Annotated in this window: 102 protein-coding genes, 1 tRNA gene and 1 pseudogene (2 of these 104 cut by a window edge); 72 read left to right on the plus strand and 32 right to left on the minus strand. The window is 66.8% G+C overall.

Features of this window, described 5'->3' with window-relative positions; translation table 11 throughout:
* Window positions 1-40, minus strand: partial view of a DUF1398 domain-containing protein gene (locus E5P2_RS09275; RefSeq protein ID WP_162566811.1) — the 5' end (the start) only. It extends 365 nt beyond the left edge of the window; only the first 40 of its 405 coding nucleotides appear in the window; its start codon is at window positions 38-40; its stop codon lies off the left edge, out of view.
* 33 nt (window positions 41-73) lie between these two features.
* Complete coding sequence (locus E5P2_RS09280) at window positions 74-577, minus strand: MarR family winged helix-turn-helix transcriptional regulator (RefSeq protein ID WP_174262652.1); 504 nt, start codon at window positions 575-577, stop codon at window positions 74-76.
* 280 nt (window positions 578-857) lie between these two features.
* Here E5P2_RS09280 and E5P2_RS09285 point away from each other — a divergent pair, with 280 nt between their 5' ends.
* From E5P2_RS09285 to E5P2_RS09340, 12 genes are all read left to right on the plus strand, one after another.
* Entirely contained in the window at window positions 858-1,340 is a 483-nt protein-coding gene (locus E5P2_RS09285; RefSeq protein ID WP_162566812.1) for a type IV pilin protein, read from the plus strand.
* The gene (locus E5P2_RS09290; protein WP_162566813.1) at window positions 1,331-1,825 is read left to right on the plus strand and encodes a GspH/FimT family pseudopilin; all 495 of its coding nucleotides are present in this window, start codon (window positions 1,331-1,333) and stop codon (window positions 1,823-1,825) included. Before E5P2_RS09285 ends, E5P2_RS09290 begins: the two co-directional genes overlap by 10 nt.
* The gene (gene pilV, locus E5P2_RS09295) at window positions 1,822-2,430 is read left to right on the plus strand and encodes a type IV pilus modification protein PilV (RefSeq protein ID WP_232080633.1); all 609 of its coding nucleotides are present in this window, start codon (window positions 1,822-1,824) and stop codon (window positions 2,428-2,430) included. The genes E5P2_RS09290 and pilV overlap by 4 nt, the downstream gene beginning before the upstream one ends.
* Complete coding sequence (locus tag E5P2_RS09300; protein ID WP_162566814.1) at window positions 2,427-3,500, plus strand: PilW family protein; 1,074 nt, start codon at window positions 2,427-2,429, stop codon at window positions 3,498-3,500. The genes pilV and E5P2_RS09300 overlap by 4 nt, the downstream gene beginning before the upstream one ends.
* Window positions 3,497-4,075: a pilus assembly PilX family protein gene (locus tag E5P2_RS09305; RefSeq protein WP_162566815.1), complete on the plus strand. Its 579-nt coding sequence runs from the start codon at window positions 3,497-3,499 to the stop codon at window positions 4,073-4,075. The genes E5P2_RS09300 and E5P2_RS09305 overlap by 4 nt, the downstream gene beginning before the upstream one ends.
* A gap of 64 nt (window positions 4,076-4,139) precedes the next feature.
* Window positions 4,140-8,480, plus strand: a complete 4,341-nt coding sequence (locus tag E5P2_RS09310; protein ID WP_162566816.1) for a hypothetical protein — start codon at window positions 4,140-4,142, stop codon at window positions 8,478-8,480.
* A 157-nt stretch (window positions 8,481-8,637) separates the two neighbouring features.
* The gene (locus E5P2_RS09315) at window positions 8,638-9,459 is read left to right on the plus strand and encodes a DUF6502 family protein (RefSeq protein ID WP_162566817.1); all 822 of its coding nucleotides are present in this window, start codon (window positions 8,638-8,640) and stop codon (window positions 9,457-9,459) included.
* Complete coding sequence (locus E5P2_RS09320) at window positions 9,456-10,802, plus strand: DUF5666 domain-containing protein (RefSeq protein WP_162566818.1); 1,347 nt, start codon at window positions 9,456-9,458, stop codon at window positions 10,800-10,802. The genes E5P2_RS09315 and E5P2_RS09320 overlap by 4 nt, the downstream gene beginning before the upstream one ends.
* A gap of 67 nt (window positions 10,803-10,869) precedes the next feature.
* Complete coding sequence (locus tag E5P2_RS09325) at window positions 10,870-11,331, plus strand: hypothetical protein (RefSeq protein WP_162566819.1); 462 nt, start codon at window positions 10,870-10,872, stop codon at window positions 11,329-11,331.
* Window positions 11,332-12,004: 673 nt separating this feature from the next.
* Complete coding sequence (locus E5P2_RS09330) at window positions 12,005-13,597, plus strand: hypothetical protein (protein ID WP_162566820.1); 1,593 nt, start codon at window positions 12,005-12,007, stop codon at window positions 13,595-13,597.
* 116 nt (window positions 13,598-13,713) lie between these two features.
* Window positions 13,714-14,118 carry a hypothetical protein gene (locus E5P2_RS09335; RefSeq protein WP_232080634.1) on the plus strand — a complete coding sequence of 135 codons (405 nt, stop codon included), beginning with the start codon at window positions 13,714-13,716 and terminating at the stop codon, window positions 14,116-14,118.
* A gap of 119 nt (window positions 14,119-14,237) precedes the next feature.
* Window positions 14,238-14,957: a sugar transferase gene (locus E5P2_RS09340; protein ID WP_162566822.1), complete on the plus strand. Its 720-nt coding sequence runs from the start codon at window positions 14,238-14,240 to the stop codon at window positions 14,955-14,957.
* Window positions 14,958-15,096: 139 nt separating this feature from the next.
* Here the strand turns inward: E5P2_RS09340 and dmeF are convergent, their stop codons facing one another.
* A complete protein-coding gene (gene dmeF / locus E5P2_RS09345) occupies window positions 15,097-16,074 on the minus strand; it encodes a CDF family Co(II)/Ni(II) efflux transporter DmeF (RefSeq protein ID WP_162566823.1) in 978 nt (325 codons plus the stop codon).
* Complete coding sequence (locus E5P2_RS09350) at window positions 16,071-16,349, minus strand: metal/formaldehyde-sensitive transcriptional repressor (RefSeq protein WP_162566824.1); 279 nt, start codon at window positions 16,347-16,349, stop codon at window positions 16,071-16,073. The genes dmeF and E5P2_RS09350 overlap by 4 nt, the downstream gene beginning before the upstream one ends.
* A 208-nt stretch (window positions 16,350-16,557) precedes the next feature.
* Between E5P2_RS09350 and E5P2_RS09355 the strand changes: the two genes are divergently transcribed.
* On the plus strand, window positions 16,558-17,538 hold the full coding sequence (locus tag E5P2_RS09355) for a Bug family tripartite tricarboxylate transporter substrate binding protein (RefSeq protein WP_162566825.1): 981 nt from the start codon (window positions 16,558-16,560) through the stop codon (window positions 17,536-17,538).
* A gap of 36 nt (window positions 17,539-17,574) precedes the next feature.
* The gene (locus tag E5P2_RS09360) at window positions 17,575-18,345 is read left to right on the plus strand and encodes a helix-turn-helix domain-containing protein (RefSeq protein WP_162566826.1); all 771 of its coding nucleotides are present in this window, start codon (window positions 17,575-17,577) and stop codon (window positions 18,343-18,345) included.
* An 11-nt stretch (window positions 18,346-18,356) separates the two neighbouring features.
* On the opposite strand, the gene E5P2_RS09365 is transcribed toward E5P2_RS09360, so the two are convergent.
* The 6 genes from E5P2_RS09365 to E5P2_RS09390 form a co-directional block, all read right to left on the minus strand.
* Window positions 18,357-18,746, minus strand: a complete 390-nt coding sequence (locus E5P2_RS09365) for a GlcG/HbpS family heme-binding protein (protein ID WP_162566827.1) — start codon at window positions 18,744-18,746, stop codon at window positions 18,357-18,359.
* 68 nt (window positions 18,747-18,814) lie between these two features.
* On the minus strand, window positions 18,815-20,293 hold the full coding sequence (locus tag E5P2_RS09370; protein ID WP_162566828.1) for an aldehyde dehydrogenase: 1,479 nt from the start codon (window positions 20,291-20,293) through the stop codon (window positions 18,815-18,817).
* Entirely contained in the window at window positions 20,290-21,972 is a 1,683-nt protein-coding gene (locus tag E5P2_RS09375) for a GMC family oxidoreductase (RefSeq protein ID WP_162566829.1), read from the minus strand. Before E5P2_RS09375 ends, E5P2_RS09370 begins: the two co-directional genes overlap by 4 nt.
* The gene (locus E5P2_RS09380) at window positions 21,969-22,517 is read right to left on the minus strand and encodes a hypothetical protein (protein WP_232080635.1); all 549 of its coding nucleotides are present in this window, start codon (window positions 22,515-22,517) and stop codon (window positions 21,969-21,971) included. The genes E5P2_RS09375 and E5P2_RS09380 overlap by 4 nt, the downstream gene beginning before the upstream one ends.
* A gap of 20 nt (window positions 22,518-22,537) precedes the next feature.
* Window positions 22,538-23,875, minus strand: a complete 1,338-nt coding sequence (locus tag E5P2_RS09385) for an MFS transporter (protein WP_162566831.1) — start codon at window positions 23,873-23,875, stop codon at window positions 22,538-22,540.
* Window positions 23,876-24,002: 127 nt separating this feature from the next.
* On the minus strand, window positions 24,003-25,334 hold the full coding sequence (locus E5P2_RS09390) for an MmgE/PrpD family protein (RefSeq protein WP_162566832.1): 1,332 nt from the start codon (window positions 25,332-25,334) through the stop codon (window positions 24,003-24,005).
* Window positions 25,335-25,481: 147 nt separating this feature from the next.
* Here E5P2_RS09390 and E5P2_RS09395 point away from each other — a divergent pair, with 147 nt between their 5' ends.
* From E5P2_RS09395 to dusA, 6 genes are all read left to right on the plus strand, one after another.
* Window positions 25,482-26,342 (plus strand): AraC family transcriptional regulator, encoded by an 861-nt coding sequence (locus E5P2_RS09395; RefSeq protein WP_162566833.1) that lies wholly within the window; start codon window positions 25,482-25,484, stop codon window positions 26,340-26,342.
* Window positions 26,343-26,487: 145 nt separating this feature from the next.
* Complete coding sequence (gene tcuA, locus E5P2_RS09400) at window positions 26,488-27,957, plus strand: FAD-dependent tricarballylate dehydrogenase TcuA (RefSeq protein ID WP_162566834.1); 1,470 nt, start codon at window positions 26,488-26,490, stop codon at window positions 27,955-27,957.
* A 21-nt stretch (window positions 27,958-27,978) separates the two neighbouring features.
* Entirely contained in the window at window positions 27,979-28,974 is a 996-nt protein-coding gene (locus E5P2_RS09405; RefSeq protein WP_232080896.1) for an electron transfer flavoprotein subunit alpha/FixB family protein, read from the plus strand.
* 14 nt (window positions 28,975-28,988) lie between these two features.
* Complete coding sequence (locus E5P2_RS09410; RefSeq protein ID WP_162566836.1) at window positions 28,989-29,774, plus strand: hypothetical protein; 786 nt, start codon at window positions 28,989-28,991, stop codon at window positions 29,772-29,774.
* 13 nt (window positions 29,775-29,787) lie between these two features.
* Complete coding sequence (locus E5P2_RS09415) at window positions 29,788-31,497, plus strand: 2-isopropylmalate synthase (protein WP_162566837.1); 1,710 nt, start codon at window positions 29,788-29,790, stop codon at window positions 31,495-31,497.
* A 63-nt stretch (window positions 31,498-31,560) separates the two neighbouring features.
* Complete coding sequence (dusA, locus tag E5P2_RS09420) at window positions 31,561-32,568, plus strand: tRNA dihydrouridine(20/20a) synthase DusA (RefSeq protein ID WP_232080636.1); 1,008 nt, start codon at window positions 31,561-31,563, stop codon at window positions 32,566-32,568.
* Here dusA and E5P2_RS09425 read toward each other — a convergent pair.
* From E5P2_RS09425 to E5P2_RS09445, 5 genes are all read right to left on the minus strand, one after another.
* Complete coding sequence (locus E5P2_RS09425) at window positions 32,541-33,320, minus strand: amino acid ABC transporter ATP-binding protein (RefSeq protein WP_269475667.1); 780 nt, start codon at window positions 33,318-33,320, stop codon at window positions 32,541-32,543. The genes dusA and E5P2_RS09425 overlap by 28 nt on opposite strands.
* Window positions 33,317-33,985: an amino acid ABC transporter permease gene (locus E5P2_RS09430; protein WP_162566839.1), complete on the minus strand. Its 669-nt coding sequence runs from the start codon at window positions 33,983-33,985 to the stop codon at window positions 33,317-33,319. Before E5P2_RS09430 ends, E5P2_RS09425 begins: the two co-directional genes overlap by 4 nt.
* Window positions 33,986-34,000: 15 nt before the next feature.
* Window positions 34,001-34,843, minus strand: coding sequence for a transporter substrate-binding domain-containing protein (locus E5P2_RS09435; RefSeq protein WP_162566840.1), 843 nt, complete (start codon window positions 34,841-34,843; stop codon window positions 34,001-34,003).
* A gap of 40 nt (window positions 34,844-34,883) precedes the next feature.
* Window positions 34,884-35,621 (minus strand): SDR family NAD(P)-dependent oxidoreductase, encoded by a 738-nt coding sequence (locus tag E5P2_RS09440; protein ID WP_162566841.1) that lies wholly within the window; start codon window positions 35,619-35,621, stop codon window positions 34,884-34,886.
* Between the two features lie 200 nt (window positions 35,622-35,821).
* Complete coding sequence (locus E5P2_RS09445) at window positions 35,822-36,469, minus strand: GntR family transcriptional regulator (protein WP_162566842.1); 648 nt, start codon at window positions 36,467-36,469, stop codon at window positions 35,822-35,824.
* A 124-nt stretch (window positions 36,470-36,593) separates the two neighbouring features.
* Between E5P2_RS09445 and scpA the strand changes: the two genes are divergently transcribed.
* Genes scpA through E5P2_RS09470 form a run of 5 tightly spaced genes read left to right on the plus strand, consistent with a single transcriptional unit; the run spans window position 36,594 to window position 43,905 of the window.
* Window positions 36,594-38,753 (plus strand): methylmalonyl-CoA mutase, encoded by a 2,160-nt coding sequence (gene scpA / locus E5P2_RS09450; protein ID WP_162566843.1) that lies wholly within the window; start codon window positions 36,594-36,596, stop codon window positions 38,751-38,753.
* Window positions 38,754-38,755: 2 nt separating this feature from the next.
* The gene (gene meaB, locus E5P2_RS09455; protein ID WP_162566844.1) at window positions 38,756-39,823 is read left to right on the plus strand and encodes a methylmalonyl Co-A mutase-associated GTPase MeaB; all 1,068 of its coding nucleotides are present in this window, start codon (window positions 38,756-38,758) and stop codon (window positions 39,821-39,823) included.
* 10 nt (window positions 39,824-39,833) lie between these two features.
* Entirely contained in the window at window positions 39,834-41,366 is a 1,533-nt protein-coding gene (locus E5P2_RS09460; protein WP_162566845.1) for an acyl-CoA carboxylase subunit beta, read from the plus strand.
* 14 nt (window positions 41,367-41,380) lie between these two features.
* Window positions 41,381-43,429, plus strand: coding sequence for an acetyl-CoA carboxylase biotin carboxylase subunit (locus E5P2_RS09465; RefSeq protein WP_162566846.1), 2,049 nt, complete (start codon window positions 41,381-41,383; stop codon window positions 43,427-43,429).
* Window positions 43,426-43,905 (plus strand): VOC family protein, encoded by a 480-nt coding sequence (locus E5P2_RS09470; RefSeq protein ID WP_162566847.1) that lies wholly within the window; start codon window positions 43,426-43,428, stop codon window positions 43,903-43,905. Before E5P2_RS09465 ends, E5P2_RS09470 begins: the two co-directional genes overlap by 4 nt.
* Window positions 43,906-44,001: 96 nt before the next feature.
* On the opposite strand, the gene E5P2_RS09475 is transcribed toward E5P2_RS09470, so the two are convergent.
* From E5P2_RS09475 to E5P2_RS09490, 4 genes are all read right to left on the minus strand, one after another.
* Entirely contained in the window at window positions 44,002-44,631 is a 630-nt protein-coding gene (locus tag E5P2_RS09475) for a LysE family translocator (RefSeq protein ID WP_162566848.1), read from the minus strand.
* Complete coding sequence (locus E5P2_RS09480) at window positions 44,628-45,269, minus strand: RnfABCDGE type electron transport complex subunit B (RefSeq protein WP_162566849.1); 642 nt, start codon at window positions 45,267-45,269, stop codon at window positions 44,628-44,630. Before E5P2_RS09480 ends, E5P2_RS09475 begins: the two co-directional genes overlap by 4 nt.
* A 13-nt stretch (window positions 45,270-45,282) precedes the next feature.
* Complete coding sequence (locus E5P2_RS09485) at window positions 45,283-46,698, minus strand: polyhydroxyalkanoate depolymerase (RefSeq protein WP_162566850.1); 1,416 nt, start codon at window positions 46,696-46,698, stop codon at window positions 45,283-45,285.
* A gap of 136 nt (window positions 46,699-46,834) precedes the next feature.
* On the minus strand, window positions 46,835-48,031 hold the full coding sequence (locus E5P2_RS09490; protein WP_162566851.1) for an amino acid aminotransferase: 1,197 nt from the start codon (window positions 48,029-48,031) through the stop codon (window positions 46,835-46,837).
* A gap of 107 nt (window positions 48,032-48,138) precedes the next feature.
* On the opposite strand from E5P2_RS09490, the gene uvrB reads away from it, so the two are divergent.
* From uvrB to E5P2_RS09555, 13 genes are all read left to right on the plus strand, one after another.
* Complete coding sequence (gene uvrB / locus E5P2_RS09495; protein WP_162566852.1) at window positions 48,139-50,271, plus strand: excinuclease ABC subunit UvrB; 2,133 nt, start codon at window positions 48,139-48,141, stop codon at window positions 50,269-50,271.
* Between the two features lie 216 nt (window positions 50,272-50,487).
* Window positions 50,488-51,024, plus strand: a complete 537-nt coding sequence (gene iscR / locus E5P2_RS09500) for a Fe-S cluster assembly transcriptional regulator IscR (protein WP_162566853.1) — start codon at window positions 50,488-50,490, stop codon at window positions 51,022-51,024.
* Between the two features lie 82 nt (window positions 51,025-51,106).
* On the plus strand, window positions 51,107-52,327 hold the full coding sequence (locus E5P2_RS09505) for an IscS subfamily cysteine desulfurase (protein WP_162566854.1): 1,221 nt from the start codon (window positions 51,107-51,109) through the stop codon (window positions 52,325-52,327).
* A 22-nt stretch (window positions 52,328-52,349) separates the two neighbouring features.
* Window positions 52,350-52,766: a Fe-S cluster assembly scaffold IscU gene (gene iscU, locus E5P2_RS09510; RefSeq protein ID WP_162566855.1), complete on the plus strand. Its 417-nt coding sequence runs from the start codon at window positions 52,350-52,352 to the stop codon at window positions 52,764-52,766.
* 1 nt (window position 52,767) lies between these two features.
* Complete coding sequence (iscA, locus tag E5P2_RS09515) at window positions 52,768-53,091, plus strand: iron-sulfur cluster assembly protein IscA (protein WP_012747263.1); 324 nt, start codon at window positions 52,768-52,770, stop codon at window positions 53,089-53,091.
* Window positions 53,092-53,234: 143 nt separating this feature from the next.
* Window positions 53,235-53,753 carry a Fe-S protein assembly co-chaperone HscB gene (hscB, locus tag E5P2_RS09520; protein WP_162566856.1) on the plus strand — a complete coding sequence of 173 codons (519 nt, stop codon included), beginning with the start codon at window positions 53,235-53,237 and terminating at the stop codon, window positions 53,751-53,753.
* A 4-nt stretch (window positions 53,754-53,757) separates the two neighbouring features.
* A complete protein-coding gene (hscA, locus tag E5P2_RS09525) occupies window positions 53,758-55,614 on the plus strand; it encodes a Fe-S protein assembly chaperone HscA (RefSeq protein WP_162566857.1) in 1,857 nt (618 codons plus the stop codon).
* Between the two features lie 8 nt (window positions 55,615-55,622).
* The gene (gene fdx / locus E5P2_RS09530; protein WP_162566858.1) at window positions 55,623-55,961 is read left to right on the plus strand and encodes an ISC system 2Fe-2S type ferredoxin; all 339 of its coding nucleotides are present in this window, start codon (window positions 55,623-55,625) and stop codon (window positions 55,959-55,961) included.
* Window positions 55,961-56,680, plus strand: coding sequence for a DNA polymerase III subunit epsilon (gene dnaQ, locus E5P2_RS09535; protein WP_162566859.1), 720 nt, complete (start codon window positions 55,961-55,963; stop codon window positions 56,678-56,680). Before fdx ends, dnaQ begins: the two co-directional genes overlap by 1 nt.
* A gap of 63 nt (window positions 56,681-56,743) precedes the next feature.
* Window positions 56,744-56,818, plus strand: a tRNA-Val gene (locus E5P2_RS09540).
* A gap of 116 nt (window positions 56,819-56,934) precedes the next feature.
* Window positions 56,935-57,171, plus strand: coding sequence for a hypothetical protein (locus E5P2_RS37675; protein ID WP_232080637.1), 237 nt, complete (start codon window positions 56,935-56,937; stop codon window positions 57,169-57,171).
* 135 nt (window positions 57,172-57,306) lie between these two features.
* A complete protein-coding gene (locus E5P2_RS09550; RefSeq protein WP_162566860.1) occupies window positions 57,307-57,615 on the plus strand; it encodes a glycine zipper domain-containing protein in 309 nt (102 codons plus the stop codon).
* A gap of 75 nt (window positions 57,616-57,690) precedes the next feature.
* On the plus strand, window positions 57,691-58,401 hold the full coding sequence (locus tag E5P2_RS09555) for a phage holin family protein (protein WP_162566861.1): 711 nt from the start codon (window positions 57,691-57,693) through the stop codon (window positions 58,399-58,401).
* A 32-nt stretch (window positions 58,402-58,433) separates the two neighbouring features.
* On the opposite strand, the gene E5P2_RS09560 is transcribed toward E5P2_RS09555, so the two are convergent.
* Window positions 58,434-59,501, minus strand: coding sequence for a quinone-dependent dihydroorotate dehydrogenase (locus tag E5P2_RS09560; protein ID WP_162566862.1), 1,068 nt, complete (start codon window positions 59,499-59,501; stop codon window positions 58,434-58,436).
* Window positions 59,502-59,541: 40 nt separating this feature from the next.
* Here E5P2_RS09560 and rpiA point away from each other — a divergent pair, with 40 nt between their 5' ends.
* Entirely contained in the window at window positions 59,542-60,243 is a 702-nt protein-coding gene (rpiA, locus tag E5P2_RS09565; RefSeq protein ID WP_162566863.1) for a ribose-5-phosphate isomerase RpiA, read from the plus strand.
* A 12-nt stretch (window positions 60,244-60,255) separates the two neighbouring features.
* Here rpiA and E5P2_RS09570 read toward each other — a convergent pair whose 3' ends face one another.
* The 5 genes from E5P2_RS09570 to E5P2_RS09590 form a co-directional block, all read right to left on the minus strand.
* Window positions 60,256-60,888: a glutaredoxin family protein gene (locus E5P2_RS09570; protein ID WP_162566864.1), complete on the minus strand. Its 633-nt coding sequence runs from the start codon at window positions 60,886-60,888 to the stop codon at window positions 60,256-60,258.
* A gap of 60 nt (window positions 60,889-60,948) precedes the next feature.
* A complete protein-coding gene (locus tag E5P2_RS09575; RefSeq protein ID WP_162566865.1) occupies window positions 60,949-62,997 on the minus strand; it encodes a M3 family metallopeptidase in 2,049 nt (682 codons plus the stop codon).
* Between the two features lie 45 nt (window positions 62,998-63,042).
* Window positions 63,043-63,900, minus strand: a complete 858-nt coding sequence (locus tag E5P2_RS09580) for a bifunctional methylenetetrahydrofolate dehydrogenase/methenyltetrahydrofolate cyclohydrolase (RefSeq protein ID WP_162566866.1) — start codon at window positions 63,898-63,900, stop codon at window positions 63,043-63,045.
* A 77-nt stretch (window positions 63,901-63,977) separates the two neighbouring features.
* Entirely contained in the window at window positions 63,978-64,607 is a 630-nt protein-coding gene (locus E5P2_RS09585) for a response regulator transcription factor (RefSeq protein ID WP_162566867.1), read from the minus strand.
* Window positions 64,604-67,147: a PAS domain-containing sensor histidine kinase gene (locus tag E5P2_RS09590; protein ID WP_162566868.1), complete on the minus strand. Its 2,544-nt coding sequence runs from the start codon at window positions 67,145-67,147 to the stop codon at window positions 64,604-64,606. Before E5P2_RS09590 ends, E5P2_RS09585 begins: the two co-directional genes overlap by 4 nt.
* Window positions 67,148-67,353: 206 nt before the next feature.
* Between E5P2_RS09590 and aceE the strand changes: the two genes are divergently transcribed.
* From aceE to lpdA (E5P2_RS09610), 4 genes are read left to right on the plus strand one after another with little or no spacing between them, the layout of a single operon-like run.
* Complete coding sequence (gene aceE / locus E5P2_RS09595) at window positions 67,354-70,080, plus strand: pyruvate dehydrogenase (acetyl-transferring), homodimeric type (RefSeq protein ID WP_162566869.1); 2,727 nt, start codon at window positions 67,354-67,356, stop codon at window positions 70,078-70,080.
* 36 nt (window positions 70,081-70,116) lie between these two features.
* Window positions 70,117-71,775 carry a dihydrolipoyllysine-residue acetyltransferase gene (gene aceF / locus E5P2_RS09600; RefSeq protein ID WP_162566870.1) on the plus strand — a complete coding sequence of 553 codons (1,659 nt, stop codon included), beginning with the start codon at window positions 70,117-70,119 and terminating at the stop codon, window positions 71,773-71,775.
* On the plus strand, window positions 71,772-72,362 hold the full coding sequence (locus E5P2_RS09605; protein WP_162566871.1) for an MFS transporter: 591 nt from the start codon (window positions 71,772-71,774) through the stop codon (window positions 72,360-72,362). The genes aceF and E5P2_RS09605 overlap by 4 nt, the downstream gene beginning before the upstream one ends.
* The gene (gene lpdA, locus E5P2_RS09610) at window positions 72,359-74,182 is read left to right on the plus strand and encodes a dihydrolipoyl dehydrogenase (protein ID WP_162566872.1); all 1,824 of its coding nucleotides are present in this window, start codon (window positions 72,359-72,361) and stop codon (window positions 74,180-74,182) included. Before E5P2_RS09605 ends, lpdA (E5P2_RS09610) begins: the two co-directional genes overlap by 4 nt.
* 75 nt (window positions 74,183-74,257) lie before the next feature.
* On the opposite strand, the gene E5P2_RS09615 is transcribed toward lpdA (E5P2_RS09610), so the two are convergent.
* The gene (locus E5P2_RS09615) at window positions 74,258-74,809 is read right to left on the minus strand and encodes a C40 family peptidase (protein ID WP_162570419.1); all 552 of its coding nucleotides are present in this window, start codon (window positions 74,807-74,809) and stop codon (window positions 74,258-74,260) included.
* Between the two features lie 343 nt (window positions 74,810-75,152).
* Between E5P2_RS09615 and E5P2_RS37680 the strand changes: the two are divergent.
* Both E5P2_RS37680 and E5P2_RS37685 read left to right on the plus strand, forming a co-directional pair.
* Window positions 75,153-75,397, plus strand: a pseudogene (locus tag E5P2_RS37680) (PQQ-dependent sugar dehydrogenase); the annotation flags it as partial.
* Window positions 75,383-75,532: a PQQ-dependent sugar dehydrogenase gene (locus E5P2_RS37685; RefSeq protein ID WP_232080897.1), complete on the plus strand. Its 150-nt coding sequence runs from the start codon at window positions 75,383-75,385 to the stop codon at window positions 75,530-75,532. The pseudogene E5P2_RS37680 and the gene E5P2_RS37685, both read left to right, overlap by 15 nt.
* A 5-nt stretch (window positions 75,533-75,537) precedes the next feature.
* Here the strand turns inward: E5P2_RS37685 and E5P2_RS09625 are convergent, their stop codons facing one another.
* On the minus strand, window positions 75,538-76,323 hold the full coding sequence (locus E5P2_RS09625) for an alpha/beta fold hydrolase (RefSeq protein WP_332107542.1): 786 nt from the start codon (window positions 76,321-76,323) through the stop codon (window positions 75,538-75,540).
* Window positions 76,324-76,329: 6 nt separating this feature from the next.
* Window positions 76,330-77,982: a 4-hydroxyphenylacetate 3-hydroxylase family protein gene (locus E5P2_RS09630; protein WP_162566873.1), complete on the minus strand. Its 1,653-nt coding sequence runs from the start codon at window positions 77,980-77,982 to the stop codon at window positions 76,330-76,332.
* 140 nt (window positions 77,983-78,122) lie between these two features.
* On the opposite strand from E5P2_RS09630, the gene E5P2_RS09635 reads away from it, so the two are divergent.
* Window positions 78,123-78,722 (plus strand): isochorismatase family protein, encoded by a 600-nt coding sequence (locus E5P2_RS09635; RefSeq protein WP_162566874.1) that lies wholly within the window; start codon window positions 78,123-78,125, stop codon window positions 78,720-78,722.
* Window positions 78,723-78,749: 27 nt separating this feature from the next.
* Here E5P2_RS09635 and E5P2_RS09640 read toward each other — a convergent pair whose 3' ends face one another.
* Both E5P2_RS09640 and E5P2_RS09645 read right to left on the minus strand, forming a co-directional pair.
* Window positions 78,750-81,782, minus strand: a complete 3,033-nt coding sequence (locus E5P2_RS09640) for a bifunctional diguanylate cyclase/phosphodiesterase (RefSeq protein WP_162566875.1) — start codon at window positions 81,780-81,782, stop codon at window positions 78,750-78,752.
* Window positions 81,779-82,864, minus strand: a complete 1,086-nt coding sequence (locus E5P2_RS09645; protein WP_162566876.1) for a TRAP transporter substrate-binding protein — start codon at window positions 82,862-82,864, stop codon at window positions 81,779-81,781. The genes E5P2_RS09640 and E5P2_RS09645 overlap by 4 nt, the downstream gene beginning before the upstream one ends.
* Before the next feature lie 90 nt (window positions 82,865-82,954).
* On the opposite strand from E5P2_RS09645, the gene E5P2_RS09650 reads away from it, so the two are divergent.
* The 6 genes from E5P2_RS09650 to E5P2_RS09675 all read left to right on the plus strand — a co-directional run bounded on the left by E5P2_RS09650 (window position 82,955) and on the right by E5P2_RS09675 (window position 92,476).
* On the plus strand, window positions 82,955-84,919 hold the full coding sequence (locus E5P2_RS09650; protein ID WP_332107567.1) for a propionate--CoA ligase: 1,965 nt from the start codon (window positions 82,955-82,957) through the stop codon (window positions 84,917-84,919).
* A gap of 169 nt (window positions 84,920-85,088) precedes the next feature.
* Window positions 85,089-87,959, plus strand: a complete 2,871-nt coding sequence (locus E5P2_RS09655) for a 2-oxoglutarate dehydrogenase E1 component (RefSeq protein ID WP_162566878.1) — start codon at window positions 85,089-85,091, stop codon at window positions 87,957-87,959.
* A 61-nt stretch (window positions 87,960-88,020) separates the two neighbouring features.
* Window positions 88,021-89,292 carry a 2-oxoglutarate dehydrogenase complex dihydrolipoyllysine-residue succinyltransferase gene (gene odhB / locus E5P2_RS09660; RefSeq protein ID WP_162566879.1) on the plus strand — a complete coding sequence of 424 codons (1,272 nt, stop codon included), beginning with the start codon at window positions 88,021-88,023 and terminating at the stop codon, window positions 89,290-89,292.
* Between the two features lie 10 nt (window positions 89,293-89,302).
* A complete protein-coding gene (gene lpdA, locus E5P2_RS09665) occupies window positions 89,303-90,733 on the plus strand; it encodes a dihydrolipoyl dehydrogenase (protein ID WP_162566880.1) in 1,431 nt (476 codons plus the stop codon).
* A gap of 1 nt (window position 90,734) precedes the next feature.
* Complete coding sequence (zapE, locus tag E5P2_RS09670) at window positions 90,735-91,835, plus strand: cell division protein ZapE (RefSeq protein ID WP_162566881.1); 1,101 nt, start codon at window positions 90,735-90,737, stop codon at window positions 91,833-91,835.
* Window positions 91,832-92,476, plus strand: coding sequence for a hypothetical protein (locus tag E5P2_RS09675; protein ID WP_162566882.1), 645 nt, complete (start codon window positions 91,832-91,834; stop codon window positions 92,474-92,476). Before zapE ends, E5P2_RS09675 begins: the two co-directional genes overlap by 4 nt.
* A gap of 19 nt (window positions 92,477-92,495) precedes the next feature.
* Here the strand turns inward: E5P2_RS09675 and E5P2_RS09680 are convergent, their stop codons facing one another.
* The gene (locus E5P2_RS09680; RefSeq protein ID WP_162570421.1) at window positions 92,496-93,266 is read right to left on the minus strand and encodes a PP2C family protein-serine/threonine phosphatase; all 771 of its coding nucleotides are present in this window, start codon (window positions 93,264-93,266) and stop codon (window positions 92,496-92,498) included.
* A gap of 245 nt (window positions 93,267-93,511) precedes the next feature.
* Between E5P2_RS09680 and E5P2_RS09685 the strand changes: the two genes are divergently transcribed.
* Window positions 93,512-95,416 (plus strand): ATP-dependent DNA helicase, encoded by a 1,905-nt coding sequence (locus E5P2_RS09685; RefSeq protein ID WP_232080898.1) that lies wholly within the window; start codon window positions 93,512-93,514, stop codon window positions 95,414-95,416.
* Between the two features lie 3 nt (window positions 95,417-95,419).
* Here the strand turns inward: E5P2_RS09685 and E5P2_RS09690 are convergent, their stop codons facing one another.
* Window positions 95,420-96,229 (minus strand): outer membrane protein assembly factor BamD, encoded by an 810-nt coding sequence (locus E5P2_RS09690; protein ID WP_162566884.1) that lies wholly within the window; start codon window positions 96,227-96,229, stop codon window positions 95,420-95,422.
* A gap of 14 nt (window positions 96,230-96,243) precedes the next feature.
* Here E5P2_RS09690 and E5P2_RS09695 point away from each other — a divergent pair, with 14 nt between their 5' ends.
* The 19 genes from E5P2_RS09695 to E5P2_RS09785 all read left to right on the plus strand — a co-directional run.
* Window positions 96,244-97,269 carry an RluA family pseudouridine synthase gene (locus E5P2_RS09695; protein WP_232080638.1) on the plus strand — a complete coding sequence of 342 codons (1,026 nt, stop codon included), beginning with the start codon at window positions 96,244-96,246 and terminating at the stop codon, window positions 97,267-97,269.
* Between the two features lie 127 nt (window positions 97,270-97,396).
* Window positions 97,397-98,113, plus strand: coding sequence for an SMC-Scp complex subunit ScpB (gene scpB / locus E5P2_RS09700; protein ID WP_162592228.1), 717 nt, complete (start codon window positions 97,397-97,399; stop codon window positions 98,111-98,113).
* The gene (locus E5P2_RS09705; protein ID WP_162566886.1) at window positions 98,110-99,783 is read left to right on the plus strand and encodes a pseudouridine synthase; all 1,674 of its coding nucleotides are present in this window, start codon (window positions 98,110-98,112) and stop codon (window positions 99,781-99,783) included. Before scpB ends, E5P2_RS09705 begins: the two co-directional genes overlap by 4 nt.
* Before the next feature lie 146 nt (window positions 99,784-99,929).
* Entirely contained in the window at window positions 99,930-100,355 is a 426-nt protein-coding gene (gene ndk / locus E5P2_RS09710) for a nucleoside-diphosphate kinase (RefSeq protein WP_162566887.1), read from the plus strand.
* Between the two features lie 137 nt (window positions 100,356-100,492).
* Window positions 100,493-101,644 (plus strand): 23S rRNA (adenine(2503)-C(2))-methyltransferase RlmN, encoded by a 1,152-nt coding sequence (gene rlmN, locus E5P2_RS09715; protein ID WP_162566888.1) that lies wholly within the window; start codon window positions 100,493-100,495, stop codon window positions 101,642-101,644.
* Between the two features lie 4 nt (window positions 101,645-101,648).
* Window positions 101,649-102,479, plus strand: coding sequence for a type IV pilus biogenesis/stability protein PilW (pilW, locus tag E5P2_RS09720; RefSeq protein WP_162566889.1), 831 nt, complete (start codon window positions 101,649-101,651; stop codon window positions 102,477-102,479).
* Window positions 102,472-103,386 (plus strand): helix-turn-helix domain-containing protein, encoded by a 915-nt coding sequence (locus E5P2_RS09725; RefSeq protein ID WP_162566890.1) that lies wholly within the window; start codon window positions 102,472-102,474, stop codon window positions 103,384-103,386. The genes pilW and E5P2_RS09725 overlap by 8 nt, the downstream gene beginning before the upstream one ends.
* Entirely contained in the window at window positions 103,383-104,681 is a 1,299-nt protein-coding gene (gene ispG, locus E5P2_RS09730) for a flavodoxin-dependent (E)-4-hydroxy-3-methylbut-2-enyl-diphosphate synthase (RefSeq protein ID WP_162566891.1), read from the plus strand. Before E5P2_RS09725 ends, ispG begins: the two co-directional genes overlap by 4 nt.
* A gap of 11 nt (window positions 104,682-104,692) precedes the next feature.
* On the plus strand, window positions 104,693-106,003 hold the full coding sequence (gene hisS / locus E5P2_RS09735; RefSeq protein ID WP_162566892.1) for a histidine--tRNA ligase: 1,311 nt from the start codon (window positions 104,693-104,695) through the stop codon (window positions 106,001-106,003).
* A 6-nt stretch (window positions 106,004-106,009) separates the two neighbouring features.
* A complete protein-coding gene (locus tag E5P2_RS09740; RefSeq protein ID WP_162566893.1) occupies window positions 106,010-106,723 on the plus strand; it encodes a YfgM family protein in 714 nt (237 codons plus the stop codon).
* The gene (gene bamB / locus E5P2_RS09745) at window positions 106,720-107,862 is read left to right on the plus strand and encodes an outer membrane protein assembly factor BamB (RefSeq protein WP_162566894.1); all 1,143 of its coding nucleotides are present in this window, start codon (window positions 106,720-106,722) and stop codon (window positions 107,860-107,862) included. The genes E5P2_RS09740 and bamB overlap by 4 nt, the downstream gene beginning before the upstream one ends.
* A gap of 19 nt (window positions 107,863-107,881) precedes the next feature.
* Window positions 107,882-109,231: a ribosome biogenesis GTPase Der gene (gene der / locus E5P2_RS09750; RefSeq protein ID WP_162566895.1), complete on the plus strand. Its 1,350-nt coding sequence runs from the start codon at window positions 107,882-107,884 to the stop codon at window positions 109,229-109,231.
* A 204-nt stretch (window positions 109,232-109,435) separates the two neighbouring features.
* Complete coding sequence (gene hfq / locus E5P2_RS09755; RefSeq protein ID WP_162566896.1) at window positions 109,436-109,681, plus strand: RNA chaperone Hfq; 246 nt, start codon at window positions 109,436-109,438, stop codon at window positions 109,679-109,681.
* Between the two features lie 53 nt (window positions 109,682-109,734).
* A complete protein-coding gene (gene hflX / locus E5P2_RS09760; RefSeq protein WP_162566897.1) occupies window positions 109,735-110,907 on the plus strand; it encodes a GTPase HflX in 1,173 nt (390 codons plus the stop codon).
* 74 nt (window positions 110,908-110,981) lie between these two features.
* Window positions 110,982-112,343, plus strand: a complete 1,362-nt coding sequence (gene hflK / locus E5P2_RS09765; RefSeq protein ID WP_162566898.1) for an FtsH protease activity modulator HflK — start codon at window positions 110,982-110,984, stop codon at window positions 112,341-112,343.
* Between the two features lie 19 nt (window positions 112,344-112,362).
* Complete coding sequence (gene hflC, locus E5P2_RS09770; RefSeq protein WP_162566899.1) at window positions 112,363-113,283, plus strand: protease modulator HflC; 921 nt, start codon at window positions 112,363-112,365, stop codon at window positions 113,281-113,283.
* 12 nt (window positions 113,284-113,295) lie between these two features.
* Entirely contained in the window at window positions 113,296-113,484 is a 189-nt protein-coding gene (locus E5P2_RS09775; RefSeq protein WP_162566900.1) for a DUF2065 domain-containing protein, read from the plus strand.
* 43 nt (window positions 113,485-113,527) lie between these two features.
* Window positions 113,528-114,691 carry an ATP phosphoribosyltransferase regulatory subunit gene (locus tag E5P2_RS09780; RefSeq protein WP_162566901.1) on the plus strand — a complete coding sequence of 388 codons (1,164 nt, stop codon included), beginning with the start codon at window positions 113,528-113,530 and terminating at the stop codon, window positions 114,689-114,691.
* 146 nt (window positions 114,692-114,837) lie between these two features.
* Window positions 114,838-115,343, plus strand: partial view of an adenylosuccinate synthase gene (locus tag E5P2_RS09785; RefSeq protein WP_162566902.1) — the beginning only. The gene runs 826 nt beyond the window's last position; the window shows 506 of its 1,332 coding nt (coding positions 1-506); the start codon lies at window positions 114,838-114,840; its stop codon lies beyond the right edge, outside the window.

Genomic DNA, 115,343 nt, shown 5'->3' on the forward strand with positions numbered 1-115,343 from the left:
CTGCGCTGCGTTCGATGGTGCTCTTGATCGAATGGTCCATGGTGATGCTCTCCCTTGAAAAAATCGCGCGCCCTCAGTCGGTCGGAACGTGGCGCAGTTGATGAATCCGCACGAGCTCCCGCATCAGCCGGACGAGCTCTTCGCGCGACGCTGCGGGCAGCGGGCCGAAGAACGCCGCGTCGTTGCGGTCCGCGAGCCGGGCCAGACGCGGCACCAGCTCGCGGCCCGATCGGGTCAGCCGGATGCGGTGCGCGCGCAGGTCCGTCGCGTGGGCCACGGTTTCGGCCCAACCCTTGGCGACCAGGCGCGCGACGATCTTCGACACCGCGCCCTTGGTCATGCCCAGTGCCGCGACCAGCGCTGCCGGCGCAGCGTCCGGCGCGTCGAAGAGATGCCGCAGCGCAACCCATTCGGACACCGAGACGCCCTCGGCCTCGATCCGTGCCTGGAACGCGGCGGACACATGGTTGGAGACGAAGCGAAGCCAGAAGCCGACATGCGAATCCAGTGCGCTGACGGCTCCATCCGCGTGGGGATGACGTTGGGGTGGAGCGCTGGTTCGGCGTGGCTGCGGCATGGCGGTACGGGGAGTCGACGGGTGCTTCTCAGTATAGTTTCCAGGGAAACTATGTCAAGCCATGGCGCTTGCAAACCATTTCGCCAAAAAGCCACGCCGATGGCCCCTGGGTTCGAGCAATTTGTCACCACTCGCGCTGTCGATCCGATGAACCCATGGCGCAGAGCAAATGTTAAATGTGAAAATGTCACATAAGGTAGTATCACGACACATCTAGACACGCGCTCCACGAGGTGTCCCCGACCAGGATCCGGATCGCGAAGCGATCGAAAGATGACCGATGCATCAGGTGAAGAAACAGCTGCCGAACGCACTTTCGCTCGCAAGCCGACCTCGCCCGCGGGCTCGGCGCCTGCCGGCGCGAGGCTTCACGTTGATCGAGCTGATGGTGACGGTCGCGATCGTCGCCATCCTCGCGGCGATAGCCTATCCGTCGTACATCGCCTACATCGTGCGCTCCAACCGGGCGGCGGCGCAGGGCTACATGCTGGAGCTCACCAACCTGCAGCAGCGCTACTTGCTCGATGCACGGACGTATGCCCCGGACCTTGCGACGCTGAATTCGACCATCCCCGCGAACGTGTCGTCTAACTACAACGTCACGACGCCGCTCAAGGTCGGAACGACACCGCCGGGCTTTACCGTCACCGCCACGCCGATCAACGCCCAAGCCGCCAGGGACACCGCCTGCGCGATTCTGACCATCGACGAAACCGGGTTGAAGAACGCGACAGGACCCCAAGGAGTTGCAGGGTGCTGGTAAGCCGCGGCCATCGGCGGCGTCATGCACGCGGCTTCACGCTGATCGAATTGGTGACCACCATCACGGTGATGGCGGTTTTTGCCGGACTGGCGCTTCCCTCGTTTCGCGAGTTCGTTGCCAACCAGCGCATTCGCAATGTGTCTTTCGACCTGATGGCCTCGTTGACGCTCGCGCGCAGCGAGGCCGTGACGCGCGGCATCCCCGTGACGCTGAAACAGTCCTCCACCAGTTGGGACCAGGGCTGGAAGGTGATCGCGACCGACGCCAGCAACACGATCATCCAGAACCAGGAGGCCTACAAAGGCCTCTCCATCACCGATTCGGCCTCGCTCGGCGCCGTTTCCTACGGGAAGGATGGCCGCGCCGTGACGGCGAGCACCAAGTTCACCGTGGCGCCATTGATCACGATGACGGGCGTCAATTCGCGCTGCATCTCGATCGGCCTGAGCGGCGTGCCGAGCAGCAGCATGGGAGCTTGCCAATGATGCTTCGCTCCCGGACGCGCACCGTCCACAGGATCAAACACCAGAACGGCATCGCGCTCATCGAGGTGCTGGTTTCGCTCGTCATCCTGCTGTTCGGCCTGCTCGGTCTGGCTGGCGTGAGCAGCCGCGCCAACCTTGCCGAAATGGAGTCCTACCAGCGCATCGTGGCCGTGCAGCTGGTGCAGGACATGGCCGACCGCCTGAGTGCGAACCGCAAGGTCGCGACCTGCTACTCGAACGGGACGACCGGCATTCAACTCGGCTCCGGCGCCACGACCATCCCGGCCTGCACGGCGGGCAATGTCCAGCAGCAGACGCAAGCCGCTGCCGACCTCGCGGCCTGGAGAAACATGATCAAGGGACAGGCCGAAAAGACCCAGTCGGGCACCAGTCTCGGCGCCATGATCGGTGCAGTCGGCTGCGTGACGCTCGACGACCCCGTCAACAACATCTATTTGATCGCCGTCTCCTGGCAGGGCCTTGCCAAAACCGCGGCGCCGACCTTGTCCACCGGCTCCGCCTTCCCGTGCGGCAACGGTGCCTATGGCGACGAGAAGCTGCATCGCGTCATCACCACCAAGGTTCAGATCGGAACGCTGTCATGAAGGTGCGCAAGCTGTCTCGCGGGCCTCGCCATCACCGCGGCTTCACGCTGGTCGAGCTGATGGTGGCCCTCACGCTCGGCCTGTTCCTGATCATCGGCCTCATCAGTCTCATCGTCTCGACGATCAGCACGCGCTCCGAGCTGGACAAGTCCTCGCGCCAGATCGAGAACGGCCGCTACGCCCTCGAGTTGCTCAGCGAAGATATCCAGGCCGCCGGCTTTATCGGCCGGACCGGGAGTACCGCCTTCAACCCTGTCCTGCCGATCGCCTGCCCCACGAACATCGCGAGCCTGGGCTACTCGGCGGCCACGAACCCGGGCACATCCAGCGTGCCGCTGCCGATCTACGGGCCGAGCGCGGCGCCGTCCTGCGTCAGCAACGTCATGGTGGGCACGGCCATGCTGGTCGTTGTACGTGTGAGCACGAACCCCGTGCTGGCGCCTGCATCGGCCGTCGCGACGGAAACCTACCTCCAAGTCTCCGCCTGCGGCACCGACACGGTGCCTTTCGCAATCGCCAGCGGCGCTTCCACCGCGAGTTTCAACTTGATGTCGAAGGATTGCGTGTCGAGCAAGCCCGCGCCCCTGCGCAAGGTCGTGCAGCACCTCTACTACGTGAGCACCTGCAATGTGTGCGGTACCGACACGACCCCCACGCTCAAGATGGCCGAGTATGTCAACGGCGCGATGACCATCACGCCGCTGGTCGAGGGCATCGAGAATCTGCAGTTCGACTACGGCATCGACATCGATGGCAACGGTTCGCCCGACTGCTACACCAGCAATCCGACCAGCCCGCCTCTCGCCGAGATCGCAACTTCCGTCTGTCCGCAGACGACGCCGCCCTACGACTGGACGATCGCTGCCAACAACTGGGGCAACGTGATGGCGGTACGCATTCATGTCCTCGCACGCAGTACGGAAGGCAGCGCTGGCTGGACCGACAAGCGGAATTACGACCTGGGTCTGGCCGTGCCGGCCGCGGGCCCGTTCAACGACCAGATCAAGCGCCACGTCTACAGCACGGTCGCGCGCCTGTACAACATCTCGGGCCAAAGGGAAGCGCCATGAACGATCTCGCGCATCGCGGTGCGAAGCACACCCAATCGGGGGCCACGTTGCTGATCTCGATGATCTTCCTGGTGGTGCTCACGCTGATTGTCGTGTCGGCCATCAAGGTGACCAACGTCAACACCAAGCTGGCCACCAACATGCAGATCCAGAAGGAATCGGAAGCGGCTGCCCAGCAGGCGATAGAGACCGTCATCAGCACCGACTTCACCACGCTGGCGCCGCCCCAGACGGTGCCCGTCGATATCAACAACAGCGGGCAGCCCGGGTCGACCTACCAGGTCAGCATCTCCCCGCCGCCGACATGCGTCAGCGTCAAGCCCATCAAGCTGAGCGAACTCGATGCGAGCAACGCCGACGACGTGCCTTGCTATGCAAGCGGCGCGGGGCAGAACACCGGCATCGTCGGCGCAGGAACAAGCGGCGACTCGCTGTGTGCGAATTCGAACTGGGAGATCACGGCGACCGCGACCGCGCCCGGCGCGGCCGCGAGCGCGGCCGGCGTCATAGCGACGACGAACACCACGGCGGTCCAGGGCGTTGCCACGCGCGTCGCACTGGGCAGTTCCTGCTAGACGGACCGTTCATGCGCTGCCCCACCCACTTTTCGACCCGCCTTGCTCCGAGGAAGTCCCTGCCATGAAATCTTCCCTCTTCATCAAACTGGCATGGGCCTGCGTCATCCTGCTGGCCGGGGTCGCCGCCCGCGCCGACGATATCGATATCTACGGTGGGGTCGCCGGCGGGGCGGCCCCCAACATCCTCATCATTGTCGACAACACATCGAGCAACGACGCGAACTACCCGTCATCCTGCCCATTCTCCAGCGCGGCACCGAACCTGCCCAACATCACTTTGTTGGACATGGTGTACTGCTCCGTCTATGGCGCGCTGGATGCGATCAAGAAGCAGCCTTCGTTGTATGGCAAGTTGAATATCGGCCTGATGAGCGGCGGCTCGGGCTCCAACAAGGGGGGTCAGATGTACTACCCCGGCACATCGCCCTACAACCTGCCGTCGATGGATCTCACCGGCATCACGAATTTCCAAAGCGTCATTGCCGCCGGAATTCCGAAGGCGACCGGCAACGCCAAGCTGGATGGCGACATGCAGGAAGCGTGGGCCTGGTACACGGGTACCACCGGGCCGAGATCGGGGACGTCCTATGCAGCCCACATCGGCACCCAGTCCTGCCAGAAGAGCTTCATCATCCTGATCGGCGCGGCGTCGAAACAGGGCCGGCCGGACAACGGATCCGGCTTCACCAGCGCGAGCGACCTCGCCGCTGCCGGCGCGACCGCTGCGCAGCAGGTCCCGATCAACACCTCCAACCTGGGCTCCAACACAGGTGATGACGGCGCATGGATCGACGAATGGGCGCGCTTCTTCAACCAGTCGAATTTCAATACCAGCGATCCGACCGATCCGCAGAACATCGTCACTTACACGATCGCTGCCGGCGGAACTGCGCCTGACTACACCCAGATTCTGCGCAGCACCGGTATCCAGGGCGGCGGTAAATCCTTTGTCGCCGGCGATTACAACTCGATGGTTCAGGCGCTCCTGCAGATCTTCAACGAAGTGCAGGCCGTCAACAGCGTCTTCGCCTCGGCGAGCCTGCCTGTCAGCACGAATGCCCAGGGCACCTATCTCAATCAGGTTTTCATGGGCACCTTCCGGCCGGACGCCACGGGCGCTCCCCGCTGGATGGGCAATCTGAAGCAGTATCAATTGGGTGTGGACACCAGCAATCCCGTGAGTCCGGTGGTCTATCTCGCCGACGCTTCCCGGGGTCCGTATCAACCCAATACCACGGCCAACTCGGCCTTGAGCTCGGCCGGCACGGGCTTCATTTCGCCGACGGCGATCAGCTTCTGGACCCGCAAGGATCTGACCACCTCGCCGGACGCTGCGCCACCGACCGGTACCAACGGGTTCTGGGTCAACCATCCGCAGGGCGCGAGCGGTGCGTTCGATTCACAGGACGGCGAATTCGTCGAGAAGGGTGGCGTGGGCCAGCAGATCCGGCTTGCCAACCTCAAGGACGACTACGCGGCGAATCCCGCCGGGCCGCGCAATGTCTATACCTGCCTGGCAACAGGCGGCGCCAACTGCGCATCCAATGCCCTGCTTTCGTCGATGCCTTTCGCAACGACCAACACGAACATCACGGCAAGCATCCTCGGCACCAATGGCCCGGCGATGGCCATCTCGTCGATCACTCGCAGCACCAACACTGCGACGGTCACGCTGGCTGCGGCGCCCAGTCCTGCGCTCACGCCGGGCCAGGCCATCACGGTCGCGGGATCGAAGTACCCGGAGTTCAACGGGAACTTCTCCATCACGCCGCTGACCGCGACGACCTTCAGTTATCCCGTGACCGTGGATCCGCCCACGCCATCGAGCGGCAGCTACAGCGTCAGCGTGCCCTCCAATCCGATCAAGATCACGTCGCTGGTCCGATCGGGGACGACCGTCACTGCCACCACCGCCGCAGCGCATGGCTATGTGACGGGAAAGACGGTCACGATCGCCGGCGCGGCGGGTTCGCGCTACAACGGCAGCTACACAGTCACCAGCACAGGTGCCAACACATTCACCTACGTCATCACCGATGGCCCTGCGACGCCGGACGGCGGGGGCAAGGCCACTGTCGGGACTACGTCGTATGTCATTCCCGCCGCCAGCATCGTGCGCGACGCGAGCAATGCGAGCAATGTCTCCAACGTCACTGTCTCGTTCTCTTCGAACATCACCTTCGGCGTCGGGAACCAGGTCACGATCAGCGGCGCCGGCACGGGCGGTGTCAGCCCGTACAACGGGACCTGGACCATCACGAGTTGTCCCAGCGGCTCCAGCAAGAAGAGCTTCTGCTTCAATATCCCTTCCACGCCCAACTCACCGGACACCGGTTCCTCGATCACCGCAGACGGTGGGACCAGTCCGCTCGCCATCACGAACCTCACGTACACGACGGGCCCCTGTTCGGCCACCGCCTATTCGACAGTGCTTGTCACTGCCACTACGCCGTCGAAGCCGACTTTCGCGGCCGGAGACACGGTGAGTGTGGGAGGGACGGTCGCAGCCAACGAGAGCGCGTACGTCGGCAGCTTCAAGGTCGTCGGCGTCTCGTCCACCGGCTTCACCTACAACATTCAGACCAGCCCCGGCAGTGCCTCGAGCTGCACCGATACCACCGCGGGCATGACGGCGTCGGCGCAAGGCGTGAGCAGGGATGCGCTGATCAATTGGGTGCGCGGAAGCGACAACGTCGGCGACGAGCAGAGCCCGGGCGGCGGCATCACGGTCCGTCCGTCCGTGCACGGCGACGTGCTGCACTCGCGCCCGGCCGTCGTCAACTACGGAGGCTCGACCGGGGTCGTGGTGTTCTACGGCGCCAACGACGGCATGTTCCGTGCCGTCAACGGCAATCAGCCGCCCACCGCCAATGGCGCACCCGCGCCGATGGGCTTCTGCACCGTGTCTTCCGACTGTGCGATCGGAGGGGTCGCGCCGGGCGGAGAACTGTGGAGCTTCGTGCCGCCCGAGTTCTACTCGAAACTCCAGCGGCTCTACAACAACAGCCCGGTCGTCAAGATGCCGAGCACGCCGACGGGCATCGTTCCCACGCCGCAGTCGAAGGACTATTTCTTCGACGGGAGTCCGAGCGTCTACCAGAACGGCAGCACCGCCTACATCTTTCTCGCGGCGCGACGCGGCGGCCCGGTCCTCTACGCGCTCGATGTGAGTTCGCCGACGGCGCCGCGATTCATGTGGAAGCACACGAACCAGGATGCCGGATTCACCGAACTCGGCCAGACCTGGTCGCAACCCAAGGTGGCGATCCTCAGCTGTCGCCAGAACCCGAATTACGACCCTCTGGCTTGTGATCCTTCGGCCACTCCGCCGAAGGATCCGGGATATCCGGTGCTGGTATTCGGCGCCGGCTACGACACGAACGAGGACATCGAGCCGCCGGCTGCGGACACGATGGGTCGCGGCATCTTCATCTTGGATGCCGTCAGCGGCAATCTCCTGTGGAGTGCCAAGCCGGGCGGAAGCACCGACAGCTGCATCGGGAACCCGTGCAAGCTGCTGAGCATGACGTACGCCGTGCCGGCCGACGTCACGCTGGTGGACCGTGATTTCGACGGCTTCATCGACAGGCTGTACACGGCCGATCTGGGCGGCAATATCTGGCGTGTGGACCTGAAGCCGCCGGCGGGCGCGCCGAATTTTGGCCCGAGTACCTGGCAGACGACCTTGTTCGCGGCGCTGGGCGGCACGGGGACCACGAAGCGCAAGTTCTTCTTCCCGCCCGACGTCGTGCTGACGAAGAACTTCGACGCGGTGCTGGCGGTCACGGGAGACCGGGAGCATCCGCTGGCGAGCCAGCAGGCCAACAGCATCGTGAATCGCTTCTACATGATCAAGGACACGAACGTGGGCATGAGCGCGTCCGGCTGGACCGCGATGCGCGACGACACGAGCAGCACCGCCGATGCTCAGCCTCTCTCGCTGTTCAATGCGACATCGACGCCCTATGCCGGGTCTCTCAATGGCTTCTACGTGACCCTGCTCGGGCTGGACAGCAAGGGCAATACGTCGCTCGGCGAGAAGGGGGTGAACGCACCCACCACCGTGGGTGGGCTGGTTCACTTCGGAACCAACCAGCCCTCGGCGCCCAGCGCGAACAGCTGCAAGGCCAATCTGGGTACGGCACGCAGCTACGAGATCAATTTCATCAACGGCACAACGAACCAGACCGTCCTCGATGGCGGCGGCCTTGCGCCCTCGCCGGTATTCGGCATGGTCACGCTCATCATCGACGGAAAATCGAAGCAGATCCCCTTCCTGATCGGCGCGGGCGGCGGCGGCGGTGGCGCCGATTCGCGCTCGAGCATCGGCGCACAAAGGCCGGACATTCCGATCAAGGCGACGAGGAAGAGGACCTATTGGTATCGGAACATCGACCCCTGATTGTTGAGCTCGCGCGGATTTCCCCGCCTTTCCGGTTCGCTCGATGTCGGACAGCACCTTCGTCGGAAGGGGCTGTCCGACATCGAGCCGACTGTCACGTGTTTGCTACATTAGCCCGCTATCCACTGGATTCACCGAACGGACGTGTCATCTCTTCATGGATAACCGACTCGCTTGGGCCCAGGCCGCCTGTGCACGCGTCATGCGTCCATTGGTCAGGCTGGGGTTGGCCTTAGGGCTCAAGCATCGGCACCTGGAAGAGTTGATGCGGGATCTTCTCCTGGACGAGGCGCGCCGCGTGTGGCGCGCCCAGGGCGTCAGCGAGCCGAACATCAGCCAGTTGTCCGTCACGACGGGATTGAACCGCAAGGCGATCACCGCCAAGGTGCGGGAGACGGCCGACGCTTTGCCCAGCATGGACGTATCGGCCGCCGCAAAGACGTTCACGATGTGGTTGCAGGTACTCGCCGATGACCCCGCATCCCGGCGTCTGCCGATCACCGCTGAGGCGCAGGCGCAGTCCTTCGAGAAGCTGGCCAGGCAAGGCAGCCGCGGCAACGTCCATCATCGCGCGATCCTGGACGAGCTGGTGCGGCTCAACATGGTGAGCGAGGACGGCGGATACGTCGAGCTGAAGGCCGATGGCTTCGTGCCCGCGCAGGATCTCCAGTCGATGCTCGCGTTCATGGGGGACAATTCACGCGATCATCTGCTTGCTGCCGTCTCCAATATCCTGGGCGAACGATCGCCGATGCTCGAGCGGTCGGTGTATGCGAACGGCCTGAGCTTGCAGGACTGCGAGAATATCCATGAACTCGTGCGGCGGCGTTGGAACGCGCTGCATCTCGAACTCACCCGCGAGATGACCCGTGCTGTCGATGGGGCGGGAGACGCAGGCTCGGGCCGGATCCGTGTCGGCATCTATACCTATTACGAAGACGCCGAGAAACCATCGGGTAGCGGCGGAAGCGAATCATGAACACCAGATTTTGGCGCGGCGGCCTCAACACCCTTTTGATCGCACTGCTCATGTCGTGCGGCGGGGGCGGCAGTAGCAGCGGCATTGGCAGCAGCAGCAGCGGCAGCGTTTCGGCGAGTGTCGCCGCATCGACCGACGGCGCCACGCTCACTGCGGCCGTCGTGTCGGGCGGCACGGACAGCGGCAGCACCGGCAGCAGCGCGGCCAGTGGATCGACAACCACCGCCTCGAACGGAAATGGCTCGGGCGTAGGGTCTGGCGGAACGGGTATCAGCGTCGCCGGTGACGCCACCAGCGTGGGCGCGGTCGACGGCATTGGAAGCATCATCGTCAACGGCCTTCGCTACGACATCGACAACGCGGCCATCGATCTTCGGGATGCGGCGGCCCTGCAGATCGGCATGTCGGTCGAGGTCATGGGCTCGGTCGACGCCTCGTTCACGAATGGTGTCGCCACGCAAGTGACGTCCGCTGCGGATTTGCGCGGGCCGGTCACGGCCATCGATCCCATCGGGGGCAGCTTCGTCGTCATGGGGACGACGGTGACCATCGACGAGGCAACCGTCTGGGCCGATGTGTCCGGACTGGCCAGCCTGATACCTGGCACCACGATACAGGTCTGGGGCCTTCCGGCAAGCCCTGGCGTACTGCGCGCCACGCGTGTCCAGCAACAGATCCCGAGTGCAGCACCCATTGCAACGGGAACCGTTCAGCAACTGGATTTGGCAAGAGGTACTTTTGCGCTGGGCGGCCTGACGGTCGCGTACGGTTCAGCGAGTTTTGCCGGTGGCATCGACCCGACCACGCTGACGAACGGCACCATCGTGCGTGTCCGTGCGGACACCCAGGCCTCACCGGGCTTGCTCACGGCCACGCAAGTCGAAAGCTGGTACCCGATCCCCGGGGCGACCGGCACGCCGATCCAACTGGAAGGCGTGATCACGAACTACGCGGCGCTGAACTCCTTCCAGGTCCTGGGAAGATCCATCGATGCTTCCGCCGCCCAGATCACCGGAGGGCAAGCCTCCAAGATCGGCAACGGGGTCAAGATCCAGGTCGGCGGCACGCTTGTCAATGGCGTGCTGGTTGCGACGGAAATCAAGATCAAGCACATTCCGGGCGCTGGCGCGCTGCCTTCTTTCACGCTCATCGGCTCGATAGGCAACTATGTCTCGGCAGCGAGCTTCCGCGTGCATGGGCAATTGGTGAACGCCAGCGCGCCTGACGTGGCGTTCGTGAACGGAACACAAGCAAACCTGGCGAACGGCGTGAAGGTGACGGTCGTGGGCGCCGAGGTCGTGAATGGGATCCTGCTCGCCAGCCAGGTCAGCTTCGGTCCATAGCCGCGATCGAGGCGATCAGCCGGCTTGCGTTACGCTTCCACCAGCACTCTTGAAATTGAAAGACACTATGAAAAAGATTCTGACTCTGATGCTCGCCGTCGGTGCGCTGGGTTCCGCCAACGCGCAGCCCAGTGTCGGCGTGTCGATCGGCATCAACCAGCCGGGCGTCTACGGCCGCATCAACATTGGTGATCTTCCACGACCCGCTTTGATTCTTCCCCAACCGGTGATCATTGCCCCCGCGCCAGTGCAGCGACCGCCGATCTATCTCTACGTGCCAGCAGCGCATCAGCAGAATTGGCGCCGTTACTGCGGGCGCTACAACGCTTGCGGCCAGCCGGTGTACTTCGTACAGGAATCCTGGGTTCGCCAACGCTACGAGGCAGAGCATCCTGGCTGGGGGCGCGGCCGGCATCGTGGCTGGGAGGACCACGGTCACCGTGACCACGATCGTGGCTGGGACCACGAGCACGATCGTGGCCATGGCCATGATCGCGGCCCTGGGCATGGTCGCGGGCACAACCATTGACGCGAGGGCGAGCGTGTTTTCATCTGCGTCAAATTCGGAGCGCCACGCATTTCAATCTCGCTATGCGCAAAGCGGATTCTTGCGAAGCACCGAAGGTCCACCCTAGCGTCTGAAGTCGCCGCTCGTCTTGACGCGCATGCCAGCGCGACAGGAGGCCGAGGCCTTGCGCCACGCAAGCCATCCCACTCGCGTCCCCGGCAGCGATGCTCCCTTGCGGCCATATGTCGCCCTGGGTTTCGATGAGGCGTGGTGCGTCTGAATCCGTGACGAATCGCCGTGCACGAATTCGAGTTGTCGTCTTACAAGCGCATGCCGCACCATGTACGAAAACAGCATTACAAAATGGAAGTTTTTCACATTTCCAGGATTCGTTCATGAACACGCAACAGAGGTTATTGAGGCAGCCATTGAACGCGGATCGATGCCTGTTTCAAACGTCGGGACGGATGCTGTTCGGGTGTGCTGCGCGGTCGACCGATCCATTTCGACGACAACCGTCTGAATGAGTTCGGCAACAAGCTGCGCGTGCCGATGTTTGCCGCGGTCTTCGCCGCGCATTCGAGCAATGCAGTGCGAGTCGCTGATTCATAACACCGTGACGCTATTCCAATGCCACTGACCACCTCTGTTGCCGAAGACAGCGAGATCATTTCTTCTTTCGGAAGGATGACGCATGCGAATTGCTGAGTGGGTGAAGAAGGCAGCGATATCGGTGGCGGTTGTGCTCGCCGCCTGCGGCGGTGGCGGTGGCGGAGGGGGCGGCGGCTTCCCGGTGGTCGCGCTTCCCGCAGCCGGTTCACCGGGCACTGCATCCGTCAACCTGAGCGGTACCGCGAGCTACGACGCGGTCCCGAACCCGGCAGGTGCATTGGTCTACTCGGCGAGTGCGTCCAGGCCCGTTCGCGGCGCGGTCGTCGAGATCGTCAACGGCGCGTCGGTCATCGCCACCACGACCACAGACGCCAACGGCGCGTACTCGGTGACAGTGCCTTCAGGCACACCCATTGCCGTCAGAGTCAAGGCGCAGTTGCTGCAGGTCGGCAGCGGCCCTGCGTGGGATGTGAGCGTGCGCGACAACACGCAGTCGGATGCCATCTACAGCATGGAAACACCTGTGTTCTCGTCCGGCACCGCTGCCATCGTGCGCGACGTCCATGCGCCTTCCGGCTGGGACGGCACAGCTTACAGCGCGACCCGGGTGGCGGCGCCGTTCTCGATCCTCGACACGGTCTACACTACGCAGACCAAAGTCCTGTCGGTGGCGCCCATGGCCATCTTTCCGCCGCTGCGGCTGTTCTGGAGCGTCAACAACCTGCCGGCCAACGGCGACCCCTCGCTCGGTCAGATCGGCTCGACCTTCTTCACCGCGGGCGATCCCAGCGGCCGCGCGATCTACGTCCTCGGCAAAGCCGACGTGGACACCGACGAATACGACGCCTCGGTCATTGCGCACGAATGGGGCCACTACTACCAATCGGTCTTCAGCCGTGACGACTCGCCCGGCGGCAGCCATTCCCTGACCGACCGCCTGGATCGGCGCGTCGCATTCTCCGAAGGCTGGGGCAACGCATGGTCCGGCATTTCGCTGGAACGCAGCAACTACACCGACTCCGCCGGACCGGGTCAGGTCCAGGGAGCCAATCTCGATCTCACTGCCGGCGTGACATCGAACCCGGGCTGGTTTCGCGAGGCCTCGATCCACTCGATCCTGTGGAAGCTGAACAGCCAGGTCGGCTTCAAGCCGATTCACGACACACTCACGGGCCCCTTCAAGAGCGGGGTCGCGCTGACGTCCATCCATTCCTTCACCGCGGCCTTCGAGGCCGCTGCCCCGGGCAGTGCGCCGGCCTTGGTGAGCCTGCTCGTCGGCCAGAGCATCAGCGCGGCCACGAGCGATCCCTTCGGCAACGCCGAAACGAACAATGGCGGCATCGCGCTCGCACTGCCCATGTACCGGCAAGCGACTGTCGGCGGCAACACGACTGCCTGCGTGTCCAACCTGGCCGGTGCAGGCAACAAGCTCGGCAACTTCGCCTACCTGCGCTTCAACCTGCCGGCCGCGGCCAACCACATGATCACGGTCGCCGGGCCTTTGGCCTCCGACCCGGATGTCACCGTCTACAGCGGACACCCGATCGCCCAAAGCGAGGGCCCCGGCCCGACCGAGAGCGCGCTGGTCAACCTGCCTGCCGGTACCAGCGTGCTGGCGATCAACGATTTCAACAATGCCTCGGCGAACACCTGCTTCACCGTCACCATCCAATGAGGAGCAGATCCATGAACAGAACTGGCAATCTGGGCGCGTCGTTCATGCTGCTTGCGCTCGTACTCTGCGCGCCATTGCAGGCCTGCGCTGACGGCAGAAACAGGAGCGCTGCCGGCATGACAACGGCGCCGAGCAAGGTGAACGGTTCGGGTGTCACCGTCCAGTACCGGGTCGATCCGCTGCCGCAGGCGGGCCAGGCGACCTCGATCGTGCTGAGCTTCGACGGCATCACCGACCCCGCAGGCGCGACGGTCCAGTTGCGCAGCGACGCCGGGCTCAAGCTCGGCTCCGCCGCGACAACGCGCACGCTGCCGGCCGGCGAAGTCTCGAACTGGACCGTCGAGGTCGTGCCCGCGGCCCAGGGCATCGGCTATCTCCATGTGTTCACGACGCAGAACGGCACGACCAGTTCGATCTCGATTCCCGTGCAGGTGGGCAAGGCACCCCCCAGCATGCCGTCGATGGGGGAATTGAAGGCCGGGCCGGGCACCGAGAAGATCCTCTCGATGCCCGTGAAGTAGCGACGTTGACCGGATGGTTGGCAACAGCCTGGCGGAGGTCGCCTTGCCGTCCCATATCCCATGTTGTCCCGTGCCAACGACCATCAGGCCGTTGCGCTCATTGTCCATTGGAGCGTTCGATGTTCAGACCCGAATCAGATACCGCCGATGATCCGCAGCGACGGTCGCTCTGGCAGGCCCCGGATGGCAGCACCGCACCGGAAGCTCTCGCGCGATCTCTCACGCGCTCGCAGAAACGCCTCAAGCGCTGCGTCGACATCGTCGGGGCGGCTGCGCTCCTGATCGTGCTCAGTCCGGTGTACCTTGCCTTGTGCGTGGCGGTGCAGGTGAGCATGGGCCGCCCCGTGCATTTCTGGCACAACCGGGTCGGCGAGGGCGGCAAGCGCTTCCGGTTCTACAAGTTCAGGTCGATGTTGCGCAACTCTGAAGGGGTGCTCGAGGAATACCTGAGCCGCAACGACATGGCCCGCACGCAGTGGGACACTTTCCAGAAGCTGGAAGCGGACCCCCGCATCACGTTCCTGGGGCGGCTCATCCGCAAGTCGAGTCTCGACGAACTGCCCCAGCTCTGGAACGTGCTGAAAGGTGACATGAGCCTGGTCGGTCCCCGGCCTTGCATGGAGCGCCAGCGAAGCCTGTACGGGCAGCACTGGGGCCACTACTGTTCGGTCAAACCGGGCATCACCGGTCTGTGGCAGGTGAGCGGGCGCAATCGGCTCTCGTACGCACAACGCGTCGCACTGGACGTCGAATACGTTCGTCGCTGGTCGCTCTGGCTCGACATCAGGATCCTTTTGAGGACGGTCAGAGCCGTGGCCTTCGGCGAGGGGTCGGGTTGACCTTGAACGACGGCCCCATCGCGCTCATCACTCATGTGTGACAGCCACCACCTGCTGAATCATTGGCGCTGTCCGGTTGGGAGACATTGCGCCGGGCATGCCATTGGCATGCGGCTCGCCGCAGTCCGCGGAACAGGCGCTACGGCGTCCGGACTTCGACAGTGACGTGCGACAACGAGCGGAATCTGCCCAGCTTGGCCCGATAGAAATCACACCCGCGCGGCGCAGCGGTCACGACCGAGACGATCGCGCCGAGGTGGCCGGGGCCAAGACGCCAAAGGTGCAGGTCGACCAGCCGATCACCGTCGGCTTCGATGGCCTTGCGAACATCCTCGCTCATCTCCCGATCGACGTTCATGTCCAGCAGGATCGCGCCGGTGTCGCGGATCAGCCCGTACGACCAGTTGGCGATCACGAGCGCGCCGACGATGCCTACCGCCGGATCCATCCAGAGCCAGCCGAAGAGTCGCGCAGCGATCAATCCCAGGATCACCAGCACCGAGACAGCGGCGTCGGCCATGACATGGACCAGGGCGGCCCGGAAGTTGTTGTCCTGGTGCGTCTTTGCGCCGACGCTGAGATGCTCATGCTCATGCTCATGCTCATGCTCATGCTCATGCTCAGCGTGTGAGTGGCCATGCCCGTGATGATCCCCGCCGCTGCTCAGCAGCCATGCACTGGCCAGGTTGACGAGAAGGCCGAGGACCGCAATCGGAATGGCCTGGTTGAAATCGATACCGACAGGCGTCAGCAAGCGGCTCACGGCCTCATAGCCGATGAGCAGAGCGATCATGGCCAGCACGATGGCGCTGGTGAAGCCCGCGAGATCCCCGAGCTTTCCGGTGCCGAAGGTGAAGCGCGCATCGGTCGCATGGCGCCGGGCGTAGGTGTACGCCAGCGCCGCGATCAACAACGCGCCGGCATGCGTGGACATGTGCAGGCCGTCGGCCACCAGGGCCACGGAGCCGAACAGCATGCCGCCGACGATCTCGGTCACCATCATGACGCCGCACAGCCCGATCACGATCCATGTCTTGCGTTCGCTGCGCTCGTGCCCGGCGCCGAGGAAGACATGGCTGTGTGCCGCATTCTTCGAGGTCATATTCGCCTCACTCATTTGAAGTAGCTGTGGACGAGATCGACGAGCTGGTCGGCGGCATCGCGATCGAGTGCGCCGCGGTGCTTGACCGGATCGACCAAGTGGGTTCGGATGTGGTCTTCGACAACCTCGGCCAGCAAACTGTTCATTGCCCCGCGGCTGGCGGCGATCAGGTGCATGACCTGGGCGCAGCCCACTTCGCCTTGCAGCCCGCGCTCGATGGCATCGACTTGACCGCGGATGCGGCGCACCCGGTTCAGAAGCTTCTGCTTCTCGTGGATGGTGTGGCTCATGGTTGTTCAGATAGGGTAGGGGGGTATCCTATAAGAATCGGATGCGGGCGTCCAGCCGGGAACGCCGGCGTGGAACCGGCGACCTGTGTGCATACGCTCGCCACATTGGCCGAAACCCTCGATTTCATGGCAACTTCCACGCACCGCCCCACCTGCGGCCTGCGTAGACTGAATCTCTGACACATCCCTACGATGACGGAGACAGAACATGCCAAACCTTCCATTGCATCGGAGGTGCCTGGTTGCAGGTGCCGTGCTGCTGGGTCTTTGCGCGGGCCTCCACGCGCAAGAGCTGCCCGCCGGCAAGACGATCCGGATCGAGGTCATCACCTCGCCGGGCGGCTCGGCGGACTTCGCCGCGCGCCTGATCGCCGAGAAGCTGCAGACCCGGCTGAAGCGCTCGGTGATCGTGGAGAACCGGGTCGGCGCCGGCGGCAACCTGGCCACCGAGTTCGTCGCCAAGGCGGAGCCGGACGGCAGCACGCTGCTCCTGACCTCCAACAACCACAATATCAACCCGTACCTGTACAAGGACACGGGCTACGTGGCGCAGCGCGACTTCGCCGCGGTCGCGCAGGTGTCGCGCGGCCCGAGCGTGCTGGTGGTCAATCCGAAGCTGCCCGTGCGCACGCTGGCCGAATTCGTCGCCTATGGCAAGGCGCATCCCAAGACGCTCTTCTATGCCACCTATGGCCGCGGCAGCGCGGCGCAGCTGGCCGGCGAGATGCTGAAGGCCGCGTCGGGCGTCGACATGGACCACGTGGCCTACAAGGGCGCCGCGCCCGCGATGACCGACGTCATGGGCGGCCAGGTGCCGGCCGGCATCCTCTCGCTGTTCTCGGTGTCGGCGCACATCAAGTCGGGCGCATTGCGGCCCATCGCGGTCTTCTCGCGCGAACGGTCGGCCGCCTTCCCGGACGTGCCCACGGCGGTCGAGAGCGGCTATCCGAGCGTCAGCTACGACATCTGGCTGGGCATCCTTGCGCCCAAGGCCACGCCGGCGGCGACGGTGCAGATGCTCAATCGCGAGATCCGTTCCATCCTGACGCAGAAGGATGCGTCCGAGAAACTGCAGGGCCTGGCCATGACGCCCGTCGACGAACCGCCGGCGGCCTTCGAGAGCTTCCTGAAATCGGAGACGGCCACCATCCAGGACATCGTGACGCGGGCCCGCATCGAAGCGGAGTGAGGGGCACCGGACACCCGTCGGCCGAAAGCCCTGCGCATGGCGCCGCTTCAGCCGAGCGCGGACCTGCCGTTCATCGCGGGCCGCGAGCGCGTGACGCATTGCGATCGGGCCGTCGTGCATGCCCATGCGTGGCCGCAGATCGGCCTGCCGGCCGAGCGGGCGCTGACGGTCTTCGTCGGCGACGTACTGCTGGTTGTGCCGCCCGGCACCGCCGTCTGGATGCCGGCCGAGCTGCCGCATCGCGCGACCTGCCTCAAGGAGATGGACGTGCGCATCGTGGCCGTCAATCCACGCCGCGCGCCGCAGGCGCTGCGCTTCCCCTGCGTGCTCGACACCTCGGCCTTCTATCGCGAGCTGCTGTGCCACATGGGCGCGGTGGACATCGAGGACCGCAGCGGCGCGTATGCCGATCGCCTGCTCGACGTGCTGGTCGCGCAGACGCGCGCTGCGCCGGCCGGCGCGCTGTCGCTGAAGATGCCGCAGGACCGGCGGCTGCGCACCATCGCCACTGCGCTGCTGGAGGACGTGCTGGACGAACGCACGCTGGCCGACTGGGCACAGATCGTCGGCGCTTCCTACCGCACGCTGGCCCGGCACTTCGTCCAGGAAACCCGGCTCACCTACCACGAGTGGCGCCAGGCCCTGCTGGCGGTGGAAGCCATCCGGCGCCTCGGCCAGGGCGATTCGGTCGGTGCAGTGGCGGCCGATCTCGGCTATGCGAGCATCGCCGGCTTCTCGGCCATGTTCAAGCGCACCACCGGCCGGGCACCTTCGAGCTACAGGCGATGCGTGGCGCGCGAGGGCTGAGCAGGCACCGCTTACGCCGAATTGCCGTTGAGCGCATCCAGCGCGCAGCAGGCCTTGGCAACCTCCTCGTCCTGCTGCGGTGTCAGGCCCGAGATGCCGACGCCGCCGATCAGCCGGCCTTTGTGGATCACCGGAATGCCGCCCGCCACCGCGCACAGGTCGCTCACCGTGCCGAAGGCCCAGCCACCGCGCTCCAGCGCGCTCGTGGGCCGCGCGAAGAGCACGGCGCTGCGCGCCTTCTCGAGTGCCGCCTGGATGCTGCCGAGGGTCGCACCGTCCATGCGCTGCAGCAGCACCGGATGCGCGCCGGCGTCGAGCACCGCGACGGTCACCGCGCCCCGGAAATGCCGCGCCATCCCGATCGCGGCGTCGGCGATCTCGCGCGCCAGCGCGGCATGCATGCTGCTCGCCTTCAGAGGCCTGCTGCTTCGTTGCGCCATCGGCGTGTCGTGTTCTTCGGCCGCGGCGCTCAGCGCATGACAAAGGGATTGGCGGTCTGCGCGCCGGTGTTGATCCAGACGCTCTTGACCTGCAGGTATTCCTTGAGCGCGTCGATGCCGTTCTCCCGGCCGACGCCGGAGTCCTTGTAGCCGCCGAAGGGCGACATGTAGCTCACCGCGCGGTAGGTGTTGATCCATACCGTGCCGGACTGGATGCGTTCGGACATCCGGATTGCACGGCCGATGTCGGAGGTCCAGACCGCCGCGCCCAATCCATAGCGCGTGTCGTTGGCGATCTTCACCGCCTCGTCCTCGTCGTCGAACGGAATGATCGACAGCACCGGGCCGAAGACTTCTTCCTGCGCGATGCGCATGCCGTTGTGCACGCCGGTGAACACGGTCGGCTCGACGAACCAGCCGCTGCCGCATTCGGGGCGATCGGCGCGTGCGCCGCCCAGTGCCAGCGTCGCGCCCTCGGCCTTCGCGACCTCGATGTAGGCCATGATCTTGTCGAGCTGCGGCTGCGTCGTGACAGGGCCGACCTGGGTGTCGTGCGACTGCGGGTCGCCCATGCGCGCGGTCTTCGCGAGCGCGATCAGCCGTTGCGTGAATTCGTCGTGGATCGAGCGCTGCAGCAGCAGTCGGCTGCCGGCGATGCAGGTCTGACCGGTGGCCGCGAGGATGCCCGAGACCGCGCCATTGACCGCGTCGTCCAGGTTGGCATCCTCGAACACGATGTTGGGCGATTTGCCGCCGAGCTCCAGGCTCACGCGCTTGAACTGGCGCGCGGCCTGCGCATTGATGTGGCGGCCGGTTTCGTCGGAGCCGGTGAAGCTGATCTTCTTCACCAGCGTATGTTCCACCAGCGCGGCGCCCACGTCGCGCCCGTAGCCGGTGACCACGTTGACCACGCCGGGCGGAAAGCCCGCTTCCTCGAACAGCCGGACGAAGGCCAGCGTCGATGCGGAAGCGAATTCCGAAGGCTTGATCACCACCGTGCAGCCCGCCGCGAGGGCTGGCGCGAGCTTCCAGCTCAGGATCAGCAGCGGCGAATTCCACGGCGTGATCACCGCCACCACGCCCAGCGGCTCGTGGCGCGTGAAGTTGAAGTAGCCTTTCTTGTCGAGCGGAATGGCGTCGCCCTGGACCTTGTCCGCGAGGCCGCCGAAGTAGTAGTACCACTGCGGCACGTAGTGCAGCTGTCCGCTCATCTCGGCGATGAGCTTGCCGTTGTCCTGCACCTCCAGCTTCGCGAGCTGCGCGGCATCGCGCGCGATGAGCTCGCCCACGCGATGCAGCAGAAGTCCGCGCTGGCTGGCATTCATCTGCTGCCACGGGCCGCTGCGGAACGCGGCGTCGGCGGCCTGCACCGCGAACTCGACGTCGGCGGCATCGCCCTGCGCGATCTGCGCCCAGGCGCGGCCGGTGTAGGGGTCGTGCGAATCGATCCACCGGCCCGAGGCATGACGATGCGCCTTGCCGTCGATGTACATCGGAAGCTGTTTCACGCGAGGCTCCTTTCGGGGGCTGTTGCGGCGTGCGCGGCTTCGCGCACCGCATTGGTCTGCAGGATCGCGGCCTTGTTGCGCACGATGTGGTCGGCGAGCCGCACGGCCATGGCGCCGATGGTGGCCGTCGGCGTCACCGGGAAGCTGGTGGCCATCGAACTGCCGTCGCAGATGAACAGGTTGTCGATGTCCCAGCTTCGATGCCACTTGTTGACCACCGAGTCCGTGGGCGTGAAGCCCATGCGTGCCGTGCCCATCAGGTGAAAGCCGCACGGCTGTTCCAGCACGCCGGAGTTGTTGACGATGCGGGCGCCGGCGGTGCGCATCACCTCTTCGGCCTTCACGATCGAGTGCTGCGTCGCGCGCCGGTCCTGGTCGTGCATGCGGTAGGACACCTTGGGCACGGGCAGGCCGCTCGAGTCCTTCTTCAGCGGGTCGAGCGTGACCGTGTTGCGCGCGAGCGGAAGGTCTTCCGCGAGGTTCAGGAACCACGCCTGGCGATTGAACATCTCGGCGAAATGGCGGTGGTGGTTCGCGCCCCAGTCGACCGGCCTGAAGGTCGAGTAGCCCATGGCCGCGTAGCCCGCGCCCGGCGCACGCACCATGATCATCGTGTAGCCGTTGACGAAGCCGCGCGCGGTGTCGGTCTCGTGGAACTCGCCGACGTAGAGCGGCGATCCGCGCGCGCCCTTGTAGCTGTCCATCGGATCGTCGAACAGACCCTCGACGAAGGCCTGCGGATGGAACATCAGGTTCTTGCCGACGAGGCCGCTGGCGTTCGCGATGCCCTGGCCGTTGGTGCCGTCCGCGGACATCAGCAGCAGCCTCGGCGTGCCGATGCCATTGGCCGCCACGATGACGATGTCGGCGCGGATGCGGTGCAGCGCGCCGGTGTGCAGGTCTTCGTACAGCGCGCCCGTCGCCTTGCCGTTCGACATCAGGATGCGGTGCACACGCGCGAAGGTCCGCAGCTCCGCGCCGTTGCGCACGGCGCGCGGCCAGAAGCTGTTGGCGCTGGTGCTCATCGATCCGCGCGGGCATCCCATCACGCACTGGCCGCAGTGGTTGCAGGGCAGCCGGCCGTCGAAGGGTTTCGTCACGATCGCGTTGTCGGTCGGCCACCAGTGCCAGCCGAGCCGGTCGAGCGCCGATGCCAGCTTGCGTCCGGCGCGGCCCATCGGAAGGGCCGGATTGCAGCGCGGCGCATAGGGCGGATAGGCCGGATTGCCGTCCAGGCCCGCGATCCCCATTTCGCTGTCGCAGATGTCGAAGTACGGCGCCAGTTCCTCGTAGCTGATCGGCCAGTCCGGCGCCATGCCGTGCTCCGTTCCCTTGCGGAAATCGCTCGGCCGCGGGCGCATCCAGACGCCCGAATACTTGTTGGCGCTGCCGCCCACCGCGCTGACCATGCGGATGCTCGAGCCCTCGTCGTCCGAGGTCACGGGATAGTCTTCCTGCAGGCCGCGCACGTTCGGATGCGCGTTGGCATTGCGGGTCTTCTCGAGTTCGAACAGGTCGGACATGTGCGGCAGTTCGAGCGGATGCAGCTCGGGCCCCTGCTCGAGGCAGATCACCTTGACGCCATGGTCGCTCAAGCGGGCGGCGAGCACGCCGCCGGCCATGCCGGCGCCGATGACGAGCACTTCGGTTCGTGCGTTGCCGTGCGGGGTTGCATTCATGCTGTTTCCTTTTCTTCGGTGAGATCGATGCCGGAGAGATCGACGCGCTTCACCGCGTCGGTCGGCACGTAGCCGGCCCGGGTGGCCGGGCGGATGTCCGTGTCGAAGGGCATGTCGTAGCCGCGCGGCTGCGGCGGACTGATGTAGTCGCAGGCCAGCGCCTCGCGGATCGTGCGCACCACCTCCGGCTGCGCGTAGTAGCCGTAGTAGACGAACTCCTGCAGCACCCGGAAACAGACCGGCTTGTCGCGCTGAAGTGCCGCGAGCACCGCATTGATCTCGTGCGGCGTGCCGGCGTCGCGAGCTGCGGCGACGGCCTCGGCCAGCAGCGCGACGTCGGTCCTGCGCTGCGCACCGCGGCTCATGTAGCCGCGGATCTCGGTGGCCGAGGGCGCCGGCCATGTCGGGTCGGCGGGGATCATGCGGTCGGCCAGCACGACGAGCGCGTCGAGCTGCGCATCGCCGAGCGCATGACGCTCCTGTGCGGGCGACCAGGCGGCGAAGAACTCCTTGCCGCGCCGCTGGACATCGGTCGAGTGGGTCATGGTCGTGGGCTTCATCGGGGTCATGGCGTGGGGGTGCCGAATTCGGCGGTGGGGCGCAGCGCTGCGACGCCGCCGGGTCGATGGGGTTCGAGATCCAGCGCGGACGTGGGCCGCATCGACAGCACGGCGATCAGGCCGATCACCGCCAGCGCCGAGAGGTACAGCGCCACCCACGCGGGCGAGCCGCCGTGGTTCGCCACCAGCAGGGCGGCCACCAGCGGCGCGATGCCGCCGCCGAGAATGCCCGCGAGCTGGGTCGCGATGGACAGGCCGCTGTAGCGCACGCGGGTCTCGAACTGCGCCGCGAACAGCGCCGATTGCGGCCCGTAGACACAGGGCCAGATCAGACCCAGCCCGATGACGACCACGAGCGACGGGTCGCCGCGCAGCACGGCATCGAACATGACCCAGGTCCAGGCCGCCAGCGCCACCGCGCCGAAGGCATAGATGATGCGTTGCCCGATGCGGTCGCCGAGCCAGCCGATGGCGAACAGCGTCGGAATGGAGAGCGCGCCGCCGAACGCGATCGCATTGAGGATCTGCGGCTTGGGGATCTTCGCCGTGGTCACCGCATAGGAGACGAAGAACACCAGCACGATCGCGAACCAGCTGTTCTCGAACACGCGCAGGCACACGCACTTGAGCATCGGCAGCTTGGCCGTGCGGAAAGTCTCGGACAGCGGCGCGCGTGAGAGCGTACCCGACGACCTTGCTTGCTGGAACGAGGGCGTCTCGTCGATGCGCAGGCGCAGCACCACGCCGATCACCAGCAGGACCACGCTGGCCAGGAAGGGCAGGCGCCAGCCCCAGGCCTGGAAGGCCGCGTCGGGCATCGTCGATGCGGCGGCCCAGGCCAGCGTCGAGAGCACGATGCCGGCGGACGCGCCGGCCGAGGGCAGCGCGCCCCAGAGCGACTTCCTGCCGTCCGGCGCGGTCTCGACCGCGAGCAGCACCGCGCCGCCCCATTCGCCGCCGAACGCGATGCCCTGGAAGATCCGCAGCAGGCACAGCAGGATCGGCGCGGCGATGCCGATGGTGTCGTAGTTGGGCATCAGCCCGATCAGGATGGTCGGCAGCGCCATCAGCAGCAGCGTGATCAGCAGCGTGTCGCGGCGTCCCGATTTGTCGCCGAAGTGCCCGAAGATGAAGGCGCCCAGCGGACGCGCGACATAGCCGACCGCATAGGACGTGAACGAGGCGATGAGCGCCGCGGTCGGGTCCAGGCCCGGAAAGAACTGCTTGCCGAACACGAGTGCCGCGGCAGTGCCGAAGATGAAGAAGTCGTAGACCTCGATGGTGGTGCCGATCACGCTCGCGGCGGCGGCGTAGCGGCGCTTTCTCTTGTCGATGTGAAGCATGTGCATGTCTCCTGGTTTTGGAACGGCCCCGCGGTGGTTCGCGGTGACGACCGAATGCTCGTGCGCGGGCCGCGCCGCGACGCCAGAGAACTTGCCAAGCTGTTCGCCGGAAATGCCAATCTCGGCGTCAGCGCGCCGTCTGCCGCAGCAGGTCCGCGACCGTGGCCGAAGGCCAGTCGCGCACCGACTGCAGCAGCCGCTCCACCTGCGTGCGCGGCAGCGCCCTGGCCGCGAGCTGGCGGAACTTCGTTTCCAGTGCGTCCAGGCCGATCGGGCGCTCGGGCGATCCCGAGACCGCGAGCACCTCCGCCGAATGGGTCACTCCGTTGCGCAGCGTGATCTCGACGCGCGCCTGGTCCATCGCGTACTGCGCGTCGGGCACCAGCACCACCTTGTCCATCGCATGGCGCAGTGCTGCGTCGGCGGCCCGCGCGTCGGTGAACTGGCCCTCCTGCGCCACGCCGTCGAGCAGCGCCGCGGCGGCGCAGTACTGGGCGCTGAACTTGCCCTCGAGCCCGGCGTTCACGCGCGGCCGGTCGAGGTATTGCGTCGCGTGCGGATAGAGGAACAGCCGCATCGCCGCCACCTCGTCGGCGCGCAACCGTTCGCGCGCGCGCAGATCGAGGATGCCGTCGACGATCGCGTGGCTCATGGCGCAGGAGGCGTGCACCTTGAACGCATTGCGATCGAGTTCCCAGCGCGTGCCGAGGCCGTCGACGACCGGGTCGAGGTCGGCGCCGAGGCAGAAGGTGGCGAGCGTTCCCTGCGGTCCTTCGATGCTGTCGGGCGCGCTGACGAAGCCGTTCGATGCGAGCAGCGCCGACAGCACGCCGCCGTGCGCCGAGTGGCCGGCGAAGAAGGGCTTGCTCATGGTGCCGCGCACCTGCGTCGACGCACCGGCCTGGCCGGCAGCGATGCCAAAGGCCATCGCCTGCTGGCGCGCATCCAGCTTCAACAGCCGCCCTGCCGCAGCCGCGGCGCCGAAGTAGCCCAGCACGCCGGTGGGATGGTGGTTCTCCGCGATCATCCGCTGGCCGCAGGGCACGCCGATGCGCGCCATCGCTTCGTAGCCCAGCGCGAAGGCGAGCGTCGTCTGGTCCGCGCTCGCACCGACCCATTGCGCGACGGCCAGCGCCGCGGCCCACACGGGGGCCGAGCCGTGGATGGCCGCCTGCAGGTGGACGTCGTCGAGTTCCAGCACGTGGGAGAAGGTCCCGTTGAGCATCGCCGCGTGCGGCGCGGAACATCGGATCGGACTGCCGATCACGGTGCATGGGCCGGCCGCATCGATCTGCTCGAGCGTGCGCAGCAGCGGGCCGGCGATCGGCTCGGCGCTGCCGGCCACCGTGGCGCCGAGCCAGTCGAGCAGGCAGAGCCTCGACATGGCCTGCGCGGAGGCCGGCAGCGCGGATGTCTCGGCGACGAATTCGCAGAGCAGGGCGGTCAACGGGAGGGTCATGGGTTCTTTCGGCGTGGTTGCGATCCGGATGCCGCGCGTATGCTCGGCATGTGCATCCGTTGTGTGCGTTGCCGTGTTTGTAAGTCCGGCCCGTCGGCGTCGATCGTCGGAAACGGCCATTCGATGCCTCCCTATCGCCAAGTTGCCATGAAGCAGAAACGCAAGTTGCTCGAGCGCCAGTACGACGCGGCCTGGAACCCGGAGGTCTCCGCCGCGCGTCTCGAAGACCTCGAAAGCTTCGAGGCGCCGCTGCTGGTCACCAGCTTCACCTGGCACAAGTCGGCGATGCCGCGCCGGCATCAGCATCAACCGGCGCAACTCGTCTTCTCGGGCGAGAACGTGGTCACGGTGCGCACCGATCGCGCCCGGCTGGTGGTGCCGCCGAACCGCGGCGTGTGGGTGCCGCCGAACCTGCCGCACGAGACCAGCGGCAACGGCATCCTGCACATGCACAGCGTGTTCGTGAATCCGCGCTGCCTCGACGGGCTTCCTTCCGAATGCGTCGCGGTCGCCATCTCCCCGCTGCTGCGCGAACTGATCTTCCACTGCGCCGGGCGCACCGAACTCATGAGCGAGAACACGCCCGAGCATCGGCTGGCGATGGTGATCTTCGACCAGCTCAAGGTCGCGCCGCAGGTGTCGCTGCGCTTGCCGATGCCGGTGGACCGGCGCGTGCTCGCGGTGTGCGACGGCCTCTTCGAAGACCCGTCGTCCGACCGCACCGTGCCCGAATGGGGCAGCGTGGTCGGCGCGAGCGCACGCACGCTGTCGCGGCTGTTCCTGAGCGAGACCGGCATGAGCTTCCATCGCTGGCGGCAGCAGGCCCGGCTGCAGGCCGCATTGCCGCGCCTGGCCGACGGCGAATCGGTCACGCAGGTTGCCTTCGACCTGGGCTACCAGACCCCTTCGGCTTTCATCGCCATGTTCCGTTCCGTGCTCGGCGTGACGCCGCGCGGCTACTTCCAGAGCGGCATTCCCGACGGCTCCGGCCTGATCGAGACGAGCTAGCTTTTCGTCTGCGCACGTGTCGCGCGCGGCGATCTCGCATCGCCGTGTCGCTTGGCCGTTTCACAACATCGATTGGCCGTTCTCGACGAGAGCGTTTGCAGCGCCACGCCGAGAATTTCCACTGTTCAATCGCAGGAGAAATGACATGAGCAAGGCAGACAAAGCGGGCAAGGTCGTCGTCGTCGGCGGCGGCAATGCAGGGTTCGCGGCAGCCATCGCCGCGGCCGAGAAAGGTGCGAAGGTGGTGCTGCTGGAGAAGGCGCCCGAGCCCGAGTACGGCGGCAACAGCCGCTACACCGCGGGCCTGATCCGCTTCGGCTTCGACGACAAGGAACAGGTGCGCAAGTTCGTGCCGCAGGTGCCGCAGGCGCAGTGGGACAAGATCCGGATCAATCCCTATCCGGTGCAGAAGTACATCGACGACCTGAAGCTCAAGAGCAAGTGGAAGGCCGATCCCGAGCTGATCCGCTGGATGGCCGAGGACAGCTACGGCGTCATGGAATGGTTCGTCGAGCACAACGTGCAGTGGACCTTCCTCACCTACATCCCGAACGCCATCGAGACCGGCTTCGGCGACGGCATCGTGCTCGAGACCGTCGGCGGCGGGCCGGGCATCGTCGAGATGGAGCGTGCCGAGGCGCTGCGCATCGGCGTCGAGATCCGCTACCAGTCGACCGCCTACGACCTCGTGACCGACGACACCGGCGGCGTCACCGGCGTGAAGGTGCGCGGCCCCGATGGCGTCAGCTATGTCGAGCGCGGCGCGGTCGTGCTCGCGTCGGGCGGCTTCGAGGCCAACCCCGAGATGCGCACGCGCTACCTCGGGCCGGGCTGGAACGTGGTCAAGGTGCGCGGCGTGCGCTACAACACCGGCGACCTGCTCGACCCGGCGATCCGGGTCGGCGCGCAGTCCAACGGCCATTGGGCAGGCTGCCACTGCACGACCATCGACCCGACCTCGCCGGACCTCGGCACGCTGGAGAGCAGCGACAAGACCAACAAGATCTCGTTCAACTGGGGCATCAGCGTCAACGCGGCCGGCGAGCGCTTCATCGACGAAGGCAAGGACTGGAATACGAAGATGTACGTGTCGGTCGGCAACGCGGTGTCGGAGCAGGGCGGCCGTGCGTTCCAGATCTTCGATGCGGTTGGTGTCGAGCACCTGGACCAGCGCTACGACCCCGATGCGGCTTTCATCGGCGACACGCTCGAGGAGATCGCCGCGCAGGCCGGCATCGACCCCGCGGGGCTGGCCCACACCGTCGAGAAATTCAACGCCGCGGTGCAGGACGACAAGCCCTTCGACCCCACGGTGCTCGACGGCCGCGCGGCGGTCGGCGTCTCGCCGGTCAAGACCAACTGGGCCACGCGCATCGAGCAGCCGCCCTTCGTCTGCTACGAGGTCGTGACCGGCATCACCTTCACCTTCGGCGGCTTGCGCGTCGACCGCAATGCGCAGGTGCTCGACCAGGGCAACGTGCCGATCCGCGGCCTGTACGCGGCCGGCGAGATGACGGGCGGTTTCTTCTACTACCAGTACCCGGCCGGCAGCGGATTGATGTGCGGCGCGCTGACCGGGCGCGCGGCCGGCTGGCATGCCGCGGCGCAGGGCTGATGGAAGACGGGGGTGAGCGCCATGCATGAGGTGTTTGCGTTCGTGGAGCAGGACCGCGGCAAGCTCGACGCCTGCTCGGCGATGGTCGTCGTGCACGCGCTGCGCGCGGCACGGTCGAGGCCGGACACGCGTGTCACCGCGGTCCTGAACCTGAGCGGCGAGGCCAACCCGTCGCCGACGGTCGCGGCGCTGGGCCGCCAGGGCGTGCGCCGCGTGCTGATCGTCGCGCACCCGGAAGGCGACATCGAGCCGAGCGACGTGCAGCCAGTCATGGCGCAGCTGGACCTGGCGCGCTGCGCGCTGCTGCTGGCGCCCGCCACCCGGCTGCCCAGCATGCTGGCCGCCTGCATCGCGGCGCGGGCCGGCCTGCCGCTGGTGCAGGACTGCGTGGCGATTCGTGCCGGCGCTTCCGGCTGGCGCTTCGATGTCGCCACGGCCGGCGGCATGGCGATCGTCGAGGCCGCGCTCGATGCGCCCGGACCGGCAGCGGTGCTGATGCCGTTGCGCGACGTGGCGCCCCTCGACATCGAGGCCGTCGAACCCGCTGCGATGGAGATCGTCACGAAGACTGCAGGGCCCAAGGCCGCACGCGAGGGCGTGCGGCTGGCCGAGCGCGTCAAGGTGCGGCGCGAGGAGATGACGCTGGCCGAGGCGAACGTCATCGTGTCGGGCGGCCGCGGCCTGGGCGGAGCGGAAGGCTTCGAGCCGCTGAAGCGCCTGGCCGACATGATGGGCGGGCACCTCGGCGCATCGCGCGTTGCGACCGATCTCGGCTGGGTCGATCGCCAGCACCTGGTCGGCATGTCGGGCTCGACCGTGCGCCCGGCGCTGTACCTCGCCTGCGGCATCTCGGGCGCGCCGCATCACCTGATGGGGATGCGCGACGCGACGCTGATCGTTGCGCTCAACACCGACGAGCGCGCGCCGCTGCTGTCGCTGGCGCATCACGCCTTCGTCGGCGATGCCGGCGAAATCATTCCCAAGGTGATCGACCGGCTGTCCGGGATCGCCGCCTGAACCGGAGCCGAGTCATGACCGTTGTGGCCCTCGTGGATGGCGTGGTCGCCATCGAAGGCGATGTGAAGGCCGGCCGCGCGCCGGAACTGTATTCGTTGCAGAAGGTGGATTGCGACCTGGCGGAGGACTCCATGGTGGAGGAAGCCGCACGATTGAAGAAGCATCTCAAGGCGCCGCTGGTCGTGCTGTCCTTTGCGCCGGCCGCCTTCGAGAAGGAGATGCGCAGCTACCTCGCCGCCGGCGGCGACCGCGCGATCCGGGTCGAATGCGATTTCGGCGCCGCGCTCGATCCCGTGCTGAAAGCGAAGCTCGTGCACGAAGTGCTGTGCGCGCAGGTGCCCGACTGGACGATCCTGATGATGATCGACCGCACGCCGGGCGGCGCTGCGGGCGTGCTGCATCACTGCATGGCCGAGCTCGCAGGCGTGCCGGCGTTCTCCGCCGTGGTCGCCGTGCAGCCGGATGCGGAAGGGCTCGAAGTGGTCAGCCGCAGTGCCGGCCTCATCCGGCGCTATCGCTGCGATTCGCGCGCGATCCTGGGCGTGAGCTCGCGCGTCGCGGCGCGCAATCCGAGCTTCATGGATGTCCATCGTTCGCGCAAGGCGACGATCGAGGTCGTCGATGCCAGCGCATGGCCGGCGCGCGATGCCCTGCACGCCCGGCAGGCGATCGCGGCCTATGGCGCCGTGCGCCATCCCGAGGCCAGCCAGGGCGGCGGGACCACGGTCCACAAACTGAGCACGGACGAGACCGCCGAGCGGATCGCCGCCTTGTGCGAAGCCTTCATCGAAAGCGCCTGATGCGCGCCTGCCCATGATTTCCAATCCTGCCGAGAAATACCGCCGCCTTCCCGTCGTCGACCTGCCGGACCGGCAATGGCCGTCGCGCACCATCGATCGTCCGCCGGTCTGGCTCGCGACCGACCTGCGCGACGGCAACCAGGCGCTGTTCGAGCCGATGAACCGCGACCGCAAGATGCGGCTGTTCCGCGAACTGGTGCGCATCGGCTTCAAGGAGATCGAGGTCGGTTTTCCCGCGACCTCGCAGATCGACTTCGACGTCGTGCGCGAACTGATCGAGGACGGCCATGTCCCCGCCGACGTGACGCCCATGGTCATGACGCAGATCCGCGAAGACCTGATCGCGCGCACCGTCGAATCGCTGCGTGGTGCGCCGCGTGCCATCGTCCATCTGTACAACGCCACGGCGCCGGTCTGGCGCAAGGTGGTCTTCGGCATGTCGGTGCCGCAGGTCATGCAGCTGGTCGAGCGCCATGTGCTGTACCTGAAGCGGTTGACCGACGCGGCGCCGCAGACGCAGTGGATCCTGCAGTACTCGCCGGAGACCTTCTGCATGACCGAGCTCGAGGTCGCGCTCGAAGCCTGCAACACCGCCATCCGCGCCTGGGATGCGGGGCCGCAGCGTCCCGTCATCGTCAACCTGCCGACCACGGTCGAGGTGACGACCGCGAACGTGTTCGCGGACCAGATCGAATGGATGCACCGCCATCTCGAGCGCCGCGCGCACGTGGTGCTGTCCGTGCATCCGCACAACGACCGCGGCACCGGCGTGGCCAGCGCGGAGCAGGCGCTGATGGCGGGCGCCGAGCGCATCGAGGGCTGCCTGTTCGGCAACGGCGAGCGCAGCGGCAATGTCGATCTCGTGACGCTGGCGCTGAACCTGTACACGCACGGCGTCCATCCCGGCCTGGACTTCTCCGAGATCGCATCGATCGCGCGGATCGCGGAGGAATGCACCTCGGTGCCGATCCATCCGCGCCATCCCTATGTCGGCGACCTGGTGTTCACGGCCTTCTCGGGCTCGCACCAGGACGCGATCAAGAAGGGCTTCGCGGCGCAGGCCGAGGACGGCCCGTGGCAGGTGCCCTACCTGCCCATCGATCCGAAGGACCTGGGCCGCACCTACGACAGCATCGTGCGGGTCAACAGCCAGTCGGGCAAGGGCGGGATCGCGTCCCTGCTCGAACGCGACCACGGCGTGGTGATGCCGCGCCGCATGCAGGTCGAGTTCAGCGCCATCGTGCAGAAGGCGGCCGATGCGAGCGAAGCGGAGGTGAGCGGATCCATGCTGTGGGCGCTGTTCGAGCAGACCTACCTCGCGCCGGCCGTCGATCCCGAGGGTTCGCTGGTTTATCGAGGCCATCGGCTCTTCGACGATCCGGCCGGGCAGGGGATCGAGCTCGATCTCGTGATCGACGCCCGGCCTTGCCGCGTTCGCGGTGTCGGCACGGGCCCGCTCGAAGCGACGGTCCATGCGCTGGGCACGACGCTGCGGGTCGACAGTTTCGAGGAGCGCAGCCTGGGCCAGGGCGCCGAGGCGAGCGCGCTGGCGATCGTGGAGATGGCGATGCGCGGCGTCAACGGCACGCGATTCGGCGTCGGCCGCAACGTCAACACGCTGACGGCCTTGGTTCAGGCCGTGATCAGCGCCGTGGCGCGGCTGAAGGCAGAGTCGAGTGGCACGGCAGCCGTGCGAACTGGGAGAATGCCGGCATGCCTTTGAACACCGCGCTTCGGCGCGTTCTCGATGCCGGAAAGAAACAGACCCGATCAACCTGTTGATGCGATGCGCGTCAGCGTCGCACCCATGATGGACTGGACCGACCCCCACTGCCGGTTCTTCCATCGCCTGCTCACGCGCCACACCTTGCTCTACACCGAGATGGTGACGACCGGCGCGCTGGTCCATGGCGACGTGCCGCGGCATCTGCGCTTCAATGCCGAGGAGCATCCGGTCGCGCTGCAGCTCGGCGGCAGCGAGCCGGCCGATCTCGCGCACTGCGCGCGCCTCGGCCAGGACTGGGGCTACGACGAGATCAACCTCAACTGCGGTTGCCCGAGCGAGCGCGTGCAGCGCGGCGCTTTCGGCGCCTGCCTGATGAACGAGCCACAGCTGGTGGCGGATTGCGTGAAGGCGATGGTTGACGTGGTGGACGTGCCGGTCACGGTCAAGCACCGCATCGGCATCGACAAGACCGAGAGCTATGCCTTCGTGCGCGACTTCGTGGGCGCGGTGAGCGAAGCGGGCTGCGGCACCTTCATCGTCCACGCGCGCAATGCGTGGCTCAAGGGCCTGTCGCCGAAGCAGAACCGCGAGGTGCCGCCGCTGCGTTACGAACTCGTGCACCGGTTGAAGCACGACTTCCCGGCGCTGCGCTTCTCGATCAACGGGGGCTTCGATGACAGCGCGCAGATGCACGAGCATCTTCGGCTGCTCGACGGCGTCATGGTCGGCCGCGAGGCGTATCACAACCCGTGGTGGCTGGCCGCATGGGATGCGGATTTCTTCGGCGAAGCGCCGTCGTCGCTGACGCGCGAAGAAATCGAAGTGCAGATGTGCGACTACATGGCGCGCGAAGCGGCCGAGCACGGCACGCCATGGTCGAACATCGCCCGCCACATGCTGGGCCTGCGCAACGGCCTGCCGGGCGCGCGACGCTGGCGCCAGGTCTGGAGCGACCACAAGGTCAAGGCGCTGGCACCGCATGCGGTGATGGCGCTGGCCCATGCGCCGCAGCCCGAGCGCGCGCCCGAGTCCGAACCCACTCAGGCGCTGGCCGGCCTGCCTTCGTGAAAGCGTGACAGGAAGGCGCGTGTCGCGGCCTCGGCCGGCGCGTCGATCACCTGGCGCGCCGGGCCGCATTCGACGATCACGCCGTCGCGCATGAAGGCGACGCGGTCGGCGACCTCGCGTGCGAAGGCCATCTCGTGCGTGACCAGCAGCATCGTCATGCCTTCCTCGGCCAGCACCTTGATCACGCGCAGCACCTCGCCGACCAGTTCGGGGTCGAGCGCGGAAGTGACCTCGTCGAACAGCATCACCTGCGGCTCCATCGCGAGCGCGCGCGCGATGGCCACGCGCTGCTTCTGGCCGCCCGAGAGCTGATCGGGCCTGGCATCGGCCTTGTCCTGCAGCCCGACCTTGCCCAGCAGCACCAGCGCCTTGGCCGCGGCCTGGGCCTTGGGCTGCCGCAGCACGGTGACCGGGCCTTCCATCACGTTGCCCAGCACCGTCATGTGCGGGAACAGGTTGAAGTGCTGGAAGACCATGCCGGTGCGCGCGCGGAATCCCGCCAGCACCGCGTCCTTGGGCAATCGCGTGGCCGCGCCCTGGAAGGCCAGCGACTGCTCGCCGACGCGCACCGTGCCTTCGTCGGGCACGATCAGCAGGTTCAGGCAGCGCAGCAGCGTCGACTTGCCCGAGCCCGACGGGCCGATCAGCGCCACCACCTGGCCCTTGTCGACCGACAGCGAGACGTCGCGCAGCACCTGGTTGCTGCCGTAGCGCTTGCCGAGGTGGCTCACCTCGATCATGGAAGCAGTCATGCGTTGGCGGTTTTCGAAAGACGCGTTTCTGCGCGCTTGACCAGGATCGTGGCCGGCAGCAGGACGAGGAAGTAGGCCACGGCCACGATGGTGTAGACCTCCAGCGGTCGATAGGTCTCGTGCGCGATGCTCTGGCCCTGGTACAGCAGGTCGGGCAGCGCCAGCACCGACAGCAGCGAGGTGTTCTTCAGCTGCAGGATCGACTGGTTGAGCAGCGGCGGCACCATGCGCCTGAAGGCCTGCGGCAGCACCACGCGGCGCATCACCTGGCCGCGGCGCATGCCGAGCGCGCGCGCCGCTTCGGACTGCTCGGGGTCGATGGAGATGATGCCGCCGCGGATGATCTCCGAATAGAACGAACTGCCGTAGAGCGAGAGCGCCAGCACGGCCGCGAGCGCGGCCGAGATCTGGATGCCCGTGAGTACCGGCAGCGCGTAGTAGAACCACACCAGCTGCACCAGCACCGGCGTGCAGCGGAACACCTCGACGTAGGCCCTGAGCGGCGCGCGCAGCCAGGCGGGGCGCGCGAGCCGCCCCATGGCCACCGCCAGCCCGATCAGCAGGCCGAGCCCCGTGGTGATCACCGTGTAGGCGGCCGTGTAGACGAGCCCGACGAGAAGCAGCTGGCGAAAGCCCCAGAGAAATCCGAAGTCCCAGTGGTACACGGCGGCTCTTGCGCGTCAGAAGCTGATTTCGGCCGGTACCTGGTCGGGCTTGACGCCCGACAGCGTCTGCATGTTGGCCAGCACCACCTGCTTGACCTTGCCGCTGGCGCGCGTCTGGGCGATCCACTTGTTGACGTATTCGACCCAGCGGTGGTCGCTCTCCTTGCGAAAGCCCAGGTTGGTGGTGGTCGCCTGCGTCGGCGTCGGCAGCACGATGTGGCCGACCGACGGGTTCTTGCTCATGACCGTGAGCGCCAGCACGACGGCCAGCACCTGGCAGTCGGCACGGCCGGTCTGCACCGCGAGCGTCGCGTCCTGGGCTTTCTCGAGGCGGATGATCTGTGCGTTGGGGCAGGTCTTGGTCACGACCTGGTCGTGCGAGGAGCCGATGTCGACCGCGATCTTGACCTCGGGCTTGTTGAGCTCCGCCCAGGTCTTGGGATCGAAGCCCTTGCGCGCGACCAGCACGAAGGCGTTGTTGAACAGCGGATCCGAGAAGTCGACCACCAGCGCGCGCGCCGGCGTCGGGTTGAGGCCGAAGAAGACGTCGATTTTGTTGGATTGCAGGTCGAGCACCGAGTTGCCCCAGGTGGTCTCGTGGATGTCGAGCTTGGCATTCAGGCTGGCCGCGAGGCTCTTGCCGAAGTCGATCATGAAGCCCTGCCATTCGCCCGATGCGAGGTCCTTGTGGTAGTAGGGCGCCGCGCCCGTGACCGCGCCCATGCGCAGGACCTTGGTGCGCTCGATGCGCGCCCATGCGCTCTCGGTCGTGTCGGCCTGCGCGAAGGCTTGCGCGGTCCAGGTCGTTGCGGCGCCGGCGGCGGCGACGCTGGCGAGGAAGTGGCGACGGTTTGTCATGGGTTCGTTCTCCATCGGGTTGAAAAAATCGGCGCGGGGTCTACAGGGTCATGCCGCCATCGACGTGCAGGATCTGACCGGTGATGAAGGCCGCCTCCGGGCTCAGCAGGAAGGCGATCGGCGCCGCGATGTCGTCGGGCGTGGCGAGCCGGCCCGCGGGCACGCGCGAGAGCGCCTGGCGCCATTGTTCCTCGGTCAGCGCGCCGGCATTCGGCCGGTCCTTGCGCACATAGCCCGGGGCCACGGCATTGACCGTCACGCCGCGCGCGGCGACTTCCGCGGCCGCCGCCTTGACCAGCGCCTCGACGCCGGCCTTGGCCGCGGCGGTGGCCGGAAAGGTGGACGCGCCCAGCGTGAAACGGTGGGCGACGAAGGAACTCACCGCGACGAAGCGGCCCTGGCCCGTCTCTTCGAGCATCGGCAGGCTCTTGCGCAGCAGGTGGGCCAGCGAGACCACCATCGTTCGCAGCGAACGTTCGACGATCTCGTCGTCCAGCTGTGCGAGCGTGCGCTTGTCGGCGAACCCGGCGTTGGCGACCACGCCGCGCAGGCCACCCAGTGCGCGTGCCGCATCGAGCAGGGCGTCGACGGTCTGCGGCGCCGCCATGTCGCCGACCACCACCGTGCTGCGCACCGCGCTGCATTGCAGCGACACCGCATCGGCCGCAGCGCGCTGGCTGCCGGTGTGGATCACGAGGTCGATGCCCTGTGCGGCCAAGCGGCGGCATGTCGCCGCTCCGATGCCGGAGCCGGCGCCGGTCACAACCACACTGCTCATTCGGAAACTGCCATCTGCGTTGCAAAGCAAGTATTGTGCAAGCAAACACAAGGCTGACTGCGCGGGCAAACGCGCATCGACGATGCGTCGCCGCGCCATTCGTGAGGGCCGCCACGCCCGTGCAGCGGAAGCGGTCGGCCCGCCCCCCGGCAGGGGGAAGGCGAAGCGACACGAAGTGCGCGCAGCCTGGGGGGGCGAGCCTATCCAGCTGCTTCCAGCCCGCTGCGGAAGTGTGCCTGCATGCGTGCCATCGCGGCTGCCGCATCGCGCGCCTTGAGCGCGGCCATGACGTCGCGGTGCTCCTTCAGCGATTCGCCGATGCGCCCCGACTTGAGCAGCGAGTTGTGGCGATTGAGCTTCATCACCTTGCGCAGGTCGGCCACCATCTGGTCGCGCCAGCGGTTGTCGGCGATGGCGAGCAGGCGCATGTGGAAGCGCTCGTTGAGCGCGAAGAAGTGCTCGCGGTCGACATGGCCCGGCCTGGCCGCGGCCTCGAGCTGGGCATGCAGCGCCTCGAGTTCGGCCAGCTCGGCGGCGGAGGCCCGTTCGGCGACGACGCCCGCGGCATCGCTTTCGAGCAGGCTGAGCAGGTGGTAGACATCCGCCAGATCCTTTTCGGACACCTCCGTCACATAGGCGCCGCGCCGCACCTTCATCGTCACCAGGCCTTCGGCCGCCAGCACCTTCAGCGCCTCGCGCAGCGGCGTGCGGCTGATGCCGTATTCCTCTGCCAGCTTGAGTTCGTCGATCCAGCTGCCGGGCTGGAGCTCGCGATTGAAGATGCGCTGGCGCAGCAGCTCCGCCACCTCCTCATAGAGGGCGCGCGGGGTGAGGGTGAGGGCGGACATGATCGGAATGTACCGCAACTCAGGACTTTGAATTAATAATTACGGATGGGTTAGACTCGCCTTGAACTGTTTCGACCCAGCGAACACACTCCCACCCACTCGCACGACCTGCAAAGCGGCGCCCATGAGCAAACCCGAACCCACCTTTCAAACCGCCACCCTCGAGGCCTGGGGCAAGGCCGCCGCCAAGTCCGCGCCGGGCGGCGACGTGAACGCGTTGAACTGGATCACGCCCGACGGCATCGCCGTCAAGCCGCTCTACACCGCGGCCGATCTGCAGGGCCTGAAGTACACCGACACACTCCCGGGCTTCGAGCCCTACCTGCGCGGCCCGCAGGCCACGATGTACGCGGTGCGCCCGTGGACCATCCGCCAGTACGCCGGCTTCTCCACCGCCGAGGAATCGAATGCCTTCTACCGCAAGGCGCTGGCGGCGGGCGGCCAGGGCGTCAGCGTGGCCTTCGACCTCGCCACGCACCGCGGCTACGACAGCGACCATCCGCGCGTGACGGGCGACGTCGGCAAGGCCGGCGTGGCGATCGATTCGGTCGAGGACATGAAGATCCTGTTCGACCGGATCCCGCTCGACAAGGTCAGTGTCTCGATGACGATGAACGGCGCCGTGCTGCCGGTGCTGGCGGGCTACGTGGTGGCGGCCGAAGAGCAGGGCGTGGCGCAGGACCAACTGAGCGGGACCATCCAGAACGACATCCTCAAGGAGTTCATGGTCCGCAACACCTACATCTTCCCACCCGCGCCGAGCATGCGGATCATCGGCGACATCATCGAGTACACGGCCGAGCACATGCCGAAGTTCAACTCGATCTCGATCAGCGGCTACCACATGCAGGAAGCCGGCGCCAACCAGGCGCTGGAGCTGGCCTTCACGCTGGCCGACGGCAAGGAGTACGTGAAGACAGCGCTGGCCAAGGGCCTCGACGTCGACGGCTTCGCCGGCCGGCTGAGCTTCTTCTGGGCCATCGGCATGAACTTCTATCTGGAAGTCGCCAAGATGCGCGCGGCGCGGCTGCTGTGGTGCCGGATCATGAAGGAGTTCGAGCCGAAGAATCCCAAGAGCCTGATGCTGCGCACGCATTGCCAGACCTCGGGCTGGTCGCTGACCGAGCAGGACCCGTACAACAACGTCGTGCGCACCACGATCGAGGCGATGGCAGCGGTGTTCGGCGGCACGCAGAGCCTGCACACCAATGCGCTCGATGAAGCCATCGCGCTGCCTACCGAGTTCAGCGCGCGCATCGCGCGCAACACGCAGCTCATCATTCAGGAAGAGACGCACATCACGAACGTGATCGACCCGTGGGCCGGCAGCTACATGATGGAGAAGCTCACGCAGGACATGGCCGATGCGGCCTGGGCCATCATCGAAGAGGTCGAGGCCATGGGCGGCATGACCAAGGCGGTCGACAGCGGCTGGGCCAAGCTCAAGATCGAGGCCGCCGCGGCCGACAAGCAGGCGCGCATCGACTCCGGCAAGGACGTGATCGTGGGCGTCAACAAGTACAAGCTCAAGTCCGAGGATGCGATCGACAGCCTGTCGATCGACAACGTCAAGGTGCGCGACGGCCAGATCGCCAAGCTCAAGGCGATCCGCGAGAAGCGCGACGCCGCCGCCGTGCAGGTCGCGCTCGACGCGCTGACCGCCGCGGCCGAAAGCGGCGAAGGCAATCTGCTCGCGCTCAGCATCCAGGCCGTGCGCCTGCGCGCCACGGTCGGCGAGATCAGCGATGCGCTCGAAAAGATCTACGGCCGCCATCGCGCCGACACGCAGAAGGTCACCGGCGTCTATGCCGCGGCCTACGACTCGGCCGAGGGCTGGGAAGCGCTGCAGCACGAGATCGCGGCCTTTGCCGAAGAGCAGGGCCGGCGCCCGCGCGTGATGATCTCCAAGCTCGGCCAGGACGGCCACGACCGCGGCGCGAAGGTGGTCGCCACCGCCTTCGCCGACCTGGGCTTCGACGTCGACATGGGGCCGCTGTTCCAGACGCCGGAAGAGTGCGCGCGCCAGGCGATCGAGAACGACGTGCATGCGGTCGGCGTGAGCACGCTGGCCGCCGGCCACAAGACCTTGGTGCCCGCCATCATCCAGGAGCTGAAGAAGCAGGGCGCCGACGACATCATCGTGTTCGTTGGCGGTGTGATTCCGCGTCAGGACTACGACTTCCTCTACGAGGCGGGTGTGAAAGGCATCTACGGGCCGGGCACGCCGATACCTGCGAGTGCCAAGGATGTGCTGGAGCAGATCCGCGCCGCGGTCACGGCCTGAACATGCCGGTGGTTCGAACCCCGGTCACCGTCGAAGCGCTTGCGGCGGAAGGTGCGCCGCAGCGCCGCGCGATCGCCAAGGCGATCACGCTGCTCGAATCGACGCGCGCCGACCATCGCGCGCAAGCCGATGAGCTGCTCACCGCGCTGCTGCCGCACGCAGGCCAGTCGTTCCGGCTCGGTATCTCGGGCGTGCCCGGCGTCGGCAAGTCGACCTTCATCGAGACGCTGGGGCTGTACCTGATCGGGCGCGGCCATCGCGTCGCGGTGCTCACGGTCGACCCTTCGTCCACCGTCTCCGGCGGCTCGATCCTCGGCGACAAGACGCGCATGGAAAAGCTCTCGGTGCACGAGCGCGCCTACATTCGGCCGAGCCCTTCGTCGGGCACGCTGGGCGGCGTGGCCGAGAAGACGCGCGAGGCGATGCTGGTGTGCGAAGCCGCGGGCTACGACATCGTGATCGTCGAGACGGTGGGTGTCGGCCAGAGCGAAACCGCGGTCTCCGGCATGACCGACATGTTCGTGCTGCTGCAACTGCCCAATGCCGGCGACGACCTGCAGGCGATCAAGAAGGGCGTGATGGAGCTGGCCGACCTGGTCGTCATCAACAAGGCCGACCTCGACAAGGACGCAGCCACCCGCGCCCAGGCCCAGATCACCTCGGCGCTGCGCCTCTTCGGCCACCATGGCAATCCGGCGCACGCACAGGCGATGCAGGCCGCCCACGCCGCGCCGGGCACGCCCGAGGCCGAAGTGCGCTTCTGGCAACCGAGGGTGATCCAGCTCAGCGCGCTGGCCGGCACCGGCATCGATGCCTTCTGGGACGCAGTCACGCAGTTCAGGACGATGCAGGCGGCCAACGGCAAGCTCGCGAGCCGCCGCGAAAAACAAGCGCTCGCGTGGATGTGGGAGCGCATCGACGCAGGGCTCAAGCATGCCTTTCGCCATCATCCGCAGGTGCGCGAGCTTCTGCCACAGGCCATCGCCCAGGTTGCGGCGGGCACCTTGCCCGCATCGACCGCGGCACGAAATCTTCTCGCCGTACAGGCGGGAACAACGACAACACCTTGACGGGACGCCCATGAAAGAAATCCTCGAACAACTCGAAAACCGGCGCGCGCAGGCGCGGCTCGGCGGTGGGCAGAAGCGCATCGACGCCCAGCATGCCAAGGGCAAGCTGACGGCGCGCGAGCGCATCGAACTGCTGCTCGACGACAACACCTTCGAAGAGTGGGACATGTTCGTCGAGCACCGCTCCAGCGACTTCGGCATGGACGACAACAAGATCCCCGGCGATGGCGTGGTCACCGGCTACGGCATGATCAACGGCCGCCTGGTGTTCATCTTCAGTCAGGACTTCACCGTCTTCGGTGGCGCGCTCAGCGAAGCGCATGCCGAGAAGATCTGCAAGGTGATGGACCAGGCGATGAAAGTCGGCGCGCCCGTCATCGGCCTCAACGATTCGGGCGGCGCGCGCATCCAGGAAGGCGTGGCCTCGCTCGGCGGCTATGCCGAGGTGTTCCAGCGCAACGTGATGGCCTCGGGCGTGGTGCCGCAGATCAGCATGATCATGGGCCCTTGCGCGGGCGGCGCCGTGTATTCGCCGGCCATGACCGACTTCATCTTCATGGTCAAGGACAGCTCGTACATGTTCGTCACCGGCCCCGAGGTGGTGAAGACCGTGACCCACGAGGACGTGACGGCCGAGGAACTGGGCGGCGCGTCCACGCACACCACCAAGAGCGGCGTGGCCGACATGGCCTTCGAGAACGACGTCGAGGCGCTGATGATGCTGCGCCGGCTCTACAACTATCTGCCGCTCAACAACCGAGAGAAGCCGCCGGTGCGCCCGAGCGGTGATCCGGCCGAGCGCGCCGACGCATCGCTGGACACGCTGGTGCCCGAGAACCCGAACAAGCCCTACGACATGAAGGAGCTGATCGCCAAGGTGGTCGACGACGGCGACTTCTTCGAGCTGCAGCCCGACTACGCGAAGAACATCGTGATCGGCTTCGCGCGCATGGAAGGCCAGAGCATCGGCATCGTCGCCAACCAGCCGCTGGTGCTGGCCGGCTGCCTGGACATCAAGTCGTCGATCAAGGCGGCGCGCTTCGTGCGCTTCTGCGACGCGTTCAATATTCCGGTCGTGACCTTCGTCGACGTGCCCGGCTTCATGCCCGGCACCAGCCAGGAGTACGGCGGCATCATCAAGCATGGCGCCAAGCTGCTCTATGCCTACGCCGAGTGCACGGTGCCGAAGATCACCGTCATCACGCGCAAGGCCTACGGCGGCGCCTATGACGTGATGGCCTCCAAGCACCTGCGCGGCGACGTCAACCTGGCCTGGCCCCGAGCCGAGATTGCGGTGATGGGCGCCAAGGGCGCGGTCGAGATCATCTTCCGCGAGGACAAGAACGACCCCGAGAAGCTCGCCGCGCGCGAGGCCGAATACAAGGCGCGCTTCGCCAATCCCTACGTGGCCGGCACGCGCGGTTACATCGATGACGTGATCCTGCCGAGCGAAACGCGCAAGCGCATCTGCCGCAGCCTGGTGATGCTGCGCGAGAAGAAGTTAGACAATCCGTGGCGCAAGCACGGGAACATCCCCCTCTGAAACGGGACAAGAACATGTTCAAGAAGATCCTGATTGCCAATCGCGGCGAAATCGCCTGCCGCGTCATCAAGACCGCGAAGAAGCTCGGCATCCTCACGGTCGCCGTGTATTCCGATGCCGACAAGGACGCGCGCCATGTCGAGCTGGCGGACGAGGCCGTGCACATCGGCGGCTCGGCCAGCCGCGAGAGCTACCTGCAGGCCGACCGCATCATCGCGGCCTGCAAGAAGACCGGCGCCGAGGCAGTGCATCCCGGCTACGGCTTCCTGTCGGAGAACGAAGCCTTCGCGCGCAAGGTCGAGGAGGAGGGCATCGTCTTCATCGGCCCCAAGCACCATTCGATCGCGGCGATGGGCGACAAGATCGCCTCGAAGAAGCTCGCGAAGGAGGCCAAGGTCAACACGATTCCGGGCTGGAACGATGCGATCGAGACCGCCGAGCGCGCTGTCGAGATCGCCCGGGACGTCGGCTACCCGGTGATGATCAAGGCCTCGGCCGGCGGCGGCGGCAAGGGCCTGCGCGTGGCCTACAACGACAAGGATGCGTTCGAGGGCTTCACCTCCTGCCGCAACGAGGCGCGCAACAGCTTCGGCGACGACCGCGTGTTCATCGAGAAGTTCGTCGAGGAGCCGCGCCACATCGAGATCCAGGTGCTCGGCGATGCGCACGGCAACGTGATCTACCTCAACGAGCGCGAATGCTCGATCCAGCGGCGCCACCAGAAGGTGATCGAGGAAGCGCCGTCGCCCTTCATCAGCGATGCCACGCGCAAGGCCATGGGCGAACAGGCCGTGGCACTGGCCAAGGCGGTGAACTACCAGAGCGCAGGTACGGTGGAATTCGTGGTCGGCAAGGACCAGAGCTTCTATTTTCTGGAGATGAACACGCGGCTGCAAGTCGAGCATCCGGTGACCGAGGCGATCACCGGGCTCGACCTGGTCGAGCTCATGATCCGCGTCGCCGCCGGCGAGAAGCTGCCGCTGGCGCAGAAGGACGTGAAGCGCGAGGGCTGGGCCATCGAGTGCCGCATCAATGCCGAGGATCCGTTTCGCAACTTCCTGCCCTCGACCGGCCGGCTGGTGCGCTTTCAGCCGCCGAAGGAGACGATGTTCGCGGCCGATACCGGGCATCTCTACGGCGTGCGCGTGGACACCGGCGTCTATGACGGCGGCGAGATCCCGATGTTCTACGACTCGATGATCGCCAAGCTGATCGTGCACGGGCGCGACCGCGCGCACGCGATCGCGATGATGCGCGAGGCGCTCAACGGCTTCGTGATCCGCGGCATCAGCAGCAACATCCCGTTCCAGGCGGCGCTGCTCGCGCATCCGAAGTTCGTGGCCGGCGATTTCAATACGGGCTTCATCGCCGAGCACTACGGCAAAGGCTTCCATGCCGAAGACGTGCCGCATGACGATCCGGATTTCCTGATCGCGCTGGCGGCCTATGTGCACCGGCGCTACCGTGCGCGCGCCTCGGGCATCAGCGGCCAGCTCGAAGGGCATGGCGTGAAGGTGGGCGAGCAGTTCGTGGTCGTCTCGCTGGATGTGCAAGGCCAGCATGTGCACACGCCCGTCTCGGTGACGGACTTCCACGGCCAGACCGGCGCCAGCGCCGTCGCGGTCGGCGCCCACAACTACAAGATCGACAGCGGTGCATCGCTCGGCAGCATCCGGGTCGAAGGCACGGTCAATGGCCGCGCCTTCGTCGCGCAGGTCGAGCGCGGCGCGGGCAAGAATCCGCTGGCCCTGCGCATCTCGCACAACGGCACGCAGATCGAGGCCGTGGTGCTGTCGCCGCTGGGCGCGCGGCTGTTGAAGCTGATGCCCTACAAGGCGCCGCCGGACCTGAGCAAGTTCCTGATGTCGCCGATGCCGGGGCTGCTGGTCGAGGTCTCGGTCCAGTCGGGCCAGCAGGTGCAGGCGGGCGAGAAGCTCGCAGTGATCGAGGCAATGAAGATGGAGAACGTGCTGTTCGCCACGCAGGATGGCGTGGTCGGCGCGATCTCGGCCGCCAAGGGCGAGTCGCTGTCGGTGGACCAGGTGATCATGGAGTTCGCATGACGACACGTCCCTTCAAGGTGCTGGGCGTCCAGCAGATCGCCATTGGCGGTACCGACAAGACCCGTCTTCAGAAGCTCTGGGTCGAGATGCTGGGGCTCGAAGTCACCGGCACGTTCAGGAGCGAGCGCGAGAACGTCGACGAGGACATCTGCGCGATCGGCAGCGGCCCGTTCAAGATCGAGGTCGATCTCATGCAGCCGCTCGATCCCGACAGGAAGCCCGCGGTGCATGCCACGCCGCTCAATCACGTCGGCTTGTGGATCGACGATCTGCCGAAGGCGGTCGAGTGGCTCGCCGCGCAGGGCGTGCGCTTCGCGCCGGGCGGCATCCGCAAGGGCGCGGCCGGCTTCGACATCTGCTTCCTGCATCCCAAGGGCAACGAGGAATTTCCGATCGCGGGCGAAGGCGTGCTGATCGAGATGGTGCAAGCACCGCCCGAAGTGATCAAGGCCTTCTCGGCCCTCGCGGCAGGCTAGGTTCAGAAACACCGCGGAACCGGCTCCGCCGGGCCGCCGGTGTTGCCCCCGGAAGGGGGTTGGCGGCCACACGAAGTGGGCAAGCCTGGGGGCGAGTCAGCCACCGGGGCGGCGCCAGATCGCTAGCGTCGCGGCCAGCGCCCACATGCCGGCGGCACAGCCGCGGTGGATGCGCCGCAGGCTGCGTTGCGACAGCCAGCGCACCGCCTGCGTGCCCGCGCCGGCGTAGCCCAGCATCATGCAGGTGTCGATGGCGACGAAGCATGCGCCAAGCACGAGGTACTGCGGGCCCTGCGGCTCGGCGATCGAGACGAATTGCGGCAGGAAGGCCGCGAAGAAGAGCAGCGTCTTCGGGTTCGACAGCGCGACCGTGAGGCTGCGCCGGAAGGCCACCCGGCCCCGCAAGGGTTCCGTCGACGACAGCATCGCGCCGAGGTCGAGCGGCTGGGTGCGCCACAGCTTGATGCCGAGCCAGACGAGGTAGGCGACACCGGCGATGCGGATCGCGTTGAACAGCCACTCCGATGCGGCGAGCAGCGATCCCAGCCCAAGCGCGACGACGGTGATCAGCACGCAGGCGCCGAGCGAGGCACCCGCAATGCCCCATGCCGCCGCCCGCATCCCGCCGGCGATGCCGTTGGACAGCGCGAGCAGCATGGTCGGCCCCGGCGTGATGGCGAGTGCGAGCGAGGCGAGCGCGTAGAGGATCAGCGTGTCGGTCGTCATGGGGGCTTCCTGTCCTTGGCCTTCGATGCGGCCGCGGCGCGGGCGCGGGCCAGCGCCGCGTCGACGATGGCCCGCTTGCGTTCCGAGGGATTCGCCGTGTCTGCGGGCACGTCCGGGGCGGCGGCGCTGCGCGGCGATGGCTTCTTCGCATGCCGCATGCAATGGGCTTCGTAGCGCGCCCGTGCATGATCCGCCTCGGCCTGGGACCAGGCCTGCCAGCCGCTGCGGCCCGGCGTCGCGACTTCGAGCGAGATGCAGTCGACGGGGCAGGCCGGAATGCAGAGCTCGCAACCCGTGCAGTGCGCCTCGATCACCGTGTGCATGCGCTTGTGGATGCCGAGGATCGCGTCGGTCGGACAGGCGTCCAGGCACAGCGTGCAGCCGATGCACCAGGCTTCGTCGATCACGGCCAGCGCGCGCGGGCCTTCGGTGCCGAACCGCGGATCGATCGGCTGCGCCGGCTGGCCGGTGAGGCGCGATAGCCGCTGCACGCCTTCGGCGCCGCCGGGTGGGCATTGGTGAATGCCAGCCTCGCCGGAAGCGATGGCCTGCGCATAGCCGGCGCAATCCGGGTAGCCGCAGCGCGTGCACTGCGTCTGCGGCAGGGCCTCGAGGATGCGTGCGGCCGGCGTGTTCACCACGCAGTGGTGCTCAGCGCGCGGTCGCGCGGGGCCGGCGGGCCGCTGCCGGGGATGCCTTCCTGCGCGTGGCTGGCAGCGCCGCCTTGACGGCGGTACGCCGGGGCGCTGTCGCGGGCTTGAGCGCGTCCTCGCCGGTGGCTGCCGCGCGGGTGGTGGCCTTTTGCGGCTTGTCGTGCGCGGCGATGAAGGCTTTCACCTCCGGATAGACGAGATCGCGCCAGCGGCGTCCGCTGAAGATGCCGTAGTGGCCTGCGCCCTTGACTTCGTAGTGCCGGTGGTCCGACGCGGCGACGCCCGTGCACAGGTCGTGCGCGGCGCGGGTCTGGCCGGAGCCGGAGATGTCGTCCAGCTCGCCTTCGATGGTCAGAAGGCCGGTCGAACGGATGTCCTGCGGGCGCACGCGCTCGAGCAGGCCGTCGGCGCTCTTCACGTCCCAGGTGCCGTTCACGAGTTCGAACTGCTGGAATACCGTGCGGATGGTCTCGAGGTAGTAGTCCGCATCCATGTCGAGCACGGCGTTGTATTCGTCGTAGAACTTGCGGTGGGCTTCGGCGCTCGCGTCGTCGCCCTTGATCAGGTCCTTGAAGTAGTCGTAGTGGCTGCTGGCATGGCGGTCCGGGTTCATCGCGACGAAGCCGGTGTGCTGCAGGAAGCCCGGGTAGACACGGCGGCCGACGCCCGGGAAGTTGTCGGGCACGCGGTAGATCACGTTGTTCTCGAACCACTCGAAGCTCTTGTTCGTCGCCAGGTTGTTGACGGCTGTGGGCGATTTGCGCGCATCGATCGGGCCGCCCATCATGGTCATCGACAGCGGCGTCCCTTCGCCGCGGCTGGCCATCAGCGACACCGCAGCCAGCACCGGCACGGTGGGCTGGCAGACGCTGATCACATGGCAGTGGCCGTATTTCGATTGCAGGTGGCGCAGGAATTCCTCGATGTAGTTGACATAGTCATCGAGGTGGAATTCGCCTTCGGACAGCGGCACCAGGCGCGCGTTGGTCCAGTCGGTGATGTAGACCTTGTGGTCCTGCAGCATGGTGCGTACCGTGTCGCGCAGCAGCGTCGCGTAGTGGCCCGACAGCGGTGCGACGATCAGCACCACGGGCTGGCTCTTGAGCGTGCGGAGCGTGTCGGCATCGTCGGTGAAGCGCTTGAAGCGCCGCAGCTCGCAGAAGGGTTTCTCGATCTCGACGCTTTCCTGGACCACGACGTCGTCGCCGCCGACCTTCACCGTCTTGATGCCGAACTCGGGCTTCTCGTAGTCCTTGCCCAGCCGGTAGATCAGGTCGTATCCGGCGGCCATGCGCTGCGCCATCGGCGTCTGCCCGAAGACGGCGCCCTGGCCGTAGAGCTTGGAGGCGGCCTGGGCGAAGTCGGCGAACGGCTCCATCAGGGAGCGCTGCGCTTCATAGAGTTGATAGAGCATCGGGGGGGCCGGAGAGTTAACCGGGTAGTTACTGCTGCAGTGCAATATATCAGCAGGGCCGGGCAGGATATAGAGGAGGAGCCCCAGTCCTGCCGGCCGGCCGTGACATCTTTGGCCCGCAGCGGCCCGGCGATGCTCAGAGAACCTTGGCGATGCTCTGGCAAACGTAGTCGATGTTCTTGCTGTTGAGCGCGGCGACGCACATGCGGCCGGTGTCGGTGCCGTAGACGCCGAACTCCTCGCGCAGGCGCACCATCTGCGCCTTGCCGAGACCCGAGTAGCTGAACATGCCGATCTGCGTGGTGATGAAGCTCATGTCCTCCTTCACGCCGGCTGCCTTGAGGCCGTCGACCAGCTTCTGGCGCATGGCCTTGATGCGCACGCGCATCTCGGCGAGCTCTTTTTCCCACAGCGCGCGCAGCTCGGCATTGCCCAGCACCGCCGCGACCACCGCGCCACCGTGCGTCGGCGGGTTGCTGTAGTTGGCCCGGATCGCGGTCTTGAGCTGGCTCAGCACGCGCGCGGCTTCTTCCTTGCTCTCGCACAGCACCGACAGCGCGCCGACGCGTTCGCCGTAGAGGCTGAAGCTCTTGGAGAACGAGGTCGAGACGAAGAAGGTCAGGCCCGCGTCGACGAACTTGCCGATCGCCGCGCCGTCTTCCTTCAGACCGTAGCCGAAGCCCTGGTAGGCCATGTCCAGGAATGCGGTCAGCTTGTTCGCCTTGACGACCGCGACCACCTGGTCCCATTGCGCGGCCGTGATGTCGTAGCCGGTCGGGTTGTGGCAGCAGGCATGCAGCACGACGATGGTGCCGGCCGGCGCGGCCTTCAGCGCACCCAGCATGCCGTCGAAGTCGATGCCGCGCTTGGCCGCGTCGTAGTAGGGGTAGCTCTCGACCTTGAAGCCGGCCTGCGTGAAGAGCGCGCGATGGTTTTCCCAGCTCGGGTCGCTGATCAGCACCTTGGCGTCGGGCGCGAGTCGCTGGAGGAAGTCGGCGCCGACCTTGAGGCCGCCGGTGCCGCCCAGGCCCTGGATGGTGGCCACGCGGCCGGACTTGACCGGCTCGCTGTCGATGCCGAACACCAGCCCCTTGACCGCGTTGTCGTACGCCGCGATGCCGTCGATCGGCAGGTAGCCGCGCGCGGTGGGCGCTTTCATCATGTCCTGTTCGGCCTTCTGCACGCATGCCAGCAGCGGCAGCTTGCCGTTGTCGTCGTAGTACACGCCGACGCCGAGGTTGACCTTGTTGGGATTGCTGTCGGCGGCATATTGCTCGTTGAGGCCCAGGATCGGGTCGCGCGGCGCCATCTCGACGGCGGTGAACATTGACATGGAAAGTCCTTTGGGGTGATCGATTCGCGGGAACACCGGACCTGCGTTACGCTTTCCGGTTGCCTTGAATTTTACCGGCCGCGCCGCCAGCTCACAGGGTCCACGCCATGCCAGAAATCTCTGAAGTCATTCCCAAGCCGCAGCAGGCCGATCCCGTCGGGCCCGCGAAGGAGGGCGAGTTCATCAAATTCCCGGGCTCGCCCTTCGAGCTGTACCAGCCCTATCCGCCCGCGGGGGACCAGCCCGCGGCGATCGCGGGGCTGGTCGAGGGCGTCCAGGACGGCGAGGTGTTCCAGACCCTGCTGGGCGTGACCGGCTCGGGCAAGACCTTCACCATGGCCAACGTGATCGCACGGCTGGGCCGGCCGGCCATCGTGTTCGCGCCCAACAAGACGCTGGCCGCGCAGCTCTACAGCGAATTCCGCGAGTTCTTCCCGAAGAACGCCGTCGAGTATTTCGTCAGCTACTACGACTACTACCAGCCCGAGGCCTACGTGCCGCAGCGCGACCTGTTCATCGAGAAGGACAGCTCGATCAACGAGCACATCGAGCAGATGCGCCTGTCGGCCACCAAGAGCGTGCTGGAGCGGCGCGACACGGTGATCGTGGCCACCGTGAGCGCCATCTACGGCATCGGCACGCCCGAGGACTACACGCAGATGCGTTTCATCATGCGCACGGGCGACAAGATCGGCCAGCGCGACGTGATCGGCCGGCTGATCCGCATGCAGTACACGCGCAACGAACAGGATTTTTCGCGCGGGACCTTTCGCGTGCGCGGCGACACCATCGATGTCTTTCCGGCCGAGCACAGCGAGCTCGCGATCCGCATCGAACTCTTCGACGACGAGATCGAAACGCTGCAGCTCTTCGATCCGCTCACAGGGCGTATCCGGCAGAAGATCCCGCGCTTCACGGTCTATCCATCGAGCCACTACGTGACGCCGCGCGACAAGGTGCTGACCGCGGTCGACACCATCAAGATCGAACTCGGCGAGCGGCTCAAGGAATTCGTCGGGCAGGGCAAGCTGGTCGAGGCACAGCGGCTGGAGCAGCGCACGCGCTTCGATCTCGAGATGCTGGCCGAGATCGGGCACTGCAAGGGCATCGAGAACTACACGCGCCACCTGTCGGGCGCAGCGCCCGGCGATCCGCCGGCGACGCTGACCGACTACCTGCCGAAGGACGCGCTCATGTTCCTCGACGAGAGCCACCAGATGATCGGCCAGCTCAACGGCATGTACAGCGGCGACCGGGCGCGCAAGACCACGCTGGTCGAATACGGCTTCCGGCTGCCTTCGGCGCTCGACAACCGGCCGCTGAAGTTCGATGAATTCGAGACGCGCATGCGCCAGGCGATCTTCGTGTCGGCCACGCCGGCGCAGTACGAGAAAGACCATGCGGGCAACGTCGTCGAACAATTGGTCCGGCCCACCGGGCTGATCGATCCCGAGGTCGAGGTGCGGCCGGCCACGCACCAGGTGGACGATGTGCTGCAGGAGATCCGCATGCGGGTCGACAAGCACGAGCGCGTGCTGATCACCACACTCACCAAGCGCATGGCCGAGCAACTGACCGACTACCTGGGCGACAACGGCGTCAAGGTGCGTTACCTGCACAGCGACATCGATACGGTGGAGCGGGTCGAGATCCTGCGCGATCTGCGGCTCGGCACCTTCGACGTGCTGGTGGGCATCAATCTGCTGCGCGAGGGCCTCGACATTCCCGAGGTGTCGCTGGTCGCGATCCTCGATGCCGACAAGGAAGGCTTCCTGCGTGCCGAGCGCTCGCTGATCCAGACCATCGGCCGCGCGGCGCGCAATCTGAACGGCAAGGCCATCCTGTATGCCGATCGCATGACGGATTCGATGAAAAAGGCGATCGACGAAACCGAGCGCCGGCGCGCCAAGCAGATCGCCCACAACGAAGCCAACGGCATCACGCCGCGCAGCATCGTCAAGCAGGTGCGTGACCTGATCGACGGCGTCTACAGCGAGAAGACCAACAAGGAAAACGCCAAGCTGGAGCTGGAGCGCGCCCGGGTCGAGGACATGAGCGAGAAGGACATTTCCCGCGAGATCAAGCGCCTCGAGAAGCTGATGCTGGAGCACGCCCGCAACCTCGAATTCGAAAAGGCGGCGCGCGTGCGGGACCAGCTGGCGCTGCTGCGCGAGCAGGCCTTCGGGGCTTCCGTGCACGACAACATCGCCATCCCGCCGCCGGGCGACGCGACCGCCTGACACCCCCTCAGACTGCAATCGGGTTTACCCGAGCAGGACGCGTGGCCTTCTGCTATACTTGAGTGAAATACTCAACAACAAAAGAACTTCGCGATGAAGGACCGGCTCCTACCGACTGGGTCACCAGCAGTATCGGGCCGGGAAGGGCGGAGACGGCGTCACCAGAGCTACCCGCCGCGGTGTCATTTCAACGGTAAGCACTCAAAGGAGCTTGCGATGCGTCTCACTACCAAAGGCCGTTTTGCGGTCACAGCCATGATCGATCTGGCACTGCGCCAGAATACCGGCCCCGTCACGCTGGCCGCGATCAGCCAGCGGCAGCAGATTTCCCTGTCCTACCTGGAGCAACTGTTCGGCAAGCTGCGCCGGCACGAGCTGGTCGAGTCGACCCGCGGCCCCGGCGGCGGCTATTCGCTGGGGCGCAAGGCGGCGGACATCACGGTCGCCGACATCATCGTCTCGGTCGACGAGCCGATCGATGCCACCCAATGCGGCGGCAAGGAAAACTGTCTCGGCGAAGCCGGCCGCTGCATGACGCACGAGCTCTGGGCCTCGCTGAACCAGCGCATGGTCGAGTTCCTCGACTCCGTCACGCTGCAGAAGCTGGTCGACGACCAGCTCGCCAAGGGCGTGCAGATCGAGAACAAGCCGGCCGTCAAGCGCGCGATCTCGGCGCAGCCGGTGGTCAAGCCGATCCGGGTCAATGCACCCAATTCGGTGTTCGCACTCGGCAACGCTTTCGCCAAGTCGTGATCCGGCGGCGCCTTCGGGCGCCGGCCGATCCGTCTCGATGCCGTCACGACAAAAGATAAACCCACGCCAGCCCGAGCCAGCCATGGACGTCACTCCTCATTTTCCGATCTACCTTGATTACGGCGCGACCACGCCTGTCGATCCGCGTGTCGTCGACGCGATGGTTCCCTGGCTGCGCGAGCATTTCGGCAATCCGGCATCGCGCAGCCACGCCTGGGGTTGGGAAGCCGAAGAGGCGGTCGAAAAGGCGCGCGCCGAGGTGGCCGACCTGATCGGTGCCGATCCGCGCGAGATCGTCTGGACTTCCGGCGCGACCGAGTCGGACAACCTCGCGCTCAAGGGCGCCGCGCAGTTCTACAAGGGCAAGGGCAAGCACCTGATCACCGTCAAGACCGAGCACAAGGCCGTGCTCGACACGATGCGCGATCTCGAACGCCAGGGTTTCGAAGTCACGTATCTCGACGTCGAGGAAGACGGGCTGCTCGACCTCGAGAAGTTCAAGGCGGCGATCCGTCCCGACACCATCCTCGCCAGCGTCATGCTCGTGAACAACGAGATTGGCGTGATCCAGGACATCGTCGCGCTGGGCAATGCCTGCCGCGCGAAGGGCGTGATCTTCCATGTCGACGCAGCGCAGGCCACCGGCAAGATGGACATCGATCTCAAGACCCTGCCCGTCGACCTGATGAGCCTGGCCTCGCACAAGACTTACGGCCCCAAGGGCATCGGCGCGCTGTACGTGCGCCGCAAGCCGCGCGTGCGGCTCGAAGCCCAGATGCACGGCGGCGGGCACGAGCGCGGTATGCGTTCGGGCACGCTTCCCACGCACCAGATCGTCGGCATGGGCGAGGCCTTCCGCCTTGCCAAGCTCGAGATGAAGGAAGACATCGCCAAGGCCCGCGCGCTGCAGCAGCGGCTGCTCGACGGTCTGAAGGACGTCGAACAGGTCTTCATCAACGGCAACCTCGAGCACCGCGTGCCGCACAACCTGAACATCAGCTTCAACTACGTCGAGGGCGAGTCGCTGATCATGGGCATCAAGGGCCTGGCGGTGTCGAGCGGCTCGGCCTGCACCTCGGCCAGCCTCGAGCCCAGCTACGTGCTGCGTGCGCTGGGCCGCAGCGACGAACTCGCGCACAGCAGCCTGCGCATGACCATCGGCCGTTTCACGACCGAAGAAGAAATCGACTATGCCGTCTCGACCATCAAGCACAACGTCGCCAAGCTGCGCGAGCTGAGCCCGCTGTGGGAGATGTTCAAGGACGGCATCGACATCAGCACGATCCAGTGGTCGGCGCACTGACAACGATCCAAGAGGTAACCCCATGGCATATTCATCCAAGGTCATCGACCACTACGAAAATCCCCGCAACGTCGGCTCCTTCGAAAAGGGCGACGACTCGGTGGGCACCGGCATGGTCGGTGCGCCCGCCTGCGGCGACGTCATGAAGCTGCAGATCAAGGTCAATCCGGAAACCGGCGTGATCGAGGACGCGCGCTTCAAGACCTACGGCTGCGGCTCGGCCATCGCGTCTTCTTCGCTCGTGACCGAATGGGTCAAGGGCAAGACGCTCGACGAAGCGGCGGCGCTGAAGAACGCCCAGATCGCCGAGGAACTGGCCTTGCCGCCGGTCAAGATCCATTGCTCGATCCTCGCCGAGGACGCGATCAAGGCAGCGGTCAACGATTACAAGGCCAAGCACGGCGCGGCCGTGGCAACGACGACGGAAGCTGTTCACTGACATGGCAGTCACCTTGACAGAAGCTGCCGCGCGCCACGTGACCCGCTACCTCGGCAAGCGAGGCAAGGGCGTGGGCGTGCGGCTGGGTGTGAAGACCACCGGTTGCTCGGGGCTGGCCTACAAGCTCGAGTACGTGGACGAGTTCGCGCCCGAGGACGTGGTGTTCGAAGACCATGGCGTCAAGGTGCTGGTGGATCCGAAGAGCCTGGCCTACATCGACGGCACGCAACTCGACTTCGTGCGCGAAGGGCTCAACGAGGGCTTCAAGTTCATCAACCCGAACGAGCGCGACCGATGCGGTTGCGGCGAGAGCTTTAGGATCTAGAGCTCGCCCCCAGGCTTCGCGCACTTCGTGTCGCTTCGCCTTCCCCCTGCCGGGGGCGACACCGGCGGACCGGCGGAGCCGGATCCGCGGTGTCTCACGAATCACGCTGCCGCCGCTGATGATGTCGGCGGTATTTTTTTGCCATGAAGCTCGACGACAACGATTTCGAACTGTTTGCGGTGCCTGCCACCTTCGCGCAGGACCGCGCGGTGTTGGATGCGCGGTGGAAAGAACTGCAGCGGGAGGTGCATCCCGATCGGTTCGCGGCGCAGGGCGCTGCGGCGCAGCGGGTGGCGATGCAGTGGTCGGTGCGCATCAACGAGGCCTACCAGCGGCTCAAGGATCCGCTGCGGCGCGCGAGCTATCTGTGCGAGTTGAACGGTTCTCCGGTGAATGCCGAGAAGAACACGGCGATGCCGCCGGATTTCCTGATGCAGCAGATGGAATGGCGCGAGGCGCTTGCCGAGGCGCAGGACGCTGCGGCGCTCGACAAGCTGCGCACGGAAGTCCAAGCCGGCCGCGCACGCGCGCTGTCCTCGCTCGACTGGCTGATCGACGAGAAGGGCGACTATCCGGCTGCGTCGCGCCAGGTGAGAGCCCTCATGTTCATAGAGCGCTTTGCCGAGGACGTCGAGGCCAAGTCCGACCAGTGGGGACAATAGCGCCATGCCATTGCTCCAGATCTCAGAACCGGGCCAGGCCCCCGACCCGCACCAGCGGCGCGTCGCGGTCGGCATCGACCTCGGCACCACGCATTCGCTCGTTGCGGCGGTGCGCAGCGGCGTGGCCGAATGCCTGCCTGATACCGAGGGCCGCGTCGTGCTGCCCTCGGCCGTGCGCTATCTCGACAAGGACCGCCGCCAGATCGGCTTCGACGCGCTGGCGGCGCGCAGCGTCGATCCTGCGAACGTCATCACCTCGGTCAAGCGGCTGATGGGCCGCGGCCTGCAGGACATCGCCCATCGCGATGCGATGGCCTATGGCCTCGCGGGCGACGCCGGCATGGTCCACGTGCAGACCGTGGCGGGCGAGAAATCGCCGGTCGAAGTGAGCGCCGAGATCCTTGCGACCCTGCGCCATCGCGCCGAGGACACCTTCGACGATGAGCTCTACGGCGCCGTCATCACGGTGCCTGCCTATTTCGACGAAGGCCAGCGACAGGCGACCAAGGATGCGGCGCAGCTCGCCGGCCTCAACGTGCTGCGCCTCATCAGCGAGCCGACTGCTGCCGCGATCGCCTATGGGCTCGACAACGCGAGCGAAGGCGTCTACGCGGTCTACGACCTGGGCGGCGGCACCTTCGACATCTCGATCCTGCGGCTCACGCAGGGCGTGTTCGAGGTGATCGCCACGGGCGGCGATTCGGCCCTCGGCGGCGACGACTATGACCATGCGCTCGCCGATTTCGTGGCTTCGCAGGCCGGCATCCAGGCGCAGAACGACACCGACAAGGCCGTGCTGCTGACGGCAGCACGTGCCGCCAAGGAAGCACTGTCGGCGCACGAGTCGACCACGTTCGCGGCGAAACTCGCAGGCGGCGACGTGAAGGTCGATCTCCAGCGCGCGCAATTCGAGGCGACAACCGCCGCGCTGACGGCGCGCACCATCGCGGCGGTGCGCAAGGCCTTGCGCGACGCCAGGCTGCAGCGCGAAGAGTTGCAAGGCATCGTGCTGGTCGGCGGCGCCACACGCATGCCGCAGATCCGTCGCGCCGTCGCCGACTTCTTCGGCCGCGAGCCGCTCACCAACCTGAACCCCGACGAAGTCGTTGCGCTCGGCGCAGCGATCCAGGCCAACCAGCTCGCCGGCAACGGCGGCACGGGCGACCTGCTGCTGCTCGACGTGATCCCGCTGTCGCTCGGCCTCGAGACCATGGGCGGCCTGGTCGAGCGCATCGTGCCGCGCAACCAGACCATTCCGACCGCGATGGCGCAGGACTTCACGACCTACAAGGACGGCCAGACCGCGCTGGCGCTGCACGTGGTGCAGGGCGAACGCGACCTGGTGGCTGATTGCCGCAGCCTCGCGCGCTTCGAGCTGCGCGGCATCCCGCCCATGGTCGCGGGCGCCGCGCGCATTCGCGTGACCTTCACCGTCGATGCCGACGGCCTGCTGAGCGTGAGCGCGAAAGAGCAGGGCAGCGGCGTGGAAGCGAATGTCACCGTCAAGCCGTCTTACGGTCTTTCCGACGACCAGATCGCGACCATGCTGCAGGAGAGCTTCTCGACCGCACAGCAGGACATGCAGGCGCGCGCACTGGTCGAGGCGCGCGTGGATGCCGATCGCATGCTGCTGGCCACGCAGAGCGCGCTGGATGCCGACGGCGAGCTGCTGTCCGCCGAGGAGCGCGGCGCGATCGAAGCCTTGATGGCCGCACTGCGCACGGCCCGCTCGGCCGAGGATGCGGCGGTCGTCGAAGCAGCGACCCAGGCCCTGGCCGATGGAACCGAAGCCTTCGCCGCCGAGCGCATGAACGCGGGGATCGCGCATGCGCTCTCGGGCCGGCGGATCGAATCTCTCTAGAAGTCTTCATGCCCACGATCAAGATCCTTCCTCATTCCGAATACTGTCCGCAGGGCGCCGAGATCAGCGCGCCTGCGGGCACCTCGATCTGCGAGGCGCTGCTCGAGAACCACATCAACATCGAGCATGCGTGCGAGATGAGCTGCGCCTGCACCACCTGCCACGTGGTCGTGCGCCAGGGACTCGAATCGCTCAACGAGGCGGAAGAGGGCGAGGAAGATCTGCTCGATCGCGCCTGGGGACTCGAGCCCCAGTCGCGGCTGAGCTGCCAGGCGATACTGGCGCAGACCGATGTGACGGTCGAAATTCCGAAGTACTCGATCAACCACGCGAAGGAGAACCACTGATGTCGCGCCAGATCGTTCTCGACACCGAAACCACCGGCCTGTCCGCCGAGAACGGGGACCGCGTCATCGAACTCGGATGCGTGGAGCTGTTCAACCGCAAGCTCACCGGCAACGACCTCCACATCTACTTCAACCCCGAGCGCGAGAGCCACGAGGATGCGCTCAAGGTCCATGGCCTGACCACCGACTTCCTGCGCGACAAGCCCAAGTTCGCGACGCTCGCCAACGACATCGTCGAGTACCTGCGCGATGCCGAGCTGATCATCCACAACGCGGCCTTCGACGTCGGTTTCCTCAACAAGGAACTCGAGCTTGCCGGCCTGCCGCTCCTGCGCAGCTTCGTCGGCGAAGTCACCGACACGCTCGCGATGGCGAAGATGGTGTATCCGGGCAAGCGCAATTCGCTCGATGCGCTGTGCGACCGCTTTGGTGTCGACCGGTCGAACCGCACCTTCCACGGCGCCAAGCTCGACGCGCAGCTGCTGGCCGACGTCTACATCAACCTGACGCGCGGCCAGGATGCGCTGCTGATCGACGTGGCCTCCAACGAGCCGGTCCTGGGCGCCGTCGTCGCCGTCGACCTGAGCCGCATCGAGCTGCCCGTGCTGGTCGCGACCGAGCACGAGCTGGCCGCCCACGAGGAGCTGCTGAAACAGCTCGACAAGGCGAGCAACGGCCGCACCCTCTTTCGCAAGAACAGCGAAGGTGCTGTGGCATAATCCGAGGCTTCGCGCCGCTGCAGGGCGAGCGAAATCCACCGGCGCCATCTGCGATGGCGCCACGGGCGGTTAGCTCAGGGGTAGAGCACAGCATTCACACTGCTGGGGTCGGAGGTTCGAAACCTCCACCGCCCACCACATTCCCTCCTTTCGGTTCTAAGATGTGTCGGCTCCCGCCGACGCAAACTGCGGTCGTGCGCTTGCGGCCACGCTCGACAGTGCGCGTCATACAGGCGGGATCAAGGAGCATCGCCATGGCCACCAGTCCCGAGCTTCCGACACCCATCACGCCCGATCCGCCGGATCTTCCGGTCGAACCCGACGAAGGGCCGACGCCTCCGCCCGGGAATCCCACGGATCCCGAGAGTCCTTTCCCGTTGCAGCCGGAGCGCTCTCGCTCCCACGTGCGGCTGGTGCGGGTCCACCGCGATGTCATGCGTGCGGCCGCGTTCTGCTGGCGGCGGCATGGGCGCATGACGGCGATGGCCTGATCTGCGCCTTCCGATCATTCGCAACGGACGCCGGCGCTGTCGCAGGCACGCGCGGCCATGTACCATGGAATGCCACGCCGCTCACCGGCGTGGAATGGCCGGCGCGGTGCCGGCCTCATCGAGGAGGACCCCTGAATGACTGCATCCAGCAATCTCGACGCGGCGGCCAATGCCGTCGCTGAAGACATCGCCAGCGACGTCCGCGGCGTACTCGCGAGCAAGGATCTCGACTCCGTGCCGCACATCAAGGCGTTGCGCCAGCGTATCGACAGCAAGCTTGCCATCGCGCGCGAGCTCGCGGCGGAGAAGAGCCGGATTGCCGCCAAGAAGGCGCGCGAGGCGGCCAATACGGCCAACGCCTATGCCCACGACGAGCCGTGGCAGATCGCCGGCGCCGCGCTGGCGGTGGGCGTGCTGGTGGGCCTGCTGCTTGGTCGCCGCTGAGCGTGCGGCACCCGGCGCGCGGCGAGCATCCACATCATCCTGCCGCGGGCCTGCGGGCCCGCGCGGAGACTGGGCATGAGGCTGCTCTCGCTCCTCGGGCTTGACCGCTACCTTCGCCGCTGGCGCATCGCGGCGGGAGAGGGCGCACTGGCGGCCCAGGACCGCGTTCAGCTGATCCAGCTCGCCTGGAGCGAAGAAAAGAAGCGCCTGCAGCTGGTGCTCGGCCTCGTGATCGCGGTGATCGGACTGACCACGATCGCGATCGCGCTGCTGTCGGTCGCGGTCGTCGTCCATTTCTGGGACACGCCGTACCGCGTCACGGCGGCCTGGTCGGTGGCCGCGGTGTGGAGCGGGCTCTGGCTGGTGGCCGTGCTGGCGCTGCTGTCCCAGCTGCGCGCGTCATCAGACGCTTTCGAGCCGGCGCGTCGCGAGTTCGAGCGCGACCTGGCATGGTTCCACGACCGCTTCGGCATGGACCATCACGCCGAGAGTTCGCGCGAAGCCCGGCCTGCCAGCCGCGAAGAGCTGCTGGCGCGCATCGAGCGCCAGCGCCAGCGCATCGCGACCTTGCAGGGTTCGCCGGCCGATGCCGCACAGGCGGCGCAGAGGGCTGCAGCCGAAGCACCGCCCGCGGACGAATCCATCGGTGGCACCGCACTGCGGGTCGCGCGCGAACATCCCGTCGCCACCGGCGTCGCCACCGCGGCCGCCGTCGCGGTGCTCGGGCCGCGACGCTTGCTGCGCTGGGCTGCCGTCGTCGTTCCGGTGTTGTGGCGGATGCGCTGATGCGCTGCTGACGACAACAGGCGCGCCGTCGCTCAGGCCTCGCGCCGGCGCAGCGCCTGGGCGGCTTCGCGCACCAGTGCCGGGCCGCGGTAGATCAGGCCGGTGTAGATCTGCACCAGGTCCGCGCCGGCGGCGATCTTGCCGCGGGCGTCGGCTGCGCTGAGAACGCCGCCGACGCCGATGATCGGGAAATCGGCACCCAGTGCCGCGCGCAATTGGCCGATCACGCGGTTGCTGGCGTCCCTCACGGGCGCGCCCGAGAGGCCGCCGGCCTCGTCCGCATGCGGCAATCCCGCGACCGCATCGCGCGCCAGCGTGGTGTTGGTCGCGATCACGCCATCCATGCCGTGGCGCCGCAGCGCGGCGGCGATGACGCCCACCTGCGCCTCGTCGAGGTCGGGCGCGATCTTGACGAACAGCGGCACCCGCTTGCCTTGCCGTGCGGTGAGCGCCTCGCGCTTGTCCGCCATGGCGCCGAGCAGCGTGTCGAGCGCCGCATCGCTCTGGAGCGAGCGCAGGTTGGCCGTGTTGGGGCTCGAGATGTTGATCGTCACGTAGTCGGCATGCGGGTACACGCCATCCAGGCAGACCAGGTAGTCGTCAACCGCGCGCTCGATCGGCGTGGCGGCGTTCTTGCCGATGTTGAGCCCCAGCAGCATCGGCGCTTTGACATCGCTGCGACGAAAGCGCGCGCGGCGCACGTTCGCGACGAAGGCTTCGAGCCCGTCGTTGTTGAAGCCGAGCCGGTTGATCAGCGCATCGCGCTGCGGCAGCCGGAACATGCGCGGCTTCGGATTGCCCGGCTGCGCTTTGGGCGTGACGGTGCCGACCTCGACGAAGCCGAAGCCCATCGCGGCAAAGGCGTCGATGCAGCGTGCGTTCTTGTCGAGTCCCGCGGCGAGCCCGACCCGGTTGGGGAACGAGAGGCCGGCGAGCCGAACCCGGTCCTCGGTGCGCGGCGCCGCATAGGCGCAGGCGAGCGGCGTGTTCTGCGTGCGCGCCAGCGCGTCGAGCGTGAGCTCGTGGGCATGCTCCGGGTCGAAGCCGAACAGGAAGGGGCGGGCAAAGACGTAGAGCGAGGAAGGCAGCAGCAAGGGCATTGGATAATTCTCGGCTTCAGACAGCCAAGGATTCTCCCCGATGACATCACCCGCTCCCGTTTCCGTCCTGACGCAGGACGAACTCAAGGCCCTGGTCGGCCGCGCCGCGCTGGACTATGTGGTGAAGGGCGAGATCGTGGGCGTCGGCACCGGCTCGACGGTCAACAAGTTCATCGATGCGCTGGCGGCGATCAAGGACGATATCCGGGGCGCGGTCTCGAGTTCCACCGCATCGACCGAGCGTCTGCGCGCGCTGGGCATTCCGGTCTTCGACAGCAACGAGGTCGAGGAACTGGCCGTCTACATCGACGGCGCCGACGAGATCGATGGCCGGGGCTACATGATCAAGGGCGGCGGCGCCGCGCTCACGCGCGAGAAGATCGTCGCGGCGCAATCGCGGCGCTTCGTCTGCATCGCCGATGCGTCCAAGCGCGTGAACATGCTCGGTGGCTTTCCGTTGCCGGTCGAGGTGATCCCGATGGCGGTGCAACGCGTGACGCGGCAGTTCGCGCGGCTGGGCGGGTTGGCACAGGTGCGCGAGAAGGATGGCGTGCCGCTGGTCACCGACAACGGCCAGCACATCATCGACGTGACCGGCCTGCGCATCAGCGACCCGCTCGATTTCGAGACCGAGGTGAACCAATGGCCTGGCGTGGTCACCGTCGGCGTGTTCGCGCACCAGCGGGCCAACGTGTGCCTGCTGGGCACCGCGGCGGGTGTGGAGACCTTGCGCTTCGATTGAGCGGCCGGCCGCTCAGAACTTGATGCCGGCGGGATTGCCGGGCGTCGGCCCGGTCGCGGCCGCAGGCGCGGCGGCCGGTGCCGGCGCTGCGGGTGCCGGCGTTGCCGCCGCGGCGGGTCGTGCGGCCGGCTGTTGCGCGACCAGCGGTTGCGCCGGCGGATTGCGATAGCTGGCCGGCAGCTGGGTGCTCTTCGGATAGCCGGCGGCGTCGAGGTATTGCGACCATTCCGCGTCCGAGAAGCCCCTCAGCTGCTGCGAGCCGATGGCCAGCAGCGGCAGCGAGTTCTGTCCGCTCAGGCGCTGCAGCGCATCGATGTCCGCGTTGGACTTGATGGTGCGCTCGTCGAAGGGCACGCCGCGCGTGATCAGCAGCGAGCGGCCCGCGCTGCACGCGCCGCACTCGTCGCCGGCGTAGAGCGTGACGGGGTAGCGCTGCACGACCTGCCGCAGTTCATAGGGCAGTTCCGCGTTGGCATTGGGCGAGATGCCGGGTCCCGGCGCCGCGGGCCGCGCATCGGCGGACGGCGGCTGGTCAGAGAAGCTGACTTTGCCATTGCCGTCGACATGGCGGTAGACCGGCTGCGCGATCGCGCCGGTGACCACCAGCAGCAGGCCGAGCGCCGAAAGGTAAGTGCTGAATTTCATCGATGACTCCCCGTGATCGGATGGCCGAAGTATCTCAGGCTCCGGCGGCATCGGATGGCCTCAGGCGGGCCGCGCCTCGGCCATTCCCTGGTGACGCAGCAATGCGTCGAGCTGCGGCTCGCGGCCGCGGAAGGCCTTGAATGATTCCATCGCGCTGCGGCTGCCGCCGGCTTCGAGAATCGCCTGACGGTATCTGCGCCCGGTCTCGATGCTGGGCTCGCCATCGGCGCCGGCCGTTTCCTCGAACGCGGCATAGGCATCGGCGCTCAGGACCTCGGCCCACTTGTAGCTGTAGTAGCCGGCCGCGTAGCCGCCCGAGAAAATGTGGCTGAAGGTGTTGGGCGTGCGGCTGAAGGGCGGCGCGGGCAGCACCGCGACCTCGTCGCGCACCTTGCCCAGCAAGGCCATCACGTCGCCCGGCTGGGCTGCGGCCGCGTCGTACGCAGTGTGCAACAGCATGTCGAACAGCGCGAACTCGATCTGGCGCAGCGTCTGCATGCCGCTCTGGAAATTCTTGGCGGCCGTCATCTTGTCGAACAGCGTGCGCGGCAGCGGCTCGCCGGTGTCGACCTGCGAGGTCATGTGCCGCAGCACGTCCCACTCCCAGCAGAAGTTCTCCATGAACTGGCTCGGCAGTTCGACCGCGTCCCACTCGACGCCGCTGATGCCCGAGACGTCGCGCTCGTTGATCTGCGTGAGCATGTGGTGCAGGCCGTGGCCGAATTCGTGGAAGAGGGTGGTCACGTCGTCGTGCGTGAGCAGCGGTGGCTTGCCGTCGACGCCGTCGGCGAAGTTGCACACCAGCTGCGCGATCGGCGTCTGCAGAACGCCGGTGTCGGGGCGCAGCCAGCGGGCGCGCACGTCGTCCATCCAGGCGCCGCCGCGCTTGGCGGCGCGTGCGGACGGATCGAGGTAGAACTGGCCGACCTTCTGGCCGGCCCTTTCGATGCGGTAGAACTCGACGCTCGGATGCCAGACGGGCGCGCTGTCGCGCACGATCGACACCTCGAACAGCGTCTCGACGATCTTGAACAGGCCCGCCATCACCTTGGGCGCCGGGAAGTACTGCTTGACCTCCTGTTCGCTGAAGGCGTAGCGCGCTTCCTTGAGCTTTTCGCCGACGTAGGTCCAGTCCCAGGGCTGCGGATCGACGATGCCGAGCTGCTCGGCCGCGAACACGCGCAGGTCGGCCAGGTCGCGTTCGCCGTAGGGCTTGGCCTTGGTCGCCAGATCGCGCAGGAACTGGATGACCTGCGCGGCCGACTCGGCCATCTTCGGCACGATGGAGAGCTCGCCGAAGTTGGGATAGCCGAGCAGCCTGGCTTCTTCCTGGCGCAGCGCGAGGATCTCGCGGATCAGCGCGGTGTTGTCGAAAGCCGGATCGCCGAACTCGCTGGCGCGCGTGACGTAGGCGCGGTAGAGCGTCTCGCGCAGCGCACTGCTCCTGGCGAATTGCATCACCGGCAGGTAGCACGGCATCTTGAGCGTGAGCTTGTAGCCTTCCTTGCCCTCGGCTTCGGCGGCAGCGCGCGCGGTGCTGACCACGTCCTCGGACAGGCCATCGAGTTCGCCCAGCTGGGCGTAGTAGGCAAAGGCATCGGTCGCATCGAGCGCGTTCTCGCTGAACTTCTGGCTCAGCTCGGCCTGCCGCTCCTGGATCTCGGCGAAGCGTGTCTTGGCCGCCCCTTGCAACTCGGCGCCGCCGAGCACGAAGTTGCGGATCGCGTAGCGATGGGCCTGGCGCTGTTCGGGGTTCAGCGTGGCGACATCGATGGCCTTGTACTTGGCATAGAGACGTTCGTCGGAGCCCAGCCTCGTCCAGAAGGCGGTGACGCGGGGCATCGCCTCGTTGTAGGCGGCGCGCAGCTCGGGCGTGTCGGCCACGGCATTGAGATGGCCGACCGCGCCCCAGGCGCGGCTGAAGCGCTCGGACGCGACGTCCAGCACCTTCGCGATGGCGCTCCACTCGGCGGGGAATTCCGGCGCGGTCACCGTCTGCAGTGCGGCCTCGGCATCGGCGAGCAGGGCGTCGACGGCCGGTGCGACATGCTCCGGCTTGATGCGGTCGAACGGGGTGAGGTCGGAGAAGTCGAGGAGCGGATTGGTCATGGGATCCATCTGGCGGCGATGAGGCGCGGATTCAAGGCGTGGGCGTCAGGCCTTGGCGGCCTGGCGTTCGGCGGACTCGACGGTGTTGACCATCAGCATCGTCACGGTCATCGGCCCCACGCCACCGGGCACCGGCGTGATGTAGCCGGCCACCTCGCGCACGCCGGCGAAGTCGACGTCGCCGGCGAGCTTGTTGTGTTCGTTGCGGTTCATGCCGACGTCGATCACGACGGCACCGGGCTTCACCATGTCGGCCGTCAGGGTGTTGCGCCGGCCGACCGCGACCACGACCACGTCGGCCTGGCGCGTGTGGTGGCCGAGGTCCGGCGTGCCGCTGTGGCACACCGTCACGGTCGCGTTGGCCTGCAGCAGCAGCAGCGCCATCGGCTTGCCGACCGTGTTGCTGCGGCCGATCACCACCGCGTGCTTGCCCTTGAGGCCGATGCCGGTGCTCTCGATCAGTTTCATGCAGCCGTAAGGCGTGCAGGGACGAAAGCCCGGCAGCCCGGCCATCAGCTCGCCGGCCGAGAGCACCGAGTAGCCGTCCACGTCCTTCGAGGTCGCGATGGCCTCGATGACCTTGGCCGGATCGATGTGCTTGGGCAGCGGCATCTGCACCAGGATGCCGTGGATCGCCGGATCGGCATTCAGTGCCGCGATGCGCGCGAGCAGGTCGGCTTCGCTCAACTCGGCGGGGTAGCGCTCCAGCACCGAGCGCAGGCCGCGCTCCTGGCAGGCCTTCACTTTCTTGCCGACGTAGATCTCGCTGGCCGGGTCGTTGCCGACCAGCACGACCGCCAGGCCCGGCGTGATGCCGCGCGCGGTGAGCGCGGCCGCGCGCGTGGCAACGTCGGCCAGGAGCCGCTGCGAGAGCGCGTTGCCGTCGATCAGTTGGGCTGTCATCGTTTTCAGTTCTCCAAGTAAAAACGCCCGCTTGGCGCAGGCGTGAAGTCGATGTCGGGTGGTCGGGATGGCAGCGGCTAGGCCTTGGCCGAGGCCGCCTGTCCCAATGCGATCTTGAGCAGGTCGGCCACCGTGTTGGCGTTGAGCTTTTCCATGATGTTGGCGCGGTGCGCCTCCACCGTCTTGATGCTGATGCCGAGGTCGTCGGCGATCTGCTTGTTGAGCCGGCCGGCAACGATGCGTTCGAGCACCTGCGCTTCGCGGCCGGTGAGCTTGGACAGCAGTGCGTCGCGGCTGGCGGACTGCTGGTGCTGCGCGAAGGCGCCGCGCGCGTGTTCGAGCATGCGTTCGACCAGCGCCACCAGTGCCTCGTCGTTGAAGGGCTTCTGGATGAAATCCATCGCGCCCTTCTTCATGCTGTCGACCGCCATCGGCACATCGCCGTGGCCGGTGATGACGACGATCGGCAGCGGCGAGCGGCGCTCGATCAGCCGGTCCTGCAGCTCGATGCCCGACATGCCGCCCATGCGGATGTCGACGATCAGGCAGGCCACTTCGCGCGGGTCGTAGCGCGAGAGAAAGGACTCGGCCGAATCGAAGCATCGAACCCGGTAGTCCTTGCCTTCGAGCAGCCATTGCAACGAATCGCGGACCGCTTCGTCGTCGTCGACGACATAGACCGTGCCCTTCTTCGGAATCAAACTCATGCGGGTACCTTCGCCTCGTTGCTTGCTACGGAATCGATAGCGTCCAACACCGGAATCCAGAAGGAAAAACGGCATCCGACGACATCCGGACCATTGTAGATGTTCTCCGCCTGCATCCGGCCGCGGTGCGATTCGACGATGGTGCGGCACAGGTTGAGCCCGATGCCCATGCCTTCGGGCTTGGTCGAGAAGAAGGCTTCATAGAGCCGGTCCATCACTTCGGGCGCCAGGCCCATGCCCGTGTCCTGCACCGAGAACTCGACCGCGTTCTGGCCGTCGATGATCTTCGGCAGCACGCGCAGTTCGACGCTGCGGCGCGCGAGCGGACGGTTGGCGAGGTCGATCGACTCGGCCGCGTTCTTCAGCAGGTTGACCATCACCTGCTCGATCAGGATCGGGTCGACGCGAACGAGCGGCAGCCGCGCGGCGACGTAGTGGTTGAGGCGCACGTTGCGGCGCCGCAGTTCGATGCCCGCGAGTTCGACCGCCTCGCTCACCATGGTCGCGACCTCGGCCGGCGTGCGGTTCGGCTCGCTGCGCTTCACGAAGGAGCGGATGCGCTGGATGATCTGGCCCGCGCGCTGCGCCTGCTTGGCGGTCTTGTCGAGTGCGGCGAGCAGCGCGTCCGAGTCGATCTGCTGACCCCGGATGCGCGACATCATCCCGTTGCAGTAGTTGGTGATGGCGGTCAGCGGCTGATTGAGTTCGTGCGCGACGCTGGAGGCCATCTCGCCCATCGTGATCAGCCGGCTGGCGGCCTGCGCGCGGTCGGCCTGCGCGGCGGAGAGGTCCTCGGCATCGCGCCGCGGCGTGATGTCGGTCGCGATCACCAACTGCGCCAGGCGGCCGTCGACCCAGGTCAGGTAGCGCGAGCGCACCTCGAGCCACTTGCCCAGCTCGGGCACGAAGATCTCGTTGTTGGCCGGCTGGGCGGTGGTCAGTTGATCGGTCGGCAGGCCGGCGAACGGATCCACGTCGTCGAGGTCTTCCTCGTGGGCATGCGAGGCCGGCACGCCGGCCTGCGCGACCATGCCCAGATGCCCCACGGTGTCGGAGCCGAACCAGAGCCGGTAGAGCTTGTTGGCGAACAGCAGCTCCTCGCTGCCGAGTGGCGCGACCGATACCGACGCGTCCAGCGCTTCGAGCACGGTGGTGAAGCGTTCGTAGGAGGCCGAGAGCTGCTCGCGGATGCGCGTGGGCTCGGTGATGTCGGTCATCGAGGTCATCCATCCCGTCTGGTGCCCGCGCGCATCGATCAGCGGCGACACGTAGAGCCGCGCGTTGAAGACGCTGCCGTTGCGGCGCTTCACCCGGACCTGGAAACCGCCGGGCAGCGCGCGGCCGTGCAGCTCTTCCTCGAGCCGTTCGTTCATGACCTCGCGATCGGATTCGAGCCAGTAGGGAAAGGGCGGCGTCTGGCCGACCAGCTCGTTCTCGTTCCAGCCGGTCATGGCGCAGAAGGCCGCGTTGACGTAGGTGATGCGGCCCTCGAGGTCGAGCACACGCATGCCGGTGAGCATCGAGTTCTCCATCGCGCGGCGGAAGTTGGTTTCGGCCACCAGCGCCTGCTGCGCCTGCAGCCGGCGCCGCGTGTGGCGCCAGGTTCCGATCAGCATCCAGCTGGTGAGCACGCTGAGTGCACCCACCAGCCAGAACAGCCCGTTGCCGACCACGCCCTGCGAGGTGCGGTACGCCTGCGCGCGCAGCAACAGCGCATTGCCGACCGGCGAGACGGGGACCTCGTATTCACTGGTGCGCACCATCCAGGGTAGAAGCCGCCGCGCGGACTCGCGCGGACTGGCGACCGTGTTGCCGGCGATCAGGCCGCCCTTGGCATCGAGCAGCGACACCGCATAGCGGGCCGAGACTTCCGAGGGCATGCCGTAGCGCAGCAGCCCGTCAATCGAGAACTCGCCCAGCACCACGCCGGCGAACAGGCCCTGGTCGTACAGCGGGATGTGCAACTGCAGCATGGCCGGCGGGTCGCCGCCCGCGAGCGGTTGCGAGAACACCGGCTGGCGCAGCTCGCGCGCCAGCGCGTAGTTGCTCTCGATCTCGCCGGGCCGAAGCACTTCGCCGATGGCGTGCTGCTGCGCGGGATGTACGCTGGGCGCGGCGTAGGCGGCCTTGAAGCGACGCCGGTCGTCGATCCAGCTGACGGCCTGCAGTTCCGGGAACTGGCTGACCAGGGATTCCGCACGGCTGGTGAATTCGGTGGCGTCGATCTCGTGGGTGGAGGCATCGCGCGCAAGGCGCATGAGCTGCTCCTGCCGCTCCAGCAGCCGCAGCCGCACGCGCTGCTGCGCGTACTCCACGTCACGCTTGACCGACTCCTGTCCGCGCTCCATTTCTTCGGCGCGCAGATACCAGAAGGCAGCGACGATGGCGGCCAGGAAGAGCAGCACCGCGGCCATCGGCGCCAGCATCGCGACCGCATCCTGCAGCACGGGTGTCTGCCGACGCCACCAGCGGCGCCACCAGGACAGCGGCGACGCATGAACCGCGCTGCGCGCAGCCTCGATCGGAGAGGAAAAGGGCATCGGACAAGTTTAGGGGCAAGGCCCGCGAGAGGGATGCGCTGCGGCTGGCCGACATGGTTTCGAAAGAGGCCATCTCATTTGATATCTCATGATAAGAAATCTGCATGCACGATTTGAAATTCTCATATTTCTATGAGAAACTTCCTGCGCCGCCGGATACGGCACTAAATTACAGCCACAACCCCTTCGAGAAAAAGGAGACACGCATGTCGGCAAATCCCGAGAACCTGTTCGGCTCGGCCGCGAACGATCCCGATGCGCAGGAGACGCGCGAATGGATGGACGCCCTGTCCGCCGTCATCGAGAGCGAAGGTCCCGACCGCGCGCACTTCCTGCTGGAGCAACTGCTCGAGCATGCGCGCCAGCACAGCATCGACAAGCCGTTTTCGGCCAACACCGCCTACGTCAACACGATCGAGCCGGACCAGGAAGAGCGCTCTCCCGGCAACCTCGAGATCGAAGAGCGCCTGCGTTCCTACATGCGCTGGAACGCGATGGCGATGGTGGTCAAGGCGAACCGCCACCATCCCGAGGAGGGCGGAGACCTGGGCGGCCACATCGGCTCCTTCGCATCGCTGGCGAGCATGTTCGGCGCCGGCTTCAACCACTTCTGGCATGCCGAAAGCGAGAATCACGGCGGCGATTGCCTCTACATCCAGGGCCACGTCTCGCCCGGCATCTATGCACGCGCCTACCTCGAAGGCCGCCTGAGCGAAGAGCAACTGCTGAATTTCCGCCAGGAGGTCGACGGCAAGGGCCTGTCGAGCTATCCCCATCCGAAGCTCATGCCCGAGTTCTGGCAATTCCCCACGGTGTCCATGGGCCTTGGCCCGCTGATGGCGATCTACCAGGCGCGCTTCCTCAAATACCTGCACGCCCGCGGCATCGCCAACACCGAGAACCGCAAGGTCTGGGTGTTCTGCGGCGACGGTGAGATGGACGAGGTCGAATCGCTCGGCGCCATCGGCCTGGCCGCACGCGAGAAGCTCGACAACCTGGTCTTCGTCATCAACTGCAACCTGCAGCGCCTGGACGGCCCGGTGCGCGGCAACGGCAAGATCATCCAGGAGCTCGAAGGCGAATTCCGCGGCTCGGGATGGAACGTCATCAAGCTCATCTGGGGCGCGGGCTGGGATCCGCTGCTGGCGCGCGACAAGGACGGCGCGCTGCGCAGGATCATGATGGAGACCAACGACGGCGACTACCAGTCCTTCAAGGCCAACGACGGGGCTTACGTGCGCAAGAACTTCTTCGGCCGCGATCCGCGCACGCTGGAGATGGTCGCCAAGATGAGCGACGACGACATCTGGAACCTGCGCCGCGGCGGGCACGATTCGCGGAAGGTGTATGCCGCCTTCCATGCGGCCGTCAAGCACACGGGCCAGCCCACGGTGCTGCTGATCAAGACCGTCAAGGGCTTCGGCATGGGCAAGATCGGCGAGGGCAAGAACAACGTTCACCAGACCAAGAAGCTCGGCGACGAGGACATCAAGGCCTTCCGCGACCGCTTCAACATTCCGATTCCTGACAGCCAGCTGCCCGACCTGCCGTTCTACAAGCCAGCCGACGACACGCCGGAGATGAAGTACCTGCACGAGCGCCGCAAGGCCCTCGGCGGCTATCTGCCGCATCGCCGCACCAAGGCCGACGAGAGCTTCACCGTGCCCGCGCTCGAGACCTTCAAGGCCGTGATGGAACCGACGGCCGAGGGCCGCGAGATCTCGACCACGCAGGCCTACGTGCGCTTCCTCACGCAGCTTCTGCGCGACAAGGCCCTGGGCCCGCGCGTGGTGCCGATCCTGGTCGACGAAGCACGCACCTTCGGCATGGAAGGGCTGTTCCGCCAGATCGGCATCTACAACCCCGCGGGCCAGCAGTACACACCGGTCGACAAGGACCAGGTCATGTACTACAAGGAAGACAAGGCCGGCCAGATCCTGCAGGAAGGCATCAACGAGGCCGGCGGCATGTCGAGCTGGATCGCTGCCGCCACTTCGTACAGCACCAACAACCGGATCATGGTGCCGTTCTACGTGTACTACTCGATGTTCGGCTTCCAGCGCATCGGCGATCTGGCCTGGGCCGCCGGCGACATGCAGGCGCGCGGCTTCTTGCTGGGCGGCACCTCGGGCCGCACGACGCTCAACGGCGAAGGGCTTCAGCACGAGGACGGCCACAGCCACATCCTGGCCAACACCATCCCGAACTGCGTGAGCTACGACCCGACCTTCGCGCATGAAGTCGGCGTCATCCTGCACCACGGCCTCAAGCGGATGGTGGAGAAGCAGGACAACGTCTACTACTACATCACGCTGCTCAACGAGAACTACCCGATGCCTGGCCTCCAGCCCGGCACCGAGGAGCAGATCATCAAGGGCATGTATCTGTGCCGGCAGGCTCCCTCGATCAAGGCCGCGAAGGGCAAGGAAGCACCGACGGTGCAACTGCTCGGCAGCGGCACGATCCTGCGCGAGAGCATCGCGGCGCAGGAACTGCTCGAGAAGGACTGGGGCGTGAGCGCCGCCGTGTGGAGCTGCCCGAGCTTCAACGAACTCACGCGCGACGGCCAGGAGGCCGATCGCTGGAACCTGCTGCATCCGACGGACGAGGCACGCGTGTCCTTCGTCGCGCAGCAGCTCGCACCGAGCAGCGGGCCGGTGGTCGCGTCGACCGACTACATGAAGGCCTATGCCGAGCAGATCCGTCCCTTCATCCCGAAGGGCCGTAACTACAAGGTGCTCGGCACCGACGGCTTCGGGCGCAGCGATTTCCGCAACAAGCTGCGCGAGCACTTCGAGATCAATCGCCACTTCATCGTGGTGGCCGCGCTCAAGGCACTCGCCGAGGACGGTGCCTTGCCCGCGCAAAAGGTGGCCGACGCCATCCAGAAGTACGGCATCAACGCCGAGAAGATCAACCCGCTCTACGCATAAAACAATCAACTGCGCCTCTAGGGCGGGAGACACGATATGGCAACAGTGGAAGTGAAGGTGCCGGACATCGGCGATTTCGACGAAGTCGCGGTGATCGAGGTGCTGGTGAAGGTGGGCGACACGGTGAAGGCCGAGCAGTCGCTCATCACGGTGGAATCGGACAAGGCCTCGATGGAAATCCCGTCGAGCCAGGCTGGCGTCGTGAAGGAGCTCAAGGTCGAGGTCGGCAGCAAGGTCAAGGAAGGGTCGGTCGTGCTGGTGCTGGAAGGCGAGGCCGCGGCGCCTGCCGCGGCACCACCGGCGGCTGCCACGCCTGCTGCGGCGCCTGCGCCGGCACCGGCTTCGGCGGCGAGTGCCGCACCGGCAGCAGTTGCCGGTCCGGTCGAGGTCAAGGTGCCCGACATCGGCGACTTCAAGGACGTCGCCGTCATCGAGGTGCTGGTGAAGGTGGGCGACGCCATCCAGGTCGAGCAGTCGCTGATCACGGTCGAATCGGACAAGGCCTCGATGGAGATTCCGTCGTCTGCGGCCGGGGTGCTCAAGGAGCTCAAGGTCAAGGTCGGTGATACGGTCAACATCGGCGATCTGGTTGCAGTGCTCCAAGGGGCGCAGGCGGCGGCGCCTGCGGCAGCCACTGTCGCTGCGCCCGCTGCGTCGGCCGCGGTGCCCCCACCCCAACCCTCCCCCGGAGGGGGAGGGAGTCAAGGCCAGGCCGCGGCTGCTCCGCCGCCTGCGCACGATCCCACCGTTGCGCCCTCCGGCCATCTGCCGCACGCATCGCCGTCGGTGCGCAAGTTCGCGCGCGAACTCGGCGTGCCGCTCGAGGAGGTCAAGGGCAGCGGGCCCAAGGGCCGCATTACCCAGGCAGACGTCCAGAACTTCACCAAGGCGGTGATGAGCGGCGCTGCGAGCACCAAGGCCTCGGCATCCAAGGCGCCGGCCGGCGGCGGTGGCGGCGAAGCCCTCGGCCTGCTGCCATGGCCCAAGGTCGACTTCACCAGGTTCGGCACGGTCGAGCGCAAGGAGCTGTCGCGCATCAAGAAGATCAGCGGCGCCAACCTGCATCGCAACTGGGTGATGATCCCGCACGTCACCAACAACGACGAAGCCGACATCACCGAACTCGAAGCCTTCCGCGTGTCGACCAACAAGGAGAACGAGAAGTCCGGTGTCAAGGTCACGATGCTCGCCTTCGTGATCAAGGCCGTGGTCTCGGCGCTGAAGAAGTTTCCCGAGTTCAACACCAGCCTGGATGGCGACACCCTGGTCTACAAGCAGTACTACAACGTCGGCTTCGCGGCCGACACGCCCAACGGCCTGGTCGTGCCCGTGCTCAAGGATGCCGACAAGAAGGGCGTGCTGCAGATCAGCCAGGAAATGGGCGAACTCGCCAAGAAGGCGCGCGACGGCAAGCTCGGCTCGGCCGACATGCAGGGCGGCTGCTTTTCGATCAGCTCGCTCGGCGGCATCGGCGGCACGCATTTCACGCCGATCATCAATGCGCCGGAAGTCGCGATCCTCGGTTTGTCCAAGAGCGCGATGAAGCCGGTGTGGGACGGCAAGGCCTTCCAGCCGCGCCTGACCCTGCCGTTGTCGCTGTCGTACGACCATCGCGTGATCGACGGCGCCCTGGCTGCACGCTTCAACGCCTACCTGGGCCAGGTCCTCGCCGACTTCCGACGCGTTCTGCTATGACGACGGTCGTGGCCGTCCGCAAAGGCGGTCAAGTCGTGATGGCGGCGGATTCGCTCGTGACCTTCGGGGACACGCGGCTGTCGCATCACGCCGAGGCCAACCAGAAGCTGTTCACGGTCAACGATGCGGCGGGGCAGAGCATCTTCGCGGTCGCCGGCGCGGCGGCGCACTTCCTGGTGCTGCAGCATGCGCTGGCCGCGCAGCCGGCCGAGGCGCTTCGCTTCGGCAGCAAGGACGAGATCTTTCGCACCTTCACGCTGTTGCATCCGGTGCTCAAGGAATCGTTCTTCCTGCAGACCAAGGAAGACGAGCACGAGCCCTACGAGTCCAGCCAGTTCACGATGCTGCTGGCCAACGCGAGCGGCATCTACGGCATCTACAGCTACCGCGAGGTGTTCGAGTTCAAGCGCTTCTGGAGCATCGGCTCGGGTCGCAGCTTTGCGCTCGGCGCGATGCACGCGGCGTATGACAAGGCGCGCACGGCGCGCGACGTGGCCGAGGCCGGCGTGGCCGCGGCCTGCGAATTCGATCGCAATTCGGCCGGACCGGTCGACGTTCTCACACTCAAACTCAAGGTGTCCCAATGAGCGAACAACAAGTCAAGGTGCCGGATATCGGTGATTTCGACGAAGTCGCGGTGATCGAAGTGCTGGTGCAGCCCGGCGACACGGTGAAGGCCGAGCAGTCGCTGATCACGGTGGAGTCGGACAAGGCCTCGATGGAGATCCCTTCGTCGCATGCCGGCGTGGTCAAGTCGGTGGCCGTGAAGGTCGGCGACAAGGTGAAGGAGGGCTCGGTGGTGCTGACGCTCGATGCGGCAGAGGGCGCTGCCGCAGCGCCCGCACCGGCCGCGTCGACTCCTGCCTCTGCGGCGCCAGCGCCGAAGCCCGCTGCTGCAACGGCACCACAAGCGTCAGCCCCGGCACCTGCATCGACCTACAGGGGTGCCATCGACGTCGAATGCGACCTGCTCGTGCTCGGCGCCGGCCCCGGTGGCTACTCGGCCGCCTTCCGTGCCGCCGACCTGGGCCTGAAGGTCGTGCTGGTCGAGCGCTACGCCACGCTCGGCGGCGTGTGCCTGAATGTCGGCTGCATCCCTTCCAAGGCGCTGCTGCATGTGGCGGCCGTGATGGACGAGGTCAAGCATTTCGCCGACCTGGGCGTGAGCTTCGGCGAGCCCACGGTCGATCGCGCCAAGCTGCTCGCGCGCAAGAACAAGGTGGTCGGCAAACTCACCGGCGGCCTCGGCGCAATGGCGAAGATGCGCAAGGTGACCACCGTGCGCGGCGTCGGCGAGTTCATCGATCCGTACCACGTCAAGGTCCAGGAAACCACCGGCGACGGCCGCGCCACCACCGACAAGGCGCAGACCGTCAAGTTCCGCCACTGCGTGATCGCGGCCGGCTCCCAGGCCGTGCATCTGCCCTTCATGCCCAAGGATCCGCGTGTCGTCGATTCCACCGGCGCGCTCGAACTGGGTGTCGATCCCAAGCGCATGCTCATCCTGGGTGGCGGCATCATCGGCCTCGAGATGGGCTCGGTCTATTCGACGCTGGGCGCACGGCTCGACGTGGTCGAGATGCTCGACGGCCTGATGCAGGGCGCCGACCGCGATCTGGTCAAGGTCTGGCAGAAGCTCAATGCACCGCGCTTCGACAACATCATGCTCAAGACGAAGACCGTCGGCGCCGAAGCGACCAAGGCGGGCATCCGCGTCAGCTTCGAAGGCGAGCAAGCCCCTAAGGAGCCGCAGCTCTACGACCTCGTGCTGCAGGCGGTGGGCCGCAGTCCCAACGGCAAGAAGATCGGCGCCGAAAAAGCGGGCGTCAACGTCAGCGAGCGCGGCTTCATCCCCGTCGACGTCCAGATGCGCACCAACGTGCCCCACATCTTCGCGGTCGGCGACATCGTCGGCCAGCCGATGCTCGAGCACAAGGCCGTGCACGAAGCGCACGTGGCGGCCGAGGTGATCGCCGGCGAGCAGAAGGGCGACAAGGAACTCGCCAGCGCGGCCTTCAATGCGCGCGTGATCCCGAGCGTGGCCTACACCGACCCGGAGGTGGCCTGGGTCGGCCTCACCGAGGACCAGGCCAAGGTCGAGGGCGTGAAGATCCACAAAGGCCTGTTCCCGTGGACGGCATCGGGCCGCGCGATCGCGAACGGTCGCGACGAGGGCTTCACCAAGCTGCTGTTCGACGCCGAGTCGCACCGGATCCTGGGCGGTGGCATCGTCGGCACCCATGCCGGCGACATGATCGGCGAGATCGCGCTGGCGATCGAGATGGGGGCCGACGCGATCGACATCGGCAAGACGATCCATCCGCATCCCACGCTCGGCGAGAGCATCGGCCTGGCGGCCGAAGCCGCACATGGCAGCTGCACGGACCTGCCGCCGGTCAAGCGCTAGCAGCCAGCCGCGCAGCGCCAATGAAAAATCCCGCCGTGCAGGCGGGATTTTTGATGAGCGGCAGGACTTAGCGTCTCAGTCGCCGCTGCCTTTGACTTCGCCTTGGGCGGCGAGGACCCGGCGCGCACCGTCGAAGCGACGCTGCCAATAGCTGCCCGTCATGTCTTCGACGCGAACTTCCGCGCCGGGCTTGGGGGAATGGATGAACTTGCCGTCGCCGACATAGATGCCGACATGGCTGAAGGCACGGCGCATGGTATTGAAGAACACGAGATCGCCGGGTTTGAGTTCGCTGCGATCGATCTTCTCTGTCGCGGCTGCCTGCTCGACGGCACGGCGGGGAAGCAGATGGCCGACGGTCTGGTTGTACATCGCGCGCACGAAGCCGCTGCAATCGAAGCCGGTTTCGGCGTTGTTGCCGCCGCGCCGGTAGGGCACGCCGAGAAAACCGATGGCGGTAACCACGAGGTCGGAGGTGCGGTCGACGACGGTTTGGCGAACCTGATGGAATTGGCCCATCAATCCCTTGCCGGCAAGGGATTGGTCCAATTCATCGGTACCTTGTGGAGGCGCTGCGTGTGCGGCGAAGGCGATCAGGAGGCAGGCGGGTAGGAGAAAAAAACGCATGGCGCGTAGGATATGGATGACAAACCGTGGTGTCAATTTCAGGTGGATTCGGGATTTTGCATGCAACTCATTGTCTAGCCTAGGGTTTTTTCAATTTCTCACGAAGGGAAATGTAAAGCTCAAGTTATGACTGATAAGTTGTTCGGTAATTTGTAACCCTAAAGTTATTAGAAATCGCGGAGTCAAAATCAAATGACTTGATTGCCTGATTTTTCGAGGAATTGCATACACCCTCTTTTCAAGCCGCTGCGCGGTTGGGTCTGGTGGCTCTGGCTGCGCTGATGGCGGGCGTTGCAGTGGCGGACCCGGCGCCGGAAGTCCTGGTCTCCGGCCTCGAAAACCCGCGGATCGGTCGGCCAACAGCACGGCGCTTGCACGCGCCCAGCTGCCGGCGGACGCCAGCCGGCTCGAAGATGTCAGGGTCATCTTCAGTCAACGGCCCAAGGTGGCGAGCCAAAACCATTTCGGCTGCCGCATCGTCGAGGCGAAGGATGGCACCCTGTTCCTTACGCTGGGCGAAGGCTTCTCCGCAAGGAGGACGCGCAGAAGCTCGACAACCATCTCGGCAAGATCGTGCGCGGCGGCAAGGTCGCGGTCGAGCACAAGCTGCTGGCCGAGGCTCAGCAGCGCATCCGTGACGTGAAGCAAGGCCCGGACGGACTGCTCTACATCCTGACCGACGAATCCAACGGCAAGAAGTTGATCCGTCTTCGGCCCGTTTGATTCATTCAGGCAGGGCAGGCCGGCAACGGCAGCGTCGGCAGCATGCGGTGCCACAGACGCCGCCACTGCGGCCAGTCGTGGCCGCCCTCGGTCGTGAACACGCGCTCGGGCGGCAGCACGGCGGCCAGCAGTTGGTGGCTGAAAGCGAAACGATCGCTCTGCCCATGGCCGAGGTAGAGCGGCGGCAGATCGGGCGAACTGGCGCCCGTGCCATAGCGCTGCAGCCATCGCCAAAGCCTTTGTTCGCCCTTGTCGTTCGACAGAGGACCGGCAGGTGCGCGCCAGCGTGCCAGCCCGCCCGCATTCGCGATCTCGGTGCTGGTCAGCCGTTCGCCGAGGTACGGCGCCAGCGCCACGATCCCGGCGATCTCGCCGGGATGCATCTCGGCGTAGCCCAGCGCGCCGAGGCCGCCGACCGAGATGCCGAGGATCCAGATCGATCGGTAGCCTTGCGCGCGGGCCGGCGCGAACACGTCTGCCTGCAGGCGCTCGAAGATGCTGCCGTTGTTGTAGTAGCCGAGGTGCGCGTCGACGCGCAGCACATCGACGGCAAGACGGCGTTCATCGAGTGCGGCGAGGAAGCCCTCGCGCACGAACTCGTCGGGACGCGAATACGCGCCGGGCAGCATCACCAGCAGCGTCTCAGCGCTCGCGGTGCAACTGCTCTTCGACAGGGTGCTGTCCATCGGCACCTTGGCCGGCCGCCAGAGGCCGCAGCCGCCGAGCAGCAGCGACAGGGCACCGGTGGCTGCGAGCAGCGCACGCATCGCCGACTGCCCAACGTGCTTCACGGCGGCTCAGCTCGGCCTTGTCGCAACGGAGGGCAGCACCGGCAGGTCGACCATCACCGGCTGGCCCGGCGTCGTGCAGCCGGTGTCGCAGCACTTGCCCGGCTGGCGGTTGCGGGTGATCGCGCGGGCGGGATCGTGCGGCGTGGCGGCCGGCGATCCGTCGGCGGCGATGCCGCGCTCGAGGATGCGTTCCACCAGCTCCACCTTCGAGCCGAGCGGATAGTTGCGGTAGATCTCCTGCTTCATCGCGGCCGGCGAGCCGCCGCCGTGCAGGCTGATCACGCTGTACCAGCCGCCCTGGTAGCCGGCAGTGAGGTCTTCGATGAAGCGCGCCGTCTCGATGCGCTGCGCATAAGGCACGTCCGGGTTGGCGCGCAAGACCTCGGACAGCCGCGCGGCGGTTTCGGGATTGTGGTCCTCGTCCGGCCCGGGCAAGGTGACGATCAGGCCGCCGCTCACGTAGTGCGCGATGCGGTGCATGTCGTAGATTCTGGTGGCCAGCAGCAGCTTGCCGATGTTGCTGAACACGGCATCGGGCATGAAGATCTCGCAGTGCGCGTCGGCCTTGGCATACACGCTCGCGGCGACGCCGCAGGCGAAGAAGCTCTCGGTGATGGTGATGAGCTCGACCATCTGCTCGCGCAGATGCGTCTCGCGGCCGGGGTCGAAACCATTGGCCTCGCACATCAGCGCGCCGGCGCCGATCAGCAGGTCGCCGAAGCCGGCGCGCGCGCCGATGCAGCTGTGCCGATGGTGGGTGGCGTAGCTGTAGGTGAGGTGGCCGCTGTGCTCCCACTCGCCGGCATAGAACACGTTCTCCCAGGGAACGAAGACCCGGTCGAACAGGCACACGCCCGTGCTCTGGCCGTACTTGCGGCTGAACAGCGCATCGCCGTGCTCGAGCTTTTCGCCCGGACGGCCCGCGGGCCGCGCGATGATCGTGAGGCCCGCTGCGTCGAGCGGCACAGCGCAGCAGACCGCGAAGTCGGCGTCTTCCCGGCCCATGTTGCGACAGGGCATGACCAGCAGCTCATGGACGTAGGGCGCCCCCGTCACGATCGCCTTCGTGCCGGAGATCACGATGCCGCGCACGCCGTTGCGCACCGCGTTGCGCTCGACGATGTGGACGTAGCTGTCGACGTTGGCTTGCTCGTGCGGACGCCGGCTGCGGTCGCCCTTGGCGTCGGTCATCGCGACGCCGAGCGTCAGGTCCTGGTCCTGGATGCGATGCAGGTAGGCGGTGAAGCGTTCCCTGTGCTCGCTGCCGCCGCGTGCGTCGTCGATGCGTGCCGACACCTGCGCGATGGCGTTCAGCGCGTCGTGCGTCAGATAGCGCTGGGCGCAGCCGGTTTCCTGGCAGACCAGGCGCACGGCCTCCAGCTTGTTCAGCAGGTCGCCCGAGCTGGTATTGATGTGCGACAGCCGGTTCACCCGCTTGCCGCTGGTGTGCTGCACGGCCGTCATCAGCGGCGCGTACTGCGCCTTCAATGCGTAGTCGTAGGTCAGCGCGATGGCATTGATGCCGGGTTGAAAGGCCGGCTCGTCGGCGACGCTGTCGACACGTCGCCCGTCGACGAAGACCGTCGGACTGTAGCGCCGCAGCGATTCGCGAAATTCGTGGCCGGACATCAGGGCCGGTGCGGCCGAGGGTGCGTTCATCATGGTCTTCCTGGCTGAATCGGTTGTCCATTGAGTTGCCCATTGGATTTGAACATCGATCGTTCGATTCACCGAGGCAGTCCGGCCTGTTCGGTGGTACGGTTCAGCCCTTCGCTTTTCGAATCCAAGACACTCGCCCCATGCTGCTCGATCCCTCGCAATCCCAATTGGTCCTGGTCGACTACCAGGCGCGCCTGATGCCGGCGATCTTCGAGGCGGATGCCGTGACGAAGAACGCGGTGCGCCTCGGCAAGATCGCGCAGCTGGTGGATGTCCCGGTCTGGGGTACCGAGCAGAATCCGTCGAAGCTCGGCGAGAACCTGGCCGACATCCGCGCCCTGTGCCAGCGCACGCTCGCCAAGATGCATTTCAGCGGTGCCGAAGAAGGCCTGGGCGAATGGCTGCGGGCGCCGGCGAAGGCGCCGCAAGGCAACGCGCGCAGCCTGCCCAAGCATCTGCAGAAGCCGGCCACGGCCGAGGAACGCAACACCATCGTCATCGCCGGCTGCGAAGCGCATGTGTGCCTGCTGCAAACGGCGCTCGACCTGATCGAGGACGAATTCGAAGTCTGGGTCGTGACCGACGCTTGCAGCTCGCGCACCGAACGCAACCGCGATGCGGCCTTCGATCGGCTTGCCGGCGCCGGCGCGGAGCTCGTCACCACCGAGATGGTCGGCTTCGAGTGGCTGCGCACGGCCGAGCACCCCCGCTTCAGGGAGCTGCAGGCATTGATCCGCTGACCGGACCGCAATCCTTCGCTGCCGGACTCAATCCACCGTCTCGAGGTCCAGGTGGGACTCGAACGCCTGCAGCGGCACGGGCTTGCCGAACAGATAGCCCTGGTACAGCAGGCATCCATGCTTCTTGAGAAAGGCGAGTTGCTCGGGTGTCTCGATGCCTTCCGCCACGATCTCGAGCTCCAGGTTGCGGGCCATGCCGATGATCGTCTGGATGATCAGCTCGACCTTGGGATGGATGCCGATGCTGTGCACGAAGAACTTGTCGACCTTGATCTGGTCGAGCGGCAGCTGCGTCATGTAGGAGAGCGATGAATAGCCGGTGCCGAAATCGTCCATCGAGAAGTGGATGCCGATCTCCGCGAGCGCTTTCATCTTGCCGATCGTTTCCGCCACCTTGTCCTGCAGCAGGCTTTCCGTGAGTTCGAGCTTGAGCCGCGTCGGATCGGCGCCGGTTCTTTCGAGCACCTCGCTCACCTGCAGGACGAAGTCATCCTCGCGGAACTGCCGTGCGCTGACATTCACCGCAAGCTGAAGATCGCGGCGCGCCGGCTGGTGGCTCCAGCGCTCGAGTTGCGCGCATGCCGTCTCCAGAACCCAGAGACCGATGGGCACGACCAGCCCCGTGTCTTCCGCCAGATCGATGAATCCCGCGGGCGGCACCAGGCCTCGCACCGGATGCTGCCATCGGATCAGCACTTCCGCGCCGACGATGCGGCCTTCCGATGTCACCTGGCTCTGGTAGTGCAGCACGAACTGGTCGGCGGCCAGTGCGGTGCGCAACTCGCTCTCGAGCGTCGCGCGGGCCGTGATCGTCGCCTGCATGGCGGCCTCGAAGAAGCGCACGGTGTTGCCGCCCGCGGTCTTGGCGTAGTAGGTCGCAATGTCGGCCTGCTTGAGCAGGTCTTCGAGCGAGTGTTGCTGCCCCCGAAAGACCACCACGCCGATGCTGCAGGTGCCGTGGAACTGCCGCGCCGCGGTGAGCTGATAGGGCCGGTCGAGTTCGGCGAGGAGGGCGTCGGCCATCGTTGCGGCCTGCATGGTCGCGGAATCGGGCTCGTCGCCGAGATTCTCGAGCAGCACCACGAATTCATCGCCGCCCAGCCGCGCCACCGTGTCGCCTTCGCGCAAGCCGGCCTGAAGGCGGGCCGCCACCTGCTTCAGGAGCAGATCGCCGATGGCATGTCCCGAGGCATCGTTGAGCGTCTTGAAGTGATCGAGGTCCAGGAACAGCAGTGCGCCCCGGCGCGAGCGACGGTGGTTGGAATCGATGGCCGCCTGCAGGCGATGCAGAAGAAGGCGGCGATTGGGCAGGCCCGTCAGGCCGTCGTAGAACGCGAGGTGCTCGATCTCGCGCGCCGCCAGCTTGTTGTCGGTGATGTTGCGCAGGATGACGATGAAACGCGTGTCCGGTCCTTGGCCGATCGACTTGCGTGAGACGGAGATCTCGAACCAGGTCGTTCCCCCCGCGGCCCGGCGTTCGAACTGCCGCCCCTTGGAGAAGCCCGACACGTAAGCGTCGTGCAGTGCGGCCATCACCTCGACGGCGGCGTCGCCCGGCAGCAGCTCGGGCACCTTCTTTCCGACCGGATCCTGCACATCGATGCCAGGCACCTCGTTGCGCGGCAAGTGGAAGCGGCGGCAAAGCCCGTCCAGGCCGACCTCGAGCAGCACGTCCGGCAGTGCATCGAGCGTCGCCTGCAACTGTGCCTTGCCCTCGACGATGTCGGCGGTCTGGCGCTTCTTTTCCGTGACGTCGCGGTACACGCAGACCGACCCGCCGTCGGGCGTGCGGCTGCGGATGGAAAGAATGACTTGGCCGTCCGGAAAGACGACCTCCTGCTCGCCTTCGATCGGCCCCTGCAACTGCAACCCTGCACCGCCCGGCTCTCCGGGCGCGGGGCGTTCGGCCGAATGCTGCGCGATCATCCGCAGGGCGATGCGATCGAAGGGCAACAGGGGCTCGATCAGCACCCGGGCCCATGGAAAGAGGTCGGCGAAGCGCCGATTCCACGTCAGCACGCGATCGTGCGGGTCGAGCAGGACGAAGCCATCCATCATGGATTCCAGCGCCTGGTCCAGCGTCGCCTTGGAACGAAGCAGTTCGGCGCGCGAGCGCCATTGCCGCCGCAACTGCAGATGGGTGAAGCCGCTGACGGCCAGGATCATCAGCGTGAAGACGAGGGCCGCGCTCAGGATGAAGGCGCTGTCCCGGCGCCAGCCCTGCAACGCGAAGCGCAGCGGAATGCTGGCCACGATCAGCAGGTTCCGGTGCAGCGTGGGTCGCGCGACGACGATCGCGGGTTCGCCGCTGAGGCGCGCGGCCATGCGCATCGGGTGTCCGTCGCTGGCCTGTTCGCGCAAGGCTGGCGCGATGGTCCGGCCCGAGAGGTCGTCGCGCGGCGGCTTGCTGGCCAGCATCTCGCCGCCATCGCGTTCGAGCGTGACTTCCATTCCGCGGATGTCGGCGCCCTGCGTGAGGATCGTGATGAGCAGCGAGAGCTGCACTTCCGCCAGCGCCACCGCCTTGCTGCCGTCGACGAGCCGCAGGACGCGCGCGAAATAGAGCACCTTCTGCGAACTCGACAGGCTGATCGAGGGCGTGCTGACCGCCAGCGTGGACACGGGTTGCGCGAGCACCTGCTGCAGGAAGCCGTCGGGCAACTGCACGGCCAGTTTCGCGCCGCGGCGGTCGGACGACGTGATCACGCGCCCGTCCGGCGACAGGAACGCCATGTACCGGACCAGCAGGTTCTGCCGCACGACGCCGTCCATCAGCTGCACCGCCTCGGGCCGGGCCAGGTCGGCCGCGACGCTGGCGGCATCGGACATCTGCGCGAGCTGTCCGAGACCCGCGAGCAGCATGTCGACGCTCAGCAGGCCGCGGTTGAGCGCCGCTTCGGAGCCACCGACGAAGCGCGCGGCCTGGCTTTCGCTGTCGGTGATCGCCTTCTGGCGCGTCTGCCAGATCATCGCGGCGGCGGCGGCGAGGACGGCGATCACGAACAGCGACGCGACGCCGTAGATCAAGGCGGTGGCCCGATGGGGCAGGTGCTTGTTCACTGGACCGCAGGCGCCTTGATTCCGACCACCGGCCCGACGGTCTGGTCCCAGACCTGGGCGCACGTCGGTCCGCATCGCGCGACCCAGCCCGCCAGCACGCTGGTGGCGAAGATCTCCTTGCTCCGGCGGCGATCTTCCGCCGAGGGACGCGACTCGGTCATCGTGCCCCTGCTTTCCAGCGTGCACGTCGCCGCGCCCGTGTTGCAGGACACGCCTTCGCCGGTTTCGCGTTCGGATTCGGCCCAGACCGCGGTCTCCAGTTTGGGAAGCTCGCTGCGCAGCAGCGCCTTCAGATCCGAAGGCAGTGCATTCCACGTTTCCTGGTTGGCGCCGAACACGGCAAGCCCCCAGCTGATCGGCAGTGTGTAGAGGGACCGGGTGACCCGATGCAGGCCCAGCATGTTGCCGGACATCGCGCCGGTCACTGCGCATTCCGTGTTGCCCGAATTCATGTTGGACATCAGGTCGGCGAACTCGGTGACGACCGGGATGCCGCCGAGTGCGCGGATGTAGTCGGCCTGTGTCGGGCCGGACACCCGGGTGCGCCTGCCCGCGAGATCGGACAGCTGCGTCAAGGGTTGCTTGCAGAAAAGGACCTGCGCCGGATAGACGTAGACGGCGAGCAGTTCGACCCCGTAGCGCTCGCGCAAGGTGTCTCCGAGGTAGGGCCGGAACGCCGCCACGACGCGGCGCAGCGCTGGCATGTCGGGGCTGAGGCCGGCCATGTCCGGCGTGCCCAGTTCCGGATACTCGGAGGAGACCTGGCTCAGCAGCGCGTTGCCGAAGGGCACGACACCCAGCTTCATGAGGTTCAGCATTTCCTGCGCGGGCACGCCGGCCTGGTCGAACGCAACGATGCTGGCGCCGTACTTTCCGCCGCTCAGGCGGGTCAGGTCACGGGTCCAGAAGCGCTCTTCGTGGCGTGTGAACTGGCTGACGCCCGCCAGGCCGCCGACGATGCGAAGTCGCTGCGCCGGTGCGGGCTGGGCAGCGCAAGTGGCAGCCGCCAGGCCGAGAAGAACAACGGTCGTGTAAGCTAAAAGCAAGCAGTGCCAGGCGGGCAGGCCGTCGCGTGTGTTCATGACTTGATCATGGTGCCGTTTGCAGCCGGCGCGTCAAGAATTCGTGCGGCGCAACGTGTGTTTTTCATCGCGCCATGATGCGTACGAGGGATCGACCGCAGAGGTAAAGTCGCTGGAAGAAACCATCGCAGGAGACAAGTGCCCATGAGCCGCTACGCCGAGTTCTACCGCCGTTCCATCGAGACGCCTGAAGCCTTCTGGACCGAAGAGTCCAGGCTGATCGACTGGCACACGCCGCCGCAGCAGATCCTCGATGCCGGCAAGCCGCCATTCGCCAACTGGTTCGTCGGCGGCCGCACCAACCTCTGTCACAACGCGGTGGACCGCCACCTGGCCACGCGCGGCGATCAGCCTGCACTCATCTTCGTCTCCACCGAAACCGGCACCGAGAAGACCTTCAGCTTCAAGGAGCTGCATGTCGAAGTGCAGCGCATGGCCGCCAGCTTCATCGCCCTCGGCGTAGGCCGGGGCGACCGCGTGCTGATCTACATGCCGATGGTCCCCGAGGCCGCCTTCGCGATGCTGGCCTGCGCGCGCATCGGCGCCATCCATTGCGTGGTCTTCGGCGGCTTCGCCAGCGTCTCGCTGGCCTCGCGCATCGACGATGCGACCCCCAAGCTGATCGTCAGCGCCGATGCCGGCTCGCGCGGTGGCAAGGTGCTGCCCTACAAGCCGCTGCTCGACGAAGCGATCCGGATCTCCCGGCACAAGCCCGCGTCCGTGCTGCTCACCGATCGCGGATTGGCCCCGATGGACCTGGTCGAAGGGCGCGACCACCTGGCCGCCCCCTTGCTGGAGGCCCATCGCGACGCCCAGGTGCCCTGCACCTGGCTCGATGCCGCCGACATCAGCTACACCATCTACACCAGCGGCACCACCGGCAAGCCCAAGGGCGTGCAGCGCGACACCGGCGGCTATGCGGTTGCGCTGGCCGCCAGCATGAAACACATCTTCGACGGCCGCGCCGGCGAAACCTACTTCTCGACCAGCGACATCGGCTGGGTCGTCGGCCACAGCTACATCGTCTACGGGCCGCTGATCGCCGGCATGGCCACCCTCATGTACGAAGGCCTGCCCACGCAAGGCCTCGACGGCCAGCCCGATGGCGGCATCTGGTGGCGTCTGGTCGAGAAGTACAAGGTCACCGTGATGTTCAGCGCGCCGACCGCGGTGCGCGTGCTGCGCAAGCAGGATCCCGCGCTGCTCAAGAAATACGATCTCTCCAGCCTGCGCGCGCTGTTCCTGGCGGGCGAGCCGCTCGACGAGCCGACCGGGCGCTGGATCGCCGAGGGCCTGGGCGTGCCGGTCATCGACAACTACTGGCAGACCGAATCGGGCTGGCCGATCCTCACCGTGGCCAACGGCGTCGAAGCCACGCCGAGCAAGTTCGGCAGCCCCGGCATCCCGATGTACGGCTTCAATGTGAAGATCCTTCACGAGTCGACCGGTGAAGAACTGACGGGCGCTCACGAGAAGGGCGTGGTCGTGATCGAAGGCCCGACGCCGCCGGGCTTCATGCAGACCATCTGGCGGGACGACGAGCGCTTCGTCAACACCTACTGGAAGACCGTGCCCGGCAAGCTGGTGTACTCGACCTTCGACTGGGGCATCCGCGACGAGGACGGCTATTTCTACATCCTCGGGCGCACCGACGACGTGATCAACGTCGCCGGCCACCGGCTGGGCACGCGCGAGATCGAGGAATGCGTATCGGGCCACGCGGGCGTGGCCGAGGTCGCTGTGGTCGGTGTCGCCGATGCGCTCAAAGGGCAGGTGGCGATGGCCTTCGTCGTGCCGAAGGACGGCGCGGCGCTGGCGGATGCCGCGGCGGCGCAGAAGCTCGAAGGCGACATCATGAAGCGCGTGGCCGACCAGCTGGGCGCGCTGGCGCGGCCTTCGCGGGTTCGCTTCGTGGGCGCGCTGCCCAAGACGCGCAGCGGCAAGCTGCTGCGCCGTGCGATCCAGGCGGTCTGCGAACAACGCGACCCGGGTGACCTCACGACCATGGACGATCCGGCTGCGCTGCAGCAAGTCAGGCAAGTGCTCGCGTCCTGACGCTTCTTGAGAAACCCGCAGCTGCCGTCACATGGGTGACGTGGCACAATGCGAAGGTACCTAGGCCCTTCCCCAGCCACAGTCGCATCCGCCAATCGGTTCAGCCGTGTCGCGGAAGGTTTCTCAAACCAGCTAGTGCTTCCCGCAGGGAAGCGAAGGTCAGCGGAATATGAGCGATTCTTCGTCCGTCTACAGCGCCTACCAAGGCAATACCTACCTCTTCGGCGGCAATGCGCCCTATGTCGAAGAGATGTACGAGAACTACCTCTCCAACCCGGGCAGCGTGCCCGACAACTGGCGCTCCTACTTCGACGCGCTGCAGCACGTGCCCGCCACCGACGGCAGCAATGCGCGCGACGTGCCGCACCTGCCGGTCGTCAACGCCTTCGCCGAACGCGCCAAGCAGGGCACGACCAAGGTCGTGGTCGCCAGCGGGGCCGACTCCGAACTCGGCCGCCAGCGCACCGCCGTCCAGCAGCTGATCGCCGCCTACCGCAACGTCGGCGCCCGCTGGGCCGACCTCGATCCGCTCAAGCGCGCCGAGCGTCCTGCGATTCCGGAGCTCGAGCCCTCGTTCTACGGCTTCACCGATGCCGATCTCGAGACGGTGTTCAACACCAGCAACACCTTCTTCGGCAAGGACACGATGTCCCTGCGCGACCTGCTCAATGCGCTGCGCGAAACCTATTGCGGCACGATGGGCGCCGAGTACATGTACATGACCGACCAGGGGCAGAAGCGCTGGTGGCAGCAGAGGCTCGAGAGCGCCCGCACCAACCCGCAGCTCAACACGGAAGAGAAGAAGCACATCCTCGAGCGCCTGACCGCGGCCGAAGGCCTCGAGCGCTTTCTCCATACCAAGTACGTCGGCCAGAAGCGCTTCTCGCTCGAAGGCGGCGAAAGCTTCATCGTGTCGATGGACGAACTCATCAACGATGCCGGCGCCAAGGGCGTGCAGGAAATCGTGATCGGCATGGCGCACCGCGGACGCCTCAACGTGCTGGTCAATTCGCTCGGCAAGCTGCCGGCCGACCTGTTCGCCGAGTTCGACCACACGGCGCCCGAGGAGCTGCCCAGCGGCGACGTCAAGTACCACCAGGGCTTCAGCTCCGACGTCACCACGCCCGGCGGCCCGGTGCACCTGAGCCTGGCCTTCAACCCGTCGCACCTCGAGATCGTGAACCCGGTGGTCGAAGGCTCCGTGCGCGCGCGCATGGACCGCCGCGCCGACCCGCTCGGCAAGCAGGTGCTGCCGGTCATCGTGCACGGCGACGCGGCCTTCGCGGGCCAGGGTGTCGTGATGGAAACGCTGGCCCTGGCCGAGACGCGCGGCTACCACACGGGCGGCACGGTGCACATCGTGATCAACAACCAGATCGGCTTCACCACCAGCGATCCGCGCGACAGCCGCTCCACGCTGTACTGCACCGACATCGTCAAGATGATCGAGGCGCCGGTGCTGCACGTGAACGGCGACGACCCCGAAGCGGTGGTCCTCGCGACGCAGCTCGCACTCGACTTCCGCATGGAGTTCCAGAAGGACGTGGTGGTCGACATCATCTGCTTCCGCAAGCTCGGCCACAACGAGCAGGACACGCCCTCGCTCACCCAGCCGCTGATGTACAAGAAGATCGCCGCCCACCCGGGCACGCGCAAGCTGTACGCCGACAAGCTCGCGGCCCAGGGCCTCGGCGCCACGCTCGGCGACGACATGGTCAAGGCGCAACGTGCCGCCTTCGATGCCGGCAAGAACACCTCCGACCCGGTGCTGACCAACTTCAAGAGCAAGTATGCGGTCGACTGGAGTCCCTTCCTCAACAAGAAGTGGACCGACTCCGGCGACACCGCCATTCCCACCGCGGAATGGAAGCGGCTGGCCGAACGCATCACCAAGGCGCCGGACAACTTCACCGTCCATCCGCTGGTCAAGAAGGTGCTGGACGACCGCGCCGCCATGGGCCGCGGCGACGTCAACGTCGACTGGGGCATGGGCGAGCACATGGCCTTCGCCTCGCTGGTCGCCAGCGGCTACCCGGTGCGCCTGTCGGGCGAAGACAGCGGACGCGGCACCTTCACGCACCGGCATGCGGTGCTGCACGACCAGAACCGCGAGAAGTACGACACCGGCACCTACACGCCCTTGCAGAACGTGGCCGACAACCAGGCGCCCTTCGTCGTCATCGACTCGATCCTGTCCGAAGAGGCCGTGCTGGCCTTCGAGTACGGCTATGCATCCAACGACCCGAACACGCTGGTGATCTGGGAAGCGCAGTTCGGCGATTTCGTCAACGGCGCGCAGGTCGTCATCGACCAGTTCATTGCTTCGGGGGAGGTCAAGTGGGGCCGCGTCAACGGCATCACGCTGATGCTGCCGCACGGCTACGAAGGCCAGGGCCCGGAGCACAGTTCCGCACGCCTGGAGCGCTTCATGCAGCTCGCGGCCGATGCCAACATGCAGATCGTGCAGCCGACGACGGCCAGCCAGATCTTCCACGTGCTGCGCCGGCAGATGGTGCGCAACCTGCGCAAGCCGCTGGTCATCATGACGCCCAAGTCGCTGCTGCGGAACAAGGATGCGACCTCGCCTTTGTCCGAGTTCACCAAGGGCGGCTTCCAGACGGTCATCCCCGACAGCCGGGACCTGAAGGCCGACAAGGTCAAGCGCCTGGTCGCATGCTCGGGCAAGGTCTACTATGACCTGGCCAAGAAGCGCGAGGAACGGGGCAGCGATGACGTGGCGATCGTGCGCGTCGAGCAGCTCTATCCCTTCCCGCACAAGGCCTTCGCCGCCGAACTCAAGAAGTACCCCAATCTGGTGGACGTGGTCTGGTCGCAGGACGAGCCGCAGAACCAGGGTGCCTGGTTCTTCGTGCAGCACTACATCCACGAGAACATGCAGGAAGGCCAGCGCCTGGGCTATTCGGGCCGCGCGGCCTCGGCGTCGCCGGCCGTCGGCTACTCGCATCTTCACCAGGAACAACAGAAGGCGCTGGTCGACGGTGCGTTCGGCAAGCTCAAGGGCTTCGTGCTGACCAAGTGAGTCGCACGGTTTCTTCATCTCTCTCATTCAACACAAGAACGCGAAGCGGAGCTGCCTCCCCATGTCTATCGTAGAAGTCAAAGTCCCCCAGCTGTCCGAATCGGTGGCCGAAGCCACCCTGCTCACCTGGAAGAAGAAGGCCGGCGAAGCCGTCGCCATCGATGAAATCCTGATCGAGATCGAAACCGACAAGGTGGTGCTCGAAGTGCCGGCGCCGTATGCCGGCGTGCTGGCCGAGATCGTTCAGCCCGACGGCGCGACGGTCGCGGCCGAGCAGGTGATCGCGAAAATCGACACCGAAGGCAAGGCCGGCGCAGCAGCGCCCGCCGCGGCATCCGCTGCTGCTCCTGCGGCCACTCCGGCGCAGGCCGCTGCCGCTGCATCGACCGGCGGGTCGAAGTCCGACGTGGCGATGCCCGCAGCGGCCAAGCTGCTGGCCGACAACAACCTGCAGACCCGCGACGTGGCCGGCACCGGCAAGGATGGCCGCGTGACCAAGGGCGACGTGCTCGGTGCGGTGGCAGGCGGCACGCCGGCCAAGGCGCCGGCGCCGGCCGCGGTCATTCCGACCGGCGCACCGAAGACCGCGCTGCCGCAGGTCGCCGCGCCCACGCGCGCGCCCGACCTCGGCGAGCGCCCCGAAGAGCGCGTGCCGATGAGCCGCCTGCGCGCCCGCATCGCCGAGCGCCTGCTGCAATCGCAATCGACCAATGCGATCCTGACCACCTTCAACGAGGTGAACATGGCGCCGGTCATGGAGATGCGCAAGAAGTTCCAGGACGCCTTCACCAAGGAGCACGGCGTCAAGATCGGCTTCATGAGCTTCTTCGTCAAGGCCGCGGTGCATGCGCTCAAGAAGTACCCGGTGATCAACGCCTCGGTGGACGGCAACGACATCGTCTACCACGGCTACTTCGACATCGGCATCGCGGTCGGTTCGCCGCGCGGCCTGGTGGTGCCGATCCTGCGCAATGCCGACCAGATGAGCTTTGCCGACATCGAGAAGAAGATCGCCGAATACGGCCAGAAGGCCAAGGACGGCAAGCTCGGCATCGAAGAGATGACCGGCGGCACCTTCTCGATCTCCAACGGCGGCACCTTCGGTTCGATGCTCTCGACGCCGATCATCAACCCGCCGCAGTCGGCCATCCTCGGCGTGCATGCGACCAAGGACCGCGCCGTGGTCGAGAACGGCCAGATCGTGGTGCGTCCGATGAACTACCTCGCGATGAGCTACGACCACCGCATCATCGACGGCCGCGAAGCCGTGCTGGGGCTGGTCGCGATGAAGGAAGCGCTCGAAGATCCATCGCGCCTCTTGTTCGACATCTGAGGAGCACCGGATGTCCAACAAGCAATTCGACGTCATCGTCATCGGTGGCGGCCCCGGCGGCTATGTCGCGGCGATTCGCGCGGCGCAGCTCGGCTTCAATGTCGCCTGCATCGACGAGTGGAAGAACGGCAAGGGCGGCCCGGCGCTGGGCGGCACCTGCACCAACATCGGCTGCATCCCGTCCAAGGCGCTGCTGCAGTCGTCCGAGCACTACGAGCATGCCGGGCACAGCTTCGCCGACCACGGCATCAAGGTCGAAGGCCTGACGCTGGACCTCGACCGCATGCTGGCACGCAAGGATGCCGTCGTGAAGCAGAACAACGACGGCATCGTGTATCTCTTCAAGAAGAACAAGATCAGCTTCTTCCATGGCCGCGGCTCGTTCGTGAAGGCGGCCGAGGGCGGCTACGAGGTCAAGGTCGCCGGTGCCGCCGAGGAAAGCATCACGGGCAAGCACGTCATCGTCGCGACGGGATCGAATGCGCGGCCCTTGCCGGGCGCGGCCTTCGACGAGGAAAACATCCTCTCGAACGACGGCGCGCTGCGCATCGGCGGCGTGCCGAAGAAGCTGGGCCTGATCGGTTCCGGCGTGATCGGGCTCGAGATGGGTTCGGTCTGGCGCCGGCTCGGCGCCGAGGTCACGGTGCTCGAAGCCTTGCCGACCTTCCTCGGCGCGGTGGACGAGCAGATCGCGCGCGAAGCGAAGAAGGCCTTCGACAAGCAGGGCTTGAAGATCGAACTCGGTGTCAGTGTCGGCGAGATCAAGTCCGGCAAGAAGGGCGTCAGCATCGCCTACACCGACGCCAAGGGCGGCGCCCGGACGCTGGAGGTCGACAAGCTGATCGTCTCCATCGGTCGCGTGCCCAACACCACCGGCCTCGCGGCCGACGCGGTCGGGCTGAAGCTCGACGAGCGCGGCGCCATCGTGGTCGACGACGAATGCAGGACGAACCTGCCCAACGTGTGGGCCATCGGCGACGTGGTGCGCGGCCCGATGCTCGCGCACAAGGCCGAGGAGGAGGGCGTGGCCGTGGCCGAACGCATCGCGGGCCAGCATGGGCACGTCAACTTCAACACCATCCCGTGGGTGATCTACACCTCGCCCGAGATCGCATGGGTCGGCCAGACCGAGCAGCAGCTCAAGGCCAGCGGCCGTGCCTACAAGGCGGGGAACTTTCCCTTCCTGGCCAACGGTCGCGCGCGCGCGCTGGGCGACACGACGGGCATGGTCAAGTTCGTGGCCGATGCCACGACCGACGAGATCCTCGGCGTGCACATGGTCGGCCCGATGGTCAGCGAGCTGATCTCCGAAGCCGTGGTCGCGATGGAGTTCAAGGCCAGCGCCGAGGACATCGCACGCATCTGCCATGCGCACCCCTCGCTGTCGGAGGCGACCAAGGAAGCGGCCCTTGCCGTCGACAAACGCACGCTGAACTTCTGAGGTGTCGAGCGTCCGGCAAGCCTACGAGGCGGAGCTTGCTGCGCGGGGCTACAAGAGCGACCCCGCACAGCTGCGCGCCGTGGAGGCGCTCGAGCGTTGCGCGAACGAATGGGCCGACTACAAGGCCCAGCGCTCGAATGCGTTCAAGAAACTGATCAACCGGCCGGAGATCCCGCGCGGGGTCTACATGTACGGCGGGGTCGGGCGCGGCAAGAGCTTCCTGATGGACTGCTTCTACAACGCGGTCCCGCTCAGGCGAAAGACGCGCCTGCATTTCCACGAGTTCATGCGCGAGGTGCACCGCGAGCTGGCCGAGCTGCAGGGCACCGTCAACCCGCTCGACGAGCTCGGGTTGCGCATTTCGAAACGCTACAAGCTGATCTGTTTCGACGAGTTTCACGTCGCCGACATCACCGACGCGATGATCCTGCATCGGCTGCTGGTGGCGCTGTTCGACAACGGCGTGGGCTTCGTCACCACCTCCAACTTCAAGCCCGACGATCTCTATCCGGACGGCTTGCACCGCGACCGCATCCTGCCGGCCATCGCGCTGCTGAACGAGCGCCTCGAAGTCATCAGCGTCGACAACGGCGTCGACTACCGCGGGCTTGCGCTGGGCGAGATGCGGCTTTACCTCACGCCCAACGGCGCGGCGGCCGACAAGGAGATGCGCAAGGCCTTCGAGCGTCTCGCCGAAAGCGCCGACGAGAATCCGGTGCTGCACATCGAATCGCGCGAGATCCACGCGCGGCGCAAGGCGGGCGGCGTGGTCTGGTTCGACTTCAAGACCCTGTGCGGCGGCCCGCGCTCGCAGAACGACTACCTCGAGATCGCGACGCAGTTCCACACCGTCCTGTTGTCGGACGTGCCGCACATGCCGGTGCGGATGGCCTCTGAAGCACGTCGTTTCACCTGGCTGGTGGATGTGTTCTACGATCGGCGCGTGAAGCTCATGATGTCTGCCGAAGTGCCGCCCGAGGCCTTGTACACCGAGGGTCCGCTGGCCCACGAATTTCCACGCACCGTCTCCAGGCTCAACGAAATGCAGTCGGCGGAATTCCTTGCGCTCGAGCGCCGCATCGTCGACACCCGACTCACATGAAGAACATTGTCCTTGCCCTGTTGATCGGCCTGTCTGTCGCGCCGCTGTGGGCGCAGACCAGCGCCACCGTCGGCAACACCGACCTGGGGGCCGAGCGCGATCGGCTGGCGCAGGAGCGCAGGGCGGCCGAGGCGAAGTTCTCCAAGGAGGAAGCCGCCTGCTATAAGAAGTTCGCGGTCGAGGGCTGCCTGGAGGACGCGCGGCGCCAGCGTCGTGTGGAGACCGACAACATCAAGCGCCAGGAAACCGAGATCAACGACATCGAGCGCAAGCGCCGCGGCGCCGCCGAACTCGATCGGCTCGAGCAGAACAAGAACGGCACCCGGCCGCAGGATACGGCGGACAAGCGCGAGCAGTCGATCAAGTCGCAGCAGGACCGCGAGCAGCGCGCGGCCGACCACGCAACGAGCCGGGCGGCGGCGGCCTCCGAGGCAGCCGAACGGCAACGGGAGTTCGACAACAAGCAGCGTGAGCATGCCGAGCACGAGGCCGAGGCGGCGAACCGCCGTGCACAGGTGCCGATCGAACGTGCGCGCTATGAGGACAAGCTGCGGCGTGCCGCGGATCACAAGGCCGACGTCGAGCGGCACAACGCGGGAAATACCAAACCCCGCTCCGCACCCTTGCCGACGCCGCCCTGAGCGCGTTCGGGCCGCGCCCTTATTCTTCGGGAGGCAGGGCCTCCAGCTTCAGCACGACGACCGAAATGTTGTCACCCATGCCGCGCGCGCGCCGGCGCGCTTCGGCCACCAGCAGTTCGACCGCCGCGCGCGGCGTTTGCTCGGCCAGCACCGCGCCCATCTCTTCGGGCGTGAAGTAGTGCCAGAGTCCGTCGCTGCATGCCATCAGCAGGTCGTCCGGCTCCAGGCGCGGGATCAGGTGGATGTCGACCGGCGGCGGTGCGTTGGTCATGCCGAGGCAACCGAGCAGGATGTTGCCTTGCGGATGGATATGGGCCTCGTCCTCGCTGAGTTCGCCGCGGTCGACCAGCGCCTGCACGTAGGAATGGTCTTTGGTGCGCGTGATCAGGCGGCCGTGCCGGAAGTGATAGATGCGCGAGTCGCCGGCATGGATCCACGCGCAGTCGCCCCGGGGGTTCATGAGGAACGCGGCGAGCGTGCTGTGCGGCTCCTGCTCGCTGGACAGGGCGGTGAGCTTGATCACCGTGTGGGCATCGTCGAGCAGATGCCGCAGCACGCGCACGGGCTCGTCGCGTCCGACCTTGTAGCTGCCGAACAGCTGGCGCGCCGTCATCAGCACCTGGTCGGAGGCCTTGCGCCCGCCGCTGCGCCCGCCCATGCCGTCGGCGATGACGCCGAGCACGCAACCCGGCGTGCGCGGGTGATTCAGGATCAGCACCTGATCCTGCTGGTAGGGGCGGTCGCCCTTGTGCAGCCCGGTGGCGGCAGCCAGTCGAAAGCCTTGGGTCATGGGCACGGGTGCGCCGATGGCGCAGTCTTCATGTTGTCGTTGGGATCCGGCGAGGACGTATTATCGAGTGAACCCCGGCGGCGGCCGCGTCGCCGTCATACCGCTTCGCATCGCGCCCGTTGGATTCCACTCCTCACACATTGTCACGCCAGTCCATCGAGCAGGAGGTACGCGATGCCTTCGCGCAGGATGGAATTTTGTCGCATGCTGCGGAACAATTCCGCGAACGCGAGGGGCAGACGCAGATGGCGCTGGCCGTGGCGCGCACCATCGACCAGGGCGGCGTGCTCGTGGTCGAGGCCGGCACCGGCGTCGGCAAGACCTTCTCCTACCTCGTGCCCGCGTTGCTGAGCGGCGAGCGGGTGCTGCTGTCGACCGCCACCAAAACGCTGCAGGATCAGCTGTTCGGCCGCGACCTGCCGCGATTGGTCGAGGCCCTGGGGCTGCCGGTGCGCATGGCCCTGCTCAAGGGACGCGCGAGCTATCTGTGCCTGCATCGGCTCGATCTCGCACGCCATGATCCTTCGCTGCCGGAGCGCGGCACGGTGCGCACGCTGGCGAAGATCGAGCAGTGGTCGAAAGCCACCCGCACCGGCGACCTGGCCGAGCTGCCCGGCCTGGACGAGCGCTCGCCGCTGATTCCGCTGGTGACCTCCACGCGCGACAACTGCCTCGGCGCCCAATGCCCGCAGTTCAAGCCCTGTCACGTCAACCTGGCCCGGCGCGAAGCCATGGCGGCCGACGTGGTGGTCATCAACCACCATCTGTTCTTCGCCGACCTCGCGGTGCGCGAGTCGGGCATGGCGGAGCTGCTGCCGACGGTGCGCGTCGTGGTCTTCGACGAGGCGCACCAGCTCAACGAAACCGGCGTGCAGTTCCTCGGCGTGCAGCTGGGCAGCGGGCAGGCGCTCGATTTCGCCCGCGACCTGCTGGCCGCGGGCCTGCAGCATGCGCGCGGGCTGGTCGACTGGCAGCAGCTCGTCGCGGCGACCGAGCGCGGCGCGCGCGAACTGCGACTCGCGGCCGGCAAGCAGTGGCCCGGCACCAAGCTGCGCTGGGCCGGTCCCACGCCGGAGGGCTTGCCGGCCGGCCCGTGGCAGGAGGCGCTCGACATGCTGCAGCAGGCCTTTGCACGCGCCGCCGAGGGGCTCGACACGGTCAGCGAACTCTCGCCCGATTTCGTCCGCCTGCACGACCGCGCGCAGCAGCTCGCCGAGCGCGCCCGCCGCTTCGCCGAGCCTTGCGCATCGGAGTCGGTGCGCTGGGTGGATGTGGGCGCGCAGCTGCGGCTGGTGGAGTCGCCGCTCGACATTGCCGAGGCCGTGCGCACGCGCGTGCTGAAGACCGGCAGCGCCGAGCCGCAAGAGGAGGGCCGCGCCTGGGTCTTCACCTCGGCCACGCTCGGCGACGATCCGAAGCTGCGATGGTTCACCGAGCCCTGCGGCCTCGACGATGCCGAGGTGCTGCGTGTCCAGAGCCCCTTCGACTACGCACGCCAGGCGGCGCTCTACGTTCCGCGCGTCTTTCCCAAGCCCGGCGATCCCGCGCACAGCGCGCAGGTCGCGCAGCTGGCGGCGCGCGGCGCTGCCGCTTTGGGCGGACGCACGCTGGTGCTCACGACCACGCTGCGTGCGCTGCGCGCGATCGGCGACGCGATGAAGCAGCAGCTCGAATCGCTGGATGCCGGCGTGCGACCCGAGGTGCTGGTGCAGGGCGAGTTGCCCAAACGCGTGCTGATGGACCGCTTCCGCGAAGGCGCCGCTGCCGGGCGCGCCGGTTGCGTGCTGGTCGCGTCGGCGTCGTTCTGGGAAGGATTCGATGCACCCGGCGATGCGCTGCAGCTGGTGGTGATCGACAAGCTGCCCTTTCCGCCGCCCAACGATCCGCTCGTCGAGGCGCGCTCGCAGCGCCTCGAGTCGCAGGGGCGCAGCGCCTTCGGCGACTATTCGTTGCCGGAAGCGGCGGTCGCGCTCAAGCAGGGCGCTGGCCGGCTGATCCGGCGCGAGAGCGATCGCGGCGTGCTGGTGATCTGCGACACCCGGCTGGTCGCGATGGGCTACGGCCGCCGCCTGCTGGCCGCGTTGCCGCCGATGCGCAGGCTGGAGAACCAGCTGGAGTTCGAGGCTGCGCTCGAGGCGCTCAAAGACTGAGCCCTACCAGACCTTCCACCAGGGATCGTCCTTCGTCTTGAAGCCGCGCGTCAGGTATTCGCTTTTCGGGTAGTTGGTGGTCAGCACGCGCTTCGCGTCGTCGCGCAGGTCCGTCATGCCCAGGGCGTCGTACGACTGGACCATGATGTAGAGCGCTTCCTCGAGCGCCGGCACTTCGCGGTAGTCGGCCAGGGCCACTTGCGCGCGGTTGATCGCGGCCAGGTAGGCGCCACGCGTGTAGTAGTAGCGCGCCACATGCACCTCGTACTGCGCCAGCGAGTTGACGATGTAGTTCAGGCGCAGGCGTGCGTCGGGCGCGTAGCGCGAATCGGGGAAGCGGGTCACCAGTTCCTTGAAGGCCTGGAAGGATTCCTTGGCCGCCTTCTGGTCGCGTTCCGAGAGGTCCTGGCGCGTCAGGAACGAGAACAGGCCGAGGTCGTCGTTGAAATTGATGACGCCTTTGAGGTAGAGCGCATAGTCGACCGCGGGGCTGGCCGGATGCAGCTTCATGAAGCGGTCGATGGTGGTGATCGCGGCGGGCTTCTCGCCGGACTTGAACTGCGCATAGGCCTTTTCGAGTTCGGCCTGCTGCGCCAGCGGCGTGCCGGCCGCGCGGCCCTCGAGCTTTTCATAGAGCGGCACGGCCTTGTCGTAGGCGCCCGAGCCCGATTCGTCCTTGGCCTCCGCATAGATGCGATTGGGGCTCCAGTTCGCGGTCTTGTCGACGGGTGTCGACGAGCAGCCGGCCACCAGCCATGCGGCCGCGCACAGAGCCAGCCAGCCGGGGACAACCGATAATTTGGCGCGAAACATCACATAAGGCTTTCGTGAAACAGTTGCCCTCAATTATATCGGCCGACCCTTCGGGCCATAGCCCCGAGACGGCCGAGCACGACGAGGGTGCCGATCCTTCGGATGCCAGCGAACTCCGTTCGTTCCGCGTCGGTCAGGCCCAGCACGGCCAGCGCCTGGACCGCGCGCTCGCCGCGCTGGTGCCCGAGTTTTCGCGCAGCTACCTCCAGCAACTGATCGATGCCGGCATGGTGGAACTGCACGGGCAGCCCGCCACCAAGCCGTCGGCCACGGTGCATGCCGGCGAGGAGGGGCGCATCGAATTGCGCCCGACGCCGCAAAGCCAGGCCTTCCGGCCCGAGCCGATGCCGATCGAGGTGCTGTACGAGGACGAGCACCTGCGCATCATCGACAAACCGGTGGGCCTCGTGGTGCATCCGGCGCCCGGCCACTGGAGCGGGACGCTGCTCAACGGCCTGCTGGCGCTCGACCCGAAGGCGATGCTGCTGCCGCGCGCAGGCATCGTCCATCGGCTCGACCGCGACACCAGCGGGCTGATGGTGGTGGCCCGCAGCCGCGCGGCGATGGATGCCCTGGTCGCGCTGATCGCCGCGCGCGAGGTGAAGCGGCAGTACCTCGCCCTCGCGCACCGCAGCTGGCAGGGCGCTGCTGCGCGGCATGTCGATGCCGCGCTCGGGCGCGATCCGCGCAACCGGTTGCGCATGGCCGTGGTCGACCTGGCGCGGCATTCGGGCAAGCCGGCACGCACGCTGATCGAGGCGCTGGACAGCAACGAACAAGGCTGTGCCGTGCGCTGCACGCTGGAGACCGGGCGCACCCATCAGATCCGCGTCCACATGGCATCGATCGGCCATCCTCTGGTCGGCGACGCCCTGTACGGCGGCGTCGCGGCAGCCGGCCTCACGCGCCAGGCGCTGCACGCGTTCAGACTCGCGTTCGTGCATCCGGTCAGCCGGGTGCCGATGGAATTCCGCTCGCCGCCGCCGCCCGATCTCGAAGCAGGGCTGCGCAGCTGGGGCCTGGATTACAATCGCGCCTGACGGCCCCGAGGGCCGCGCCGGCCACCGAGCCGGCCTTGCGTTGCATTGCGCCGCGTGCCGGCAACGCCTTCTTCCATCCTTCTGAACAAGCGTCCTTCGAGGCGCCTTTTCCCGGATAACGCGAACCATGAATACGGCGGATGCCAAGCGCATTCTCGAAACCGCCTTGATCTGTTCGACCCAGCCGTTGCCGGTGCGCGAATTGCGCGTGCTGTTCGACGATGAGCTGGGTGGCGACACCATCAAGACGCTGTTGCTCGAGCTGCAGGAAGACTGGTCGCAGCGCGGCCTGGAACTGGTGAGCGTGGCCAGCGGGTGGCGCTTCCAGAGCCGGCCCGAGCTGCGCGATCATCTCGATCGCCTGCACCCCGAGAAGCCGCCGCGCTACACGCGCGCGGCGCTCGAAACGCTGGCCATCATTGCCTATCGGCAGCCGGTCACCCGCGGCGACATGGAAGACATCCGCGGCGTCACCATCAATTCGCTGATCCTCAAGCAGCTCGAGGACCGCAACTGGGTCGAAGTCATCGGCCACCGCGAGACGGTCGGCCGCCCCGCGCTCTATGCGACCACGCGCCAGTTCCTCGACGACCTCGGCCTGGCGTCGCTCGACCAACTGCCCGTGATCGAAACGCCGGCGCAACAGGGCGCGCTGATCGACGCGCTCGATCAGGCGGCCGGGTCCGACCAGCCGGCCTTGCTGATCGACGAACCCGGGACGCAGGCCGAGGCCGAGACCGATGCGCAGGCCGAGCCCGAGCTCGAGCCATCCTCCCCTGTCGACGACGAACCCGCGCCCGACGAGGCAACACCCACCGCCGTTCCTTCCGGAAACCCATCATGAGCCCCTCCGAACCTGACGAAGCCGGCGCGATGCCCGCCGTACCCGCTCCCGAAGACGAGGCGGCCGTTCCTGCTCAGGCGGCAGAAAGCCCGACCGAAGCGCTGACGCAGGACCCGTCCGAGGCACCTCGCAAACGCCGGCCGCGCCAGCGCAAGCCCGCGGCGGATGCGATCGCCGACGAGCCGCCGGCGGACGAGGCGCCTGCACCCGCCGCGCAGGAGCCCGTTGTCGCCGCGGCCCCCGCGGTCGCGCAGGATGCGGGCGGCCATGACCAGCGCGATGACGACGAGGAAGAAGAAGAGGAGCCCGACGAAGAGGAGGATGACCTCGACCGCGCCCGCCGGGCCGCCGAAAAGGAGCAGCGCAACGCACCGCCGCCCGAGCCGATCCGTTTCGCCGATGTCATCTCCGGCCAGTTCGACGCCGACGAGGAAAGCCCGGACGTGCCGGCGATCAAGCGCGTGCTGCTGCCGGAGGCCGATTCGCCCAAGCTGCACAAGGTGCTGGCCCAGGCCGGCCTGGGCTCGCGGCTCGAGATGGAGCAGCTCATCCTGCAGGGGCGCATCTCGGTCAACAACGAGCCGGCGCACATCGGCCAGCGCATCCAGTACGGCGACCAGGTGAAGATCAACGGCAAGCCGATCCGCTTTCGCATCGCACCGCCGCCGGCGCGCGTGATCGCTTATCACAAGCCGGTCGGCGAGGTCGTGACGCACGACGACCCGCAGAACCGCCCGACCGTATTTCGCAAGCTGCCGCGCCTGCAGCAGGGCAAATGGCAATCGGTCGGCCGTCTCGACCTGAATACCGAAGGCCTGCTGCTCTTCACCAGCTCCGGCGAACTCGCCAACCAGCTGATGCATCCGCGCTTCGGGCTGGAGCGCGAATACGCGGTGCGGGTGCTCGGCGCGCTCAGCAGCGAAGAGAAGCAGCACCTGCTCGACGGCGTGCGGCTCGACGACGGCATGGCACAGTTCGGCTCGATCGAGGAGGGCGGCGGCGAAGGCTCGAACTGCTGGTACCGCGTCACGATCTCCGAAGGCCGCAACCGCGAGGTGCGGCGCATGCTCGAATCGGTCGGCCATGCGGTGAGCCGCCTGATCCGCATTCGCTACGGCGCGATGGTGCTGCCGCGCGGCCTCAAACGCGGCGCCTGGATGGAGCTGGACGAGCGCGACATCCGCGCGCTGTTCGAGGCCGCGGGTTCCGGTGAGCGTGCACCGCGCTCCGGCATGGGCCCGAAGGGGCAGGGGCCTGGCCAGGACGGCGGTGGCCGGAACAACCGCAATCGCAAGCGGCGCGGCAATCGCAATGGCGGCGGAGGTGGCGGTGGCGGTCCGCGCGACGACATGCGCGAGCCGCCGATTCCGAATCCGCTGGGCGGCGGCCAGGGCGTGCGCGGCGATCGCGGCCGCAGCGGCGGCAACGCCGGCGGCCCGCCCCAGGGCCGCCGCAACAACCGCAACGACCGGCAGGGCGGCAATCGCCAGGGCGAAGACCGTCCGCCGAGCGGCGCCAACCAGCCCGATCCGATGAAGACCTCGCTCGGGTACATTGGCGCCGACAGCTTCTCGCGCCAGCGCAAGGAGCAGCGGCAGGGCCCGCGTCGCGGCGGGGGCGGCGGCGGCAATTTCGGCGGGCCGAGCGGCGGACGTCGCCGCGGCCGCTGAAAACGGGCCGGCGCCGCGGTTTTTCGTCGGCTCGTCACGGGCCGTGCTGACCGCGCCGGTTAAAATCAGAGGCTTTGTCAGGCAGGCGCGAGCGGCGCGGCGTGACGCAGCCACATCCAGATCCAAGTTCTCAGGAAATCACTTCAATGGCCATCGAACGTACCCTCTCCATCATCAAGCCCGACGCCGTGGCGAAGAACGTCATCGGCAAGATCGTCTCCCGCTTCGAAGCGGCCGGCCTCAAGGTCGTGGCCGCCAAGCTGGTGCATCTGTCGCGCAATGAAGCCGAGCAGTTCTATGCGGTCCACAAGGCGCGTCCCTTCTTCAAGGACCTGGTCGAGTTCATGATCTCCGGCCCGGTCTTCGTGCAGGTGCTCGAAGGCGAAGACGCCATCACCAAGAACCGCGACCTGATGGGCGCCACCGATCCCAAGAAGGCCGCCGCCGGCACCATCCGCGCCGACTTCGCCGACAGCATCGATGCAAACGCGGTGCATGGCTCTGACGCCCCGGAAACCGCGCAGAACGAAGTCGCCTTCTTCTTCGCCGGCCTCAACGTCTACGCACGATAAATGGCACACCCCCAGGCTGCGCGCACTTCGTGTCGCTTCTCCAACCCCCTTGCAGGGGGCAATACCTGCGGCCCGGCGAAGCCGGTTCCGCGGTATTTCTGGAAGGGCATGCGCTCGCCCGCAACCTGGGTTTGACAATGACCACCACCAACCTGCTCGAATTCGATCTCGACGGGTTGGCCGCGTTCTGCGAAAGGCTGGGCGAAAAGCGCTTCCGCGCGACGCAGCTGTTCCGCTGGATCCACCAGCGAGGTGCCGGCGATTTCACGCAGATGACCGATCTGGCCAAGTCGCTGCGCGAGAAGCTCGCGACCACGGCGCGCATCGAGCCGCTGCCGGTCATCACCCAGCATGCGTCGGCCGACGGCACGATCAAGTGGCTGTTCGACGTCGGTGACGGCAACGCCGTCGAGGCGGTGTTCATTCCCGAGGACGATCGCGGTACGCTGTGCGTGTCCTCGCAGGCCGGGTGCGCCGTCGGCTGCCGGTTCTGCTCGACCGGTCACCAGGGCTTCAGCCGCAACCTCACGACCGGCGAGATCGTCGCCCAGCTGTGGTTCGCCGAGCACTTCCTGCGCAAGCACCTGCAGCGCGACGAGCGCGTGATCTCCAATGTCGTGATGATGGGCATGGGTGAGCCGCTGCAGAACTACGCCGCTCTCGTGCCGGCGCTGCGCACCATGCTCGACGACAACGCCTACGGGCTGTCGCGCAGGCGTGTGACGGTGTCGACTTCCGGCGTGGTGCCGATGATCGACCGCCTGGGCGCGGACTGCCCGGTGGCACTGGCCGTGTCGCTGCACGCGCCCAACGACGCGCTGCGCGACGACCTGGTGCCGCTCAATCGCAAGTACCCCATCGCCGAATTGCTCGAGGCCTGCAAGCGCTATCTTGCGCATGCGCCGCGCGACTTCATCACCTTCGAGTACTGCATGCTCGACGGCGTCAACGACCAGCCCGAGCATGCGCGCCAGCTGGTCGAGCTTGTGCGCTCGCAGGGCATGTCCTGCAAGTTCAACCTGATCCCGTTCAATCCCTTCCCGGCCTCCGGCTTGCTGCGCTCGCCGCAGGCCCGCGTGCTCGCCTTCGCCAAGGTGCTGAGCGAGGCCGGCATCGTGACCACCGTGCGCAAGACGCGCGGCGACGACATCGATGCGGCCTGCGGTCAACTGGCCGGCGATGTGAAGGACCGCACGCATGCCGCCCAGCGCATGGCGCAGCGGCGTACCGTTGTTCTGCATCCGGCCCGCAAGGCGGCCACCAGCCCACCCACTGCCCAGGAGCGATGAAGCGATGAGCCATGCCTTTCCGATCGTGCACAAGCTGTGGATGCGGGTCCTTTTCGGCCTGGCCGCGGCGGTGCTGCTGGCGGGCTGCGCCAACAAGGCCGGCACCGTCGGCAGCACGGCGGGCAATGGTGCCGACATCGTGACCGACTCCGACGAGACCGCCGGCCGCAAGCGCGCCAAGCTGCGCATGGAACTCGCGATCGGCTACTTCCAGGCCGGCGAGACGAAGGTGGCGCTCGACGAGATCAAACAGGCGCTGGCGGCCGACCCGACTTTCCCCGATGCCTACAACCTGCGCGGCCTGGTCTACATGCGGCTCGACGACGCGGGCCTGGCCGAAGACAGCTTTCGCCGCGCCATCGCGCTCAATCCGCGCGACCCCAACGTGCTGCACAACTACGGCTGGCTGCTGTGCCAGCAGAACCGCTACGCCGATGCGCAGGCGCAGTTCTCGGCGGCGCTGGCGATCCCGACCTACGGCGAGCGCGCCAAGACGTTCATGACCCAGGGCGTGTGCCAGATGAAGGCCGGCCAGCGCCCCGAGGCGGAGCGCAGTCTCACGCAGGCCTACGAGCTCGATGCCGGCAATCCGGTGATCGGCTTCAACCTGGCCGTGCTGTTGGCGCAACGCGAGGAATGGGCACGTGCGCAGTTCTACATTCGCCGTGTCAACAATGGCCCCTCGGCCAATGCCGAGACGCTCTGGCTGGGCATCAAGGTCGAGCGCCACCTCAACAACCGCGACGCCGCCGCGCAACTCGCAAGCCAGCTGCAGCGCCGTTTCCCCGAATCGCGGGAGGCGAGTGCGTACGAGCGCGGAAACTTCAATGAGTGAGCGGATCAGCGAGTTCGGCACCTCCGCCTCGGTGCCGCTGGGCGGCCCCGACACCGCGCACATGACGGCCGGCGACATGCTGCGCGAGGCGCGCGAAGCGCATGGCCTGCACATCGACATGGTGGCGGCGGCGCTGAAGGTGTCGACGCAGAAGCTGGCTGCCCTCGAGGCCGACGACATCGATGCGCTGCCGGACCCTGTGTTTGCGCGCGCACTCGCGGCCAGCGTATGCCGTGCGCTGCGGATCGATCCCGCGCCGGTGCTGGCCAAGCTGCCGGGCGCGCCGCGCGCCGGCCTGGCGGATGCCGATCGCACCATCAGCAGGAGCCTGCGTTCCAACGTGCCGCGCTCGGGCAATGGCGGGCAGGGCCTGCCTTCGCGCGCCCTGCTGGGCGTGGTGGTTCTGCTGCTGGCCGGGGCGGCCGTGCTGTTCTGGCTACCGCAATCGGTGTTCGACCAGATCGGTGCCTCGTTCTCCCATCTGATGTCGCGCAACGACGCGGCGCAGCCCGCCCCGGCCGTGGAGCCCACGGCCGCGCCGGCGCCTGACGGCGGCGCTGTCGAGACGGTGCAGCCCGCGCCGCCGGCGGCGCCCGCACCGCAGGCCGCGGCTTCCGCAGCTGCGCCTGTTGCCGCAGCGGCGGTTGCGCCTGCGGCCGTCGGCAGCAACGTGATCGTCTTCACGGCGCGCGAAGATTCCTGGATCACCGTGAGCGAGGCCGGGGGCAAGCCGCTGCTGAGGCGCACGGTCAAGGGCGGCGAGACGGTGGGCGTGACGGGCAGCTTGCCGCTCGCGGTGGTGGTCGGCCGGGCATCGGTCGTCGACGTGCAGGTGCGTGGCAAGCCCTACGACCTGGCGCCGCTCACGCATTCCGGCGGCGTCGCACGCTTCGAGGTCAAACCATGACAGACACCGACACTACCGGCACCCTCGGCTGCCTGCCGATCGAGTCCGCGGCACCGAAGGCGCGCCGCTCACGCCAGGCCAGCGTGGTCTGGGGCGCGCGCACCGTGACGGTCGGCGGCGACGCGCCGGTGCGCGTGCAGTCGATGACCAACACGGACACGGTCGATGCGATCGGCACCGCGATCCAGGTCAAGGAACTGGCGATCGCCGGCTCGGAGATGGTGCGCATCACCGTCAACACGCCCGAAGCCGCCGCGCAGGTGCCCTACATCCGCGAGCAGCTCGACCGCATGGGCATCGACGTGCCGCTGATCGGCGATTTCCACTACAACGGCCACCGCCTGCTCACCGACCATCCGGCCTGCGCCGAGGCGCTCAGCAAGTACCGCATCAATCCCGGCAACGTCGGCAAGGGCGACAAGCACGACCGCCAGTTCGGCCAGATGATCGACGTCGCCATGCGATGGGACAAGCCCGTGCGCATCGGCGTCAACTGGGGCAGCCTCGACCAGGAGCTGCTGGCCAGCCTGATGGACATCAACAGCCGCCGCGCCGAGCCCTGGGATGCGAAGCAGGTGATGTACGAGGCGCTGGTCAGCTCGGCCATCGATTCCGCGAAGCTCGCCGAATCGATGGGCATGAAGGGCCACCAGATCATCCTCAGCTGCAAGGTCAGCGGCGTGCAGGACCTGATCTCGGTCTACCGCGAACTCGCGAAGCGCTGCGACTACACCCTGCACCTGGGCCTCACCGAAGCGGGCATGGGCACCAAGGGCACGGTGGCCTCGGCCACGGCGCTGTCGATCCTGCTGCAGGAAGGCATCGGCGACACGATTCGCGTCTCGCTCACGCCGCAGCCCGGCGAGTCGCGCACGCAGGAAGTGCTGATCGCCAACGAGATCCTGCAGGCGCTCGGCCTGCGCGTGTTCGTGCCCAGCGTCACTGCATGCCCCGGCTGCGGCCGCACGACCAGCACCACCTTCCAGGAACTGGCCAAGCAGATCGACGACTACCTGCGCCTGCAGATGCCGGTCTGGCGCAGCAAGTACCCCGGCGTCGAGACGATGAAGGTGGCCGTGATGGGCTGCATCGTCAATGGTCCCGGCGAAAGCAAGCATGCCGACATCGGCATCAGCCTGCCCGGCACGGGCGAGGCGCCGGCCGCGCCGGTCTTCATCGACGGCGAGAAGGCGCTCACGCTGCGTGGCGACAACATCGCCAACGAGTTCCATCAACTGGTCGAAAACTACATCGAAAAGCGCTTCGGCAGTGCACCCGCCGTGCAAGCTGCCTGAGCTTCCTACCCATGGCTGACAAACTGAATGCCGTCAAAGGCATGAACGACACCTTGCCGCCGGAATCGGCGCGCTGGGAATGGCTCGAGGGCATCGTGCGCGAGCTGATGGCGCGCTATGCCTTTCGCAATGTCCGCACGCCGATCCTCGAGCACACGGCGCTGTTCGTGCGCGGCATCGGCGAGGTCACGGACATCGTCGAGAAGGAGATGTACTCCTTCCAGGACCGCTCGGACAAATACGGCGACAACGACCATCTGACGCTGCGCCCCGAGAACACCGCCGGCATCGTGCGCGCCGCGATCGAGCACAACATGCTCTACGACGGCGGCAAGCGCCTGTGGGCGATCGGGCCGATGTTCCGGCGCGAGAAGCCGCAGCGCGGGCGCTTCCGCCAGTTCCACCAGATCGACGTCGAGGCGCTGGGCTTCGCCGGGCCGGACGTCGACGCCGAACTGGTCCTGCTGGCCAATGCCCTGTGGAAGGCCATCGGCCTCACCGACGTGCGGCTGGAGATCAACAGCCTGGGCCAACCGGCCGAGCGCGCGCAGCATCGTGCACAGCTGATTGCGCACTTCGAGGCGCACGCCGACCAGCTCGACGAGGACGCCAAACGCCGGCTGCACAGCAATCCGCTGCGCATCCTCGACACCAAGAACCCGGCGATGAAGGGGCTGGTGGAGTCGGCGCCGAAGCTGATCGACTTCCTCGGCGCCGAGTCGCTCGCGCACTTCGACGGGCTGAAGGCCATCCTCGACGCCAACGGCATCGCCTACACCGTCAACCCGCGCCTGGTGCGTGGCCTCGACTACTACAACCTCAGCGTCTTCGAATTCGTGACCGATCGGTTGGGCTCGCAGGGCACGGTGTGCGCTGGCGGGCGCTACGACGGCCTCTTCGAACAGCTCGGCGGCAAGCCCGCGCCCGCGGTGGGCTGGGCCATCGGCGTGGAGCGCGTGCTCGAACTCGTCAAGGAGCAGGGCACGCCAGTGCCGCTGCCGGTGCCCGACGCCTACGCGGTGGTGCCCGATGCCGCTGCGATGCCGCTCGCGCTGCGCACGCTGCAGCAACTGCGCGACGCCGGCGTGCGGGTGCAGATGCATGCCGCCACGGCTGACGGCCTGGGCAGCTTCAAGTCGCAGTTCAAGAAGGCCGATGCCAGCGGTGCCGCGCATGCGCTGGTCTTCGGTGCCGACGAACTTGCGCGCGGCGAGGTCACGGTCAAGGCGCTGCGCGACGGCAGCGGCACGCAGACGACGCGCCCGCTGGCCGATCCGGCCGCGTGGGCCGCCACCCTACAATCTTCGGCTCCCAACGACTGACAGCGCATGGCCACCCCTCTCGATCTCGAAGAACAGGAACAGCTCGACCAGCTCAAGCATTTCTGGAACACCTACGGCAACCTGATCACCTGGACCGTGTTGCTCGTGGCCGGTGCCTTCGTGGCCTGGAACGGCTGGCAGTACCTGCAGCGCAACAAGGCCGCGCAGGCCTCGGCGCTCTACGACGAGGTCGAACGCAGCGCGCAGTCGGGCGATCCGGCGCGCATCGAGCGAGCGCTGACCGAGATGAAGGACCGCTTCGCCGGCACGGCCTACGCGCAGCAGGCCGGCCTGCTGGCCGCGAAGACGCTGCACGAGAAGGGCAAGAACGACGAGTCGCGCGCTGCGCTCGCCTGGGTGGCCGAGCATGCGGTCGACCCGGGCTATCAAGCCGTCGCGAAGCTTCGGCTCGCGGCCGAGCTGCTCGATGCCAAGTCCTACGATGAGGCGCTGAAGCAGCTCTCGGGCGAGATGCCCAAGGAGTTCGATGCGCTGGTGGCCGACCGCAAGGGCGACATCTACCTGGCCGAGGGCAAGCGCGATGAGGCCAAGGCCGAATACCAGAAGGCCTGGAGCGCCTTCGATCCCCGCACCGACTACCGCCGCCTGGTCGAGATCAAGCTCAATGCCGTCGGCGTCGACCCGAAGAGCCTGACGCCGGCTGCTGTCCCTTCGCCATCCTCCGCTTCAGCTCCCGCTTCAGCCAAGACCGCACCATGAACTTCAAGCGTTTCGCGTCTCTCGTGCCCCCTCTGCGCGCCGGTGCAGCCCTGGCCCTGGTTGCCGCGCTCGCAGCCTGCTCGGGCACGCCCAAGCCGAAGCCGGCCGAACTGCCTGCCAACGTCCCGCTGCTCGGCATCCGCCAGGCGTGGAACATCCGCATCCCGGCGGTGAGCTTTCCGCTCTCGACCGATGTCAGCGGCGACATGGTCAGCGTCGGCGCCAGCGACGGTACCGTGGTCATGATCGATGCGCGTTCGGGACAGGAATCGTGGCGCGCCAATGCGGGCGCGCCGCTGGCCGCCGGCGTCGGCAGCGATGGTTCGCTGATCGCCGCCGTCACCACCGCCAACGAGGTCGTCGCGCTGCAGGGCGGCAAGGTGCTCTGGCGGCAGAAGCTCACGGCGCAGGCCTACACCCCGCCGCTGGTCGCCGGCCGGCGCGTCTTCGTGCAGACGGCCGACCGCACCACCAGCGCATGGGACGGCCAGACCGGCCGCCGCATCTGGTCGCAGCAGCGCACGCCCGAGAACCTGGTGCTGAAAAAGCCGGGCCCGCTGTTCGCCTTCGGCGACACACTGGTCACCGGCGTGGGCGGACGGCTGGTCGGCATCAATCCGGCCAACGGCTCGTCGCGCTGGGAGTCGCCCATCGCCGCGCCGCGCGGCACCAACGACATCGAGCGCCTGGTGGATCTGACCGGCAGCGTGAGCCGCGTCGGCGACAGCCTCTGCGCGCGGGCCTACTACGCGAACGTCGGCTGCGTCGACGGTTCTCGCGGCACGCTGGTCTGGAGCAAGCCGGCCGTCGGCGCCGAGGGCGTGAGCGGCGACGACCGCTTCGTCTACGGCACCGAGGAAGACGGCAGCGTGGTGGCCTGGCGCCGCAGCGACGGCGAGCGCGCCTGGCAGACCGAGCTCTTCAAGTACCGCGTCCTGACCGCACCGCTCGCGGTCGGCCGCTCGCTGATCATCGGCGACAGCACCGGCCTCGTGCACCTGCTCTCGCGCGACGATGGCAAGCCGCTGAACCGCATCACGCCCGACGGCTCGGCGATTGCCGCGGCACCGGTCTTGGCCGGCAACACGGTCGTCATCGTCACGCGCAACGGCGGCGTCTTCGGCTACCGCCCGGAATGACCGTGAAAGGACGCCTTCGATGAAGCCGGTCATCGCGCTGGTCGGGCGTCCCAACGTCGGCAAGTCGACCCTGTTCAACCGGCTCACGCAGACGCGCGACGCCATCGTCGCTGATTTCGCGGGGCTCACGCGCGATCGCCATTACGGCAATGGCCGTCAGGGCCGGCACGAGTTCATCGTGATCGACACCGGCGGCTTCGAGCCCGACGCCGGCAGCGGCATCTTCAAGGAGATGGCCAAGCAGACGCGGCAGGCCGTGGCCGAGGCCGACGTGGTGGTTTTCGTGGTCGACGCGCGCGAAGGCCTGTCCGCGCAGGACCACGACATCGCCAACGAGCTGCGCCGGCTCGGCAAGCCCTGCGTGCTGGTGGCCAACAAGGCCGAAGGCATGCACGACGGCACGAAGCTGGTCGACTTCTACGAACTCGGCTTCGGCGAGGTGCACGGCATCTCGGCGGCACACGGGCAGGGCATTCGCGATCTGGTCCAGCTTGCGCTTGAGCCGCTGAACCTGCCCGAGCCCGACGACGAAGCCGACGAAGAGGATGTCAACAAGCCGATCAAGCTGGCGGTCGCAGGCCGCCCGAACGTCGGCAAGTCGACGCTGATCAACACCTGGCTCGGCGAGGAACGCCTGGTCGCTTTCGATCTGCCCGGCACCACGCGCGATGCGATCACCGTGCCTTTCGAGCGCAACGGCCAGCGTTTCGAGCTGATCGACACGGCGGGGCTGCGGCGCCGCGGCAAGGTGTTCGAAGCGATCGAGAAGTTCTCCGTGGTCAAGACGCTGCAGGCCATCGAGTCGGCGAACGTCGTGCTGCTGCTGCTCGACGCCACGCAGGGCGTGACCGACCAGGACGCGCACATCGCGGGCTACATCCTCGAAAGCGGCCGCGCGGTGGTGATCGCGATCAACAAGTGGGATGCGGTCGACAGCTACCAGCGCGAGCAGATCCAGCGCCAGATCGAAACGCGGCTGCCTTTCCTCAAGTTCGCCGCGCTGCATTTCATCTCGGCCATCAAGCGCCAGGGCTTGGGCCCCGTATGGCAGGCCATCGCGCAGGCCCACAAGTCCGCCACGCGCAAGATGTCGACGCCCGTGCTCACGCGCCTGCTGCTGGAGGCGGTGCAGTTCCAGGCGCCCAAGAAGTCCGGCATGTTCCGGCCGAAGCTGCGCTATGCGCACCAGGGCGGCATGAACCCGCCGGTGATCGTGATCCACGGCAACTCGCTGGAGCACGTCACCGATGCTTACAAGCGATTCCTCGAAGGACGCTTCCGCAAGGAGTTCGATCTGGTCGGCACGCCGCTGCGCATCGAGCTCAAGACCTCGCACAACCCCTACGCCGGCAAGGACGACCGCGGCTGAACGCCAGCGGGCCATGCGCTGACAACGCACTGAATGGGCGCGCGGCTTGGCTTCCAATGACGGCCGATGACTCGCGCCTGCGGCTCAAGTTCCGTCTTTTAAGTGCCGTTATTTTTGGAAGGCCATTGGCCTTTGTTGCTGCAGCGCGGAAACCCTGTGTTAAGGTGACCGGTCCAACAACTACTCTTGAACACGGAGAATATCGTGAGCAATAAAGGGCAACTTCTACAAGACCCCTTTCTGAACACCTTGCGTCGCGAGCACGTGCCGGTTTCGATCTATCTGGTCAACGGCATCAAGCTGCAAGGCCAGATCGAGTCGTTCGACCAGTACGTCGTGTTGCTTCGCAATACGGTGACACAGATGGTCTACAAGCATGCCATCTCCACCATCGTGCCAGGGCGGGCCGTCAACTTCTCGGCTGCCGAGAGCGACGACGCAGCCGCGTGAACGGCACGGAGCGCGGCGGTTCGTCCGCCGCGCTTTTTCCATCCTGATCCCGTTTGTCTGAACTGATTCCCCGGAAAGACGGCGCCGTCGTTCTCGTCGGCGTTGATTTCGGGTTGCCGCATTTCGACGGCGAGCTCGAAGAGCTCGGCCTGCTCGCGCAAACGGCAGGCCTCGAGCCGGTCGCCCGCCTCGTGTGCAAGCGCCGTGCGCCCGACGCCGCGCTGTTCGTCGGCAGCGGCAAGGCCGAAGAGATCCGCGAGCTGGCCGAACTGCATCGCGCCAGCGAAGTCATCTTCGACCAGGCGCTGAGCCCGGCGCAGCAGCGCAACCTCGAGCGCCAGCTTGGGGTGGCGGTGTACGACCGCACCTTCCTCATCCTCGAGATCTTCGCCCAGCGCGCGCGCTCGCACGAAGGCAAGCTGCAGGTCGAGTTGGCTCGGCTGCAGTACCTCAGCACGCGCCTCGTGCGGCGCTGGTCCCACCTGGAGCGCCAGCGCGGCGGCATCGGCACGCGCGGGGGGCCCGGCGAAACGCAGATCGAACTCGACCGGCGCATGATCGGCGAGTCCATCAAGCGCACGCGCGAGCGGCTCGTCAAGGTGCAGCGCCAGCGCGGCACGCAGCGCCGCCAGCGCGAACGGCGCGATACCTTCAACATCTCGCTGGTCGGCTACACCAATGCCGGCAAGTCTTCCCTGTTCAATGCGCTGGTCAAGGCGCGCGCCTATGCGGCCGACCAATTGTTCGCGACGCTCGACACCACCACGCGCCACCTGTACCTCGGCGACGCGACCCGCAAGGTCTCGATCTCCGACACGGTCGGCTTCATTCGCGAGCTGCCGCACGGCCTGGTGGATGCGTTCAAGGCTACGCTGCAGGAAGCGGTCGATGCCGACCTGCTGCTGCACGTGGTGGACGTGTCCAACCCTCACCATCCTGAACAGATGGCCGAAGTGCAGGCGGTGCTGAAGGAGATCGGCGCCGACACCGTGCCCCAACTGCTGGTATTCAACAAGCTCGATGCACTTGAAAGTACGCGCAAGCCCCTGCATCTGAGCGACGAGATGGACATCGATGGCGTGCAGGTGCCCCGGATCTTCGTGAGCGCGCATACCGGCGAGGGCGTCCCGGCGCTCCGGGCCGAGCTCGCACAGCGATCGCGTCCTGCGGACGAATCGGCCATGACCCCAGAACCGGCCCCCGAATTGCACGAGGCCCCTCACTGATTGGGCACAATCACCTCACTGACGAGAGAACAGAACGAATGAATGCAAAGCCAGTGTGGAGACGGTTCCAGGGCATGTTCAACCTGAACGATGGGCGGTGGGGGCGCGACGACTCCGCGTCCGGCGGCGATCGTCCTGCCGCCAACCGGCCTGACGGAGAGCCCCCCGCGCCTCCGCCTTCCGGCAACAACAACAACAACCGCCCGCGTGGCCAGGGTCCGAACCAGGGACCGCCGGACCTCGATGAACTGTGGCGCGACTTCAACCGCAAGCTCGGCGGCCTGTTCGGCGGCGGGCGCGGCGGCGGCAACCGTCCGAACGGCGGCAACGGCAATGGCGGCGGTGGTGGCGGTCTCAAGCCCGACATGAAGAATGCGGGCTTCGGCGTGGGCCTGGTCATCGCGGTGGCGATCCTGATCTGGCTGGGCACCGGCTTCTTCATCGTCAACGAAGGACAGCAGGCCGTCATCACCCAGTTCGGTCGCTACAAGGCGACCGTGGGCGCGGGCTTCAACTGGCGGCTGCCTTATCCGATCCAGCGCCATGAACTCGTGGTCGTGACCCAGATCCGCTCCACCGACGTAGGCCGCGACGCCATCGTGCGTTCGACCGGCCTGCGCGAGTCGGCCATGCTGACCGAGGACGAGAACATCGTCGAGATCAAGTTCGCCGTGCAATACCGCCTGAGCGATGCGCGCGCCTACCTGTACGAGAGCAAGAACCCCGCCGACACGGTGGTGCAGGTGGCCGAGACGGCCGTGCGCGAAGTGGTCGGCAAGATGAAGATGGATGCCGCCCTCGCCGAGGAGCGCGACCAGATCGCGCCGCGCGTGCGCACGCTGATGCAGACCATCCTCGACCGCTACAAGGTCGGCGTCGAGATCGTCGGCATCAACCTGCAGCAGGGCGGCGTGCGGCCGCCCGAGCAGGTGCAGGCGGCCTTCGACGACGTGCTCAAGGCCGGCCAGGAGCGCGAGCGCACCAAGAACGAAGCCCAGGCCTATGCAAACGACGTGGTGCCGCGCGCCACCGGCACCGCATCGCGGCTCAAGGAAGAATCCGAGGCGTACAAGGCGCGGATCATTGCGCAGGCGCAGGGCGACGCACAGCGCTTTGGCTCCGTGCTCGCGGAATACCAGAAGGCGCCGCAAGTCACGCGCGACCGCATGTACACCGATGCGATGCAGCAGATCTACGCCAGCACGACCAAGGTGCTGATCGATTCCAAGCAGGGCTCGAACCTGCTCTACCTGCCGCTCGACAAGCTGATCCAGCAGGCCGCGCAGAACGCGCCCGCCACGCCGGTCGATGGCGCCAGCCCCAACGTGGCCGGCACGGCGCCTTCACAGTCGTCGGTCATTCCGGTCGCACCTCCTTCTTCCGTGGGCGATGCGCGGTCACGCGACGGCCGCTCGCGTGACCGCGACGTTCGCTGATGCGCCGAGGAACACATTCATGAACAGAATTGGATTCATCGCCACGTCGATCCTCGTGCTGCTTGTGCTGCTGAGCTCGACGGTCTTCGTCGTCGACCAGCGCCAGTTCGGCGTGGTCTATGCGCTCGGACAGATCAAGGAAGTGATCACCGAGCCGGGCCTGAACTTCAAGCTGCCGCCGCCGTTCCAGAACGTGTCGTACATCGACAAGCGCCTGCTCACGCTGTCGAGCATCGATCCCGAACCGATGCTCACGGCGGAGAAGCAGCGCGTGGTGATCGACTGGTACGTGCGCTGGCGCATCAGCAATCCGTCGGAATACATCCGCAACGTCGGCCTCGACGAGAACGCGGGCGCGATGCAGCTCAACCGCGTGGTGCGCAACGCGTTCCAGGAAAACATCAACAAGCGCACCGTGCGCGATCTGATCTCGGTGCGCCGCGAGCAGCTGATGGCCGACGTGCAGCGCGAGGTGCTGTCGGTCGTGAAGGGTGCCAAACCCTGGGGCGTGGACGTCATCGATGTGCGCATCACGCGCGTCGACTACGTCGAAGCGATCACCGAATCGGTCTACCGCCGCATGGAGGCCGAGCGCAAGCGCGTGGCCAACGAACTGCGTTCGACCGGCGTCGCCGAGGGCGAGAAGATCCGCGCCGACGCCGACCGCCAGCGCGAGGTGATCGTCGCCAACGCCTACCGCGACGCGCAGAAGATCAAGGGCGAGGGCGATGCCAAGGCGGCTTCGACCTACGCCGATGCCTTCGGCCGCGATCCACAGTTCGCGCTGTTCTACCGCAGCCTCGATGCCTACAAGCAGAGCTTCAACAAGAAGAGCGACGTCATGGTGCTGGACCCTTCGTCGGATTTCTTCCGCGCCATGCGCAGCTCGGGATCGACGACGACGGCGCCAAGCACCACGGCCGCGCCGCCGCGCCGCTGACGACGGTCGGGTGTGAGCAGCGATACTTTCTGGAGCGCCATCGCGCTCGTGCTGGTGATCGAGGGCCTGCTGCCGCTGCTCTCGCCGGGCCGCTGGCGGCGCGCCTTCAGCCAGCTGCTGCAGCTGCGTGATGGGCAATTGCGCTTCTTCGGTCTCTGCAGCATTGTCCTTGGCCTGATGCTGCTCTGGATTTCGGGGTGACGCGGCCCGGTAGAATCCCGGTTTAACCACGCCCCCGACTCCCATGTCCGCCTGGGTCCTCCCGGATCACATTGCCGATGTGCTGCCTTCCGAGGCGCGCCACATCGAAGAACTTCGACGCCAGCTGCTCGACACCGCCCGTGGCTACGGCTACGAGCTGGTGATGCCGCCGCTGCTGGAGCACCTGGAATCCCTTCTGTCCGGCACCGGCGAGGCGCTGGACCTGCAGACCTTCAAGCTGGTCGACCAGCTCTCCGGGCGCAGCCTCGGATTGCGCGCCGACACCACGCCCCAGGTCGCGCGCATCGATGCGCACCTGCTCAATCGCCGCGGCGTCACCCGGCTTTGCTATTGCGGCCCGGTCGTGCACACGCGGCCCGACCGCCCGCACGCGACCCGTGAGCCGCTTCAGTTCGGCGCCGAGATCTATGGCCATGCCGGGCTCGAGGCCGATACCGAAACCCTGCGGCTCGCGCTCGATTGCCTGCGCGCGGCCGGCGTGGGCGGCAGCGGGTCGGCCACCGTCATCGTCGATCTGGCCCATGCCCGCATCGTGCGTGCGCTGCTCGCGGATGTGCCGGCCGACGCGGCCGCGCTCGCCCGCGTGCACGCTGCGCTCGCCGCCAAGGATGCCAGTGCGCTGCGCGAATTCACCGCCGATTTCTCCGCGCCTTCGCGCGAGGGGCTGCTTGCACTGGTGCAGCTGTACGGCGACGCCGCGGTGCTCGACGAGGCGGGCAGGGCCCTGCCGGCCATGGCCGCCATTGGCGAGGCGCTCGCGGACCTGAAGCGCCTCGCCGCGCGCCTGGAAGGCGCCCGCGTCAGTTTCGACCTGGCCGACCTGCGCGGCTATGCGTACTACAGCGGCATGCGCTTCGGCATCTACGCCGACGGTGCCAGCGACGCGCTGGTGCGCGGCGGGCGCTACGACGAAGTCGGCGCCGTGTTCGGCCGCAACCGGCCGGCCGTCGGCTTCAGCCTCGACGTGCGCGAGCTGGTCGGTGTGCTGCCCGCGCAACCGCTGCGCGCCGCCATCCGCGCGCCGTGGAGCGACGCCGCCGGGCTGGCCCAGACCATTTCCGCTCTGCGCAGCCAGGGCGAAACCGTGGTGTGCGTGCTGCCCGGCCACGACAGCGAAATCGACGAATTCCATTGCGACCGCGAGCTTGTCGAGAGCAACGGCCAATGGCGCGTGCAAGCCATTTAGCATGAAGCACACCCCAGGCTTCGCGCACTTCGTGTCGCTACGCCAACCCCCTTGCAGGGGGCAACACCTGCGGACCGGCAAAGCCGGATCCGCGGTGTTTCCGAGATAGACGCGCGCAAGCGCACCGAAAAGTGAAGAGTGAAATCATGAGCGTTACCACCGGAAGAAACGTGGTCGTCGTCGGTACCCAGTGGGGCGACGAGGGCAAGGGCAAATTGGTCGACTGGCTCACCGAAAGCGCGCAGGGCGTGGTGCGCTTCCAGGGTGGCCACAACGCGGGCCACACGCTGGTCATCAACGGCGTCAAGACCGCGCTGCACCTGATCCCGAGCGGCATCATGCGACCCGGCGTCAAGTGCTACATCGGCAACGGCGTGGTGCTCTCGGCGGCCAAGCTGTTCGAGGAGATCGAAGGACTCGAGAAGGCCGGCGTCGAAGTGCGCTCGCGCCTGCGCATCAGCGAGGCCTGCCCGCTGATCCTGCCCTTCCATGCCGCGCTCGACATCGCGCGCGAGGCCTACCGCGAAAAGGGCGGCGTCGAGAAGATCGGCACCACCGGCCGCGGCATCGGCCCGGCCTACGAGGACAAGATCGCGCGCCGCGCGCTGCGCGTGCAGGACCTGAAGCATCCCGAGCGCTTCGCCGCCAAGCT

The organism is Variovorax sp. SRS16, assembly GCF_901827165.1.
Taxonomy (GTDB): Bacteria; Pseudomonadota; Gammaproteobacteria; order Burkholderiales; family Burkholderiaceae_C; genus Variovorax.

Coding starts and splice junctions, on each gene's coding strand:
- E5P2_RS09740 (WP_162566893.1), top strand. CDS start 106,010: ATGGCCACCCCTCTCGATCTCGAAGAACAGGAACAGCTCGACCAGCTC.
- E5P2_RS09410 (WP_162566836.1), top strand. CDS start 28,989: ATGACCGTTGTGGCCCTCGTGGATGGCGTGGTCGCCATCGAAGGCGAT.
- hflK (WP_162566898.1), top strand. CDS start 110,982: ATGTTCAACCTGAACGATGGGCGGTGGGGGCGCGACGACTCCGCGTCC.
- E5P2_RS09550 (WP_162566860.1), top strand. CDS start 57,307: ATGACTGCATCCAGCAATCTCGACGCGGCGGCCAATGCCGTCGCTGAA.
- ispG (WP_162566891.1), top strand. CDS start 103,383: ATGACAGACACCGACACTACCGGCACCCTCGGCTGCCTGCCGATCGAG.
- E5P2_RS37675 (WP_232080637.1), top strand. CDS start 56,935: ATGGCCACCAGTCCCGAGCTTCCGACACCCATCACGCCCGATCCGCCG.
- E5P2_RS09285 (WP_162566812.1), top strand. CDS start 858: ATGCATCAGGTGAAGAAACAGCTGCCGAACGCACTTTCGCTCGCAAGC.
- E5P2_RS09280 (WP_174262652.1), bottom strand. CDS start 577: ATGCCGCAGCCACGCCGAACCAGCGCTCCACCCCAACGTCATCCCCAC.
- dusA (WP_232080636.1), top strand. CDS start 31,561: ATGCGCGTCAGCGTCGCACCCATGATGGACTGGACCGACCCCCACTGC.
- E5P2_RS09390 (WP_162566832.1), bottom strand. CDS start 25,334: ATGACCCTCCCGTTGACCGCCCTGCTCTGCGAATTCGTCGCCGAGACA.
- E5P2_RS09655 (WP_162566878.1), top strand. CDS start 85,089: ATGAGCGATTCTTCGTCCGTCTACAGCGCCTACCAAGGCAATACCTAC.
- E5P2_RS09325 (WP_162566819.1), top strand. CDS start 10,870: ATGAAAAAGATTCTGACTCTGATGCTCGCCGTCGGTGCGCTGGGTTCC.
- E5P2_RS09360 (WP_162566826.1), top strand. CDS start 17,575: ATGGCGCCGCTTCAGCCGAGCGCGGACCTGCCGTTCATCGCGGGCCGC.
- scpA (WP_162566843.1), top strand. CDS start 36,594: ATGAGCAAACCCGAACCCACCTTTCAAACCGCCACCCTCGAGGCCTGG.
- E5P2_RS09415 (WP_162566837.1), top strand. CDS start 29,788: ATGATTTCCAATCCTGCCGAGAAATACCGCCGCCTTCCCGTCGTCGAC.
- pilW (WP_162566889.1), top strand. CDS start 101,649: ATGAGCCATGCCTTTCCGATCGTGCACAAGCTGTGGATGCGGGTCCTT.
- E5P2_RS09560 (WP_162566862.1), bottom strand. CDS start 59,501: ATGCCCTTGCTGCTGCCTTCCTCGCTCTACGTCTTTGCCCGCCCCTTC.
- lpdA (WP_162566880.1), top strand. CDS start 89,303: ATGTCCAACAAGCAATTCGACGTCATCGTCATCGGTGGCGGCCCCGGC.
- rpiA (WP_162566863.1), top strand. CDS start 59,542: ATGACATCACCCGCTCCCGTTTCCGTCCTGACGCAGGACGAACTCAAG.
- iscA (WP_012747263.1), top strand. CDS start 52,768: ATGGCAGTCACCTTGACAGAAGCTGCCGCGCGCCACGTGACCCGCTAC.
- pilV (WP_232080633.1), top strand. CDS start 1,822: ATGATGCTTCGCTCCCGGACGCGCACCGTCCACAGGATCAAACACCAG.
- E5P2_RS09645 (WP_162566876.1), bottom strand. CDS start 82,864: ATGAACACACGCGACGGCCTGCCCGCCTGGCACTGCTTGCTTTTAGCT.
- E5P2_RS09380 (WP_232080635.1), bottom strand. CDS start 22,517: ATGACCCACTCGACCGATGTCCAGCGGCGCGGCAAGGAGTTCTTCGCC.
- E5P2_RS09505 (WP_162566854.1), top strand. CDS start 51,107: ATGGACGTCACTCCTCATTTTCCGATCTACCTTGATTACGGCGCGACC.
- E5P2_RS09615 (WP_162570419.1), bottom strand. CDS start 74,809: ATGCGTTTTTTTCTCCTACCCGCCTGCCTCCTGATCGCCTTCGCCGCA.
- E5P2_RS09435 (WP_162566840.1), bottom strand. CDS start 34,843: ATGACAAACCGTCGCCACTTCCTCGCCAGCGTCGCCGCCGCCGGCGCC.
- E5P2_RS09460 (WP_162566845.1), top strand. CDS start 39,834: ATGAAAGAAATCCTCGAACAACTCGAAAACCGGCGCGCGCAGGCGCGG.
- E5P2_RS09705 (WP_162566886.1), top strand. CDS start 98,110: ATGAGCCCCTCCGAACCTGACGAAGCCGGCGCGATGCCCGCCGTACCC.
- E5P2_RS09475 (WP_162566848.1), bottom strand. CDS start 44,631: ATGACGACCGACACGCTGATCCTCTACGCGCTCGCCTCGCTCGCACTC.
- tcuA (WP_162566834.1), top strand. CDS start 26,488: ATGAGCAAGGCAGACAAAGCGGGCAAGGTCGTCGTCGTCGGCGGCGGC.
- E5P2_RS09780 (WP_162566901.1), top strand. CDS start 113,528: ATGTCCGCCTGGGTCCTCCCGGATCACATTGCCGATGTGCTGCCTTCC.
- bamB (WP_162566894.1), top strand. CDS start 106,720: ATGAACTTCAAGCGTTTCGCGTCTCTCGTGCCCCCTCTGCGCGCCGGT.
- hisS (WP_162566892.1), top strand. CDS start 104,693: ATGGCTGACAAACTGAATGCCGTCAAAGGCATGAACGACACCTTGCCG.
- iscU (WP_162566855.1), top strand. CDS start 52,350: ATGGCATATTCATCCAAGGTCATCGACCACTACGAAAATCCCCGCAAC.
- E5P2_RS09315 (WP_162566817.1), top strand. CDS start 8,638: ATGGATAACCGACTCGCTTGGGCCCAGGCCGCCTGTGCACGCGTCATG.
- lpdA (WP_162566872.1), top strand. CDS start 72,359: ATGAGCGAACAACAAGTCAAGGTGCCGGATATCGGTGATTTCGACGAA.
- E5P2_RS09330 (WP_162566820.1), top strand. CDS start 12,005: ATGCGAATTGCTGAGTGGGTGAAGAAGGCAGCGATATCGGTGGCGGTT.
- E5P2_RS09555 (WP_162566861.1), top strand. CDS start 57,691: ATGAGGCTGCTCTCGCTCCTCGGGCTTGACCGCTACCTTCGCCGCTGG.
- E5P2_RS09635 (WP_162566874.1), top strand. CDS start 78,123: ATGCTGCTCGATCCCTCGCAATCCCAATTGGTCCTGGTCGACTACCAG.
- aceE (WP_162566869.1), top strand. CDS start 67,354: ATGTCGGCAAATCCCGAGAACCTGTTCGGCTCGGCCGCGAACGATCCC.
- hscB (WP_162566856.1), top strand. CDS start 53,235: ATGAAGCTCGACGACAACGATTTCGAACTGTTTGCGGTGCCTGCCACC.
- E5P2_RS09675 (WP_162566882.1), top strand. CDS start 91,832: ATGAAGAACATTGTCCTTGCCCTGTTGATCGGCCTGTCTGTCGCGCCG.
- E5P2_RS09320 (WP_162566818.1), top strand. CDS start 9,456: ATGAACACCAGATTTTGGCGCGGCGGCCTCAACACCCTTTTGATCGCA.
- aceF (WP_162566870.1), top strand. CDS start 70,117: ATGGCAACAGTGGAAGTGAAGGTGCCGGACATCGGCGATTTCGACGAA.
- E5P2_RS09680 (WP_162570421.1), bottom strand. CDS start 93,266: ATGACCCAAGGCTTTCGACTGGCTGCCGCCACCGGGCTGCACAAGGGC.
- E5P2_RS09590 (WP_162566868.1), bottom strand. CDS start 67,147: ATGCCCTTTTCCTCTCCGATCGAGGCTGCGCGCAGCGCGGTTCATGCG.
- E5P2_RS09405 (WP_232080896.1), top strand. CDS start 27,979: ATGCATGAGGTGTTTGCGTTCGTGGAGCAGGACCGCGGCAAGCTCGAC.
- E5P2_RS09470 (WP_162566847.1), top strand. CDS start 43,426: ATGACGACACGTCCCTTCAAGGTGCTGGGCGTCCAGCAGATCGCCATT.
- der (WP_162566895.1), top strand. CDS start 107,882: ATGAAGCCGGTCATCGCGCTGGTCGGGCGTCCCAACGTCGGCAAGTCG.
- E5P2_RS09485 (WP_162566850.1), bottom strand. CDS start 46,698: ATGCTCTATCAACTCTATGAAGCGCAGCGCTCCCTGATGGAGCCGTTC.
- E5P2_RS09575 (WP_162566865.1), bottom strand. CDS start 62,997: ATGACCAATCCGCTCCTCGACTTCTCCGACCTCACCCCGTTCGACCGC.
- meaB (WP_162566844.1), top strand. CDS start 38,756: ATGCCGGTGGTTCGAACCCCGGTCACCGTCGAAGCGCTTGCGGCGGAA.
- E5P2_RS09310 (WP_162566816.1), top strand. CDS start 4,140: ATGAAATCTTCCCTCTTCATCAAACTGGCATGGGCCTGCGTCATCCTG.
- E5P2_RS09580 (WP_162566866.1), bottom strand. CDS start 63,900: ATGACAGCCCAACTGATCGACGGCAACGCGCTCTCGCAGCGGCTCCTG.
- dnaQ (WP_162566859.1), top strand. CDS start 55,961: ATGTCGCGCCAGATCGTTCTCGACACCGAAACCACCGGCCTGTCCGCC.
- E5P2_RS09630 (WP_162566873.1), bottom strand. CDS start 77,982: ATGAACGCACCCTCGGCCGCACCGGCCCTGATGTCCGGCCACGAATTT.
- E5P2_RS09440 (WP_162566841.1), bottom strand. CDS start 35,621: ATGAGCAGTGTGGTTGTGACCGGCGCCGGCTCCGGCATCGGAGCGGCG.
- iscR (WP_162566853.1), top strand. CDS start 50,488: ATGCGTCTCACTACCAAAGGCCGTTTTGCGGTCACAGCCATGATCGAT.
- E5P2_RS09335 (WP_232080634.1), top strand. CDS start 13,714: ATGACAACGGCGCCGAGCAAGGTGAACGGTTCGGGTGTCACCGTCCAG.
- E5P2_RS09685 (WP_232080898.1), top strand. CDS start 93,512: ATGGCGCTGGCCGTGGCGCGCACCATCGACCAGGGCGGCGTGCTCGTG.
- hflC (WP_162566899.1), top strand. CDS start 112,363: ATGAACAGAATTGGATTCATCGCCACGTCGATCCTCGTGCTGCTTGTG.
- E5P2_RS09350 (WP_162566824.1), bottom strand. CDS start 16,349: ATGAGCCACACCATCCACGAGAAGCAGAAGCTTCTGAACCGGGTGCGC.
- E5P2_RS09365 (WP_162566827.1), bottom strand. CDS start 18,746: ATGCATGCCGCGCTGGCGCGCGAGATCGCCGACGCCGCGATCGGGATG.
- scpB (WP_162592228.1), top strand. CDS start 97,397: ATGAATACGGCGGATGCCAAGCGCATTCTCGAAACCGCCTTGATCTGT.
- hscA (WP_162566857.1), top strand. CDS start 53,758: ATGCCATTGCTCCAGATCTCAGAACCGGGCCAGGCCCCCGACCCGCAC.
- odhB (WP_162566879.1), top strand. CDS start 88,021: ATGTCTATCGTAGAAGTCAAAGTCCCCCAGCTGTCCGAATCGGTGGCC.
- E5P2_RS09395 (WP_162566833.1), top strand. CDS start 25,482: ATGAAGCAGAAACGCAAGTTGCTCGAGCGCCAGTACGACGCGGCCTGG.
- E5P2_RS09490 (WP_162566851.1), bottom strand. CDS start 48,031: ATGTCAATGTTCACCGCCGTCGAGATGGCGCCGCGCGACCCGATCCTG.
- dmeF (WP_162566823.1), bottom strand. CDS start 16,074: ATGAGTGAGGCGAATATGACCTCGAAGAATGCGGCACACAGCCATGTC.
- E5P2_RS09425 (WP_269475667.1), bottom strand. CDS start 33,320: ATGACTGCTTCCATGATCGAGGTGAGCCACCTCGGCAAGCGCTACGGC.
- E5P2_RS09465 (WP_162566846.1), top strand. CDS start 41,381: ATGTTCAAGAAGATCCTGATTGCCAATCGCGGCGAAATCGCCTGCCGC.
- rlmN (WP_162566888.1), top strand. CDS start 100,493: ATGACCACCACCAACCTGCTCGAATTCGATCTCGACGGGTTGGCCGCG.
- E5P2_RS09605 (WP_162566871.1), top strand. CDS start 71,772: ATGACGACGGTCGTGGCCGTCCGCAAAGGCGGTCAAGTCGTGATGGCG.
- E5P2_RS09445 (WP_162566842.1), bottom strand. CDS start 36,469: ATGTCCGCCCTCACCCTCACCCCGCGCGCCCTCTATGAGGAGGTGGCG.
- ndk (WP_162566887.1), top strand. CDS start 99,930: ATGGCCATCGAACGTACCCTCTCCATCATCAAGCCCGACGCCGTGGCG.
- E5P2_RS09355 (WP_162566825.1), top strand. CDS start 16,558: ATGCCAAACCTTCCATTGCATCGGAGGTGCCTGGTTGCAGGTGCCGTG.
- E5P2_RS09305 (WP_162566815.1), top strand. CDS start 3,497: ATGAACGATCTCGCGCATCGCGGTGCGAAGCACACCCAATCGGGGGCC.
- E5P2_RS09340 (WP_162566822.1), top strand. CDS start 14,238: ATGTTCAGACCCGAATCAGATACCGCCGATGATCCGCAGCGACGGTCG.
- fdx (WP_162566858.1), top strand. CDS start 55,623: ATGCCCACGATCAAGATCCTTCCTCATTCCGAATACTGTCCGCAGGGC.
- E5P2_RS09300 (WP_162566814.1), top strand. CDS start 2,427: ATGAAGGTGCGCAAGCTGTCTCGCGGGCCTCGCCATCACCGCGGCTTC.
- E5P2_RS09570 (WP_162566864.1), bottom strand. CDS start 60,888: ATGAAATTCAGCACTTACCTTTCGGCGCTCGGCCTGCTGCTGGTGGTC.
- E5P2_RS09585 (WP_162566867.1), bottom strand. CDS start 64,607: ATGAGTTTGATTCCGAAGAAGGGCACGGTCTATGTCGTCGACGACGAC.
- E5P2_RS09725 (WP_162566890.1), top strand. CDS start 102,472: ATGAGTGAGCGGATCAGCGAGTTCGGCACCTCCGCCTCGGTGCCGCTG.
- E5P2_RS09375 (WP_162566829.1), bottom strand. CDS start 21,972: ATGAATGCAACCCCGCACGGCAACGCACGAACCGAAGTGCTCGTCATC.
- E5P2_RS09385 (WP_162566831.1), bottom strand. CDS start 23,875: ATGCTTCACATCGACAAGAGAAAGCGCCGCTACGCCGCCGCCGCGAGC.
- uvrB (WP_162566852.1), top strand. CDS start 48,139: ATGCCAGAAATCTCTGAAGTCATTCCCAAGCCGCAGCAGGCCGATCCC.
- E5P2_RS09690 (WP_162566884.1), bottom strand. CDS start 96,229: ATGTTTCGCGCCAAATTATCGGTTGTCCCCGGCTGGCTGGCTCTGTGC.